The 100,534-nt window shown below is 67.7% G+C and carries 103 protein-coding genes and 1 pseudogene (1 of these 104 running past the window's edge); 41 read left to right on the forward strand and 63 right to left on the reverse strand.

What is annotated here, in order from left to right:
- On the reverse strand, positions 1–496 hold the 5' portion of the coding sequence (locus ASE02_RS05105; RefSeq protein WP_056731809.1) for a 3-hydroxybutyryl-CoA dehydrogenase. Its footprint begins 383 nt before the window's first position; 496 of the gene's 879 nt are visible here — the first part of the coding sequence; the start codon lies at positions 494–496; the stop codon falls past the left edge of the window.
- 133 nt (positions 497–629) lie between these two features.
- Positions 630–1,508, reverse strand: coding sequence for a LysR substrate-binding domain-containing protein (locus ASE02_RS05110; RefSeq protein WP_056731811.1), 879 nt, complete (start codon positions 1,506–1,508; stop codon positions 630–632).
- A 124-nt stretch (positions 1,509–1,632) separates the two neighbouring features.
- Between ASE02_RS05110 and ASE02_RS05115 the strand changes: the two genes are divergently transcribed.
- On the forward strand, positions 1,633–2,004 hold the full coding sequence (locus tag ASE02_RS05115) for an energy transducer TonB (RefSeq protein WP_056731813.1): 372 nt from the start codon (positions 1,633–1,635) through the stop codon (positions 2,002–2,004).
- Between the two features lie 84 nt (positions 2,005–2,088).
- On the opposite strand, the gene ASE02_RS05120 is transcribed toward ASE02_RS05115, so the two are convergent.
- A complete protein-coding gene (locus ASE02_RS05120; RefSeq protein ID WP_056731815.1) occupies positions 2,089–3,033 on the reverse strand; it encodes an electron transfer flavoprotein subunit alpha/FixB family protein in 945 nt (314 codons plus the stop codon).
- Complete coding sequence (locus tag ASE02_RS05125; protein WP_056731817.1) at positions 3,033–3,779, reverse strand: electron transfer flavoprotein subunit beta/FixA family protein; 747 nt, start codon at positions 3,777–3,779, stop codon at positions 3,033–3,035. The genes ASE02_RS05120 and ASE02_RS05125 overlap by 1 nt, the downstream gene beginning before the upstream one ends.
- 158 nt (positions 3,780–3,937) lie before the next feature.
- Here ASE02_RS05125 and ASE02_RS05130 point away from each other — a divergent pair, with 158 nt between their 5' ends.
- The gene (locus ASE02_RS05130; RefSeq protein ID WP_056731820.1) at positions 3,938–4,246 is read left to right on the forward strand and encodes a hypothetical protein; all 309 of its coding nucleotides are present in this window, start codon (positions 3,938–3,940) and stop codon (positions 4,244–4,246) included.
- Here ASE02_RS05130 and ASE02_RS05135 read toward each other — a convergent pair.
- From ASE02_RS05135 to ASE02_RS05160, 6 genes are all read right to left on the reverse strand, one after another.
- Positions 4,243–4,812: a cob(I)yrinic acid a,c-diamide adenosyltransferase gene (locus ASE02_RS05135; protein ID WP_056731822.1), complete on the reverse strand. Its 570-nt coding sequence runs from the start codon at positions 4,810–4,812 to the stop codon at positions 4,243–4,245. The genes ASE02_RS05130 and ASE02_RS05135 overlap by 4 nt on opposite strands.
- On the reverse strand, positions 4,813–5,016 hold the full coding sequence (locus ASE02_RS05140; protein ID WP_056731824.1) for a twin transmembrane helix small protein: 204 nt from the start codon (positions 5,014–5,016) through the stop codon (positions 4,813–4,815).
- 33 nt (positions 5,017–5,049) lie between these two features.
- The gene (locus tag ASE02_RS05145) at positions 5,050–5,667 is read right to left on the reverse strand and encodes a TetR/AcrR family transcriptional regulator (RefSeq protein WP_056731826.1); all 618 of its coding nucleotides are present in this window, start codon (positions 5,665–5,667) and stop codon (positions 5,050–5,052) included.
- Between the two features lie 193 nt (positions 5,668–5,860).
- A complete protein-coding gene (locus ASE02_RS05150) occupies positions 5,861–6,514 on the reverse strand; it encodes a TetR/AcrR family transcriptional regulator (RefSeq protein ID WP_056731829.1) in 654 nt (217 codons plus the stop codon).
- Positions 6,511–6,795 (reverse strand): hypothetical protein, encoded by a 285-nt coding sequence (locus ASE02_RS05155; RefSeq protein ID WP_056731832.1) that lies wholly within the window; start codon positions 6,793–6,795, stop codon positions 6,511–6,513. Before ASE02_RS05155 ends, ASE02_RS05150 begins: the two co-directional genes overlap by 4 nt.
- Positions 6,796–7,049: 254 nt before the next feature.
- Positions 7,050–8,690 carry an acyl-CoA dehydrogenase family protein gene (locus ASE02_RS05160; RefSeq protein ID WP_056731834.1) on the reverse strand — a complete coding sequence of 547 codons (1,641 nt, stop codon included), beginning with the start codon at positions 8,688–8,690 and terminating at the stop codon, positions 7,050–7,052.
- Positions 8,691–8,766: 76 nt separating this feature from the next.
- Here ASE02_RS05160 and ASE02_RS05165 point away from each other — a divergent pair, with 76 nt between their 5' ends.
- Complete coding sequence (locus ASE02_RS05165) at positions 8,767–9,399, forward strand: glutathione S-transferase family protein (protein ID WP_056731836.1); 633 nt, start codon at positions 8,767–8,769, stop codon at positions 9,397–9,399.
- A gap of 148 nt (positions 9,400–9,547) precedes the next feature.
- Here the strand turns inward: ASE02_RS05165 and ASE02_RS05170 are convergent, their stop codons facing one another.
- Complete coding sequence (locus ASE02_RS05170; RefSeq protein ID WP_056731838.1) at positions 9,548–10,330, reverse strand: alpha/beta fold hydrolase; 783 nt, start codon at positions 10,328–10,330, stop codon at positions 9,548–9,550.
- Between the two features lie 122 nt (positions 10,331–10,452).
- Between ASE02_RS05170 and ASE02_RS05175 the strand changes: the two genes are divergently transcribed.
- On the forward strand, positions 10,453–11,427 hold the full coding sequence (locus tag ASE02_RS05175; RefSeq protein WP_156405911.1) for a hypothetical protein: 975 nt from the start codon (positions 10,453–10,455) through the stop codon (positions 11,425–11,427).
- Here ASE02_RS05175 and ASE02_RS05180 read toward each other — a convergent pair.
- From ASE02_RS05180 to ASE02_RS05205, 6 genes are all read right to left on the reverse strand, one after another.
- Complete coding sequence (locus ASE02_RS05180; protein ID WP_056731843.1) at positions 11,410–12,516, reverse strand: aromatic ring-hydroxylating dioxygenase subunit alpha; 1,107 nt, start codon at positions 12,514–12,516, stop codon at positions 11,410–11,412. The two genes, ASE02_RS05175 and ASE02_RS05180, sit on opposite strands and share 18 nt — an antisense overlap.
- Positions 12,517–12,534: 18 nt before the next feature.
- Positions 12,535–14,148 (reverse strand): alpha-glucosidase, encoded by a 1,614-nt coding sequence (locus tag ASE02_RS05185; RefSeq protein WP_056731996.1) that lies wholly within the window; start codon positions 14,146–14,148, stop codon positions 12,535–12,537.
- Between the two features lie 4 nt (positions 14,149–14,152).
- Positions 14,153–14,764, reverse strand: a complete 612-nt coding sequence (locus ASE02_RS05190) for an ATP-dependent Clp protease proteolytic subunit (protein ID WP_056731845.1) — start codon at positions 14,762–14,764, stop codon at positions 14,153–14,155.
- A 131-nt stretch (positions 14,765–14,895) separates the two neighbouring features.
- A complete protein-coding gene (locus ASE02_RS05195; RefSeq protein ID WP_056731847.1) occupies positions 14,896–15,942 on the reverse strand; it encodes a hypothetical protein in 1,047 nt (348 codons plus the stop codon).
- Positions 15,943–16,035: 93 nt separating this feature from the next.
- Positions 16,036–17,511, reverse strand: coding sequence for a M20 family peptidase (locus ASE02_RS05200; RefSeq protein ID WP_056731849.1), 1,476 nt, complete (start codon positions 17,509–17,511; stop codon positions 16,036–16,038).
- 85 nt (positions 17,512–17,596) lie between these two features.
- Positions 17,597–18,562 (reverse strand): alpha/beta fold hydrolase, encoded by a 966-nt coding sequence (locus ASE02_RS05205; protein WP_056731851.1) that lies wholly within the window; start codon positions 18,560–18,562, stop codon positions 17,597–17,599.
- 83 nt (positions 18,563–18,645) lie between these two features.
- On the opposite strand from ASE02_RS05205, the gene ASE02_RS05210 reads away from it, so the two are divergent.
- Positions 18,646–19,410 (forward strand): SDR family oxidoreductase, encoded by a 765-nt coding sequence (locus tag ASE02_RS05210; protein WP_056731853.1) that lies wholly within the window; start codon positions 18,646–18,648, stop codon positions 19,408–19,410.
- A gap of 31 nt (positions 19,411–19,441) precedes the next feature.
- On the opposite strand, the gene ASE02_RS05215 is transcribed toward ASE02_RS05210, so the two are convergent.
- Both ASE02_RS05215 and ASE02_RS05220 read right to left on the reverse strand, forming a co-directional pair.
- Positions 19,442–20,203 carry a hypothetical protein gene (locus tag ASE02_RS05215; RefSeq protein WP_056731854.1) on the reverse strand — a complete coding sequence of 254 codons (762 nt, stop codon included), beginning with the start codon at positions 20,201–20,203 and terminating at the stop codon, positions 19,442–19,444.
- Between the two features lie 109 nt (positions 20,204–20,312).
- Positions 20,313–21,479, reverse strand: a complete 1,167-nt coding sequence (locus tag ASE02_RS05220; protein WP_056731856.1) for an aminotransferase — start codon at positions 21,477–21,479, stop codon at positions 20,313–20,315.
- A gap of 41 nt (positions 21,480–21,520) precedes the next feature.
- Here ASE02_RS05220 and ASE02_RS05225 point away from each other — a divergent pair, with 41 nt between their 5' ends.
- From ASE02_RS05225 to ASE02_RS05235, 3 genes are all read left to right on the forward strand, one after another.
- Entirely contained in the window at positions 21,521–21,982 is a 462-nt protein-coding gene (locus ASE02_RS05225; protein WP_056731858.1) for a GNAT family N-acetyltransferase, read from the forward strand.
- Positions 21,983–22,055: 73 nt separating this feature from the next.
- Positions 22,056–23,615 (forward strand): transporter, encoded by a 1,560-nt coding sequence (locus ASE02_RS05230; RefSeq protein ID WP_235536615.1) that lies wholly within the window; start codon positions 22,056–22,058, stop codon positions 23,613–23,615.
- A gap of 1 nt (position 23,616) precedes the next feature.
- Positions 23,617–24,702 (forward strand): HlyD family secretion protein, encoded by a 1,086-nt coding sequence (locus tag ASE02_RS05235; RefSeq protein ID WP_082601879.1) that lies wholly within the window; start codon positions 23,617–23,619, stop codon positions 24,700–24,702.
- Here ASE02_RS05235 and ASE02_RS05240 read toward each other — a convergent pair whose 3' ends face one another.
- Genes ASE02_RS05240 through typA form a run of 3 tightly spaced genes read right to left on the reverse strand, consistent with a single transcriptional unit; the run spans position 24,703 to position 28,210 of the window.
- Positions 24,703–25,062, reverse strand: coding sequence for a response regulator (locus ASE02_RS05240; protein WP_056731862.1), 360 nt, complete (start codon positions 25,060–25,062; stop codon positions 24,703–24,705). It lies immediately after the preceding gene.
- A gap of 5 nt (positions 25,063–25,067) precedes the next feature.
- Positions 25,068–26,378, reverse strand: a complete 1,311-nt coding sequence (locus ASE02_RS05245) for a sensor histidine kinase (RefSeq protein WP_056731864.1) — start codon at positions 26,376–26,378, stop codon at positions 25,068–25,070.
- A complete protein-coding gene (typA, locus tag ASE02_RS05250; RefSeq protein ID WP_056731867.1) occupies positions 26,378–28,210 on the reverse strand; it encodes a translational GTPase TypA in 1,833 nt (610 codons plus the stop codon). Before typA ends, ASE02_RS05245 begins: the two co-directional genes overlap by 1 nt.
- A gap of 407 nt (positions 28,211–28,617) precedes the next feature.
- Between typA and ASE02_RS05255 the strand changes: the two genes are divergently transcribed.
- The 3 genes from ASE02_RS05255 to ASE02_RS05265 all read left to right on the forward strand — a co-directional run bounded on the left by ASE02_RS05255 (position 28,618) and on the right by ASE02_RS05265 (position 31,277).
- Positions 28,618–29,889 carry a DNA recombination protein RmuC gene (locus ASE02_RS05255; RefSeq protein WP_056731868.1) on the forward strand — a complete coding sequence of 424 codons (1,272 nt, stop codon included), beginning with the start codon at positions 28,618–28,620 and terminating at the stop codon, positions 29,887–29,889.
- Between the two features lie 15 nt (positions 29,890–29,904).
- The gene (locus ASE02_RS05260; RefSeq protein WP_056731870.1) at positions 29,905–30,414 is read left to right on the forward strand and encodes a peptide deformylase; all 510 of its coding nucleotides are present in this window, start codon (positions 29,905–29,907) and stop codon (positions 30,412–30,414) included.
- A gap of 107 nt (positions 30,415–30,521) precedes the next feature.
- Complete coding sequence (locus ASE02_RS05265) at positions 30,522–31,277, forward strand: GNAT family N-acetyltransferase (protein ID WP_056731872.1); 756 nt, start codon at positions 30,522–30,524, stop codon at positions 31,275–31,277.
- On the opposite strand, the gene ASE02_RS23155 is transcribed toward ASE02_RS05265, so the two are convergent.
- A complete protein-coding gene (locus ASE02_RS23155) occupies positions 31,266–31,388 on the reverse strand; it encodes a hypothetical protein (protein WP_255354019.1) in 123 nt (40 codons plus the stop codon). The genes ASE02_RS05265 and ASE02_RS23155 overlap by 12 nt on opposite strands.
- A 353-nt stretch (positions 31,389–31,741) precedes the next feature.
- Positions 31,742–32,086, reverse strand: coding sequence for a hypothetical protein (locus ASE02_RS05270; RefSeq protein WP_056731874.1), 345 nt, complete (start codon positions 32,084–32,086; stop codon positions 31,742–31,744).
- Positions 32,087–32,173: 87 nt separating this feature from the next.
- On the opposite strand from ASE02_RS05270, the gene fmt reads away from it, so the two are divergent.
- Both fmt and truA read left to right on the forward strand, forming a co-directional pair.
- Positions 32,174–33,100 (forward strand): methionyl-tRNA formyltransferase, encoded by a 927-nt coding sequence (gene fmt, locus ASE02_RS05275; RefSeq protein ID WP_056731876.1) that lies wholly within the window; start codon positions 32,174–32,176, stop codon positions 33,098–33,100.
- On the forward strand, positions 33,100–33,837 hold the full coding sequence (gene truA / locus ASE02_RS05280; RefSeq protein ID WP_056731877.1) for a tRNA pseudouridine(38-40) synthase TruA: 738 nt from the start codon (positions 33,100–33,102) through the stop codon (positions 33,835–33,837). Before fmt ends, truA begins: the two co-directional genes overlap by 1 nt.
- A 78-nt stretch (positions 33,838–33,915) precedes the next feature.
- Here the strand turns inward: truA and dapE are convergent, their stop codons facing one another.
- A complete protein-coding gene (gene dapE, locus ASE02_RS05285) occupies positions 33,916–35,064 on the reverse strand; it encodes a succinyl-diaminopimelate desuccinylase (RefSeq protein WP_056731879.1) in 1,149 nt (382 codons plus the stop codon).
- Between the two features lie 386 nt (positions 35,065–35,450).
- On the opposite strand from dapE, the gene ASE02_RS05290 reads away from it, so the two are divergent.
- Positions 35,451–35,879: a hypothetical protein gene (locus ASE02_RS05290; RefSeq protein WP_156405912.1), complete on the forward strand. Its 429-nt coding sequence runs from the start codon at positions 35,451–35,453 to the stop codon at positions 35,877–35,879.
- 39 nt (positions 35,880–35,918) lie between these two features.
- Here the strand turns inward: ASE02_RS05290 and ASE02_RS05295 are convergent, their stop codons facing one another.
- From ASE02_RS05295 to ASE02_RS05375, 17 genes are all read right to left on the reverse strand, one after another.
- Positions 35,919–36,293, reverse strand: coding sequence for a hypothetical protein (locus ASE02_RS05295; RefSeq protein ID WP_056731883.1), 375 nt, complete (start codon positions 36,291–36,293; stop codon positions 35,919–35,921).
- Between the two features lie 499 nt (positions 36,294–36,792).
- Positions 36,793–37,623 carry a 2,3,4,5-tetrahydropyridine-2,6-dicarboxylate N-succinyltransferase gene (gene dapD, locus ASE02_RS05300; RefSeq protein ID WP_056731885.1) on the reverse strand — a complete coding sequence of 277 codons (831 nt, stop codon included), beginning with the start codon at positions 37,621–37,623 and terminating at the stop codon, positions 36,793–36,795.
- Positions 37,623–38,285, reverse strand: coding sequence for a pyrimidine 5'-nucleotidase (locus ASE02_RS05305; protein ID WP_056731887.1), 663 nt, complete (start codon positions 38,283–38,285; stop codon positions 37,623–37,625). Before ASE02_RS05305 ends, dapD begins: the two co-directional genes overlap by 1 nt.
- Complete coding sequence (gene argB / locus ASE02_RS05310) at positions 38,282–39,196, reverse strand: acetylglutamate kinase (protein WP_056731889.1); 915 nt, start codon at positions 39,194–39,196, stop codon at positions 38,282–38,284. Before argB ends, ASE02_RS05305 begins: the two co-directional genes overlap by 4 nt.
- A gap of 191 nt (positions 39,197–39,387) precedes the next feature.
- Entirely contained in the window at positions 39,388–40,530 is a 1,143-nt protein-coding gene (locus ASE02_RS05315; protein ID WP_056731891.1) for an acyl-CoA dehydrogenase family protein, read from the reverse strand.
- 78 nt (positions 40,531–40,608) lie between these two features.
- Entirely contained in the window at positions 40,609–41,259 is a 651-nt protein-coding gene (gene yihA / locus ASE02_RS05320) for a ribosome biogenesis GTP-binding protein YihA/YsxC (protein WP_056731892.1), read from the reverse strand.
- Positions 41,256–43,061: a membrane protein insertase YidC gene (yidC, locus tag ASE02_RS05325; protein WP_056731894.1), complete on the reverse strand. Its 1,806-nt coding sequence runs from the start codon at positions 43,059–43,061 to the stop codon at positions 41,256–41,258. The genes yihA and yidC overlap by 4 nt, the downstream gene beginning before the upstream one ends.
- A gap of 12 nt (positions 43,062–43,073) precedes the next feature.
- A complete protein-coding gene (rnpA, locus tag ASE02_RS05330) occupies positions 43,074–43,475 on the reverse strand; it encodes a ribonuclease P protein component (RefSeq protein WP_056731896.1) in 402 nt (133 codons plus the stop codon).
- Between the two features lie 33 nt (positions 43,476–43,508).
- Entirely contained in the window at positions 43,509–43,643 is a 135-nt protein-coding gene (gene rpmH / locus ASE02_RS05335) for a 50S ribosomal protein L34 (RefSeq protein WP_056731898.1), read from the reverse strand.
- Between the two features lie 155 nt (positions 43,644–43,798).
- The gene (gene map, locus ASE02_RS05340) at positions 43,799–44,545 is read right to left on the reverse strand and encodes a type I methionyl aminopeptidase (protein ID WP_056731900.1); all 747 of its coding nucleotides are present in this window, start codon (positions 44,543–44,545) and stop codon (positions 43,799–43,801) included.
- A 58-nt stretch (positions 44,546–44,603) separates the two neighbouring features.
- A complete protein-coding gene (locus tag ASE02_RS05345) occupies positions 44,604–45,581 on the reverse strand; it encodes an NADPH:quinone oxidoreductase family protein (RefSeq protein WP_056731902.1) in 978 nt (325 codons plus the stop codon).
- A complete protein-coding gene (locus tag ASE02_RS05350) occupies positions 45,562–46,620 on the reverse strand; it encodes an alpha/beta hydrolase (protein ID WP_056731904.1) in 1,059 nt (352 codons plus the stop codon). The genes ASE02_RS05345 and ASE02_RS05350 overlap by 20 nt, the downstream gene beginning before the upstream one ends.
- Positions 46,621–46,624: 4 nt before the next feature.
- Positions 46,625–47,182 carry a TetR/AcrR family transcriptional regulator gene (locus ASE02_RS05355; protein ID WP_369818525.1) on the reverse strand — a complete coding sequence of 186 codons (558 nt, stop codon included), beginning with the start codon at positions 47,180–47,182 and terminating at the stop codon, positions 46,625–46,627.
- 79 nt (positions 47,183–47,261) lie between these two features.
- The gene (locus ASE02_RS22225) at positions 47,262–47,597 is read right to left on the reverse strand and encodes a hypothetical protein (protein WP_056731908.1); all 336 of its coding nucleotides are present in this window, start codon (positions 47,595–47,597) and stop codon (positions 47,262–47,264) included.
- 53 nt (positions 47,598–47,650) lie between these two features.
- Positions 47,651–47,974: a DUF1330 domain-containing protein gene (locus ASE02_RS05365; RefSeq protein WP_056731910.1), complete on the reverse strand. Its 324-nt coding sequence runs from the start codon at positions 47,972–47,974 to the stop codon at positions 47,651–47,653.
- A 91-nt stretch (positions 47,975–48,065) separates the two neighbouring features.
- Positions 48,066–48,821, reverse strand: a complete 756-nt coding sequence (locus ASE02_RS05370; protein ID WP_056731913.1) for a thioredoxin family protein — start codon at positions 48,819–48,821, stop codon at positions 48,066–48,068.
- A gap of 130 nt (positions 48,822–48,951) precedes the next feature.
- Positions 48,952–50,883, reverse strand: a complete 1,932-nt coding sequence (locus ASE02_RS05375; protein WP_056731915.1) for a methyl-accepting chemotaxis protein — start codon at positions 50,881–50,883, stop codon at positions 48,952–48,954.
- A 235-nt stretch (positions 50,884–51,118) separates the two neighbouring features.
- Here ASE02_RS05375 and ASE02_RS05380 point away from each other — a divergent pair, with 235 nt between their 5' ends.
- Complete coding sequence (locus tag ASE02_RS05380) at positions 51,119–51,427, forward strand: hypothetical protein (RefSeq protein ID WP_056731917.1); 309 nt, start codon at positions 51,119–51,121, stop codon at positions 51,425–51,427.
- A 75-nt stretch (positions 51,428–51,502) separates the two neighbouring features.
- Here the strand turns inward: ASE02_RS05380 and ASE02_RS05385 are convergent, their stop codons facing one another.
- Positions 51,503–52,306 carry a DUF72 domain-containing protein gene (locus ASE02_RS05385; RefSeq protein ID WP_056731918.1) on the reverse strand — a complete coding sequence of 268 codons (804 nt, stop codon included), beginning with the start codon at positions 52,304–52,306 and terminating at the stop codon, positions 51,503–51,505.
- A gap of 14 nt (positions 52,307–52,320) precedes the next feature.
- Positions 52,321–53,970, reverse strand: a complete 1,650-nt coding sequence (locus tag ASE02_RS05390) for a M28 family metallopeptidase (protein WP_056731920.1) — start codon at positions 53,968–53,970, stop codon at positions 52,321–52,323.
- 242 nt (positions 53,971–54,212) lie between these two features.
- Between ASE02_RS05390 and ASE02_RS05395 the strand changes: the two genes are divergently transcribed.
- Genes ASE02_RS05395 through ASE02_RS05405 form a run of 3 tightly spaced genes read left to right on the forward strand, consistent with a single transcriptional unit; the run spans position 54,213 to position 59,924 of the window.
- Positions 54,213–55,652 carry an efflux transporter outer membrane subunit gene (locus tag ASE02_RS05395; protein ID WP_235536616.1) on the forward strand — a complete coding sequence of 480 codons (1,440 nt, stop codon included), beginning with the start codon at positions 54,213–54,215 and terminating at the stop codon, positions 55,650–55,652.
- A gap of 1 nt (position 55,653) precedes the next feature.
- Positions 55,654–56,790 carry an efflux RND transporter periplasmic adaptor subunit gene (locus ASE02_RS05400; RefSeq protein ID WP_056731924.1) on the forward strand — a complete coding sequence of 379 codons (1,137 nt, stop codon included), beginning with the start codon at positions 55,654–55,656 and terminating at the stop codon, positions 56,788–56,790.
- Positions 56,787–59,924, forward strand: coding sequence for an efflux RND transporter permease subunit (locus ASE02_RS05405; protein WP_056731927.1), 3,138 nt, complete (start codon positions 56,787–56,789; stop codon positions 59,922–59,924). The genes ASE02_RS05400 and ASE02_RS05405 overlap by 4 nt, the downstream gene beginning before the upstream one ends.
- On the opposite strand, the gene ASE02_RS05410 is transcribed toward ASE02_RS05405, so the two are convergent.
- From ASE02_RS05410 to ASE02_RS05425, 4 genes are read right to left on the reverse strand one after another with little or no spacing between them, the layout of a single operon-like run.
- Positions 59,921–60,400: a GNAT family N-acetyltransferase gene (locus ASE02_RS05410; RefSeq protein ID WP_200957612.1), complete on the reverse strand. Its 480-nt coding sequence runs from the start codon at positions 60,398–60,400 to the stop codon at positions 59,921–59,923. The two genes, ASE02_RS05405 and ASE02_RS05410, sit on opposite strands and share 4 nt — an antisense overlap.
- Positions 60,400–60,762: a GFA family protein gene (locus ASE02_RS05415; protein WP_056731931.1), complete on the reverse strand. Its 363-nt coding sequence runs from the start codon at positions 60,760–60,762 to the stop codon at positions 60,400–60,402. Before ASE02_RS05415 ends, ASE02_RS05410 begins: the two co-directional genes overlap by 1 nt.
- Positions 60,763–60,766: 4 nt before the next feature.
- Positions 60,767–61,747, reverse strand: a complete 981-nt coding sequence (locus ASE02_RS05420; RefSeq protein WP_056731933.1) for a threonine/serine dehydratase — start codon at positions 61,745–61,747, stop codon at positions 60,767–60,769.
- A complete protein-coding gene (locus ASE02_RS05425) occupies positions 61,744–62,163 on the reverse strand; it encodes a VOC family protein (protein WP_156405913.1) in 420 nt (139 codons plus the stop codon). Before ASE02_RS05425 ends, ASE02_RS05420 begins: the two co-directional genes overlap by 4 nt.
- A 243-nt stretch (positions 62,164–62,406) precedes the next feature.
- Between ASE02_RS05425 and ASE02_RS05430 the strand changes: the two genes are divergently transcribed.
- Together ASE02_RS05430 and ASE02_RS05435 are read left to right on the forward strand one after the other, a co-directional pair.
- Positions 62,407–63,693, forward strand: coding sequence for an adenylosuccinate synthase (locus ASE02_RS05430; RefSeq protein WP_056731936.1), 1,287 nt, complete (start codon positions 62,407–62,409; stop codon positions 63,691–63,693).
- A 101-nt stretch (positions 63,694–63,794) separates the two neighbouring features.
- On the forward strand, positions 63,795–64,577 hold the full coding sequence (locus ASE02_RS05435; RefSeq protein WP_056732001.1) for a response regulator transcription factor: 783 nt from the start codon (positions 63,795–63,797) through the stop codon (positions 64,575–64,577).
- Positions 64,578–64,601: 24 nt separating this feature from the next.
- On the opposite strand, the gene ASE02_RS05440 is transcribed toward ASE02_RS05435, so the two are convergent.
- From ASE02_RS05440 to ASE02_RS05455, 4 genes are all read right to left on the reverse strand, one after another.
- On the reverse strand, positions 64,602–66,917 hold the full coding sequence (locus tag ASE02_RS05440; protein WP_056731937.1) for a TonB-dependent receptor: 2,316 nt from the start codon (positions 66,915–66,917) through the stop codon (positions 64,602–64,604).
- Positions 66,918–67,198: 281 nt separating this feature from the next.
- A complete protein-coding gene (rpoH, locus tag ASE02_RS05445; RefSeq protein WP_082601883.1) occupies positions 67,199–68,089 on the reverse strand; it encodes an RNA polymerase sigma factor RpoH in 891 nt (296 codons plus the stop codon).
- 217 nt (positions 68,090–68,306) lie between these two features.
- Positions 68,307–69,266 (reverse strand): RluA family pseudouridine synthase, encoded by a 960-nt coding sequence (locus tag ASE02_RS05450; protein WP_082601889.1) that lies wholly within the window; start codon positions 69,264–69,266, stop codon positions 68,307–68,309.
- Positions 69,267–69,322: 56 nt separating this feature from the next.
- Positions 69,323–70,177, reverse strand: a complete 855-nt coding sequence (locus ASE02_RS05455) for a hypothetical protein (protein WP_056731939.1) — start codon at positions 70,175–70,177, stop codon at positions 69,323–69,325.
- Between the two features lie 260 nt (positions 70,178–70,437).
- Between ASE02_RS05455 and ASE02_RS22230 the strand changes: the two genes are divergently transcribed.
- A complete protein-coding gene (locus ASE02_RS22230; RefSeq protein ID WP_156405915.1) occupies positions 70,438–70,677 on the forward strand; it encodes a hypothetical protein in 240 nt (79 codons plus the stop codon).
- A gap of 271 nt (positions 70,678–70,948) precedes the next feature.
- Here ASE02_RS22230 and hisI read toward each other — a convergent pair whose 3' ends face one another.
- On the reverse strand, positions 70,949–71,347 hold the full coding sequence (hisI, locus tag ASE02_RS05460; RefSeq protein WP_056732007.1) for a phosphoribosyl-AMP cyclohydrolase: 399 nt from the start codon (positions 71,345–71,347) through the stop codon (positions 70,949–70,951).
- A gap of 107 nt (positions 71,348–71,454) precedes the next feature.
- Here hisI and ASE02_RS05465 point away from each other — a divergent pair, with 107 nt between their 5' ends.
- On the forward strand, positions 71,455–72,648 hold the full coding sequence (locus ASE02_RS05465; RefSeq protein WP_056731941.1) for a serine hydrolase: 1,194 nt from the start codon (positions 71,455–71,457) through the stop codon (positions 72,646–72,648).
- Positions 72,649–72,661: 13 nt separating this feature from the next.
- On the opposite strand, the gene folE is transcribed toward ASE02_RS05465, so the two are convergent.
- Positions 72,662–73,294 (reverse strand): GTP cyclohydrolase I FolE, encoded by a 633-nt coding sequence (gene folE / locus ASE02_RS05470; protein WP_056731943.1) that lies wholly within the window; start codon positions 73,292–73,294, stop codon positions 72,662–72,664.
- A gap of 146 nt (positions 73,295–73,440) precedes the next feature.
- Between folE and cysS the strand changes: the two genes are divergently transcribed.
- Genes cysS through ASE02_RS05495 form a run of 6 tightly spaced genes read left to right on the forward strand, consistent with a single transcriptional unit; the run spans position 73,441 to position 79,132 of the window.
- Entirely contained in the window at positions 73,441–74,880 is a 1,440-nt protein-coding gene (gene cysS, locus ASE02_RS05475) for a cysteine--tRNA ligase (protein WP_056731945.1), read from the forward strand.
- A complete protein-coding gene (locus tag ASE02_RS05480; RefSeq protein ID WP_235536617.1) occupies positions 74,880–75,437 on the forward strand; it encodes an SRPBCC domain-containing protein in 558 nt (185 codons plus the stop codon). Before cysS ends, ASE02_RS05480 begins: the two co-directional genes overlap by 1 nt.
- Positions 75,434–75,883 (forward strand): iron-sulfur cluster assembly scaffold protein, encoded by a 450-nt coding sequence (locus ASE02_RS05485; RefSeq protein WP_056731947.1) that lies wholly within the window; start codon positions 75,434–75,436, stop codon positions 75,881–75,883. Before ASE02_RS05480 ends, ASE02_RS05485 begins: the two co-directional genes overlap by 4 nt.
- 56 nt (positions 75,884–75,939) lie before the next feature.
- Positions 75,940–76,215: a membrane protein insertion efficiency factor YidD gene (gene yidD, locus ASE02_RS21945; protein WP_082601884.1), complete on the forward strand. Its 276-nt coding sequence runs from the start codon at positions 75,940–75,942 to the stop codon at positions 76,213–76,215.
- Positions 76,212–78,197 (forward strand): threonine--tRNA ligase, encoded by a 1,986-nt coding sequence (gene thrS / locus ASE02_RS05490; RefSeq protein WP_056731948.1) that lies wholly within the window; start codon positions 76,212–76,214, stop codon positions 78,195–78,197. The genes yidD and thrS overlap by 4 nt, the downstream gene beginning before the upstream one ends.
- Positions 78,194–79,132, forward strand: coding sequence for a glycosyltransferase family 2 protein (locus ASE02_RS05495; protein ID WP_082601885.1), 939 nt, complete (start codon positions 78,194–78,196; stop codon positions 79,130–79,132). Before thrS ends, ASE02_RS05495 begins: the two co-directional genes overlap by 4 nt.
- 183 nt (positions 79,133–79,315) lie before the next feature.
- Here the strand turns inward: ASE02_RS05495 and ASE02_RS05500 are convergent, their stop codons facing one another.
- Together ASE02_RS05500 and ASE02_RS05505 are read right to left on the reverse strand one after the other, a co-directional pair.
- Positions 79,316–80,215: a hydroxymethylglutaryl-CoA lyase gene (locus ASE02_RS05500; protein WP_056731950.1), complete on the reverse strand. Its 900-nt coding sequence runs from the start codon at positions 80,213–80,215 to the stop codon at positions 79,316–79,318.
- Positions 80,212–81,885, reverse strand: coding sequence for a glycosyltransferase family 39 protein (locus ASE02_RS05505; protein ID WP_056731951.1), 1,674 nt, complete (start codon positions 81,883–81,885; stop codon positions 80,212–80,214). Before ASE02_RS05505 ends, ASE02_RS05500 begins: the two co-directional genes overlap by 4 nt.
- Positions 81,886–81,934: 49 nt before the next feature.
- Here ASE02_RS05505 and ASE02_RS05510 point away from each other — a divergent pair, with 49 nt between their 5' ends.
- The 3 genes from ASE02_RS05510 to ASE02_RS05520 all read left to right on the forward strand — a co-directional run bounded on the left by ASE02_RS05510 (position 81,935) and on the right by ASE02_RS05520 (position 83,622).
- Positions 81,935–82,663, forward strand: coding sequence for a glycosyltransferase family 2 protein (locus ASE02_RS05510; protein WP_056731953.1), 729 nt, complete (start codon positions 81,935–81,937; stop codon positions 82,661–82,663).
- Between the two features lie 70 nt (positions 82,664–82,733).
- Positions 82,734–83,162 (forward strand): hypothetical protein, encoded by a 429-nt coding sequence (locus tag ASE02_RS05515; RefSeq protein ID WP_056731956.1) that lies wholly within the window; start codon positions 82,734–82,736, stop codon positions 83,160–83,162.
- Between the two features lie 145 nt (positions 83,163–83,307).
- A complete protein-coding gene (locus ASE02_RS05520; protein WP_056731957.1) occupies positions 83,308–83,622 on the forward strand; it encodes a helix-turn-helix domain-containing protein in 315 nt (104 codons plus the stop codon).
- A gap of 18 nt (positions 83,623–83,640) precedes the next feature.
- Here the strand turns inward: ASE02_RS05520 and ASE02_RS05525 are convergent, their stop codons facing one another.
- The 4 genes and pseudogenes from ASE02_RS05525 to ASE02_RS22870 all read right to left on the reverse strand — a co-directional run.
- Positions 83,641–84,069 (reverse strand): GNAT family N-acetyltransferase, encoded by a 429-nt coding sequence (locus tag ASE02_RS05525; protein ID WP_056731960.1) that lies wholly within the window; start codon positions 84,067–84,069, stop codon positions 83,641–83,643.
- 158 nt (positions 84,070–84,227) lie between these two features.
- Positions 84,228–84,557: a hypothetical protein gene (locus tag ASE02_RS05530; protein ID WP_056731962.1), complete on the reverse strand. Its 330-nt coding sequence runs from the start codon at positions 84,555–84,557 to the stop codon at positions 84,228–84,230.
- A gap of 32 nt (positions 84,558–84,589) precedes the next feature.
- Positions 84,590–84,965: PHB accumulation regulatory domain-containing protein (locus tag ASE02_RS05535; RefSeq protein ID WP_369818523.1), on the reverse strand; the 376-nt coding region annotated here is incomplete at its 5' end.
- Position 84,966: 1 nt separating this feature from the next.
- Positions 84,967–85,129: pseudogene (locus ASE02_RS22870) on the reverse strand (polyhydroxyalkanoate synthesis regulator DNA-binding domain-containing protein); the annotation flags it as partial.
- A 178-nt stretch (positions 85,130–85,307) separates the two neighbouring features.
- On the opposite strand from ASE02_RS22870, the gene ASE02_RS05540 reads away from it, so the two are divergent.
- The 3 genes from ASE02_RS05540 to ASE02_RS05550 are packed head-to-tail and all read left to right on the forward strand — an operon-like array spanning position 85,308 to position 88,092.
- A complete protein-coding gene (locus ASE02_RS05540; protein WP_056731967.1) occupies positions 85,308–86,483 on the forward strand; it encodes an acetyl-CoA C-acetyltransferase in 1,176 nt (391 codons plus the stop codon).
- Between the two features lie 60 nt (positions 86,484–86,543).
- Positions 86,544–87,269, forward strand: a complete 726-nt coding sequence (locus tag ASE02_RS05545; RefSeq protein WP_056731969.1) for a beta-ketoacyl-ACP reductase — start codon at positions 86,544–86,546, stop codon at positions 87,267–87,269.
- A gap of 52 nt (positions 87,270–87,321) precedes the next feature.
- Complete coding sequence (locus ASE02_RS05550) at positions 87,322–88,092, forward strand: DUF4908 domain-containing protein (protein ID WP_056731970.1); 771 nt, start codon at positions 87,322–87,324, stop codon at positions 88,090–88,092.
- A gap of 64 nt (positions 88,093–88,156) precedes the next feature.
- Here the strand turns inward: ASE02_RS05550 and ASE02_RS05555 are convergent, their stop codons facing one another.
- Positions 88,157–88,486 carry a UrcA family protein gene (locus ASE02_RS05555; RefSeq protein ID WP_056731972.1) on the reverse strand — a complete coding sequence of 110 codons (330 nt, stop codon included), beginning with the start codon at positions 88,484–88,486 and terminating at the stop codon, positions 88,157–88,159.
- A 289-nt stretch (positions 88,487–88,775) separates the two neighbouring features.
- Here ASE02_RS05555 and ASE02_RS05560 point away from each other — a divergent pair, with 289 nt between their 5' ends.
- From ASE02_RS05560 to ASE02_RS05590, 7 genes are all read left to right on the forward strand, one after another.
- Positions 88,776–89,243 (forward strand): (2Fe-2S)-binding protein, encoded by a 468-nt coding sequence (locus ASE02_RS05560; RefSeq protein WP_056732014.1) that lies wholly within the window; start codon positions 88,776–88,778, stop codon positions 89,241–89,243.
- Between the two features lie 4 nt (positions 89,244–89,247).
- Positions 89,248–91,428 (forward strand): xanthine dehydrogenase family protein molybdopterin-binding subunit, encoded by a 2,181-nt coding sequence (locus tag ASE02_RS05565; protein WP_056731974.1) that lies wholly within the window; start codon positions 89,248–89,250, stop codon positions 91,426–91,428.
- A gap of 81 nt (positions 91,429–91,509) precedes the next feature.
- Positions 91,510–92,775, forward strand: a complete 1,266-nt coding sequence (locus tag ASE02_RS05570; protein WP_056731976.1) for a TetR/AcrR family transcriptional regulator — start codon at positions 91,510–91,512, stop codon at positions 92,773–92,775.
- Positions 92,776–92,828: 53 nt separating this feature from the next.
- A complete protein-coding gene (locus ASE02_RS05575; RefSeq protein ID WP_056731978.1) occupies positions 92,829–96,161 on the forward strand; it encodes a carboxyl transferase domain-containing protein in 3,333 nt (1,110 codons plus the stop codon).
- 69 nt (positions 96,162–96,230) lie between these two features.
- The gene (locus ASE02_RS05580; protein ID WP_056731980.1) at positions 96,231–96,605 is read left to right on the forward strand and encodes a BlaI/MecI/CopY family transcriptional regulator; all 375 of its coding nucleotides are present in this window, start codon (positions 96,231–96,233) and stop codon (positions 96,603–96,605) included.
- Entirely contained in the window at positions 96,598–97,482 is an 885-nt protein-coding gene (locus ASE02_RS05585) for a M56 family metallopeptidase (RefSeq protein WP_056731982.1), read from the forward strand. Before ASE02_RS05580 ends, ASE02_RS05585 begins: the two co-directional genes overlap by 8 nt.
- 38 nt (positions 97,483–97,520) lie before the next feature.
- Positions 97,521–98,006 carry a hypothetical protein gene (locus ASE02_RS05590; protein ID WP_056731984.1) on the forward strand — a complete coding sequence of 162 codons (486 nt, stop codon included), beginning with the start codon at positions 97,521–97,523 and terminating at the stop codon, positions 98,004–98,006.
- 6 nt (positions 98,007–98,012) lie between these two features.
- Here the strand turns inward: ASE02_RS05590 and ASE02_RS05595 are convergent, their stop codons facing one another.
- Positions 98,013–99,374, reverse strand: a complete 1,362-nt coding sequence (locus ASE02_RS05595; RefSeq protein ID WP_056731987.1) for a VWA domain-containing protein — start codon at positions 99,372–99,374, stop codon at positions 98,013–98,015.
- Positions 99,375–99,378: 4 nt separating this feature from the next.
- Entirely contained in the window at positions 99,379–100,341 is a 963-nt protein-coding gene (locus ASE02_RS05600) for a MoxR family ATPase (RefSeq protein ID WP_056731989.1), read from the reverse strand.
- Positions 100,342–100,534: the final 193 nt, after the last annotated feature.

Below are 100,534 nucleotides of genomic sequence, written 5' to 3' on the forward strand. Positions count from 1 at the left end.
CGTAGGTCGGCGCGTCGGTCGCTATGCCGCGGATGATCTCCACGAGCTTCATCAGCGGCACCGGGTTCATGAAGTGCAGGCCGATGAAGCGCTCAGGCCGGTCCGACGCGGCGCCCAGGCGGGTGATCGAGATCGACGAGGTGTTGGAGGCCAGGATGGTGTCGGCGCTAAGGTGCGGGGTCAGGGCCTTGAAGATGGCCTTCTTGACCTCTTCGTTCTCGGTGGCGGCCTCGATGGCGATGTCGGTCTTGCCGATGGCCTGAAGTTCGGGCGCGCCCTTGATGCGGGCGATCGCGCCGTCCATGGCGGCCTGGTCGACGATGCCGCGCACGACCTGGCGGCTGAGGTTGCGCTCGATCAGCGACAGGCCCTCGGCGATCCGGTCGGCGCTGACGTCGTGCAGCAGCACGTCGTAGCCCGCGAGCGCGCAGACATGCGCGATGCCCGATCCCATTTGGCCCGCGCCGATAACGCCGACCGACTTGATCTGAACCATGCCGAAATTCGCCTCGAATGACCGGGTCGCGATCCTTGCCGCGGCCGCTTGTGACGGGTTTCTAACATGGGGAACGGCGCCCCCGCCAAGGCTTTTGCTGCGACGCAGCGTAGTCCTTAGGTGGAAAAGTTGATTAGACCTCTCCCCTGACCGCCTCGGCCAGCAGCCAGTCGCGTAGAGCGTGTATTCGACGTAGCTTCGGGCTGTCGGTTCGCCAGGCGGCGTAGAAGGCGAACTGATTGTCGACGGCGTGCGGCAATAATCGGACGAGACGGCCGCTAGCCAGGTCCTGCTCGACCAGGCTGCCTCTGGCCAGGGCCACGCCCATGCCCTGGGCGGCGGCCTCCAGCAGCATCAACGAGTCCTCGAATTCCAGGCCTTTACCGTGATCGGGGAGGTCGAAGGCCGAAAGCCACAACTTCCACGGTCGGTGTCGATGCCGCAGCATCGGCATGGACAAGATGTCGCGAGGTTCGCTCACCTGGTGCTGGGCCGCCAGGGCGGGGCTGGCGACGGGGAATAGGGTCTCGCGGAACAGCAGGGCGTGCTCGACGTTCTGGCTCACGCTCTCGCCATAGCGGACCCCCATGTCGACGCCGTCGGTGACGAAGTCGGCGGTTCGAGACTCGATGAGGAAGTCGACGTTCGCACCTGCGGGATCAGCCATCAGCCGGGGCAGGCGCAGCGGCAGCCAGCGGGTGCCGAGTTGCGGATCGAGGCTGACCACCAGGGGATCGCGCTCGGCGGCTTCGGAGAAGGCCGCGACCCCGGTCTTCAGGATCTCCATGGCCCGCTCGACCTCGGCGGCGAGCTTGGCGGCGGCCGGGGTGGGGATCATGGCGTTGCCCGAGCGCATGAACAGCGTGGCGCCCAGTTCGGCCTCCAGCTTGCGGATCTGCTGGCTGACCGCGCCGTGAGTGACCGACAGTTCCTCGGCCGCGCGGCTGTAGCTGCGCCGGCGGGCGGCGGCCTCGAGCGCCCGGAGCGCGAAGAACGGCGGAAGGCGAACCATGTTCGGTTGTTAGTTCCAGTAACAACCGGCGGCAATATCCATCGTTCGGCTTTCAGGCGCTGCGGGGGCATATCAAGGGGGCGGCGCTGCTCCTCCCCACACCCGTCATTCCAGGAACCACCCGATGAAAGCCCAGCTTCTCGTGCTGAGCGCGGCCGGCCTGCTGCTGGCCGCAGCTCCCCTCGCCACGGCGTCCGCCGCATCCCCGGCCGTGGCGCGCTATCTCAGTGAAACCACCTCAGGCGCCGGCGCCCGGCTGTCGGAGCGCGGGGTCGATCTGGGCGGCCGTCCCTTGAGGATCAAGGTCACGGTCCGCGCCGACCGCCTGAACAATGTGCGCCTGGCCCAGTCGACCGGTTCGGCCGAACTGGACGACCAGGCGGTCCTGGCCCTGCGCAATCTTCGAACCGACGCGGTTCCTCCCGAGCTGCTCGGCCGCGAGCTCACCCTCACCCTTGGAGAGGCCGCGCCCCACACGGCCGTCGCCATTCGCTAGGTCCTGGCGGCAGGTGAGAAAAAAGGGGCGGTTCCTTGCGGAACCGCCCCTGATCGCATTTCGAAATAGGTGGTCTTAGACCGCTTACTTACCGGCGGCGGTCAGAGCGGCCATCAGTTCCGGCACGGCGGTCTTGTAGTCCGCCACCAGACCGAAGTCGGCCACCTGGAAGATTGGCGCGTCGGCGTCCTTGTTGATCGCAACGATCACCTTGGAGTCCTTCATGCCGGCGAGATGCTGGATCGCGCCGGAGATGCCGATGGCCACGTACAGTTCGGGAGCCACGACCTTGCCGGTCTGGCCAACCTGGTAGTCGTTGGGGGCGTAGCCCGCATCGACCGCCGCGCGGCTGGCGCCGACCGCCGCGCCGAGCTTGTCGGCGAGGGGTTCGATGACCTTGGAGAACTCTTCAGCCGAGCCCATGGCGCGGCCGCCGGAGACGACGATCTTGGCGCCGGCCAGCTCGGGACGAGCCGACTTGACCAGTTGCTGATCGACGAACTTCACCTTGGCCGAGGCGGCGCCCGCGGCGACGTTCTCGACCGAGGCCGAGCCGCCTTCACCGGCCGCCGCAAAGGCGGTGGCGCGGACGGTGATCACCTTCTTGGCGTCGGACGACTGGACGGTTTCCAGGGCGTTGCCGGCGTAGATCGGGCGCACGAAGGTGTCGTTGCTGACCACTTCGACGATTTCCGAGATCTGGGCGACGTCCAGCTTGGCCGCGATGCGGGGGCTGAAGTTCTTGCCCTGCGAGGTGGCCGGGGTCAGGACGGCGTCGTAGCCGCCCATCAGCGGCAGGACGGTGGCCTCGACGGCTTCGGCCAGGCCTTGGCCCAGCTCGTCGCTTTCGGCCAGCAGCACCTTGCGCACGCCGGCGATCTTGGCGGCGGCGTCAGCCGCGGCCTTGGCGCCCTTGCCAGCGACCAGCACGTCCACGTCGCCCGAGAGGGCCAGCGCGGCGGTGACGGTCTTGTTGGTGGAGTCCTTCAGCGACGCGTTGTCGTGATCGGCGATGACGAGAACGGCCATTAGAGCACCCCCGCGGTCTTCAGGTTGGCGACCAGGTCGCCAGCGGATTCGACCTTGATGCCGGCCGAGCGCTTGGCGGGCTCAGTGACCTTCAAGACCTTCAGGTGCGGCGTCAGGTCGACGCCGAGCGAGGCGACTTCCTTGACGTCCAGCGGCTTCTTCTTCGCCTTCATGATGTTCGGCAGCGAAGCGTAGCGCGGCTCGTTGAGGCGCAGGTCGGCGGTGATGATCGCCGGCAGGGTCGCTTCGATGGTCTGCAGACCGCCGTCGACTTCGCGGGTCACCTTGGCCTTGTCGGCCGACAGCTCGATGGCCGAGGCGAAGGTCGCCTGGGGCCAGTCGAGTAGGGCCGCCAGCATTTGGCCGGTGGCGTTATTGTCGCCGTCGATGGCCTGCTTGCCCATGATCACGACGCCGGGGGCTTCCTCGGCGATGATCGCCTTGAGCACCTTGGCGACTTCCAGCGGCTCCAGATCCTGGTCCGACTGGATCAGGACGCCGCGATCGGCGCCCATGGCCAGGGCCTGGCGCAGGGTTTCCTGAGCCTGGGCCGGTCCGATCGAGACGACGACCACTTCCGTGGCGACGCCCTTTTCCTTGAGGCGAACGGCCTCTTCGACTGCGATTTCGCAGAAGGGATTGATGGACATTTTGACATTGGCGAGGTCGACGCCCGATTGGTCGGACTTCACCCTGGCCTTGACGTTTGAATCGATCACCCGTTTGACCGGGACCAACACCTTCATGGGTTGCTAGCGCCTCAAATTTGCATTGCGGAAAATTCGGTCGGATGCGGCATAACGCTTCCGACGCGCATTGCAAGTCGGCCGCGGGTCACAGTTCGCCGTAAATTCGGCGAATCGGACGGCTAGCGGTCAGCTTCCTCGATGAATAGAACGACGCCATGAACCGTACGATCGACCGGCTTAAGCTGATCTTCCTCGCCCTTTTCGCCATTCTGAGCGCGAGCGCGTTCGCCTATCATATCGGTTGGGTGTGGCCTGGTCAGAAATGTGAAGCGGCCGGGGATTGGTGGGACTGGCGCAGCCGGACCTGCGCGCGGCCGCTGCTGATTTCGGACATCACCGGCCGGGTCATCAAGAACGACGCGACCCGCAACGCCGCCAAGGCCGACGCCGCCAAGGCGCGCGCCGCGGGCGAGGAGCCGGCCAAGCCGGCCGCGAAGGCGCAGGCCTCCGCGCCGAACCCCTAACGGGTCGCGCCGGACTTCCAGAACACCTCGGAAGCGCCGCGGTCATTGGCGTGACGCGCGGCGACGAACAGAAAATCCGACAACCGGTTCAGGTATTTCATCGCCGCGGGGCTGACGCTCTCGCCGGATTCGACCAGGGCGACGGCGGCGCGCTCGGCTCGCCGCGCCACGGTGCGCGCCAGGTGCAGGTTCGCCGCGGCGGGCGTCCCGCCCGGCAGGATGAACGAGGCCAGCGGCGGCAGCTGGCTGTTCATCGCGTCGATCTCACGTTCCAGTCGCTCCACCTGGCTGTCGATCATGCGCAGGGTGTTGGTCTCGTCCTCGCGCGGCGGCGTGGCGAGGTCGGCGCCCAGGTCGAACAACTCGTTCTGAATGCGGGCCAGCATGGCGTCGAGTTCCGGGTCGCCGCCGGTGTGCAGCCGCGCCAGTCCGACGCAGGCGTTGGCTTCGTCGGTCGCGCCATAGGTCTCGACCCGCAGCGAGGACTTGGAGACCTGCGCTCCGTTGGCCAGCCGCGTCGCGCCGGCGTCGCCGGTGCGGGTGTAGATCTTGTTGAGCGTGACCACTTAGCCGCCGTTCTTGTTGCGCCACCAGACGGCGGCCACGAGCACGACGATGGCGATGGCCTGCATCAGCACGCGCAGCCGCATCAGCTTGTTCGAGTACGAGCGCCCGAAGTCGCCGCCCCGGAACAGTGAGTACAGCCCGACGAACAGGGTGAGGGTCACGGCCGCCAGACTGAGCGGGATGAGGTAGGAAAAGAGGTTCATGGCGTCAGTTTAGCCCCGAAGGGCGCTCCAGGACTATTGGCTTACGGCCTTGGGCGCTCGGAATCCGTCGGCCAGTAGGCCGATGTGGCGGTCCATCACCGCGCTCATGGTCTCGGCGTCGGCGTCGTCCCAGGCCGCGAGGCGATAGGTCCAGGCGTAGGACGCCAGCAGGGCGTCGACCACGAGGTCGAGATTGACCTCCGGGGCCACGTCGCCGCGTACGACGCCTTCGGCGACGCAGTCGCGGATCACCTGTTTCAGGCGCGGCGTGCGTCCATAGGGGCGGCTGGTCGGGCTGAGCGTCCAGTTATAGGCCGCCGCTATATGGGCCAGGAACAGCCGGGTGCGGCGGGTCTCGAAGGCGTAATGGATCGCGAAGATCGAGCGCAGCCGGTCGGGCGTCGATCCGCGAAGGTGCGGCACCACGCGGTCGAGCTCGGCGTAGAGCGCGTCCAGCCGGTCGGCCATCACCTGGCTGAGGATGTCGCCCTTCGAGGAAAAGGTGGTGAAGACGCTGCCGACCGAGACTTCGGCGCGGCTGGCGATCTCGCGGACTGTCGTCGTCTCGTAACCGTTGGTTTCGAATAGCTCTTTGGCGGCGTCGAGCACGCGCTGGCGCGTCGCCTCCTTCTGGGACTTACGTACGCTCAAGACTTCCCCCCGGCGCACATCAAATGTGTGCGCTCCCGCCTACTGGTTACGGCGAATCCGGCATCAGGGATGCGTTATGAAGATTGATGCGACAGTTCGTCGCGGGACCAAAGCCCAATCTTTCCAGACAAGCCAAAGGCGAGACTTGATCTCGATCGATCAAATCTCGCCCTAGCGTCAATTAAGACAGTTTTCAGCCGCGACGGGCGCCGGCGAGGATCACGCGAATCTGATCCTTGGCCTTGGCTTGAAGCGCTTCGAGGCTCCAGCCGCCGAAGATGGCTTCCTGGAAATTGGCCAGGTAGCAATCGAACAGCATCTGGCTGCGCAGTTTGACTTCGGCTTCTTGCGAAAGCTCGCCGCGTTCAACGCCCTGCGTCAGTTGTTCGGAGACCAGATCTTGCAGTTGCAGCACCGGCGGAAGCTCACGGAGCTCTTGGCCTTGGTCGGGCTGCCAGGAGATGCCGAAGGCGGCGCGGGCCAGCGGCAGGCGGCTCTTGTAGAAGGCGTAGCCGGCCATGAAGAGCTTCAGCAGGGTGTCGTCCACCCCGCGGCCGCGCGAGACGCCGTCGCGCATGGCTTCGACCAGCGCTTCCATGTCCGCGATCATGATCTCGCGGAACAGGTCCGACTTGTCGGTGAAGTTCGCGAACACCGCGCCCGTCGACATGCCCGCCTCGGCGGCGATGTCGCGGATGGTGGCGCCTTCGTAACCCGACTCCGAGAACAGGCGGCGGGCGGCCGACAGAACCTTGGCGCGGGTCTGTTGCTTGGCGATGGCGCGACGGGTCGGGACGCGGACCTCGGTTTCGCCGGTGACTTCGATATTGCTGGAGACGTGTTTCATCGGGCGACGAACCTCGTCAGCGCCGGAGTCGTCTGCTGTTCGAACTTTACGCAATACTCTTCCACTACCTTCTCGAACAGCTCGACAGAGCGCTGCACGGTGCGCGCTCCTGCTCGGGAGGCGTCGCGCAGGCCAGCGATGAGCTGACGCACTTCAACTTTGGCTTGGTTGCCGCCCGGGGGGAGACGGACGGCGGTGTCGAAGGTCATCATGACCACAAAAATCCTCTTAGCCTTTCGCCACGGCGCGTCCAAGCGAAGGGTTTGTTTGAGCGTGTTCAACGAACTCGTTCCGCGATACGAATGCAAGCCCGGTACTAGCCCAAAAGCCCCGGCTTGACCGTGTGGCGCAGCGTCGCAGACCGGCGTTTTCCCGTGTTCGTAAGGAGTTTGTCGGAAACGAGGCGGCGGGTTGAAAGATTCGGAATCGCTGAGCATAGTCGCATAACGCCGTCATGCGATGGATGTTTCACCCGTAAAACGGGCGCTCTACATATTGGCGATCAATATTTCGGCGCCGACGCGCGCGGCTGGCGCTAGTTGGCGCCTTCCAGCAGGCGGCGGGCGATGACCTGGGCCTGAATCTCGCCGGCGCCTTCGAAGATATTGAGGATGCGGGCGTCGGCCAGGACCCGGCTGACCGGCTGTTCGACGGCGAAACCCGTGCCGCCATGGATCTGGACGGCGTTGTCGGCGCAGGCCCAGGCGACCCGGGCGGCGACCAGCTTGGCCATGCCGGCCTCAAGGTCGCAGCGGCGCCCCTCGTCCTTGGCGCGGGCCGCGAACCAGGCGAGGCGGCGCGCGCCCAGCAGTTCGGCGGCCATATAGGCGAGTTTGTTGGCCACGCGCGGAAACTCGGCGATCGGTTGGCCGAACTGGCGGCGCGCGGTCGCATAGTCCACGGCCAGATCGAGCGCGGCCTGGGCCACGCCGATGGCGCGGGCCGCGGTCTGGATGCGGGCGCTCTCGAAGGTGGCCATCAACTGCGAGAAGCCCTGCCCCTCCTGCTCGCCCAGCAGGTTGGCGTGCGGCACGGCGAAGCCGTCGAAGGCGATCTCGTACTCCTTCATGCCGCGATAGCCGATCACCCCGATCTCGCCGCCGTCCATGCCCGGCGCGGGGAAGGGGACGCCCTCGGAGCCGCGCGGCTTCTCGGCCAGGAACATCGACAGTCCGCGATGGTCCTTCGAGGTCGGATCGGTGCGGACCAGCAGGGTCATCAGATCGGCGCGGGCGGCGTGGGTGATCCAGGTCTTGGCGCCGGTCACCTTCCAGGTGTCGCCGTCGCGGACCGCGCGGGTGCGCAGCGAACCGAGATCGGAGCCGGCCTCAGGTTCGGTGAAGACCGCCGTGGGGATGATCTGGCCCGAGGCGATGGCCGGCAGGAAACGCTCCTTCTGGGCGGGTGTGCCGTGGGCGAGGATCAGTTCGGCGGCGATCTCTGAACGCGTGCCCAGCGATCCGGTCCCGATCCAGCCGCGCGACAGCGCCTCGGAGACGACGCACATCGCCACCTTGCCCAGGCCCGACCCGCCATAGGCCTCTGGCGCCGTCAGGCCGAAGACCCCGAGCTGCGCCAGCTCCTCGATCAGCGGCAGGGGAATGAGCTCGTCGCGCAGGTGCCAGCCGTGGGCGTACGGGACGATCTTCTCCTCGGTGAAGGCGTGGAACTGGTCGCGGACGTGCTCCAGGGTCTCGTCCAGCCCGCTGGCCTCCAGCGAGGGCCGGCCGCGTGCGGCCTCCAACAGGGCGACGACCCGGCTCTTCACCGCCTGGGACGCGCCGGGGCGCAGCTGCTCGATGATCGGCGCCAGGCCGTCGGCGGAGAGGCCAAGATCGCCGGGGCGGAAGATCTCGCCCTGGTTCATCGGCAGGCCGCCGGCAAGCTGGCTCAGATACTCGAAGGCCAGGATCTGGGCGGGTAGGGCCTCGGCCTCGCCGAACCGGTTCTCGGTGGTGAGCGCCGTGGCCCAGGCGGCGGTCTGGCGCAGGGTCTCGGCATAGGCGGCGGCCCAGGCCAGGCCGTGGGCGACGTGCTGTTCGGCGTCCAGGGCGGCGCGGTCGAGGCGGCCCTCGCGGCTCACCCGGACGGCGACGGCCGCCTTCATCTGGGCGACAAGGGCTTCGGCGGCGTCGGCGGCCTCGGCCAGGCGGGCGGGCAGGTTCGGCAAGATCATCGGCCGACTATAGGCGAAGCTTGTCGCCCGTCACGCCGGCCTGTACGCCGTAAGAAAATACATTTGGGAGCAGGCCATGATCGTCGTCCATCACCTCAACGACTCGCGCTCGCAGCGCATCCTCTGGCTGCTTGAGGAACTGAAGCTTCCTTACGAGATCAAATCCTATCAGCGCGACGCGACCACCCGTCTGGCGCCGCCGGAGCTGAAGGCGGTTCATCCGCTGGGCAAGTCGCCGGTGGTGACCGAGGGCGCGGCGACCATCATCGAGTCCGGGGCGATCATCGACTACGTGCTGCGCCACCATGGCGCCGGCAAGCTGGCCCCGGCCGCCGGGACGCCGGAGTATGATGTCTATCAGCAGTGGCTGCACTACGCCGAGGGTTCGGCCATGCTGCCGCTGATGCTGTTCATGTATGTCGGCCGCCTGGGCGAGGCCGGCGCGCCGCTGCACCCGCGCATCGAGAGCGAGATCTCCAATCACCTTGGCTATGTCGAGGGTGCGCTGGCTGGGCGCGACTACCTGATGGGCTCGGAGCTGTCGGCGGCCGATATCCAGATGAGCTTCGTGGGCGAGGTTGTCGGCGCCTTCGGCCGCTACGCCGCCTATCCGAACATCGCCGCCTGGGTGAAGCGCTTCCAGGCCCGCCCGGGCTATCGCACCGCCCTGGACAAGGGCGGCCCCTACAACATGGGTCCGAAGGACTAGATATTCTCTGTAGATGCTCCCCTTTTGGGGGAGCTGTCAGCGAAGCTGACTGAGGGGGCGGCGCTGCCGCCTCCGTCGCCCTACGCTGCGCTTCGTGCGCCACCTCCCCCAAGTCGCGCTGCGCGCTGGGGGAGGATCTGATCGAGCCTCACCGCGCCCAGGGATCGTCCAGCACCCCGTCGATGAAGTCGAACACCGCGGCCTTGGTGAGGGCGTGCGGGATGGCCGAGAAGTGGTCGCAGCCGGGGATGACCACGCCGTGGCCGTGGGCGAAGGCCCGGGCTAGGATCTCCGGATCGCCATTGGTTTCGCGCTGACCGGCCACCGCCAGCACCGGCATCGGCAGGGTGGCGAAGCCGGCGGTGTCTAGCGGCGGGTTTTCCGCCTGGACGAAGGCGGCGAGGGCCTGGCGGTCCTCGCCCTGCTCGTCGGCGAACTGTCGGAAGCTGCGTAGGAAGGGCTCGGTGATGGTTTCCGGATCTTCCGTCAGCATGGCGTTCGCCATTACGCCGCCGTGCGCCGAGGGGCGTTCGGTCAGCATCTTGTCGCCGACCCCGCCGAGGATCAGGTTCGAGAACCGCTCCGGCGCGGCCAGGGCGGCGGCGGCGGCCGTGCGCGCGCCCATCGAATAGCCGAACAGATCGACGCGGTTGATTCCCAGGTGGTCGATCAGCTCGACCACGTCGCGGGCCAGATTTTCACGCAGATAGGCCTGCGAATCGTGCGGCTTGGCGCTCTGCCCATGGCCGCGCTGGTCGAGCGCGATGCAGCGAAAACGCCGCCGTTCGAGCGCCGCGTACCAGCCCGTGCGTCGCCAGCCTTCCTCCCGGTTCGAGGCGAAACCGTGGACCAGCAGGATCGCCCGCTCATAGTCCGCTGGGGCGTTGTCGTCATAGCTGAGGGTGAGGCCGTCGGTGGTTGTGAAGTCCATGATCTTCTTAAGCGATCCGTTATGAAATCGTCGGTATTCCAAAAGGGCGAATAAGGCGGAAAGCCACGCACAGGGGGGAAATGATGGACGCTCAGGGCGGCCCGCGAACTATCGCGGCTACGATGACGTGGATTGAGCGGACCACCAATAGGGCCACGCGAGATCGGGCGCGGAAGGAACGCGCGACGGCCAAGCGCGGGACCTCGCCGGAATTGGCGGCGCGCTACGAGGCCCTGTTCGAACAACTGACCCGCGCTCACTGCGTGCGCTACCAGAGGATCAACTGGCCCGAGATCGCCGAGTCCGGCCTGGTCGAGCCGGCGGTCAAGGCCGACGCGCTGGAGCGCAAGGCCCGCCGCGCCTTGGCCAACTACAATCCAGGCGTCATCGACAGCCTGTTCGGTCTTGGCGCCGAACGCCGCCGGACCCTGGCCGAAAAGGTGCTGGCGGCGGCCAAGAAGGACGCGGAGCTCTTCGCCAAGGCCAAGCGCAACGCCCAGGTTCACAATCTCGACGTCCAGCTGGCGGCGGGGGTCGTGGCGCTCGACTTCGCCTCCATCGAAGCGGCCTTGCAGACTCATTTTCCGGCCGATGACCTGCGGCCCGCCCTGGAGGGGGTGGCCATCGACATGTCGCCGTCCGGCAAGCTGGTGGTCCATGTCGACATGCTGGAGCTCGACGCCTTGCCCGACGAGAGCGTGGGCCTGGGCGAGGGCGGCCGCGCCGTTCATGCGCTGATCACGCCGACCGCGCGGCACGAGTTTCACTTGGCCAATGTCTGCTCGGCGATCCTGCGGGTGGCCGTCGAGGTGATGTCGGTCGTGCCCATTGAGAGCATCGAGGTCCTGGGCCGATGCGTGCCCGCGACCGCCAAGGGGCCGGCCGATCCGCAGCCGATCATGTATGTGCGGATTTCACACCAGGCGCTCAGCGCCATGGACCTGCGCCGCATGGAGCCGGTCTCGACGGTTACGGCGATGGGCGGCCGGATCAATTGGGATATCGGGCGTGGCTTTGCCCCGATCCAGATCGAGGATCTGGCGCTCGCCGCGCCGCGCCAGCCGCCGCAGGCTGAGCCTTTAGCTGCGCCAGCGTAGGGTGGCGGCTTCCACGGGGTTGGCGAACGGCCGGCCGGCCTGGCGGCTGGCGGTCCATTCGCGCTTGAGCTGCTGGTACCACTTGGCCTGACGATCGGCGTCGTCGATCCACAGCAGGGCCGGATCGTAGCGCAGGCCCTCGTTCTGCAGGTTCACCATGTCGCCGTCCTGGCGCAGGAAGGCCCGCGCGCCGGCGGCGATGAACGGCTTCAGCAACAGGAACGCCGGGTGATCGGACCAGACGATCTGGGTGATCTTGGTCTTGGCGTCGTTGATCGGGGTCAGGCAGGTCAGCGACAGCACCTGGCGCTGGCCGACCGTCACATGCTCCCAGCGCATGCCGGGGATGCGGAAGGTGATCTCGGTCAGCGGCTCGCCGCCAAGGATGGCGTAGGCGCGGCTGTTCTTCGATGGCTCATGGCGGACCATGGCGAAGCCCTGTTCGCGCGGCTCGAACTTCTTGGCCTTCTCGTGCTGGCTCTTGGCCGAGCGCCACCACCACTGCTGATGCACATAGGGGCCGTGGGCCGGGTCCATCAGGCCGACCACCGCGTGGTCGATATGGGCGTCGAACTCCATGCGGTCGACCAGCTTGGGCCCGCCGCCGACCACGCCGGGGAAGACCGGCGGCGGCTCGGAGGGCTCGCCGGTGAAGCGCGGATCGGAACTGATCCAGACGAACACCAGGCCCTGGCTCTCGGCGGCCGGATAGTTGCGGACCCGGATGCGGCTGACATCCATCGGCTGGTCGTCGACCAGCGAGGGGATCGCGGCGCAGGCGCCGTCGGTGCGGAACCGCCAGCCGTGATAGGGGCACTCGACGCTTTCGCCGCCATCGGGCTCGGAGGTCAGCTTGCCCGCCGACAGCGGCGCGGCCCGGTGCGGACAGATGTCCTTCAGCGCATAGACCTTACCGGCCCGGTCGCGGCCCAGCAGCACCGGCTCGCCCAGCAGCTCATAGCGTTGCAGCTTGCCGGCCTTCAGGTCGCTGGAGAGCGCCGCGAAGTACCAGATGTCGTGCAGGAACCCGCGGCCGAACTTGCTGTCGACGGCGGGCGTGCGGGCTTGTTTGGTGTCGCCGTCGGCCATGGGACCTCTTCTAGCGCGTCAAGCCAGCCGCAGGAACCGGGCGGCGTGAGGTCCGAGATGAAGGGCCGCGCCGTCGAGTGTCGCTTCGCCGGTCGAGGGCGTGAGTATCTCGCCGCCGGCCAGCCGTTCGTCGCCGAAGATGGCCGGCGCGGCGCTCATGTTGAACACGCAGGCGATGCGCGTCGCGCCCTCATAGCGGATGAAGGCCAGCACCGGCTCGGGCGTGGTGATCATCTCGATCTCGCCGGTGGTCAGGGCGGGCGTGGCCTTCCGCAGCGCGATCATGGCGCGTGAGAAGGCCAGGGTGGAGACCGGATCGGCGTCTTGGCTCGCCGCCGACAGGCCGGCGTGCTCCGGCGCGGCGGGCAGCCAGGGCTTGGCCGTTGAGAAGCCCAGGTTGGGGTCTTCCGTCCAGGGCATCGGGGTGCGTGAACCGTCGCGGCCCTTGGAGATCGGCCAATAGAGGTCGCCGACCGGATCGCGGATTTCCTCGCGGGTCAGGCTGCGGGCCTCGGGCAGGCCCAGTTCCTCGCCCTGATAGAGCAGGGTCGTGCCCTTCAGGCTGAGCAGCAGGGCCAGCATCAGCCGGGCCACATCCTCGCCGCCGCCGAACCGGCTGGCGGTGCGCGCGATGTCGTGGTTGCAGAGCGAGATGCAGGGCCAGTGGCCAGGAAAGCGGCCGAGCGTCTCGTAGTGCTCGCGGAACACCTGGGCGGCCAGCTTGCGGGCGTGCAGCAGCACGAAGGTGTAGGCCGAGTGCAGGCCGTCCTGCGGCGTGCAATAGGCCCCGCAGCGTTCCTCCTCCTCGGAGAACTCGCCGAACACGAACCGCTCGCCCTGGCCGTCGCCATTGTGGGCGTCGACCCGGCGGCGGATCACGTCCAGCAGCGGGATGTTCTGCGGCAGATTGGAGTCGTGCAGGTGGCGCTGCATCTCGCTGGCGTGGGACCAGTGATGGCGGGTGCGCTCAGCCGGCGGCACGGCCGGATTGTCGGTAAGCGCGTCGTCGTGGAGGAAGGTGCCGGCGACGTCGAGCCGAAAGCCGTCGATCCCCTTGGCCAGCCAGAAGTCCAGCACCTTCAGCGCCGCCTCCTGGGCGTTCGGCTGGCGCCAGTTCAGCTTCGGCTGCTGGCGCAGGAACTTGTGGTGATAGTGCTGGCGCCGCGCCGGCTGATAGGCCCAGGCCGGGCCGCCGAACACCGACAGCCAGTTGTTGGGCGCGGTCCCGTCCTCGGCCGGATCGGCCCAGACGTACCAGTCGGCCTTCTCGCCATCGGCCCCGCCGTCGCGGCTGTCAGCGAACCAGGGATGTTCGTCGGAGGTGTGGGCCAGAACCTCGTCCAGCATGACCTTCAGGCCGCGGGCATGGGCGGCGGCGACCAGGGCCTCTAGGTCGCCCAACGTCCCGTAGTCGGGATGGACGCCCTCATAGTCGGAGATGTCGTAACCCCAGTCGCGGTTGGGCGAGGGGTGAATGGGCGAGAGCCAGACGGCGTCGACGCCAAGGCTCTCGATGTAGTCCAGTTTGGCCAGGACGCCCTTCAGGTCGCCGTGGCCGTCGCCGTCCGAGTCGAAGAAGCTGCGGACATAGACATGGTAGACGACCGCGCCCTTCCACCAGGGCGCGGTCACCACCTTACGCCTCGCTGGCGTTATGGATGATCTTGGAGACCAGGCCGTACTCGACAGCGGCCTCGGCCCCCATCCAGAAGTTACGCTGGGTGTCCTTGACGATCTTGTCGTAGGGCTGGCCCGTCTCGGCGGCGATCATGCGGTTGACGCGCTCGCGCATCTTCACGATCTCCTCGGCCTCGATCTGGATGTCGCTGGCCTGGCCGCGCACACCGCCCATGGGCTGGTGCAGCAGGAAGCGGGTGTTGGGCAGGCAGAGACGGTTTTCCTTCTTCGCGCCCAGGAAGATGCTGGCGCCGGCGCTGGCGACCCAGCCGGTGCCGATCACCTTCACCATCGGGCCGCAGAAGCGGATCATGTCGTGGATGGTGTCGCCGCTCTCGACGTGACCGCCGGGGGAGTTGATCACGACCTTGATCGGTTGGTCGTTCTCGGCCGACAGCGCCAGGAGCTGGGCGGTGACCCGCTCGGCCAGCCGCATGTCGATTTCGCCGAACACCAGCACGGTGCGCGACTTGAACAACGCATTCTGGACGGGCCCAGACGTCATAGGCATGTCGGGCTTGCGGGCGTTCTCGTCGCCGTCGTCGTCTTCGTCCAGGCGCCAGTTACGCATAGGGGAGGTCTCCAATTCGGTAGGACCGGAACGTGCGATGCGCAGCGCCGGTTCGCAAGTGCCCGAGCGCTATGCGCAGGCGGTTATTGCTAAAGCTTGCCGGGTTTTGGTGATTTTCTCCGCCCGGCGACCTAGCGCAGCTTCAGCGCCAGGATGACCAGCAGGGCCGAGACGCCCAGATGCACCAGCATGAAGCGCACCAGGACCTGGCTGTTGGACCAGCCCAGCTCCTTGCGGCAGTGATCGTGGAGCGGAAAACGGATACCGCCCAGGATCTTCAGGCCGAAAAAGCGCATCAGCGCGACCTTCAGCAGGCCGGTGGCGCCGTTCAGCAGGATCACCGAGCCGATTAGCAACAGGAACAGGGGGTTGTTGGTCGCCACCACCAGCATGCCGATCAGCAGGCCGATGGGCCGCGAGCCGGCGTCGCCCATCAGCACCAGGCTGGGCGTGGCGTTGTACCAGAGGTAGCCGCCGATCGCCCCGACCATCAGGAAGGCCATGATCGCCCAGCTCGCGCCTTCGCGATTGCCGGGGATGTTCAGGTGTTGGGCGACGACCTCGTTGCCGACCACCGCATAGAGCAGGCCGCCCAGCAGCAGGATGGCCGTGCCGGTCAGGCTGCCGGACACCCCGTCCACTCCGTCCGAGCAGTTGGTGGCGTTGATGGCCAGCCAGATCATGCCGGTGGCCACCGGGATGGCGATCCACGGGGCCAGGACGATGACGCCTTTCCAGCCGGGCAGCCAGATGGTCGCCGGCGCCAGGGCGTAGATCACCATCGAGGCGCCCAGCGCGATGGCCAGGTCCATGACCGCGAGCTGGTACTCGGTGAAGCCGCCGCGACGGTCGTCGAAATAGCCGACCAGCATGGCGGCGATGACGAAGGGCAGGGTCAGCAGGCTGCGCGCGCCGAACGGCACGAAGATCAGCGATGCGATGCAAAAGATGCTGACGAAGACCAGGCCGGCGCTCAGCGGCTTGCCGACGCTTTGGTCGGCGTTGACCGCGAAGGCGCGGCCACGGTCCGTGGGGAGTTTCGACCAGACCCGGGGCAGGACGATCCAGGTGGTCAGGGCGGTGAAGGCGAAGCCGATCGCCGCGAGAAAGAAGAACGAGTTGAAGAGCCGCAGCGGCCCCCAGGCGTCGCCGAATGCGGCGTAGATCCAGTTCAGCATGAAGACGACGTCCGGCGCGGTGGAGTGAACTCGGGATTTCCACCAATCCGCGGCCGCTGTCGACCAGGCAAGGGCGACAGCGACATCACGTCCTCAGCCCGCGGCGGTGGCGATCAGCCGGGCGTAGAACTGCACCGCCAGGTCGAGGTTCTCCAGCGTCATGTGCTCGTTCGTGCCGTGGATCATCTGGGTGTCCTTCAGCGCGAACTTCATCGGCTGGAAGCGGTAGACGTCCTTGGCCACCGGCTCCAGGTAGCGGCTGTCGGTGCCGGCGGTGACCAGGCCCGGCGCGACCGGCGCCTTGGCCATGTCGCCGGCCAGGGCGGCGATCACCTTCCAGCTGTCGGAACTGGTGGAGGAGACCGGCGAGGGCTCGTCCGGGGCTTTCAGCCAGGTGATGTCGACCGGCAGGTCGCCGACCGCGGCCTTGACGTGGGCCAGCACGCCCGCGGCGGTGTCGCCGGGCGCGATGCGATAGTTGATCCAGGCGGTGGCGTCCTGCGGCAGGACGTTTTCCTTGGGGCTGCCCTTCAGCATGGTCGGGGCGATGGTGGTGTGCAGCAGGGCCGCGCCGGCCGGGGTGGCGGCGGTCTGCTTGACGATCATCTTCTCGAACAGCCAGCGGTTGGCGACAGCCATCCGGATCACCCAGGACCCCTTGGGCGCCAGCACCTCCAGCATCCCCGCGCCGGGACCGTCCAGCTTCATCGGGAACTGGGCGTCGGTGATCTTCACCAGCGCCTTGGAGAGCGTGATCACGCCGCCGGAATCGGCGGGCGGCGCGGAGGAGTGCCCGCCGACCGCCTTGGCGACGACCTGCATCGTCCCGTAGCCCTTCTCGCCGACCCCGATCAGCGCGACCGGGCCGCCGGTGACGGGATTGTCGGCGATGATCGCCATGCCTTCGTCCAGCACAAAGTCGGCGGTGATCCCACGCGATTTCAGCAGGGCGGCGGCGGCGCGGGCGCCTTGGCCGCGCACTTCCTCGTCATGGGTCGAGACGATGATGACGGTGCGGCGCGGCTTGAAGCCCTTGGCGGCCAGGGCCTCGGCGCCTTCGAACAGGGTGACCAGCGAGCCCTTGTCGTCGATGGCGCCGCGACCCCAGACCGCGCCCTCGGCGATCACGCCCTCGAACGGCGGGTGCTTCCAGTCCTTCTCGGTGCCGGGCGTCACCGGCACCACGTCCTGGTGGGCCATCAGCACGATGGGGGGCAGGCTCGGGTCCGAACCTTTCCAGGTGTAGACCAGGGTGTGGTCGGAGATGACCTCGCGGCTCATGGCGGCGTGGGCGGCGGGATAGGTGGTCTGCAGCCAGGCCTGCAGCTTGTCCCATTCGGGCGGTTGGTCGGCGGCCTTGTCCTGGTGGCTGACGGTCTGGAACCGGATCGCTTGGGCCAGATGGTCGGCGGCCTTGGCGGCGTCGACCACGACCGGCGGGGCCAGTTTCACCTGGGTGAGGTCGGCCGACGAGGGGGCCTTGTAGGTGACCGTCCGGACCGCGACGACGGCGGCCAGGATCACCAGCAGTCCGACCAGTCCCAGCGCGAGCTTGCCGATGAGTTTCATGTATTTCTCCCCAACCCGCGCTGACCATAGGGCGGCGCCCCAGGGGAAGAAAAGCCCGCTGAAGCCGTCCTTGCGTTGATCGTCCTCAGAGCGAGGCGAGCCAGGGCAGCAGGCGGGCGTTGACCTCTTCCGGCCGCTCCTGCTGGGTCCAGTGGCCGCAGCCGGGCAGGATGTCGGCGCCGCGCAGGTCGGTCATCTCCGCGCCCATGATCGACACCAGATCGCCGCGCCCCAGCATGCTGAGCACCAGGTCGCGCTCGCCGCCGACGAACAGCGACGGCTGGTGGATCTTCTTGCCCTCGAACTTCGAGAGATATTCGAAGTCGCGCTGGTGGTTGCGGTAGCGGTTCAGCGGGCCGCGGAAGCCGGACCGCTCAAACTCGGCCACGTAGTAGTCGAGGTCGGCGTTCGTCAGCCAGGCCGGGAACGGGTTGGGATCGACCAGGCCCTGCAGCAGGGTGGCGCCGTGCGGCTTGTCATTGGGCCAGGTCCCATCGGGGGCGTCGCCGCTGATCGCGTAGTAGAATTTGCGCAGGGAATCTCGCGGGTTGGCTTCCAGCTCTGCCTCGGCCGCGCCGACGTTCTGGAACCAGGCCTGGTAGAAGAACTTGCCGCGGCTGGTGAAGACGGTCTCGATCAGGTCGCTGAACGGGCGCTTGGGGACGCCGGTATAGGGCACCGACAGGCCGGCCACCGCCCGCACCCGGTCGGGGCGGATCAGGGCGGTGTTCCAGACGATGGGCGCCCCCCAGTCATGGCCGATCAGCACGGCGGTCTTGTCTGGGCTCAACGCCTCGATGACGCCGGCCACGTCGGCGACCATGTGCTCCATGTCATAAGCTTCAATCGGCTCGGGGCGCGAGGAGCCGCCATAGCCGCGCACGTCGATGGCGCAGGCGGTGAAGCCGGCCGCCGCGATCGGCCCCATCTGGTGACGCCAGCTGTACCAGCTCTCCGGGAAGCCATGGACCATCACGACCAGCGGCCCCTCGCCCTGCACGACGGCGCGCAGGCTGACGTCGGGCAGGTCGATGGTTCGGAAATTCGGCATGGCGCGCTCCAGCTTGACCTAGCGTCGCCCTGTACGGCAAATGGCGACGCATAAAATCAAACACGTGTTTTAGAGGGAACGCTATGGGCGAGTTGTTCGATCTGACCGGTAAGGTCGCCATCATCACCGGGTCGTCGCGCGGGATCGGCAAGGCCATCGCCGAGCGCATGGCCGAACACGGCGCCAAGGTCGTCATCTCGTCGCGCAAGGCTGGTCCCTGCGAAGAGGTCGCCGCCGAGATCAACGGCAAGCACGCGGGCGCGGCCATCGCGGTGCCGGCCAACATCTCCTCGAAGGAGGACCTTCAGCGGCTGGTCGACGAGACCCGCAAGGCGTTCGGCAAGGTCGACATCCTGGTCTGCAACGCCGCCTCCAACCCCTATTACGGGCCGATGAGCGGCATCGCCGACGATCAGTTCCGCAAGATTCTCGAGAACAACGTCATCGCCAACAATTGGCTGATCAACATGGTCGCGCCGGAAATGCGCGAGCGTAAGGACGGCTCGGTGGTGATCATCTCATCGATCGGCGGGCTGCGCGGCACGGCGGTGATCGGCGCCTATGCGATCTCCAAGGCCGCCGACATGCAGCTGGCCCGGAACCTGGCCCAGGAACTGTCGCCGGACAATATCCGCGTCAATTGCATCGCGCCCGGCCTGGTGAAGACCGATTTCGCCAAGGCGCTGTGGGACACCCCGGAAGGCGAGAAGCGCGCGTCCTCGGGCACGCCGTTGCGCCGTCTGGGCGAGCCGGACGACATCGCCGGCGGCGCGGTCTTCCTGGCGTCGAAGGCCGGTTCCTGGATGACCGGTCAGACCATCGTCATCGACGGCGGCTCGACTTCCTGACCGGCCTTGGGCGGCGGCTAAAGCCCGCCGCCTAGTACCGGCCCTGCGGCTGAGCGTAGGGCTGGGGCGGCCCATAGGGCTGCGGCGCGTATTGGGGCGCGTACTGCGGGGCGTAGTACTGCGGCTGGCCCTGGGGCGCGTACTGGGGTTGCGCATAGGGTTGGGCGTAGGCCTGCGGCCCCGGCTGATAGCCGGGAGGCGGCCCCTGGTCGTAGCCCTGCTGGGCGTAGCCGTCTTGATAGTAGGGGCCCGGCTGAGGGCCCTCGGGGGCGGCGGTGGTGTAGGTCCGGTAGGTCCGGCGATACTCGTAATAGGTGACCGGCTGCGGACCGGCGTTGGCGTAAGTCGGGTGGCCGCCGCCTTGCTGGGCGTAGCCGCCGCCGTAGCCGCCGTCATAGGCGGGATAGGCCTGCTGTTGGGGGCCATAGGCGCCGGAGGCCGCCGCCAGGGCGGCCGTGCCGCAGGCCGCCGAGCGTCCGCCGGCGACGCCGCCGACGATCGAACCGACCAACCCGCCGAGACCCGCGCCTTCAGCCACGACGCCTGCGCCGGCCGCCGCGCCGCCCGCAAGGCCGCCGGCCAGCAGGCCGACAATACCCCAGCCCAGACGCCGCTGCGCCGCCTGGCGCGCGCACGGGTCGGCCGGACCGACGCCCAGCCGGGCCGGGCTCGCGGCCGTGTAGGGCGCGGAATAGGAATAGTATTGCGCGTTGGCCACGCCGCCCGTCAGCACCGCGCAACCCGCCGCCAGGGCGACGCCCGCCTGCATGGCGCGCTTGAAACCGAGGTTCATTGCCCGTTCCCTCTCGAAACCGTCTGGCCCCAGGATAGGCTCAGGCCGTGGGCATTTGGAAACCCAGACAACCTCCACGGTAGTTTGGGTTCCCTGGGAGGGGATGCGCCTACCCCCTCAGCGACAGCTCCCGCGCCTTGGCCAGGCGCGTCACGCCGGCGTCCAGGGTCTCGTCCTTCTTGGCCAGGCAGAGGCGCAGGATGGTGGTCACATGCTCCTCCTCGTAGAGGGCCGAGACCGGGATGGTGGCGACCCCGGCGTGCTTGACCGCGCGCAGGGCGAAGGCGCGGTCGGGCTCGCTCACGCCCGAGGCGGCGAGGTCCACATTGAGGAAATAGGTGCCCTGGCTCGGCAGGACGGCGAAGCCCTCGCGCGTCAGGCCCTCGGCCAGCCGGTCGCGCGAACGCTGCATCGCCGCGGGCATGGTTTCGAACCAGTCGCCGCTGTTCTGCAGGCCGAAGGCCACCGCCGCCTGCAGGTTCGGCGGGGTGGTGAAGGTCAGGAACTGGTGGGTGCGCGACAGGGCGTGGGTCAGGGCCGGGGCGGCGCAGAGGAAGCCCACCTTCCAGCCGGTCAGGCCGAACATCTTGCCGGCCGATCCGATCTTCACCGTCCGCTCGCGCATGCCCGGAAAGGCGATCAGCGGGCGGTGGACGGCGCCGTCGAACACCACCTGCTCCCAGACCTCGTCGCAGATGGCGACGGCGTCGTGGCGCACGCAGAACTCGGCCAGCAGGGCCAGGTCCTCTTGCGGCAGGACGGCGCCGGCCGGATTGATCGGATTGTTCAGCACCACGAACCGGGTCTTGGCGGTGAACGCCGTCTCCAGCATGGCGCGGTCGAAACGCCAGTGAGGCGGCGACAGCTTCACCAGCCGGGGCACGCCGCCGGCGCGACGGATCAGCGGCAGGTAGGCGTCATAGAGTGGCTGGAAGACCACCACCTCGTCGCCCGGCTGGATCAGGCCGAAGAAGGCCGCGGCCAGGGCCTCTGTGGCGCCCGAGGTGATGGTCACCTCGCTCTTCCAGTCGAGGTCGAGCCCCTGGGTGCGGGCGTAGTGGCCGGCGACCGCCTCGCGCAGTTCCGGCAGGCCGGCCATCGGCGGATACTGGTTGTAGCCGTTCATCACCACGTCGGCGGCCTTGGCGCGGATCGCCTCGGGGCCGGGATCGTCCGGGAACCCCTGGCCCAGATTGATCGCGCCGTGTTCGCGGGCCAGGCCCGACATCTCCTCGAAGACGGTGGTGGGCAGATTTGCGAAGATCGGATTGGCCATGATGGTTGCGTAGCATAGCTGGGCGCGGGATATCTTCGCCCATGCGGATCGTACCTTTCGAACCCCGTCACGCAACGGCCTGGCGTACCTTGAACGAGGCTTGGATCTCCAAGCACTTCGTCATCGAGGCCAAGGACCGCGCCGTTCTCGACGACCCGCAGGGCAAGATCCTCGATCACGGCGGCCATATCCTCATGGCCGAGCGGGATGGGGAGGTCATCGGCTGCGTGGCCCTGATCGCCATGGCCGACGGCGGCTATGAGGTCGCCAAGATGACGGTGAGCGAGGCGGCGCGCGGGACGGGCCTTGGCCGGCTGCTGATGGCCGCCTGCATCGACAAGGCGCAGGCCCTGGGCGCCCCGCGCCTCTATCTGGAGACCAATTCCAGCCTAGCCCCGGCGCTGGCGCTCTACCGCGCCATGGGATTTGTCGATCTCGATCCGTCGATGCGACCGGCGAGCGACTATGCGCGTTGTGATGTCTGGATGGAGCGTCCGGTCTAGCTTGGACGCGGCCTCCGCAGGCGGGCGGCGAAGAGGCGAAAGCATGGGGGGAGCCCCGTCGAGACCAGCGTGGATGGGCTATCTCGCCTATGGCGCGATCTCGGTGCTGCTGGGCCTGACCCAGGGGCTGGGCTTCAACCTCGTCAACAACAACCTGCCCTGGATCCAGGGGACGCTGGGGGCCTATTCCAACGAGGCGGCCTGGCTGGCGACCGCCTACACCGCCACCAACGCCACCATCGCCCTGTTGGCCATCAAGTTCCGCTTTCAGTACGGGCTGAGGCTGTTCGCCGACATCGGGCTTGGCCTGTTCATCGTCGTGGCGCTGGCCCACCTGCTGACCGACGACCTGCGATCGGCCATCGCCGTGCGGGCCGCCGCCGGGGTGGCGGCCACGGCGCTCAGCACCCTGGCGCTGCTCTACATGATCAACGCGGTGCCCGAGGCCAAGCGGCCGATGGGCCTGGCGCTGGGCGTCAGCTGGAGCCAGCTGGCCGCGCCGCTCTCACGGCTGGTGTCGTCGGACCTGCTGCAGATCGGCCAGTGGCACGGGCTCTACCTGCTGGAGATCGGCCTCAGCCTGCTGTGCCTGGCGGCGGTGAACCTCAAGCCGTTGCCGCCGATGCCGCGCGTGAAGATGTTCCAGGCCCGCGACTTCCTCACCTTCGCCCTGTTCGCGCCCGGCGTGGCGCTGCTGTGCGTGGTGCTGTCCCAGGGCCGCTTCGTCTGGTGGTTCGACGCCCCCTGGCTGGGCTGGTGCCTGGTGGCGGCGATCATCATGCTGGCGGCCTCGATCCTGGTCGAGCTGCACCGCGATCAGCCCTTGCTGCACGTCCGGTGGCTGTCCAGCGCCGACATGCTGCGCCTGGTGGTGATCATCCTGCTGTTTCGGATCGTGCTGTCCGAGCAGGGGGTCGGGGCCTTCGGCTTCCTCCAGGCCATGGGCATGAACAATGACCAGCTGCGCGGCCTGTCCTGGGTGATGTTCTGGGCCACGGTCGCCGGGATCGTCGTCGTCGCCCTGACCATCAACCCGGCGAAGGTCACGACCCCGGCGCTTGTCGCCTTGCTGCTGATCGCCGCCGCGGCCTGGTGGGACAGCAGCATCACCAGCCTGACGAGGCCCGAGCAGATGTATCTCAGCCAGGGCCTGATCGCCTTCGCCAGCGCCCTGTTCCTGCCCGCGGCGATGCTGGCCGGGTTCTCGCGCGCCATGCGCCAGGGGCAGGAGTTCATCGTCAGCTTCGCGGTGATCTTCGGGGCCGGGCAGAGCCTGGGGGCGTTGGCCGGTTCGGCGTTCCTGGGCACGCTGATGATGGTTCGCGAAAAGGCCTATTCCGCCCAGATCGTCGAACGCCTGGTGCTGACCGATCCTCAGGTCGCCGCGCGGGTCCGGCAGTATGCGGGCGCCTATGGCGGGACGCTGAGCGATCCAGCCCTGCGGCAGGCCGAGGGGCTGGCCCTGCTGGGCCAGGTCGCCACCCGCGAGGCCACGGTGCTGGCCTATGCCGATGTGTTCAGGGTGATCGCGGTGCTGTCGCTCCTGGTCTTCGTCTATCTCCTGGCCATACGCCTGCGCGAGGACGCCCGTTCACGCCGCGCCGCGGCCCTCACCCCAGCAAAGGCCGCATAGCGTGAGCGACACCGTTGAGATCGAACCTCCACCCGCCAGAAGGCCGTGGTCTCGGGCGGTCGTCCCGATCGTGGCGGCGGCGATCGGCGGGGTCTTGCTGGTGCTGTTCGCCTGGCGGCTGCCGCCCTTCGACACCGGCGCGCAAAGCACCGACAACGCCTATGTCCGGGGCAATGTGACCCTGATCAGCCCCAAGCTGGACGGCTATGTCACCCAGGTCTTGGTCAAGGATTTCATGCCGGTCGCGGCGGGGCAGCCCCTGGTGACGATCGACGATCGGAACTACCGCCAGAAGGTCGATCAGGCGCTCGCAAGCCTGGCGTCCGAGAAGGCCAATCTCGCCAACTGGGACCAGCAACGCCGGCGCGGCGAGGCCAATATCAGCCTGGTGGGCAGTCAGGGCGCCAGCGCGCGCGCCGCGCTGGCCAAGGCGCAGGCCGACTACAATCGCGCGCGGCCGCTGGTCGACAAGGGCTGGCTGGCCCCGACCGAACTCGACCGCCTGCGCCTGGCGGTGCAGCAGGCGCAGGCCGCTGTCGGTCAGGCCGACGCCCAGGCGCGGGTGGCGCGGGAGGACCTGGCCTCGGTGGGCGTCAGTCGCGCGGCGCTGGAGGCGGCGGTGGCGCGGGCGCAGGCCGCGGTGCAACTGGCGCAGATCGACCTGCAGAACACCGCCATCGTCGCGCCGGTGGCCGGGCAGGTGGGCGAGGTCGGCGTCAAGGTCGGTCAGTATGTGGCGCCGGGAACCCAGCTGATGGGGCTGGTGCCGCAGACCGTCTGGATCACCGCCAACTTCAAGGAGACCCAGGTCGCCGACGTGGCGGTGGGCGAGCCGGTGCGGATCCGCGTCGACGCCCTGCCAGGCGTGACCCTGCGTGGGCGTGTGGAGCGGATCGGGCCGGCGACGGGATCGGAGTTCGCGGTGATCAAGCCCGACAACGCCACGGGCAACTTCACCAAGGTGGTTCAGCGCCTGCCGGTGCGGATCGCCGTGGAGCCGAACCAGGAGGCCGCCGCGCGCCTGCGGCCGGGCATGTCGGCGGTGGTCAGCATCGACACCGCGGCGCGGCGCAAGGCCGCGCGGTGATCAGTGCTGCGTCGCGTGGCGCAGGGCGTCGCCCAGGGTGCGCCGGGTGAGGGGCTTGCCGAGGAAGCCGATGGGGTTGATCGCCGCCATGGCCTTGCGGAAGTCGTCGGTGATCGAGCCGGAGACGAACAGCGAGCGCACGCCCAGCTGGTCGTAGAGTTTGCGGGCCAGCTTGCCGCCGTCGGTGTTCCTGGCCAGACGGATGTCGACCAGGGCGAGGTCGGGCTTGCCGTCGGCGGCCATTTCCCACGCGGTCACGGCGTCTGCGGCCTCGGCAACCACCTCATGCCCCAGGTCCTCGAGCAGGCCGACGATGTCCAGGGCGATCAACGCATCGTCTTCGACAACCATGATGCGCATCGGGGTTATTGGCTCCTCGGGAAGAGCACTGCAAAGGCGGCGCCGCGAGTCGGCTGTCCGATTTCGAAACGCCCGCCCAACTGCCTTGCAAGAGCTTCGATGGCTCGCATTCCCAAGCTTTTCTTCGTGTCCGGCGTAAATCCCGCGGGGAGGCCGTCGCCGTCGTCCGAGACAGTCAACCGATAACCTTCACCTTCGGTTCCGAACGCGACCCTGATCCGCGAAGGTCGGTCGGGCGGGCAGCCGTATTTCAAGGCGTTGGTGATCAGCTCGTTGAGGATCAGCGCCAGCGGCACGGCCTGGCGAACATCGAGCACGGCCGATTGGATCTCGGTCTCCAGCGCCACGTCTTCGCGGCCCAGCGACTCGACCAGGTCGCGGGCCAGCGCCTCGGCGTAGTGCCCGGCGTCGAAATAGCCGATGCGGCCGCCGGCCTTGTAGAGCTGCTCGTGGACCCGGCCCACGGCGATGATGCGGTCCAGGGTTTTCTCGAGCGCTTCGCGGGAGTCGGCATGCTCGACGGTTCGCGACTGCAGGCGCACCACGCTGGCGATCTGCTGCAGCGAGTTCTTCACCCGGTGGTTCACCTCGTCGAGCAGCAGGGTGCGGTCGGCGAGCAGCACGCGCAGCCGCTCGGCGGTGTCGGCCTCGACCTCGCGGTCCAGGCTGATGTCGCGCAGAGCCTTGACGAACAGCATGGTGAGCAGGCCTGCGAAGATCAGCAGCGCGGTGATCAGCATGGCGCGGACGGCCGCCACCTGCTTGGAGCGGACGGCCTCGAGCCGGGCCTCCTCGCCCTCCAGTTCGGCGGCGATGCGGCGCACGCCGTCCATGGCGGCCATGCCTTCGCCCCGGGCGATGATCTGGATGGCGGCGCCGGCGGTGCCTTCCCGGCGGGCGGCCATGGTCTGGTCGATGATCGCCAGCCGCGTCGCCATCAGGCCGCGAAGTTGCTCGATACGGCGCTGCTGGAGAGGATTGTCGTCGGTCAGGCGATCAAGGGTGTCGATCTGGCGATGGGCCGCTGTGCGGCTGGACTCGACACGTTCGGCGAATTGACTGTCGCCGGTCAGGATGAAGGCCCGCTGCGCCGACTCCGCGTCGGTCAGGGCTTGCCGCAGGTTATCAATACCGCTGCGGACTTCGTGAGTGTGGCTAAGGGCGGCGGCGGCGCGGTCGTACCAGACGAACGCGCCGCCGAGCGCTGCAAAAGCCAGGAACAGGGCGGTGACCGTGAGCGCGAGCAGGCGAAACGCCCGCTCGCGCGCGAGTTGTCGGTGAGATCCCGAAAGCTCGGCCGGATCGCCCCGCGCCACTACTCCTCCTTGACGCGACGCTTGCGGAAGGAGGGGTTCAGAACCTGCTTGCGCAGGCGGATCGACTTCGGCGTGACCTCGACCAGTTCGTCTTCCTCGATATAGGCGATGGCCTGTTCGAGGGTCATCCGGCGGGGCGGGGTCAGGCGCACCGCTTCGTCCTTGCCGGAGGCGCGGACGTTGGTGAGCTGCTTGGCCTTCATCGGGTTGACGTCGAGATCGTCGGCGCGGCTGTTCTCGCCGATGATCATGCCTTGGTAGGTCTTCTCGCCGCCGCCCACGAACATGGTGCCGCGGTCTTCCAGGTTCCACAGCGCGAAGGCCGCGGTTTCACCGTCGGAGTTCGAGACCAGCACGCCCTTACGGCCGGCGTCGATCGCGCCCTTGTAGGGTTCGTAGTGGCTGAACACGCGGTTCAGCACGCCCGAACCGCGGGTGTCGGTGAGGAACTCGCCCTGGTAGCCGATCAGCGAGCGGGAAGGCGACATCAGGCTGATGCGCGTCTTGCCGGCGCCGGACGGCCCCATGTCCTTCAGCTCGGCCTTACGGGCCGAGAGCTTTTCGATGACGATGCCGCTGAACTCGTCGTCCACGTCGATCATGACGTCTTCGATGGGCTCAAGGCGCTGTCCGGTCTCCGGATCGATCTGGAAGACCACCCGCGGGCGGCTGATCGACAGTTCGAAACCTTCGCGGCGCATGCCTTCGATCAGCACGCCCAGTTGCAGTTCGCCGCGGCCGGCGACTTCATAGGCGTCCTTGTCCGGCGTCTCGGTGACGCGGATGGCGACGTTGGACTGAGCTTCTTTCAGCAGGCGGTCGCGGATGACGCGGCTTTGGACCTTGTCGCCTTCGCGGCCGGCCAGCGGGCTGTCGTTCACCGAAACCGTCATGGAGATGGTCGGCGGATCGATCGGCTGCGCGGGCAGGGCCTCGGTGACTTCCATGGCGCAAAGCGTGTCGGCCACGGTCGCCTTGGAGAGGCCGGCGATGGCGACGATGTCACCAGCTTCGGCGTCTTCGATGGGCTGACGCTTCAGGCCGCGGAACGCCAGGACCTTGGTGATCCGGCCGCGTTCAACTTCCTTGCCGTCGATGCCCAGGGCGTGGATCGCCAGGCCCGGTGTCGCCTTGCCGCTCTCGATGCGGCCGGTCAGAAGACGGCCCAGGAAGGGGTCGTTTTCGATCAGGACGGACAGCATCTGGAAGGGCTCGTCCTTGCGGGCGACGGCCTTGGGCTCGGGCACGTGGTCGACAATCAGGTCGAACAGCGGGGCGAGAGTGTCGTTGGGCTGGGCCAGGTCCAGCGTCGCCCAACCGTTCTTGCCCGACGCATAGATGTGCGGGAAGTCGAGTTGTTCGTCGCTGGCGCCCATGGCCGCGAACAGGTCGAAGGCGTCGTTGAGGACGCGGTCGGGGTCGGCGTGCGCGCGGTCGACCTTGTTGAGGCAGAGGATCGGGCGAAGGCCCATCTTCAGCGCCTTGCCCAGAACGAACTTGGTCTGGGGCATGACGCCCTCTTCGGCGTCAACCAGGAGGACGCAGCCGTCCACCATGCCAAGGATCCGTTCGACCTCGCCGCCGAAGTCGGCGTGGCCTGGGGTGTCGATGATGTTGATGCGGGTTTCACCCGCCTTGCCGTGCCAGAGGACGCTGGTGCACTTGGCGAGGATGGTGATCCCGCGTTCGCGCTCCTGGTCGTTCGAGTCCATGGCGCGCTCTACCGTCGCCTCATTGGCTCGGAAAATGCCCGATTGGGCGAGCAGCTGATCCACGAGCGTCGTCTTGCCGTGGTCGACGTGGGCGATGATGGCGATGTTGCGGAGCGACATTGATTTGGCTTTTGAACGCCCTATTTGGGGAAGCGCGCGCTTTTAGGCGACGAATAGGCAATTAGCCAGCACCTTCTCGCCGCAGCGCCGAACATCGCTATTTTATGATTGTGCGGTGCAGCATTCTGAGCGCGCGGTATGGCGGCCAAAATCTCACTGATTTGTAACGCGATTTTTCAGAGTGTGCGGAAAATGTGATGGGCAAAGCACGATTTCGCTTGGCCTTTTGTGCGTCGCACTCTATAAGTCGAATTGTGAGGCGTCGCTGACGCCTCTGCCCTTCCTGGGCGTTTCCTCCCTAATGAACTGCCGGGCCCTCGGGTCCGGCTTTTTTTTGGCCTGTGGCCTTAGCGCATCGCGCCGGCCCCCGCTAGCTCCGTTGAGCGACTCCGGCTAAAGAACGGAGCATGAACTTCGACTTCGTCCTCATCGCCCTCATCGCCGCCCTTGTCGCGGCCGCCCCCGCGATCGCCTGGGCGTTGATGGAGCGCAGCCGCGCCAACCGGGCCGAGGCCAGGGCCTGGGATCTTCAGGACGCCGCCGCCCGCGTGCGGGTCATGGAAGAACAGAGCGCCAAGAATTCCGCCTTCCTGCAGGCCGAGGCCGCCGCCACCATCGCCGAGCAGGTGATGAAGCGCGCCGACGAGAACTTCCATAATAGAGAGCAGCTCGCCCAGGCGCGCCTGGAGGCCCAGCTCAAGCCGGTCGCCGAGACCCTGGCCAAGTTCCAGGAACAGGTCGTCGCGGTCGAGAAGACCCGCGCCGAGGAGACCGGCGGCCTGAAGGAGCAGATCAATCAGCTGCTGACCGCCTCGATCGCCACCCAGACCGAGGCTCGCAAGCTGTCTGCGGCGCTGCGCCGCGGGGCGGGCGTCCAGGGGCGCTGGGGCGAGCAGACCCTGCGCAACGTGCTGGAGGCCGCGGGCCTTCATAACCGCTACGATTTCGACGAGCAGACCTCGACCGACACCGAAGAGGGCCGCCGCCGTCCCGACGTCACCGTGCGCCTGCCGGGCGGGGCGGTGTTCGTGATCGACGCCAAATGCTCGCTCAACGCCTTCCTCGACGCCCAGGACGCAGTGGACGAGGCGACGCGCGAGGCCTGCTATGTCCGCCACGCTCAGAGCGTGCGCGCCCACATGCAGGGTCTGTCGGCCAAGACCTATTGGGACCAGTTCAACCAGGGTTCGCCCGATTTCGTGGCGATGTTCATCCCCGGCGACAGCTTCCTGGCCGCGGCCCTGGAGCGTGCGCCCGAGCTGATGAGCGAGGCCATGGACCGCCGGGTGCTGGTGGTGACGCCGACCACCCTGTTCGCGCTCTGCAAGGCCGTGGTCTACGGCTGGCGGGTCGAGGAGCAGGCGGCCAACGCCCAGGAGATCTCCAAGCTCGGCCGCGAACTCTACAAGCGGCTGTCGGTGATGGGCGGTCACGCCGCCTCGGTCGGCAAGGCGCTGGAGGCCGCGGTCGGCCGCTACAACCAGTTCGTCGGCTCGCTTGAGACCCAGGTGATGACCCAGGCGCGGCGCTTCGAGGATCTGAAGGTCGACCACGAGGGCAAGGAGATCCCCGAGCTCACGCCGGTGGAAACCGGAATTCGGCCGCTGACCAAGCTGATGTCCGACGCCGATGAGTCCGGGACAGGACACCTCGCCGCCTTGACGGCAAAGGGTCGCTGACCTACCTGCGTTCCTATGGCTATACGTGAAATCCTTGTCGTTCCCGATCCCGTCCTGAAGCTGGTTTCCCAACCGGTCGAGAAGGTCGACGATGAGCTGCGCGCGCTCATGGATGACATGCTCGAGACCATGTACGACGCCCCCGGCATCGGCCTGGCCGCGATCCAGATCGGCGTGGCCAAGCGGGTCATCGTCATGGACATCGCCGGCCCCGACGATCCCAAGGCGCCGCGCTACTATGTGAACCCCGAAATCGTCTGGGCCTCGGAAGAGACCGCGCCCTACGAAGAGGGCTGCCTGTCGATCCCCGACATCTATGACGAGGTCGAGCGCCCGGCCCGCGTGAAGCTGAAGTACCTGGACTACCAGGGCGAGGAAGTCGTCGAGGACGCCGAGGGCCTGTTCGCCGTCTGCATCCAGCACGAGATGGACCATCTCGAAGGCGTGCTGTTCATCGACCACCTGTCGCGCCTGAAGCGCGAACGGGCCGTAGCCAAGGTCAAGAAGCAGTCCCGCGCAGCCTAGGCGCGGGAGCTCGCTCCCACCCACTCCATGATCGCGGCCGCCGAGCGTTCGGCCGCGCCGTCCGCAATGGTCTCGCTCGGGGCGTCGATCCCCGGTAGCGTCGCGCCATGGACCTTGATCTCGTGCTGACCCGCTTCGACGCCGAGGTTCGGGCCGATCCCGCGCCGCCGGCCGGGATCGTCGTGGAGCGCCGGGGCGGGCTGGTCCTGCTGACCGGGGGCTTCAACTATGTTTCCGCCTGGAGCCTGACGGCGCAGAGCATGGCCGCCGCCATCGCCGAGCAGGCCGCGTGGTTTCGGGCGCGCGGCGAGGCGCTGATGTGGCGCGTCTACGATCATGACGGGCCGCCGGGCCTCGCCGCCTGCCTGGCAGAAGCGGGCTTCGCCCCGGACCCGCAGGGCACGCTGATGTTCTACGATCTGGCCGAAGACCTGACCGCCGATCTCGCGGACGGAGGGGAGGTGCGCCGGGTGCGCACGCTGTCCGACCTCGACGGTTTCGTTCGCGCGGGCGGCAAAGCCTTTGGCGAGGAGGAGGCCTGGCAGCGGGAGGCCTTCGCCAAACAGCTGGAGGATCCCGCCATGGCGCTGTTCGTCGCCTGTGTCGGCGGCGAGGCCGTGGCGTCGGCGCGGCTGGAGATGGCGGCGGGAAGCGCGTTCGGCCAGCTGTTCGGGGGCGGCGTCGCGCCGGCACATCGCAGGCAGGGCCTCTATCGGGCGCTGGTGGCGGCGCGGGTCGCCGAGGCCAGGGCGCGCGGCCTGGCCTATCTCAGCATCGAGGCGCGCGACACCAGTCGGCCGATCCTGGAACGGCTGGGGTTTGTGCCGGCGGGCCGGGAAACGACCTGGACGCTACGCCCTTAGGCGCATCGCGGACTTGCGGCTGTGGTGGGTCAGGGCCAGCGAGATGCAGTGGCTGACCACGTCCTCGTCCAGCGGCGCCGCGGCGTCGAAGACCAGCGCGCTTGCCCTCATAGGTCAGGGCCTCGCCATAGAGATCGCGGAACCTCGCCAACAGGTCGGTCTGGCAATGAACGTAGAGGGCGTACCGGTCTCCCGCGCCCTTCACGGCGTCTATCCGGATGGTGCTGCCGCTGCGGCTGACCGGTGTGAGATAGCTGGGCTGGCCCCAGCGCAGGGTCTCTTCGATCTCGCCGACGCCGGGCGTCGCCCTGGCGGTCGCCAGGATCAGGTCGCGCAGGGCCAGGAGCCGCGTGCGGACAGGTTCGCGATAGGCGGCGAAGACGGTGTCGATCTGGCTGTGACCTGGCATCTGTCCCCACCCGACGATCGCCTCCCGGGAGCGTGCTCCCGGGACGGCGTCGCGTCTAGTGCGTCGCTGCGGCCTTATCGGCCGGGGTCGGCGCGGTGGCGTCGTGGATCGCGGCCTTGGTGTCGCGCGCCGCGTCCTTGGCCGCATCCTTGGCCACGGCTCCGGCGTCCTTGGCCGCGTCCTTGATGTCGGCGCCGGCCTGTTTGACCTCAGGACTGGTGGCCATGTCCTTGGTTTCGGCGGCCAAGTCCTTGGTCTCAGCGGCGACCTTGTCGGCGGCTTCCTTGGCCTCGGCGGCCGCCTGGTCGGCGGAAGCCTTGGCCTTGTTCTGGTCGGCCTGCGAACAGGCCGAAAGGGCCAGACCGGCGACGGCGAAGCTGATGATCAGTAGTTTGCGCATGGTTTTTCTCCCTACCCGAGCAGCCAATGAAACGGCGAAGCTTGCGTGTGGTTCCTAAAACCGCGCGTCGCGGCTAAACCCAGCGTGATGCGTATCGCCTTTCTCGGAACTCCGGACTTCGCCGTCGCCGCCCTGGACGCCCTGGTGGCGGCTGGGCACGAGGTCGCCTGCGTCTATTCCCAGCCGCCCGCGCCGCGCGGGCGTGGGCAGGAGCTGAAGCCCTCGCCGGTCCACGCCTATGCGCTGGAGCGCGGCATTCCCGTGCGCACGCCGGTCTCGATGCGCGATCCCGATGAGGTCGCCGCCTTCGCCGCCCTGAACCTCGACGCCGGGGTGGTGGTGGCGTTCGGCCAGATCCTGCCGTCGGCGGTGCTGGACGCCCCGAAACTGGGCTGCTTCAACCTGCACGCCTCGCTGCTGCCGCGCTGGCGGGGCGCCGCGCCGATCCAGCGGGCGATCATGGCGGGCGACAAGCTGACCGGCGTCGAGGTCATGCAGATGACCGAGGGCCTGGACGAAGGCCCAGTGCTGGCCTCCGAGAGCCTGCGGATCGACGCCCTGGAAACCGCCGGAACCCTGCATGACCGGCTGGCGCAGGTCGGCGCGGGCCTGCTGGCCCGCACCATGGCCGCCGTCGAGCGCGGCGAGGTCGCGGCCACGCCGCAATCGCCGGACGGCGAAACCTACGCCAAGAAGATCCGCCCCAAGGAGGCCCGCATCGCCTGGGCCAAACCGGCCGCCGAGGTGGACCGCAAGATCCGCGGGCTCTCGCCGTTCCCGGGCGCGTGGTTCGAACTGCCGACCGAGAAGGGGCCGCTGCGGGTGAAGGCGCTGTTGTCGCAGATCGAGGACGGCGCCGGCGCGCCGGGCGAGGCCCTGGACGATGCTCTGCTGATCGCCTGCGGCGAGGGCGCGGTGCGCCTGCTGCGCGTGCAGCGCGAGGGCCGGGGGCCGCAGGACGCCCAGACCTTCCTGCGCGGCCTGGCCGTTGCTGCTGGGACCCAGCTCCCCTGATGCCGCGCTACCGTCTGACCATCGAATATGACGGCCGGCCCTATAAGGGGTTCCAGGCCCAGGACGAGCTGCCCTCGGTGCAGGGTTCGATCGAGCGGGCGGTGAAGGCGTTCAGCGGCGAGACCCTGCGCCTGCAGGCCGCCGGCCGCACCGACACCGGCGTCCACGCCACCGGCCAGGTGATCCATGTCGACCTGCAGCGCGAATGGCGGCCTGAGGTCGTGCGCGACGCCTTGAACGCCTATCTGGTCCCCGAGCCGATCGCGGTGATCGACGCGATGGTGGCCGAAGGCGACTGGCATGCGCGGTTCTCGGCGACCGAGCGGCGCTACATCTACCGCATCCTCAACCGCAAGAGCCCGCCGGCCCTCGACCGGGGCAAGGTCTGGCATGTGAAGAAGCCGCTGGACGCCGCAGCGATGCACGAAGCGGCCCAGGCCCTGATCGGCCATCACGACTTCACCACCTTCCGCCACATGCAGTGCCAGGCGAAGTCGCCGATGAAGACCATGGACGTGGGGCGCGTCTGGCGCGAGGGCGAGCAGGTGCTGCTGGAGTTTGCCTCGCGGTCGTTCCTGCACCGCCAGGTCCGCTCGATGACCGGCACCCTGGCCGAGGTCGGGATCGGGCGTTGGAGCGCCGCCGACGTGAAGGACGCGTTGGAAGCCCGCGACCGCAAGGCCTGCGGTCCGGTGGCGCCGGCCGACGGGCTCTATCTGGTGGGCGTGAAGTACTGAGGGCGCCGTCACGCCCCTCGTCATCCTCCGGATCAGCCTACGGCTGACCGGAGAATGACGAGGGGGATGGTGCGAGCCTTAGCCGAACGCGGCGAAGTACCGTTCGATCACGCGCTCATAGACCCGCTGCAGATTGCGGATCTCCTCGACCGGCGCGCGTTCGTCGACGGCGTGCATGGTCTTGCCGACCAGGCCCAGCTCAACCACCGGGCAGAGGTCGCGGATGAAGCGGGCGTCCGAGGTGCCGCCGGTGGTGGAAAGCTCGGGCGCAGCGCCTGAGACGTCCTGCACGGCGGCGGCCACCACGTCGGTGAAGGCCCCGGGCTCGGTCAGGAACGCCTCGCCGCTGACCACCGGCTCGACCTTGATGGTCCCGGCGAAGCCTTCGGCGGCCTTGGCGGCCTCCCCCTCGATCCAGGCGGCCAGCTCGGCGCCCTTGTGGGAGGGATTGAAGCGGATGTTGAGGCGGGCCTTGGCCTGGGCTGGAATGACGTTGGTGGCGCCGTTGGCGACGTCCACCGTGGTGACCTCCAGGTTGGAGGGCTGGAAGCCGGTGTAGCCGTCGTCCAGCACGTGGTTTTGCAGCTTGGCCAGCAGGTCGACCAGCACCGGGATCGGGTTGGCGGCGCGGTGCGGATAGGCGACGTGGCCCTGGCGGCCGTCGACGGTGATCCAGGTGTTGATCGAGCCGCGCCGGCCGATCTTGATCATGTCGCCGAAGGTCTCGGCGCTGGACGGCTCGCCGACGATGCAGTGGTCGAGGATCTCGCCCTCGGCCTTCAGGGCCTCGACGACCATCTTGGTGCCGTGGGTGGCCACGCCCTCTTCGTCGCCGGTGATCAGGAAGGACAGCGAGCCCTTCACCTGACCGGCGGCGATGGCCTTGCCGGCGGCGGCGGCGAAGGCGGCGACGGCGCTCTTCATGTCCACCGAACCCCGGCCGATCAGCATGCCGTCGACGATCTCGGCGGCGAAGGCCTCGCGGCTCCAGGCGCTAGCGTCGCCTACCGGCACGACGTCGGTATGGCCGGCGAAGCAGAGGTTCGGCCGCGCGGTCCCGTAGCGGGCGTAGAGGTTCTCGATCTCTCCAAACCGCATCCGCCGGCAGGCGAAGCCCAGCCCCTCCAGGGTGCGCTGGACGATGTCCATCGCGCCTTCGTCGGCGGGGGTCACCGACGGGCGACGGATCAGTTCCTGGGTGAGGGCGACGGGATCAAGCTCGGACATGGGTCGCTGGTAGCCGTGCGGCGCGCGCGGAGCAATGGCCCGAGTCGGGGGGCGTCAAGTGGGCGTGCCCGAAATGGGCGGGCGATTTTGAGATTTATGACCCGAAGTGGGAAGCAACGGCATCGACCCGGCGTGAAAGATGAAGAACTATCAACCATCCGCTGGGGTGTGCCGACGTTATGTTCCCGTTTCGACGTAAGAAGAAAACTACAAGTCCCGAGAAGAAAATCGAAGATATCATCGATGTTCTTTCCAAGGGCGGCGTGATCCGTGGAAATGATATTGCGCTTCGCAACACCATTCTGAAATCAGCGCCCCAGATATCGGCCAGCGATCACATCTATTTTGCTGTCAGATCCGTCGCCGCGGACGGTCGCCAGCATGTGATGCAGTACGCCTTTGTTGACGACCGAGGGAATGTCGCGCTCAGCGCCTTCGTGCGGTCGAAGAGCCCGGCGACGATGTATGGCGGCGCGGCCAGCGAGGACCTCTCGGTCGAGCCGATGGACGAGGCGGTGTTCGCCAACCTGGCGGTCAGGCTCTGCGCCGGCGCGACGCTGGTGGCCTTCCACCGAGTGCTGCAGACCGGGTTGCTGCCCGACCACGCCATGGCTAGCGCCGCCGGCTCGGAGTGCGTGTGGCGGCGGTTCCAGGCGGTGGCGCGCCGCAAGGGCATCCGGCTGTCGCGTCACGAACCGCTGACGCTCAATGATTGCCTGGAGAAGCTGGGCATGGCCCCGCTGGAGACCGACGACGCGGCGATGCGCGCGCTCGCCATCCGCGCCCTGTGGCGCCAGCTCGATGATGTCGATTGAGTTTGGACTTAAGGGCCAGCCCGCGACCGGGCTGCCCGCCTAGCGTTCCGCCTGGACCGCGTCCCAGAACAGCGGCTTTAAGTCCGTGAAGCACTGGTCGACGTCGTAGCCTTCGCCCAGGGTGAACAGGCCGTCGTCCTCGCGAACCAGATAGCCGCGCTCCACCAGGGCCAGCAGCTTGCGACGCGTCGTCTCGCGCGGGATCTGGGTGATCTCGGCCAGGCTCAGGGCGTTCAGGCCCCGGCGGCGGCGGAAGGTCTGCGGCGGGCGCGGCCCGCGCGGCAGGGACTCCGAAATCTCGGCCAGCAGGAAGATCAGGTAGAGCAGGTACTGGTCCAGATCGCCGTCGAACTTCGAGCGGATGCGGATCATGGTCGCCGAAAGGTGGCCGCCCCAGCGGTAGAAGAACCGCATGGCGTCCTGCTCCAGATAGCCTGGTCTCGGCTCCGCCCAGGAGGCGGTTTCGGAGACGACGCTGTCCTCCGCGCGAGGTTCCGGCGCGAGTGACGCAACAGCTTTGAGCGAAGGCGCTGGATTCATAGGGCGGGCCTTGCGTTAAAGTTAATCGAAGTTAACTGTAATCGGCATAGCAGTGGTCTAACCGTCCAAAACAGAAACGACTCTCACGGAAAGAGTCGTGTTGTTTCAATCAGAAGCTTGGTTACGTGCGATGTCATGCTTACTTCGCTTGGTAAGCTACATATTCACCCTGTAGGCGAGAAGCGATTGCTATGGTAAACGGCGGAGCGAGGTCCGCTTACCGGCCTTTTCCTGTGGATGACCCTCGTGTCGGGCTCAGAAATGTGGCCCGCCATCGCCGAAAATCGGTGCGCAAACGAAAACAGGCCCGCTGAGCGGGCCTGTTCGCGAATCACTTGGCGTTGGATGGGCGCCGAAACGGGCGCCCGGCGCGTCAGTCGCGCAGCAGCTCGTTGATCGAGGTCTTCGAGCGGGTGCGCTCGTCCACGGTCTTGACGATGACCGCGCAGTTGATCGAGGGCAGGCCCTCGCCGAACGGGCTGGGCATCGAGCCGGGCATGATCACCGAATAGGGCGGCACTTCGCCCATGAACACTTCGCCGGTCTTGCGGTCGACGATGCGGGTGGTCGAGGTGATGAAGGTGCCCATCGACAGCACGCTGCCTTCGCGGACGATCACGCCCTCGGCGACTTCGGAGCGTGCGCCGATGAAGCAGTTGTCCTCGATGATGGTCGGGTTGGCCTGCAGCGGCTCCAGCACGCCGCCGATGCCGGCGCCGCCCGAGATGTGCACGTTCTTGCCGATCTGGGCGCAGGAGCCGACCGTGGCCCAGGTGTCGACCATCGTGCCCTCATCGACATAGGCGCCGATATTGACGAACGACGGCATCAGCACGGTGTTGCGCGCGATGAACGCGCCGCGGCGGGCCACGACGCCGGGCACGGCGCGGAAGCCGGCGGCCTCGAACCGGGCGGCGTCCCAGCCGGCGAACTTCGAGGGGACCTTGTCCCAGAAGGGGCCGGGCGCCGGGGCGTCCATCAGCACGTTGGGGCTCAGGCGGAAGGACAGCAGGATCGCCTGCTTGGCCCACTGGTGGGTGGTCCAGACGCCGTCGTCGCCGCGGGTGGCGACGCGCAGGGTCCCGGCGTCCAACTGGCTCAGGGTCTCTTCGACCGCTTCGCGAACGGCGCCTTGGGTTCCGGTGTTGATATCGGCCCGAGCTTCCCAGGCGGCTTCGATCACGGACTTCAGGTCGTCGGACATCAGATGGCTTCCTTGAGGCGCGCAGCCGTCAGGAACGGCGTCAGCTTTTCAGTGCGGTGGTGGACGAAGGGGGCGGTGGAGGCGAGCGCCCTGGGCCCGACCAGGACGGTGGTCATGCCCAGGTCGGCGGCCGGCTTCAGATTGCGCTCAGAATCCTCGAAGAACGAGGTGGTGGCCGGGTTCAGGCCGTGGGCGTCGATCATGCGCTGGAAGCCCAGCGGATCGGGCTTGGGCGCGAAGCCGAACGAATGGATGTGGAACACGTCGTCGAACAGGCCGCGCAGGCCAAGATGGGCCAGGACCCGTTCGGCGTGGGTGTTGTCGGCGTTGGTGAAGATCAGCCGGCGGCCGGGCAGGCCGGCCAGGGCGGCGACCAGCTCCGGATCCTGGGCCAGGACTTCCAGCGACAGGTCGTGGAACAGGGCGTGGAAGTCGGCCGGGTCGACGCCGTGGTGCAGCATCAGGCCCTTCAGGGTCAGGCCGTGCTCGGCGAAGTACTTCTTCTGCAGAGCGTAGGCCTCGTCCCGCGGCAGGCCGGTGACCTTGGCCACGAAGGCGGTCATCCGGCCCTCGACCGACCCCATGAACCCGGACTCCTCAGGATAGAGGGTGTTGTCCAGGTCGAAGAGCCAGGTGTCGATGTGGGAGAGGTCTGGCCTCATGCGCTGATGAGCGTCCCCGAGCCGTGCTCGGTGAAGAGCTCGGTCAGCATGGCGTGCGGACGACGGCCGTCCAGGATGACCACGGCCTCGACGCCGGACTCCACCGCCGCGATGGCGGTTTCCAGCTTCGGGATCATGCCGCCGGTGGCCACGCCCGAGGTGATGGCCTCGCGCGCCTCGATGATCGTCATCTGGCGGATCAGGTCGCCGTTGGCGTCCAGCACGCCGCGCACGTCGGTCAGCAACAGCATGCGCTTGGCGCGCAGGGCGCCGGCCAGGGCGCCGGCCACGGTGTCGGCGTTGATGTTGTAGGTCTGGCCCTCTTCGGAGACGCCGATCGGCGCCACGACGGGGATGTAGTCTTGGTCAGCGTAGATCAGCGCCTCGATCAGTTTCGGATCGATGGCGGTGGGTTCACCGACAAAGCCGAGGTCGACGGCCTGTTCGATCTGGCTGTCGGGGTCCTTCTTGGTGCGGACCGCCTTCTCGACGGTGATCAGCCGGGCGTCCTTGCCCGACAGGCCCACGCCGCGGACGTCGGCTTCGGAGCCGGCCAGGGTGATCCAGTTGGCGATCTCTTTGTTGATGGCGCCCGACAGCACCATCTCGGCGACCTCCATGGTCGCCTCGTCGGTCACCCGCAGACCGTCGATGAAGGTCGACTTCACCCCGGCCTTGTCCAGCATCCGCGAGATCTGCGGCCCGCCGCCGTGCACCACCACGGGGTGGCAGCCCAGCATCTTCAGCAGCACGGCGTCGGCGGCGAACAGGCGCGCGACGCTCTCCTCGCCCATGGCGTGGCCGCCGTATTTGATCACCACGACCTCGCGGTCATAGATCTGGATGTAGGGCAGGGCCGTGGCCAGGGTCTTCGCGGTGGCCCAGCCCTGTTCTTCGGCGTCGTCGGTCAAGGCTTACGGCCCTCCAAGAGCCGCTTACGGCTCCAAATCGAAGAGTTAGGACGCGCCAACCGCCGAACCCGGCGTCCAGGTTCGGCCACTGCGCCCTAGTCGGAGCGCTCCGATAGCGGACCCTGGCCCGCCTGTCACCGCCTTGGAGGGGCCGGCGTGACGAACCAGACCCTCGAAGGGCGGCGCCGGCGTCAGATCGAGCGGGCCACGACCTCTTTCATGATCTCCGAGGTGCCGCCGTAGATGCGTTGCACGCGGGCGTCGCGCCACAGGCGGGCGATCGGATACTCGTTCATGTAACCGGCTCCACCGTGCAGTTGCAGGGCCTCGTCGCAGGCCTCCCATTGCAGCTCGGTGTGGAACAGCTTGGCGGCCGAGGCCTCGGCCGCGGTCAGCTCGCCGGCGACGTGGCGGGTGATAGCCCAGTCCAGGTGAGCCCAGCCCGCCTGGAGCTTGGCCTTCAGGCCGGCCAGGGTGAAGCGGGTGTTCTGGAAGTCGAAAATCGCCTGGCCGAAGGCCTTGCGGTCCTTGGTGAACTTCACCGCCTCGTCGAAGGCGCGCTGGGCGCCGGCCTGGGCGCTGACGGCGATCTGCAACCGCTCCTGCGGCAGCTGGCCCATCAGATAGGCGAAGCCCCGGCCTTCCTCGCCCAGGCAATTGGTGATCGGCACGCGGACGTCGTTGAAGAACAGTTCGGAGGTGTCGGCCGAGCTCTGGCCCACCTTGTCGAGGTTGCGGCCGCGCTCGAAGCCCTCGGCCCCGCGTTCGATCAGGATTAGCGAGATGCCCTTGGAGCCCAGTGTCGGATCGGTCTTGGCGACGACGATCACCAGGTCGGCGTTCTGGCCGTTGGTGATGTAGGTCTTCGAACCGTTGACCACATAGTGGTTGCCGTCGCGCCGGGCGGTGGTCTTCACGCCTTGCAGGTCCGACCCCGTGCCCGGCTCGGTCATGGCGATGGCGGTGATGATCTCGCCCGAGACCATGCCGGGCAGGTAGCGCTTCTTCTGCTCTTCCGATCCGTAGTTGATCAGGTAGTCGACGGTGATGTCGGACTGCAGGGTGACGCCGGCCGACGAGCCGGCATAGGCCAGCTCCTCGCCGATCACCGCGTTGAAGCGGTAGTCCAGCTCCAGGCCGCCGTATTCGGCCGGAACCTGCGGGCAGAGCAGGCCCGCCGCGCCATAGGCTTTCCAGAACTCGCGATCGACGATGCCCTCTTCCTCCCACCGATCGAGATGGGGGTGGAGCTCCTTGTCGAAGAACTTCCGCACCTGATCGCGGAACATGTCGAGATCGGCGTCATAGGCCGAGCGGCCGGCGGTGGAGAGCATGGTGACGGGCCCTGAGGNCGCCACCCTCGTCATCCCCCGGATCAGCCTTCGGCTGCCCGGAGGATGACGAAGTGAGCGTTAGGGCGTCACCGCGCAGGTGGTCATGATCTCGGCGCGCAGTTCGGCCAGGCCGTCGCCCTTTTCCGAGGAGGTGGCGAGCACGCGGGGGAAGGCCGCGGGGCGCTTGGCGATCGCCGCCTCGGTCTTCAGACGCGCGGCCTCGACCTCGTGCGGCTTCATCTTGTCGGCCTTGGTCAGGATGATCTGATAGGAGACCGCCGCCTTGTCGAAGGCGTCCATCGGCTCCTTGTCGACCTCTTTCAGACCGTGGCGGGCGTCGATCAGCAGATAGGCCCGCTTCAGGTTCGCCCGGCCGCGCAGGAAGTCGCGGCCAAGGTTCTGGAACTTCTTCACGGTGATCTTCGAGGCCTTGGCCCAGCCGTAGCCGGGCAAGTCGACCAGCCGCAGCTTGTCGTCCAGCACGAAGAAGTTCAGCTCGCGGGTGCGGCCCGGCTCGTTGGAGGCCCGGGCCAGGCCCTTGTGCCCGACCAGTCCGTTGATCAGCGACGACTTGCCCACATTGGAGCGGCCGGCGAAGGCCACTTCAGGCAGGTCGCCCGGCGGCAGACCGTCGATGGCGACGGCCCCCATCATGAAGGTGGCCTGGCGCGCGAACAGCACGCGGGCCTGCTCCAGCTGTTCCTCGGTGAAGAGCGGGTCCTCGTTCACCCTACGGCCTTCGACTTGTTGCCGGTGAGCTTGGCGATGATCTGGTCGATGGGGTTGTCCACCTTGAAGCGACGCATGATCACGTACTGCTGCATGATCGTCAGAACGTTCGACCAGGCCCAGTAGATCAGCAGGCCGACCGCGAACGGCGCCATGATGAAGGTGAACATGATCGGCATGAACTGGAAGATCTTCTGCTGCACGGGATCGGCCTGCGGCGGGTTCATGGCCGTCGAGAGGTACATGGTCACGCCGTAGAGCAGGGCCAGCGGGCCCAGGTGCAGAAGGTCGGAGTTCAGGAAGCTGCCGATGACGGGAACCGTCGCCGGATCGTAGGGCAGCAGGCCAAACAGGTTCCAGATGGTCAGCGGGTCGCGGGCCGAGAGATCCTGGATCCAGCCGAAGAACGGCGCGTGCCGCATTTCGATGGTGACCGTCAGCACCTTGTAGAGGCCGTAGAAGACCGGGATCTGCACCAGCATGGGAAGGCAGCCCGTCAGAGGATTGATCTTTTCCTTCTGATAGAGCGCCATCAGCTCCTGCTGCTGCTTGGCCGGGTCGTCCTTCAGGCGCTTGCGCAGCTCTTCGACCTGCGGCTGCACCTTCTTCATCTTGGTGAGCGACTCGTAGCTCTTGTTGGCCAGCGGGAAGAAGATCAGCTTCACCGTGACGGTCAGCAGCAGGATGGCGATCCCGAAGTTGCCGACCAGGTGGAAGAAGAACTCCAGCAGCTTGAACATCGGCCGGGTGATGAACCAGAAGTTCCCCCAGTCGACGGCCATGTCGAGGTGCGGCACGCCCAGCTTGGTCTCGTAGTCCTTCAGCACCGGCACGGTCTTGGCGCCGGCGAACAGGTGCGTGGTCTGGGTGATCTGGCGGCCGGCCGGGATCACGTGCGGCTGGCCGACATAGTTGGCTTCGTAGATGTCGGTCACGCCAGCCTTGGTCACCCGGTACTGGCTCTGGATGCGCTCTTTCTGATCCGGGATCAGGGCGGTCAGCCAGTACTTGTCGGTGATGCCGGTCCAGCCGCCGGTCGAGGCGAGCGACGGACCGCCCTCCTTGAGCCACTTGGCGTACTTCACCTGGCGCAGCTCGCCGTCGAGCCAGCCGATGGCGCCCTCATGGACGATCTGGATCTTGCCCAGGCCCGCCGGGATGCCCTGGCGCTGGACGGAAGCGTAGGGGGCGAGCGTCACCGAACCCGCGCCGGTGTTGGCCACGGTGTCGGTCACCGTGAACATGAAGCGGTCGTCGACCTCGATCTTGCGGGTGAAGGTCAGGCCCTGGCCATTGGCCGTGCGCAGCGTCAGCGGCTGGCCGGGCGCGAGGGTCGAACCCTCGACCACTTGCCAGAGGGTCTCTGCGTTCGGCAGGCCGGGCAGGTTGGCGCCGGTCCAGCCGAATTCGGCGAAGAAGGCGTGCTGGGCGCCCTCGGGGCGCAGCAGCTCGACGGGCGGAGAGGTCTTCTTGACCGTCTCGCGGTAGTTTTTCAGGTAGAGGTCGTCGATCCGCGCGCCGCGCAGCGAGACCGAGCCGGCCAGCGCCGGGGTGGCGATCGGCGCACGCGCACTGGCTGCGGCGGCTTCCTGGCGAGAGACCACGACCGTGCCGGGGGCGGCGGTCGGCAGCGCGCCGGGCTTCTGGGCGGCCTGAACCTCGACGGCGGCCGCCTTCTGGCGCGCCATTTCGGCGTTCCGCCGCTTGGACGAGGGCTCCAGCACGAAGATCTGGTAGGCGATCAGGATCAGAACCGCGCTGACCACGAAGATGATCGTGTTGCGGTTGTTGTTCTCTTGCATAAGGACGCGCGCTCAGGCGGAGGGGGAAGGAGGGGCCCGCGGCGAGGCGCGGGACGGGCTGTCGCTTTCGGCCGCGAGGCTTATCAGCGCGCTTTTCACATCGTCAAGCAAACGCAGCCACGGGCGCGTCGGCGCGCCGTTGCGGGCGATCAATACATAGTCGAAGCCGGGCTTGGCCAGCTGCGGCAAAAGAACCCTGGCGGCCTCGCGCATGCGCCGCTTGGCGCGGTTGCGGATCACCGCGCCCCCGACCTTGCGGGTGGCGGTGAAGCCGACTCGAATCAGGGTGGTGTCGTCGGCCCGGTCACGGGCCTGCAACACGACCGCGCCGCGGGCGCACGAAGGAGCGCGCGCCGCAGCGAGGAAATCGGGGCGCTTTTTCAAGCGCTCGATGTTCTGGTGGGCGCCGGTCATGCCGGCACCTTAGCCGTCAAGACGTCAGGCGTCCTAGGCGGTCAGGCGCTTGCGGCCCTTGGCGCGACGGCGAGCCACAATCTTGGCGCCGTTCTTCGTCGCCATACGGCTGCGGAAACCGTGACGACGAGCGCGCACCAGTCGGGACGGTTGGAAAGTCCGCTTCACGTGATTAGCTCCGGGTCGAAAACAAGGCGCGCTTCCTAGGTTAGGCGCGCGGGCATGTCAACCGCCGCGACCCCCGACACGCCTTTATCGGCGCGCTTTGAGCGTTCGAAGCAGCACTAAGATGATCCGCGGGGTTCGTCACCCCCGGCGGAGCGTCAGGCGAGAGTCAGGATCACCGGGCCGCGCTTGGTGGCGACCAGGGTGTGTTCGTACTGCACGGTGGGCTGGCCGCCGGGCGGGGTCAGGGTCCAGCCGTCGTCCAACTCCTCGACCCAGTCGGCGCCGAGCGACAGGAACGGCTCGATGGTGAAGACCAGGCCCTCGTGGATACGGCGGCGGTCGCCCGGCTCCCACCAGGTCGGGATCTCGCTGGGATCGTCGTGCAGCGAGCGGCCGACCCCGTGGCTGGCGAGGTTCTTGACCAGGCTGTAGCCATGCTTATCGGCGAAGCCCTCGATGGCCTTGCCGATCTCGTTGAGCTTCCCGCCTGGGCGGACGGCGCGGATGCCGCTCCACATGGCGCGGCGGCCGTCGCGGCACAGGCGCTCGATCTTCGGGGTGACCGGCGGGACGGCGAAGCTGGCGCCGGTGTCGCCATAGAAGCCGTTCAACTCGGCCGAGACGTCGATATTGACTAGGTCGCCGGCGGCGATCTTGCGGTCGTCGGGAATGCCGTGGGCGCAGTCGGGGCCGACCGAGATGCAGGTCGCGCCGGGGAAGTTGTAGGTCAGCTCCGGCGCCGAGCGTGCGCCCTCCAGCTCCAGCATCTGGCGACCCAGCTGATCGAGCTCGCGGGTGGTGACGCCAGGCTCCAGGGCCTTGCTCATCGCCTCCAGCGTCCGCGCCACCAGCCTGCCGGCGGCCTTCAGGCCCTCAAGCTCGTCTTCTTTTTCGATCGTCATACTGGGGCTTCCACCGCTCTGCGTATCCGCCGGAGCGGGAGTGAACATACAATATAGGTCAAAGATCGGGCCGCACGATGGTCTTGCCGACCACCTTGCGGGCGGCCAGCGAGTCGAAGGCCGCCCGCCAGTCGCTGAGCGGGTATTCCTGGTCGACCCTGGGCTTCATCCGGTCGGCCATGGCCCAGATGGCGGCGATGTTCTCGGCGCCCTTCTGCGGGAACTGACGGCCATACTCGCCGGCCCGCACGCCCATCACCGAGAAGCCCTTGATCAGGGCGATATTGACCGGCAGCACCGGTTGGCGGCCGGAGGCGAAGCCGATCGAGAGGATGCGACCGTTGAAGGCGATGCAGCGCAGGCTCTCGTCGAAGACGTCGCCGCCGACCGGGTCGTAGATCACGTCGGCCCCGCGGCCCCCGGTGATCTCCTTGACCCGCTCACGGAAGCCGCCGGTGACGTTGACGACGGCGTCGGGCTGGTACTCGGCCTGCAGGATGGCGAGCTTGTCGTCCGAGGCCGAGGCGGCGATCACCTTGCAGCCCAGATGTTTGGCGAGGTCGACAGCGGCCAGTCCGACCCCGCCCGCCGCGCCCTGCACCAGCACCCACTCGCCGGCCTCGACCTGGGCGCGGCGGACCAGCGAGACATAGGCGGTGAGATAGGCGGTCGCGTAGCCGGCGGCCTGGCTGAACGAGAGGTTGTCGGGCTTGCGGCGCAAGATTGCGGCCGGGCTCACGGCGTATTCGGAGAAGCCGCCGATCCGCGCGCCCCCGACCACGGGCTCGCCGATCTGGAACTGGTCCACGCCCTCGCCCAGCGCCGACACCTCGCCGGCGATCTCCATGCCGGGAATGAACGGCAGGGGCGGTTTGTGCTGATACTCGCCGCGGGTCTGCAGCAGGTCGGGGAAGTTCACCGCCGCGGCCCGCACCCTGATCTGCACCTCGCCCGGACCGGGGGCGGGGGTGTCGATCTCCTTCAGGACGCAGCCGCCGTAATCGGGGCCGAGCTCCTCAACCAGCAGCGCGCGCAATCCGTCCCTCCAGGCCTTCGCGGACCAGGCCCGCAATCTCGCGACAGGCCACGTCGGCGCAGGGGACCACGCCGGTGAAGGCGGTGAACCCATGGGCCAGGCTGTCGTAGCAACGATAGACGACCGGCACGCCGGCGGCCTGCAGCCGCTTGGCGTAGGCCTCGCCCTGGTCGACCAAGGGATCAAAGCCCGCGGTCACGATCACCGCTGGCGCGAGGCCCGAGAGGTCGCCTTCGCGGATCGGCGACAGGCGCGGATCGGCCGGGTCGGCGCCGGGGCCCATATAGTGGCCCATGAACCAGTCCATCAGCGCCCGCGATAGCGGGAAGGCGTCGGCGTAGGTGGTCATCGAGGCGGTTTCACTGGCCACGTCGACGCACGGATAGACCAGCAATTGCAGATCGGGCTGGGGTTCGCCGGCGCGGCGCAGTTCCTGGCAGATGACCGCCGCGAAGTTGGCGCCCATGGAATCGCCCCCAATCGCCGCGTGGCCGGCGAGAGCCCCGAAGGTCGCCGCCTGCTCACGCGCGTATCTATAGGCGCTCAGCACGTCCTCCAGGCCCGCTGGGAAGCGGTGCTCGGGCGCCAGGCGGTATTCCACCGACAGGACCGGCGCGCGCGCCACCTTGGCCAGGACGCCGCAAAAGGCCTCGCAGATGTCCAGGTCGCCGATCACCCCGCCGCCGAAATGGGCGAAGACGATCACCGGCGCGGCGGGATCCTGGTTTTCCGGGCGGTAGAGCCGGGCCGGTATGGTCCCCTGCGGGCCGGGTATGGCGAGGGCCTCGGTCCGCACGCCGGGCTCCAGGCGTCCGCCATAGAGCTGGGCAGCCTGGGCGGCGCCCCTGCGGGCCTCCACGGGGCTCAACATGGTCGTGGAGGGCAGCCGCGCGGCCTGGGCGGCCATGAACTGCAGGCGAGGATCCAGCGTCCGGCCGCCGCGATAGACCACCGAGCCGCCTGACATCAGACGCAGGATCGGGGAGGGCAGCGACAGGATGGTGCGCGCCGCCAGGCGCTGGACCGATCCGTCGGGCACGTCGTCAGGCCTTGGACTTCGGAAGGCTTTGCAGGCCTCCCTGGATCATGGCCACCGCGAACTCGGTCGCGCCCTTGGTGTCGATGGGGCGGCGGGCCAGCATCTTCTCGCCGACCTCGCGGGCGATGGCGATGCAGGCCGCGGCCACATAGTCGGGGTCGGCGTCCGGCGCGCCGCCGCGGGCGATCTCATCGACGATGGCCTCGCGGACCTCGTTGAAGACCGCGGCCATTTCGGGGGTCTCGCCATGGACGTGGGGGTAGAGCTCACCGGGCGGGCGGCGGGCCAGCCAGCTCTTGTGGGCGTCGCCGAGGAACAGGAAATAGGCTTCGATGGCCGCGTGGACGAATTCCTCCCAGTTCGCGGACTGGGCGCGTTGGGCCTTGAGCAGCGGCGCGAACTGCCGGGCGCCCTCGTCGGACAGCGCGACGTACACCTCTTCCTTGGACCGGTAGTAATTATAGAAGGTGCCCGCCGCCAGGCCGGTGCGGCGGATGATGTCGCGCACGGTCGAGGTCTCGTAGCCGAGCTCGCCGAACACCTCGCGGGCGGCGTCCAGTATGGCCTGCCGGTTGGNCTCGGAAAACTTGACGCCCGTCATTGTAGGACCAGCGCGGCCGGTAAGCCAAGTCTGTCGACGATCAGCGGCCAGGGATCGTCGAGATGACCTGTACCGGGCTAGGCGCGTCGCAGCGGGCGCGGCACTGGCCCCAGGGGGCGCCGCAGTCTTCCGGCCCATCGGTGGAAAGGCAGAAATAGTAGCCGCTGGCGCAGGACAGCCGGCAACGACCGGCGTCGGCCGAGGGCGCCGACAGGGGCGTCAGTAGCGGCGGCAGGGCGCTGAGCGGCGCTGCTGGCGCGGGGGTCTGCGCGTTCGAGACCGGGCCGCGCAGGGGCGTGGGGGCCGGGGTCTTCTGTTGGGCCGCGACCGGCGTCGCGGCCAGGGCGAGGATCAGCAGGAGCGGGAGCGCGCGCATTTGGCCTGGATGCGCCGTCCCCTCTTAAGGTCTGGTTAACCATAACCTCCGGCTCAGGCGGGCAGCAGATCGGCCGCGCAGTGGTCGGCTGAGACGCCGTCGATGAGGATCACGTCGCCTTGCGAGTTTTCGGTGCGCAGCGGGAGGATCGCCTGATAGGCGCTCGATGCGTACCAGGCCCGCGCCGCCCGGCCGTCGGGGAACTCGATGATGATCAGGTCGCCGGGCCAGGTCCCTTCCAGCACCTGCGCCTGGGCGCCGTGCACGCGAAACTGTCCGCCGAAGGGCTCAAGGGTGGCGTCGATCCGCTGGAGATACTCGGCGATGGCCTCGCCCATCACGACGTGGCGCAGCTTGGCGATGGCGTAGGTGGTCATGGGAACCTCGTTGTCAGGGCCTTTGGTCCTGCAACTCTGATCCCGCCCGGCGTCAGGATCGATTACCTGGCAGGTAACCGATCCTTGGCGCTCAGGCCGCGTCTTCGCGCGCGGCGCAACAGTCGTGGCTGGCGGCGACCTGATCCTCGTAGCGGTCGTGGTGGCGCAGCCAGGACATCGTGAACTCCAGTCCGTCCTCGTCGCGGCCCTTGGGCGCCATGTCGAGATAGTTGTAGGCGCCGACCAGCAGGTCGCAGCCGCGGCCATAGCTGGAATAGGTCTGGAAGATCTCGCCGTCCGCGGTCTTGTAGAAGACGCTGAGGCCGTGGAGCTCGTCCATGTCGTAGGTCAGCGGCGCGTAGTTGTACTGCGCCCCGCCGGCGGCGCGCTGCTCGGGCGTGAACGAGACCTCGTGGTCCAAGTTGAAGTCGCTGTCGGCCGACGACACCCACTTGAAGCCCCAACCCATGCGGCGCTTGAAAGCGGCCAGCTTGGCCAGCGGCGCGCGCGAGACCGCCAGCAGGGTGACGTCGCGGGCGCGCAGGTGCGGCAGGGCGCCGTCGATGTGGTCGGAGACGAAGGAGCAGCTGGGGCAGCCTTCCTCCCAGTCGGGGCCGAACATGAAGTGGTAGACGATGAGCTGGCTGCGCCCCTCGAACAGGTCGGCCAGGCTCTCGCGCCCGCCCGGTCCATCGAAGCTGTAGGCCTTGTCGACCCGCAACCAGGGCAGGGAGCGGCGTTCGCGATGCAACAGGTCGCGGGCCTTGGTGAAGGCCTTTTCGTTGGCCAGGTGGGCCTTGCGGGCCGCCACCCACTCCTCGCGGGGAACGATCTTGTTCGGGTTCATCCTGCGTCTCCGAGGCTAAACTTAACCAATAGGTTAAGTGTTTACCTTCGGGCGGCGACTGTCAAGCGACCAACGAAAAAGGGGCCGCCCTGCGGCGACCCCTTCCCGTGTGTTCCTGGACGTCTTGTTCTTAGAATTCTTCCCAGGTGTCTTCGTCCGCCCGGGGCGCGTGGGCCAGGGCCGTCGCGCCGCGAGTGGCAGGGCGGGACTGGTGGCCGTGGCTGGCGGGCGGAGCCCGGCGGGCCGCGCTACGCATGCCGCCGCCGGTGACCTTGAAGCGGGCGACCAGACGGGCCAGCTCCTCGGCTTCGTCGGCGAGGACGCGGCTGGCGGCGGTCGATTCCTCGACCATGGCGGCGTTTTGCTGGGTGACCTGGTCCATCTGGTTGACGGCGGTGTTCACCTGGCCGAGGCCAAGGGCTTCTTCCTTCGCGGAGGCGGCGATCTCGCCGACCACGTTGGAGATCTCGCCGACCTGACGGACGATACGTTCCAGGGCCTTGCCGGTCTCGCCGACCAGGCTCACGCCGGAGGCGACCTGCTGGCTGGAGGCCGAGATCAGGGTCTTGATCTCCTTGGCGGCCTCGGCCGAGCGTTGGGCCAGGGCGCGGACTTCGGAGGCGACAACCGCGAAACCACGGCCAGCTTCTCCGGCCCGCGCGGCTTCGACGCCGGCGTTCAGGGCCAGCAGGTTGGTCTGGAAGGCGATCTCGTCGATCACGCCGATGATCTGGCTGATCTGCTTGGCCGAGCTTTCGATCTGGCCCATGGCCTCGATGGCGCGGCCGACGACCAGGCCGCCTTCTTCGGCGTCGGTCTTGGCCAGGGCGACGGCTTCACGGCCGTGCGAGGCGCCTTCCGAGGTCTTGTTGACGGTGGCGGTGATCTCGTCGAGCGCGGCGGCGGTTTCCTCGAGAGTCGCGGCCTGGTGCTCGGTGCGGCGCGACAGGTCGTCGGCCGAATGGCTGATCTCACCGGCCCCGGACTGGATGGAGGCGGTGGCGCCGGCGATGGCGCGCATGGCCTCTTCAAGCTTGCCGGAGGCGGCGTTGAAGTCGTCGCGCAGCTTGCGGTAGTCGCCGGGGAATTCGCGTTCGAGACGGTAGGTCAGGTCGCCGGTGGCGAGGCTGTCGAGGCCTTGAGCCAGCGAGTTCACCACCATGGCCTGTTCCTCGGCGATGGCCGCGGCGGATTCGGCGTTCTGGCGACGGGTGACCTCGGCGGCGGCCTCGGTGTGCTCATGCTCGACGCGCAGTTTTTCGAGGTGGAGCTGGTTGTCGCGGAAGATGGTGAGCGAGGAGACGATGGCGCCCAGTTCGTCCTTCCGCGCCAGCGCGTCCAGGTCGATGCCGTTGTCGCCGTGAGCCAGCGCCTCGGTGGCGCCGGCGATCTTCTTGACGTCGCCGCGCAGGATCGTGGTCAGGGCCCAGGCGAGGGCGCCGGCGATCAGCAGGGTGGCGAGGGCAGCGACCATGGTCACCATCTGGGCGGCCTTCGAGCGGTCCTCGCTGGCCTTGGCGTTGGCGTCGGTCAGGACGCCGTTGGCGGCGACGATCTTGTTCAGGGTGCCGCTCATCTTCGTATACTCCTCCTCGAAGGGAGCAGCGAAGCCGGCGGCGGTGCCGAAATCAGTGGTGATCATGGCCGCGATGACGTCCAGCGCGTCGCGGGTCTGTTTCAGGGCCTTGATCAGCTCGTCGAAGGACTTCTTCTGCGCCGGCGGAGCCTTGGAGGCGATCGCCTGGACTTCCTTGGTGATCGCGTCGACTTCGGTCAGCAGCGCCTGGCTTCTGCCTTCGATCTGGTCGACTTCGATCGAAGCGGCCTGGTGGGTAAGCAGGAAGTAGAGCTCGCCGTGAACGCCGGTGATCCGTTCCGAAACCTTCTGCAGGCGCAGGCTGTTGGGAAGATCAGAGTGCACGACCTGACGAAGGTCGGCGGCCTGGCCGCGCTGGATAACAACCGCGCCGCCCGCGGTCAGGGCCAGCATGACCAGTGCAAAAGCAGGTGCGAAGCCGATCTTCGCAATTAGCGGCAAATCCACAAGCCGAAAGCGCTTCACTACGTATCCCCCGAGCCTATTAGCCTTATCGGGAAGATGCCTTGAGGTTGCTAACCAAACGTCACTGAAAATACGGATTTTGCGGACTTGCACGTGCGTATATATACAAAGTCACACGAATTGTGATTCAGCCGTTTACTTGACGTTAACCACATCTAATTCGCCAAGATCAGATTCTTTTAACCTGCATCCCCCATAACAGCGTTGCGTCCGTTATCTAGAAAGGGTTGGGGCAATGAAGAATCTCATCAAACTCGGGGGCGGCATCGCTCTCTGCCTGGCGTTTGCCGGTGCGTCGTCCGCCGCTGATTTCCAAGAAAGCATGGCCAAGTGCCTGACCAAGCACGCCAACACCCGCGACGCGGCTGTTGTCATGCTCGAGTGCAGCGCTACGGCCGGCAAGCTCTCGGGCTGCAAGGTCCTGGAAGACAGCAAGGCTGGTAAGGGCTTCGACAAGGCCGCCCTGTGCGTGGCCGATGCTCTGCCCATGGGTTCGAAGACCGGCGTCGTTAAGGTGCCGATGCGCTTCCCCGGCGGCGCGTAAGCGTCCAGACCAAGAATTCGCATTCTTGCACATCGCGCCCTCGGCCAAAGGCCGGGGGCGTTTTGTGTTTTGGGGCTACTTGTTCACGCGCGCGTCCAGCGCCTGGGCCGCGGCCGGGGCGCGAACCTTTCCCTCGTGAATGACATAGGCGAAGACTTCGCGCGGACCTTCGGCCGGGCCGGTGCGGTCCAGCGGCTTGAGGTCGCCGGGGACCTGGCCCTTGGCGTAGTCGGTCAGGCGCTCGGCCCAGGCGTCGAGTTCCGCCGGCGGATAGGCCGTCTCGATCTCGTCGACGCCCTTCATCAGCCGCAGATAGACAAAGCCGGTGGTGATGTCGGCGATCAGCGGATGGGTTTCGTGTTCGGCCACGCAGATGGCCACGTCATGGTTGCGGCACAGTTTCACGAAGGCCGGGTCGGCGAAGCTGGGGTGGCGCACCTCGACCACGTGGCGCAGCGCCAGGCCGTCCAATTTCTTCGGTAGCAGATCGAGGAACGCCGCGAAGTCTTCGGGGTCGAACTTCTTCGTGGCCATGAATTGCCAGTTGATCGGCCCCAGCCGGTCGCCCAGCTCGGCGACCCCCTGGTTCAGGAACTTGCCCACCGACTCGCCGGCCTCGGCCAGGACGCGCCGGTTGGTGCAGAACCGCGAGGCCTTCACCGAGAAGACGAAGCCGTCCGGGGTGGAGGCCGCCCACTTGGCGAAGGTCTCGGGTTTCTGCCTGGAGTAGTAGGTGGAGTTGATCTCCAGCGTCTTCAGGTGGCGGCTGGCGTAGGCGAGTTCCTCGCTCTGCTTGAGGCCCTCCGGATAGAAGACCCCCCGCCAGGGTTCGAAGATCCAGCCCCCGATCCCTGTACGGATCAAACCCGCCTGCGCCATCGCACCCTCGTCTACTATTTCCGCTGAGACGCGGTGGCGTCCCGGGTCAGCTTGAATTCCGAGCCCGCCTTCCACTCCGGCCAGCTGGTCGTGTTGGCGAGCTTACGGCCGAGATCCAACACCAGTTGGCCGTCCGCCGCCACGCCTTCAAGGTTCCAGGAAGGGTCATATTCGTCGGCCGGCTGGTGATAGCGGTCGACATTGTAGGCCTTGGCGTAGGCTTCGCCGGCCGCGATCCCGCCGTCCACCAGGTCACGTCCGGACTCGAACGAGATCGCCGGGACGCCGCGCTTGGCGAAGGGGAAGTGGTCCGAGCGGAAGAACGAGCCGGCTTCCGGATGGGTTTCGGGCGTGTAGTAGCGGCCCTTGGCCTTGCCGGCCGCGATCATCTCGTCCTGCAGGGTCGAGGCCGAGTTGCCCGAGGACGAGAAGTCCTTGGCCGGGCCGGTCGGCGCCAGCGCATCCATGTTGATGTCGGCGACAGTCTTGGCCAGCGGATAGAGCGGGTTGGCCGAATAGTATTCCGAGCCGAGCAGGCCCTGCTCCTCTGCGGTCACCGCCAGGAACAGCACCGAACGGTCGGGCTTGGGGCCCTTGGCGAAGGCGCGGCCGATTTCGATCAGGGTGGCGATGCCGTCGGCGTTGTCGACGGCGCCGTTATAGATCTTGTCGCCCTTGGCGTCCGGCAGGCCGACGCCGAGGTGATCCCAGTGGCCGGAATAGATCAGGACCTCGTCGGGGCGCTTGGCGCCGGGGACGATGCCCGCCACGTTCTTCGACACGATCTTCTGCACGTCGACCGCGTAGTCGGTGGAGAAGGTCGCACCCTTCAGTTCGACCGGCTTGAAGTCGCGGCTCTGGGCCGAGATCTTCGCGGTCTCGAAGTCGAGGCCGGCGGCCTTGAACAGTTCGACGGTCTTGTCGCGCTGGATCCAGCCTTCGAGCGGGGCGTGGGCCTCGGTCGGCTTGCTGCGAATGATGTCGAAGACGGCGCTGGTGTTGGAGTTCTTCACCGTCGCCCAGCCGTAGGAGGCCGGCGCGGTCTCGTGGATGACCAGGAAGCCGATCGCGCCGCGGCGCGCGGCTTCTTCGAACTTATAGGTCCAGCGACCGTAATAGGTCATGGCCTTGCCGCCGAAGTCGCCTTTCCCGGTCTCGAAGTCGGGGTCGTTGACCAGGACCAGGGCGATCTTGCCCTTCAGGTCGACGCCCTTGAAGTCGTCCCAGTTGCGCTCCGGCGCGGTGACGCCGTAGCCGACGAAGACGATCGGCGCGTCCTTGACGGTGACGCGGGTGGCGCCCGTCTGGGTGGCGAGCAGGGCGACCTGTTCGCCCTGGGTCCAGGTCTGGGTCTGGCCGCCGAGGTTCACGCTGACCGCCACCGGGCCGGTGGTTTCGAAGCGGGCCAGCGGCACGTCCTGGGTCCAGGCGCGCTGGCCGTTCGTCAGGTCGCCGCCGGGTTGCAGGCCCGCGGCTTTGTACTGTTCGATGATGTAGGCGACGGTCTTCTTTTCGCCCTCGGTCGCCGGGCCGCGGCCCTCAAAGGCGTCGGATGACAAAACTTTAACGTGCTCTGCGATCTTGGCCGGAGCGATGTCCGATGCCAAGGCGGGGGCGGCGAAAACGGCCCAGATCGCGGCGCCGGTGAGGAGAAACTGCTTCATGAATCATCCAAGTGTGGGACGGAATTGCGCGAGACCCTAGTTCGGCCGCTCGGATCGCGCTAGTCGTCTGCGTCCGCCGCGCCACAGTACCGCTTGCCCGCATCGTTTGTGACGGCTGAGCAATCGACGGGACGCCCCAGCCCGACTAAGTACGAAAACGCCGATATCGAGGTCTGCGTCGCGCCTCCTCCACGCCGATAGATTCGGTGGGTGTTCGCGGACCGCCAATGACGAAAAGAATGATGCGTTCAGCCTCTTCCACGACCACTCCCCTGGTCGTTCTGGCCTGCCTCGCGCTGTCGGCCTGCGCTTCGACGCGGAGCGTTGACACGCGCCTGCCCGCCGCCTTCGAGGCGCCGGTCCCCGCCGTGCCGGCCGGGGCCGCGACGCTCGATACCTGGTGGACCGCCTTCAACGATCCGCAACTCACCGCCCTGGTCGATCAGGCCCTGGCGGCCAGTCCCGACGCCCGCACCGCCGCGGCCAAGCTGCGCGAGGCGCGCGCCACCCGGGCCGGGGCGCTGACCAACTTCTTCCCGCAAGGTAATGCGCGGGGCGCGGCGTCGAAGACCGACAGCAAGGTCATCGACGGCACGGCGATCGCCATTCCGGGCTTCTCCAACTCCGGCCGGAGCGAGAGCTACAGCGCCAATTTCGACGTCACCTGGGAGATCGACCTGTTCGGCCGGGTGTTCGCCGCCCGCCGCGCGGCCAACGCCGAGATGGCCGCTGCGCGCCTGGACTATGAGGCCAGCCGCGCCAGCCTCGCGGCCAATGTCGCCGACAGCTATTTCCAGGCGCGCGGCCTGGCGATCCAGCTTGAGGATGCGCGGGCCACGGCTCGCATCCAGCGCGAGCTGCTGCGGATCGTCCAGATCCGCGCCGACCGCGGCATCGCCGCGACCTCCGACGCCGACCGCGTGGCCGGCGACCTGTCGCAGGCCGACAGCCAGGTGGCGGCCCTGGAGGCCGATCTTCAGGCCCAGCGCCGCACGCTGCTGATCCTGGTCGGACGCGGGATCGATCCGACCGCCAGCCTGCCGGTCGACGCCCAGGTCGGCGCCGTCCCCGAGGTTCCGGCCGTCATTCCCGGCGAGCTGCTGGCCCGCCGTCCCGACGTGCGCCAGGCCGAAGCCATGCTGGTCTCGGCGCTCGGCCGCCTGGACTACGCCAAGCTCGCCTTCTTCCCCACGTTCAAGCTCGCGCCGGGGATCGGGTTGCAGAGATCCGACCAGCCGGGCTTCTCGAACACGGTCCGGAACTGGACGATCGGCGGCAACGTCACGATGCCGGTGCTCGACATCCCGCGCCTGCTCTCGGAGTTGAAGTCGCAGGACGCCCGGACCGAACAGGCGGCGATCGCCTATGAAAAGGCGGTGCAGACCGCCTTTGGCGAGGCCGAGAATTCGCTGGTCCAGCTGGCCGCCGACCGTCGGCGCGTCGAGCTGCTGGACGCCGGCGAAGACCGTGCCGAGCGGGCCTATGAGGCCTCGCGCAAGGGCTATGTGGCTGGGGTCATCGACCTGCAGACCACGCTCAACAACGAACAGGCCTGGCGCAGCGTGCGCACTCAGGAAACCGCCGCACAGGTGCAGGCGCTGCGCCGTGCGGTTCAAACATACAAGGCCCTGGGCGGCGGCTGGCCGCTCCAGTCGGCCCCGACCAACAAAGAGGCTCGCTGACGTGTCGAGATCCAAGACCTACCTGACGCTTGCGGCCGGCCTGACCTCGGCCCTGGCGCTCTCGGCCTGCGGGGCCAAGGAGCCGCCGAAGAAGGACCCGGCGGCCCAGGCCCGTTCGGTGCGGGTCGTGAAGGTGGAAAGCCGTGCGATCGCCGGATCGCTGACCGCCTCGGGTTCGCTGATCCCGCGTGAGGAAGCTGCGGTCGCGCCCGAAGTGACCGGCTACCGCGTCTCGCGCGTGCTGGTCGAGGAGGGCGCCTTTGTTCGCGCCGGTGAAACCCTGGCTCAACTCGACGGCGCCCTGATCGCCTCGCAGGTGGAGCAGCAGCGGGCGCTCGCGGCTCAGGCCGCCGTCCAGGCCGAGCAGGCCGAGGCCGAAGCCGCCCGCGTCGCCGGGCTCGACGGCCAGGGCGTGCTGTCGGAAGAGGCGCTGCAGCAGCGCCGCTTCCAGGCGAAAGCCGCGCGCGCCACCGCCGCCGCCCAGGCCGCCGCCTATCGCGACACCCAGACCCGCGCCACCAAGCTGGCGGTCACCGCCCCGGTCTCCGGGCTGGTGCTGGAACGCACCGTGCGGCCGGGCGACCTCGCCGCCGGCGGCGCCACGCCCTGGTTCCGCATCGCCCGCGACGGCCAGATCGAGCTGTCGGCCGAGGTGTCGGAGGACGACATGGCCCGGGTTCGCATCGGCCAGCGCGCCACCGTCACCCTGCCGTCCGGCGGAACCGCGGTTGGACAGGTGCGGATCATTTCGCCCCAGGTGAACGCCCAGACCAAGCTCGGCTCGGTGCGGATCGCCCTGCCGGTGCGCAGCGATATTCGCGCCGGCGGCTTCGGCCGGGCGATCTTCGACGACGCCTCGGGCCATGGCCTGACCGTGCCGGAGACCGCCGTGCGCTACGACTCCGACGGCGCCAGCGTCATGACCGTCGGGGCAGACAACAGGGTCAAGAGCGTCATCGTCCAGACCGGCGCGCGAGGCGAAGGCCTGGTGACCCTGGTCAAGGGCCCGCCGGCCGGAACCCGCGTGATCCAGAACGCCGCGGCCTTCCTGCTGGACGGCGATCTCGTCAAGCCGCTGGACGCCGCGGCGCCTGCCGCCAAGCCGGCGGCGGCTCCAGCGACGGGTAAGAAGCAATGAGCGACGCCCATCCGAGCGGTGGCGGCGACGGGCTGAAGATCTCAGCCTGGGCCATCAAGAATCCAGTCCCGGTGGCGGTGCTTTTCGTCGCCCTGCTGCTGGCTGGGCTGGTGGCCTATTCGGGCCTCTACGTGAAGATGTTCCCCAACGTGCAGTTCCCGATGGTCTCGGTGACCGTCACGCAGAACGGTGCCGCGCCTGGGGAAATGGAGACCCAGATCACCCGGCCGGTCGAGGACGCCATGGCCGGCATCCCCAACGTCAAGAACATCTATTCGACGGTCACCCAAGGCGTCTCGACCACCAGTATCGAGTTCGAGCTGGGCGAGGATCTCCAGAAGAAGACCGACGAGGTCCGCTCGCGCGTCGACCAGGCCCGCGCCGTGCTGCCGCGGGAAATCGACGAGCCGACCGTCACCCGCGTCGAACTCGATAGCCAGCCGATCCTGACCTATGCGGTCGCCGCGCCCGAGATGTCGGACGTCGAGCTGTCCTGGTTCGTCGACGATACGATCGGCCGCCTTTTGCAGGGCGAGAAGGGCGTCGCCCAGGTCGCCCGCGTCGGCGGCGTGACGCGCGAAATCAACGTCATCATCGACCCCGACAAGCTGAACGCCCGTGGCCTGACGGCGGCCCAGGTGAACAACGCCCTGCGCGGGGCGGACCTGGATTCCCCAGGCGGCCGGGTGCAGGTCGGCGGGCGCGAGCAGACCCTGCGGGTGCTGGGTTCGGTCAATACGCTGAAGGCGCTGCGCGACTTCACCATCCCCACCGGCTCCGGCGGATACGTGAAGCTGACCGACATCGCCGAGGTCGGCGACGGCTCGTCCGAGGTCCGCGGTTTCGCGCGCCTGAACGGCCAGCCGGTGGTGGGCTTCATGGTCATGAAGACCCGCGACTCCAGCGACGTCGCGGTCGAAGACAACATCATCGCCGCGCTCCAGAAGGCCGAGGGGACCTACAAGGGCGTCACCTTCACCAAGATATTCTCCAGCGTCGACGAGACGCGGGCGAGCTTCCGCGCCACCCAGCACGTGCTGCTGGAGGGCATGATCCTGGCGGCCCTGGTGGTGTTCCTGTTCCTGCGCGACTGGCGCTCGACGGCGATCACCGCCTTCGCCATGCCGGTCTCGCTGATCCCCACCTTCTTCTTCATGAACGTGTTCGGCTTCTCGCTGAACGTGGTGACGCTGCTGGCCCTGACCCTGGTGATCGGCATCCTGGTCGATGACGCCATCGTCGAGATCGAGAACATCGAGAAACGCGTCGCCGGGGGCATGCGGCCGTTCCAGGCGGCGATGGAGGGCGCGGACGCCATCGGCCTGGCCGTCGTGGCGACCACCTTCGCCATCGTCGTGGTGTTCACGCCGGTCTCGTTCATGGCCGGCATGGCCGGGCAGTTCTTCCGCGAGTTCGGCATCACGGTGTCGATCGCGGTGCTGTTCTCACTGGTGGTCGCGCGGCTGCTGACGCCGCTGATGGCGGCCTATCTGCTCAAGCCCGTCACCCACCCCAAGCCGCGCAAGCCGTTCGAAGGCTTCTATCGCAACACCCTGGAATGGGCCCTCGATCACCGGATCATCGCCTCGGTGATCGGCGGCGTGATCTTCATCGGCTCACTGGCCCTGGTGCCGCTGCTGCCGCAGGGCTTCCAGCCCGAGGGCGACCCCGACTACCTCTATGTGAACGTCCAGGGGCCGCCCGGCGCCACGGCGGCGGACATGGAGGACACGGTCCGGCGGCTGACGACCCTCTTCCAGAGCCGGCCCGAAGTGACCGGCGTCTTCGCCCAGATCGGGTCGACGGTCAGCGTCGGCGGTCCTGGCGGCGGCACGGGCGGGGGCGGCGATCTGCGGTCCGGCACCATGACCGTCCTGCTGTCAGGTGATCGCAAGCTCAGCGGCGCCAAACTTCGCAAGGAGATGCGCGAGCAACTGCTGAGCATTCCCGACGCGCGGGTCAGCTTCCTGGGATCCCAGGGGGAGGCCGGTCTCCAGAAGATCCTGCAGAGCGACGATCCCGCCAAGCTTCAGGCCACGGCGCTTGAGCTCGAAAAGCAGATGCGCACGCTCGACGTCATAGCCGACCCGCGGCCTTCGACCCCGCCGGTCGGACCCGAGGTGGTGATCCGTCCGCGCGACGCCGAAGCCGCCCGTCTGGGCGTCTCGGCCGACACCATCGCCCAGGTCGCTCGGGTGGCGACGGTCGGCGACATCGACGCCAATGTCGCCAAGCTGACCGATGGCGAGCGGCGCCTGCCGATCCGCATCCGGCTGCCCGCCGACGCCCGCGCCGACATCCAGCGGATCAGGTCGCTGCGGATCCCGACCGCCTCGGGCGGTGTCACGACCCTGGAGGCCGTGGCCGATGTCGAGTTCCAGGCCGGTCCGGCGCGGATCGAACGCCTGAACCGCATGCGCCAGCAGACGATCCAGGCCGAGTTGAACGGCGTCGAGATGGGCACCGCCAACCAGGCCGTCGACAAGCTGCCGATCATGAAGAACCTGCCGGCCGGCGTGAAACCGGCCGAGACCGGCCAGTTGGAGGCCATGCAGGAGCTGTTCGCTTCCTTCGGCCTGGCGGTCTTCGCCGGTGTCTCGATGATCTACGGCGTGCTGGTCCTGCTGTTCCGGTCGTTCTTCAAGCCGATCGTCATCCTCTCGGCTCTGCCGCTGGCGGTGGGCGGGGCGTTCCTGGGCCTGCTGATCTTCGACCTGTCGCTGTCGATCCCGTCGCTGATCGGGTTCCTGATGCTGCTCGGCCTGGCGGCCAAGAATTCGATCCTGCTGGTGGAGTACGCCATCGAGCGTGAGCGTGACGGCATGGAGCAGCGTGAGGCCCTGATCGAGGCCTGCCGCGAACGAGCGCGCCCGATCGTCATGACCACCCTGGCCATGGCCGCGGGCATGCTGCCGACCGCCTTCGCCCTGGAGAAGGGGGCCGAGTTCCGCCAGCCGATGGCGGTGGCCGTGATCGGCGGCCTGATCACCTCGACCCTGCTGTCGCTGGTGCTGGTGCCGGTGGTCTACGAGTTCGTCGACGACTTCGAGAACTGGCTGAAGCCCAAGCTGGCCAAGCTGGTGACGCCTCGCGATGCGGCGCCCGCCGTCGTCGCGCCAGAGGATCGGCTCTAGAGCGCCCGGAACATGACCAGGGCGTCGACATAGTCGGAAGCCGGGCGTCGGAAGGCGCCCGGCAGTCGTCCGACGATCTCGAACCCCAGGCTCTCCCACAGACCAATGGCGCGCGCGTTGGTCGAGACCACGAAGTTGAACTGCATGGCGCGGAAGCCCCGCGCGCGGGCGTGATCCAGGGAATGCAGTCCCATGGCGCGGGCCACGCCTTTGCCCTGCGCCGCCTGGCCGGTCATGTAGCCGCAATTGCAGACGTGGGCCCCGCCGCCGGCCTGGTTGGCGCGCAGGTAGTAGGTGCCGAGCACCTGGCCGTCCTCCTCGGAAACGAAGACGTCGTGCGCGGGATTAAGCCAATAGGCGCGAGCCTGGGCCTCATCCATGTCGCGGTCCAGCGTGTAGGTCTCGCCGGCCCGAATGACGGGCTTGAGGATCGCCCAGATGGCGGGCCAGTCGGCGGCGACGGCTGGACGGATCATCAGGCGTCCTTGCCGTTGGTGTAGCGCACGGGAACGGCGGCGAGGTCGAAATCGTCGAACAGCCGCGCGTTGACGCCGATCCGGTTGACGCTGAAGTCGATCTCTCCGTCCTTCCAGGCTGGGCCTTCATTGAAGGTCGCGCACCCGCAGATCGCGCAGTAGTGCAGCTTCATCATGTAGTCGCCCCACTGATAGGTCGAGACCCGGTCGGGGGCGGTGGTCAGCCGGAACTGATCCTCGTCGTAATAGGCCCACAAGGCGCCGCGCTTGGAGCAGGACGAACAGTTGCAGCTGTTCACGTCCTTGGGCGGAACGCTCACCTCGAACTGGGTGGCCTTGCAGTGGCAGCTGGCCTTGAGCATGGCGCTAGATCTCCTTGCGCAGCACCTGGGCGAACAGGTCGGGATCGACGTTGCCGCCCGACAGAACCAGGCCGGTCGCGCCCTCGCCCCAGGTCTTGACCTTGCCGGCCAGCAGGGCGGCGAGGCCGACGGCGCCGCCGGGCTCGACCACCAGCTTCAGCACCCCGAAGGCGTAGCGCATGGCCTCGGCCACCTCGGCGTCGGTGACCACGGCGATGTCGGCGATGGTCTTCTGGAGGATGGGGAAGGTGAGCTCGCCGGGGGCGGGGCTCTCCAGCGCGTCGCACAGCGAGCGGGTGGTCGGCTTGATGTTGATCGGCTCGCCCTTCTGCAGCGAGCGCAGGGTGTCGTCGAAGCCTTCCGGCTCCACGCCGACGATGGCGGTGGATGGCGAGAGCGCCTTCACCGCCGTCGACAGCCCGGCCATCAGCCCGCCGCCGCCGATCGGGGCCACCACCACGTCGAAGGCTGCGCCCAGCACGCCGGCCTGCCGCATCAGCTCCAGTCCGATGGTGCCCTGGCCCGCGATGATGTCGGGGTCGTCGAAGGACGGGACGATCACCACGCCGCGCTCGGCGGCCACGCTGGCGGCCAGGGCCTCGCGGCTCTCGGTCAGGCGGTCATAGAGCTTGACCTCCGCGCCATAGCCGCGCGTCGCCTCGATCTTCACGGCGGGCGCGTCCGACGGCATCAGGATCGTGGCCGGCACGCCCAGCAGCCGGGCCGCCAGCGCCACGCCCTGGGCGTGGTTGCCGGACGAATAGGCGACGACGCCCCGTTTGGCCTGCTCGGGCGACAGCTGGGCCAACCGGTTATAGGCCCCGCGGAACTTGAAGGCGCCGACCCGCTGCAGGGTCTCGGGCTTGATCAGCACGCGGCGGCCCAGCCGCTCGTTGAGCGCCGGGCTCTCGATCAGCGGGGTCTCGACAGCGTGGCCGGCGAGCCGTGCGGCGGCCGCTTCGATGTCGGCGAGGGTCACGCTCATTTCGCGAACACCATGGCGTCGTCGGCGAAGGCCTTGAACTCCAGCGCGTTGCCGGACGGATCAAGGAAGAACATCGTCGCCTGCTCGCCGGGCTCGCCCACGAAGCGGATCTGCGGTTCGATGACGAACTGGGTCCCGGCGGCCTCCAGCTTCTGCACCATGGCCTGCCATTCCGGCAGGGTCAGGATCGCGCCGAAATGGCGGACCGGCACCTGCTCGCCGTCCACCGTGCTGGTGTTTCGCTGGCCAGCCTCGTCCGGCGCCAGATGGGCGACGATCTGATGGCCGAAGAAATCGAAGTCGATCCAGTCGGGGCTGGAGCGTCCCTCGGGGCAGCCCAGCAGGCCGCCATAGAAGGCACGCGCCTGCGCCAGATCGCGGACGGGGAAGGCGAGGTGGAAGCGGGGACGGGGCATGGCTTTCCTCATAAATCGGCGCGGAGAGGTGCGCGACGAGCGCCGGCTCAGCATGCGGTGCTCCGCCAGTTCTACAGGCGCAGGGCTTGACGGGGGAGCCCGCCGCTGGTTTACCCCCAGCGAACGGATATCTGCTGCCCGATAGGCGCGCGTCCGCTTCCTAAAATCGATCCAGTCCACCCGCCGAGAGCCTGTCGAAGGGCGTGGTTGGACCCGCTCGGCAGGCCGGGAAATCGTATCTAAATGGCTAACGTGACCGTGATCGGCGCCCAATGGGGCGACGAGGGCAAGGGCAAGCTTGTCGACTGGCTTTCGAACCGGGCCGACGTCGTCGTGCGTTTCCAGGGCGGCCATAACGCCGGCCACACCCTGGTGGTCGGAGACCAGGTCTATAAGCTCTCGCTGCTGCCCTCGGGCGTGGTGCAGGGCAAGCTGTCGGTGATCGGCAACGGCGTGGTCGTCGATCCCTGGCACCTGCTGGAAGAGATCGCCAAGCTGGGCGGCCAGGGCGTGAAGATCACCCCGGACCTGCTGGTGCTGGCCGACAACGCCTGCCTGATCCTGCCGCTGCACCGCGACCTGGACCAGGCGCGCGAAGCCGCCGCCGTCAACAAGATCGGCACCACCGGCCGCGGCATCGGCCCGGCCTATGAGGACAAGGTCGGCCGCCGCGCCATCCGGGTCGGCGACCTGGCCGACCGCGACGCCCTGGAAGCCAAGATCGACCGCCTGCTGGCGCACCACACGCCGCTGCGCGCGGGCCTTGGCCTGCCGGAATATGACGGCGCGCAACTGCTGGCCGCTCTGGAGGAGATCGCGCCGAAGATCCTGCCGTTCTCGCAGCCGGCCTGGCGCCTGCTGGATAGCGTCGTGAAGTCGGGCAAGCGCGTGCTGTTCGAAGGCGCCCAAGGCGCGTTGCTGGACGTCGACCACGGCACCTACCCTTATGTGACCTCGTCCAACACCGTGGCGGGGCAGGCGGCGGCCGGTTCGGGCCTGGGTCCCAAGGGGCCGGGCTTCGTGCTGGGGATCGTCAAGGCCTACACCACCCGCGTCGGCGAAGGCCCGTTCCCGACTGAGCTGTTCGATGAGATCGGCCAGCACCTGGGCACGGTCGGCAAGGAATTCGGCGTCGTCACCGGGCGCGCGCGCCGCTGCGGCTGGTTCGACGCCGTGCTGGTGCGCCAGTCCGTGGCGCTGAACGGCATCGACGGCATCGCGCTCACCAAGCTCGATATCCTGGACGGCCTGCCCACGCTGAAGATCTGCGTCGGCTACAAGCTGCGCGGCGAGATTCTCGACTATCTGCCTGCGGGCTTGAAGGATCAGTCGGCCATCGAGCCGGTCTACGAGGAGATGGAAGGCTGGAGCGAAAGCACCGCCGGCGCCACCTCCTGGAAGGACCTGCCGGCCAATGCCGTGAAGTATGTCCGCCGGGTCGAGGAACTGATCGGCGCTCCGGCGGCGATGGTCTCGACCAGCCCGCAACGGGACGACACAATCATGGTCCGCGACCCCTTCCAGGACTGATCGTCAAGGCGTTCTTAAGGGCGCTGGCGCTAAGTGGGCTCCGACCTTTCGGAGCCCCGAGCGCGCTAGTGTTCAACGAAGACCTGAAACAGATTCAACGCATGACGCCGCTCATGCAGAAGGTGCTGATCGTCGATCCGGCCACGGCCAGCGCAAGGCTGCTGGCCGATCTGATGCGCAGCATCGCCCAGGTCCAGCTCTGGAACGCGCCCACCACCCGCAAGGGTTTGGAGGCTGCTCGCCAGGTCAATCCTCAGTTGATTTTCGTGGAGTTGGCCGGGGCCGACGTCGACGGGATCGAGTTCACCAAACAACTGCGCAGGTCCGAGGCGGCCTGCCGCCAGGCCCCGATCATCATGGTGACCGCCACCGCGACCGCCGCGGCGATCGTCGGCGCCCGTGACGCCGGCGTGCACGAGTTCCTGCGCAAGCCCTATACGATGAAGGACCTGCTGCGGCGGCTGGAGGCGGTGACCCTGCGCCCGCGCGACTGGGTGGAGGCCGTCCAGTACATCGGCCCCGACCGGCGCAGGTTCAATTCCGGCGACTATAGCGGCCCGCTGAAGCGACGCTCCGACCTGAAGGCGACGCCGGAGAACGAGCGGATCAATCAGGCGCTGAAGATTCTGCGCGCGGCGGTTCCGGCCGTCACCAGCGACCCGGCCCAGGCCATGCGCGCGATGCTGGCCCAGATGGTCGATCTGCAGCGCGCCGCGAGCGTGACCAAGAACGCCCAGTTGGCCAAGGCCACGGTGGAGTTCCAGCTATTCCTGGCCAAGGCCGCGCAGAGCGGGGTGATGGTTCCCGCCGAGGTCGCCAAACACGCCGCGCCGCTGCTGGCCTTCCTGCCGAAAGACGAGCCCGCCAAAACCAAGGCGGCCTGACCACAAGGCCAGGCCGCCCCGTTTCTAGAACTCCGCCGACAGCGTCAGCTGCACCGACCGGGGCGGACCTGGCCGGAAGGTGGCGAGGGTGGTGGTGGTCGTGGTGATGGTGCCCAGATAGTCCTCGTCGAAGATGTTATCGACATTGAGCCTGAACTTCAGACGGCTCAGCGGCCCTTCGCCCAGCTGGCCGATGTCCATGTAGGCGTTCCACACCGTGTAGCCGTCGGTCTTCTCGCTGTTGATGAAGTTCGTGTAGCGGTCCGAGATGTGCCGGGCCGAGATGTTGAACAGCGCCCAATCGGTCGGCTCGAAGGTGACCCCGGCCTGGGCCACCCATTCGGGGAAGTCGGGCACGATCTTGCCGGCGATCGGCACGATGGTCGGAACCCCGTTCACGACGGTCGTATAGTTGTCCTGAAATTCCGCGTGGTTGTAGGACAGGTTGCCGTTGAAATAGACCTTGCCCGCGAACAGGTCGGGCTTCCACTGGCCGGAGAACTCCGCGCCGTAGGCGTCCACCTCGCCGACATTCTGGAAGAAGGTCTCGGTGGTGGTCGAGCCGGGCACCGTCGAGGCGAATGACTGCAGGCGGTTGGCGAACTTGGTCTGGTAGAGCACGAACGAGGCGTTGAAGGTCGGGCGGTTGGTCCGCACCCCCAGCTCCCAGTTCTTGGCGGTCTCGGCCTCCGGCGCCGGCACGGTCGGGCTGGCGGCCGAGAAGACGTCGTCGGCCCCGCGCGGCAGGGCCATGTTTTCCGAATATGAAGCAAACACCTGTTCACGGCCGGTGAGGTCGTAGACCGCGCCGATCTGCGGCAGGAAGCTGTCCTCCCATTTGGCGCTCAGGGTCGGGGTGCGCCGGGCGATGTAGTCGGCCGGATTGCGCGAGCCGGTGATGTCGTAGTCGATCCACAGCCCCTTGAAGCCGAGGTCCAGCTTCAGGCGGTCGTCGAGCAGGCTGACGATGTCCTTCAGGAAGAACTGCCGGGTCTCGCGGGTGGAGACGAAGTCGCGTTGCAGGTGCACCGGCTCGTTCAGCAGCGGGGCCGCGTCCGGGTTGCCGCCCGCGTGGTTATAGCGGGCCTGGGTGCGGTGATACTCGTCGTTCTCGTACCAGGCGCCGGCCTGGATCTTGTGATTGGCCAGCCGCCATTCGGCCTTGGCGCTGATCCCCTTGCGCGTGCCGTCGATGGTCGAGAGGCCGTATTGCAGGCCGCGCGGCGCGACGAGGCCCGGGATGATCAGCCGCTCGGCGTTATGGCTGGCCAGCGAGGTGGCGTAGGCCTCGGGCGAGACCCCGTAGCCTTGCTTGTCCTCGTAATAGCCGGTGGCCGACAGGTCGATGTTCTCTCCGACCGGCGACTTGAAGGTGAGCGCGTAGAGGTAGTCGGTCCGAGAGTTGATCGCCTGCTTGTAATACTGGTTGTAGAGCGCGTTCGAGTAGGTGACCCCCGGCGCCGCCGGGGTCAGGGACGGCACGTAGTTGAGATAGGGGAAGAAGCGCCCGCTGCGCCCGAACTGGTCGGCAGGCCCCTCGTACTGGGCCTTGGTGATGGCCGGGGAGTCGTAGTCGAAATAGTCGTTGTAGACGGCCTGGAAGGTCAGCTCCTGGCCGCCCTCGGCGCGGTAGCGGATCTTGCCTTCGATGTGCTCGCGGCTGATGTCGCCGGCCCCGCGCCAGAGGTCGGACTGGATGTCGGAACGGGCGACATAGGCCGAGAGGCCTTTGTGCTCGCCGGTGTCCAGGCGCAGGAAGTTGCGGAACAGGCTGTCGGAGCCGAACGTCACGCTGGCCGCGCCGCCGAACGCCTCCTTGGGCGGGGTGGTGAAGTAGTCGACGATGGTGCCGAGCGAGGCGTAGCTGGGCAGGCTGACGTCGCCGGCGCCCGACGAGGCCTGGACTCGCAGCAGGTTCTCATTGTCCACGTAGCGGTAGATCGGCGAGCCGCCGAACTGGTCGGACCGCCCCATCGGCACGTCGTCCAGCAGGAAGCCGATCTGGGTGAAGGAGAAGGCCCGGACCGTGACCGAGTTGCCGAACTCGTACATGCCCAGCGCGTCGTTGGCCTGGACGTTGAAGCCGGGCAGGCTCTCCAGCATCTTCAGGCCGGTGATCCCGGCCGGCGCCGACAGCAGCGCGTCGCGGGTGATCGAGACGGTGGCGGTGGGTTCGTCGGTGCCGATGGCGACGGCGGCCTCGGAGACCCGCCGTCCGGTCACCACCACCTCGTCGATCTGTTGGGCTAGAGCGCTCGTCGCCGGCGCCGTCAGAGCGCCCGCAAGCAGGAGCCCGCGTAGCGTTATTCCAAGTCCAGTTGTGTTCATTTCTATCCCCATAGAAGCGCGGATCTAAATATTGCGGCGCGTGGGGATGTTGGTGGGCGTAATTCCGAGTCGTTAGTCAGTATCTCTCGAAAATGCGATAGGATTGCTCATCTGGTGGCGACTAAACACCCACGTTTTTCACCTGTTGATTTAGAACTATTTGGGTCGATCAACCATGACTTCAGACTTCCTGAAGTGTCGTCAAGGCTTCGCGGGCGCCTGGGCCTAAAAACGAAAGAGGCGCCGCAATCTGTGACTGCGGCGCCTCTGACGTGTGCGGTTAGTTCGGTGGATCAGGCGTTGACGAGGTTCTTTTCAACCGCGGCGGCCTTCATCGACTTCTGCAGCTTCTCGAACGCCCGGACTTCGATCTGACGAACGCGCTCGCGGCTGACGCCGTACTGGGCGGCGAGCTCTTCCAGAGTGGTCGGGCTGTCCTTCAGGCGACGCTCGGTCAGGATGTGACGCTCGCGGTCGGTGAGTTCCGTCATCGCATCGCCCAGCAGACCCATGCGTTGGGTGCGCTCCTGGTTTTCAGCGACATAGGTCTCCTGGCTGACCGAGGTTTCATCCTCGAGCCAGTCCTGCCACTCGCTTTCGCCGTCCACGCGCAGGGGCGCGTTCAGCGAGGCGTCGGGGCCCGACAGCCGGCGGTTCATCGAGATCACTTCGGAGTCGAGGACGCCGAGCTTGGTCGCGATGATGCTGACCTGATCAGGATGCAGGTCGCCTTCCTGGAAGGCGCTGATCTGGCTCTTGGCCTTACGCAGGTTGAAGAACAGCTTCTTCTGCGCGGCGGTGGTGCCCATCTTCACCAGGCTCCAGGACCGCAGGATGTACTCCTGGATCGAGGCGCGGATCCACCACATGGCGTAGGTCGCCAGGCGGAAGCCCTTGTCCGGTTCGAACTTCTTCACCGCCTGCATCAGGCCGACATTGCCTTCGGAGATCACTTCCCCGATCGGCAGGCCGTAGCCGCGATAACCCATGGCGATCTTGGCCACCAAGCGCAGGTGGCTGGTGACGAGCTGGTGGGCGGCGTCGGAATCCTCGTGCTCACGCCAAGCCTTGGCGAGCATGAATTCCTGGTCCTTGGCCAGCATCGGAAACTTACGGATCTCAGTCAGGTACCGGCTGAGGCCGCCATCAGGCGACATGACGGATAGCGAAGTGGTCGTGGCCATGAACGTATCCCCTCTTAGACTGGCGGATCTTCAAGTCGCTCAGCGCGCCATGCGCGCGAGACCATCCGCCCCCTCCAATTCCTCAGATAGGTATTGGTTGCTGTGGGCGTAAGCCCCGGTTTGGGAGAAACCGGCGGCTCGAAAATCCGACTGCTCAACTCAGGTATTATTACAGGCGGAAATGGGCGCCTTCAAGGCGCTTGGGGCACAAGCTTTCTTACAAAGCTGACAGGTTAGCTTCTAGTTGCGCCATATCAGCGGGCAGGGGGCTTTCGAACCTCAAGGCCTGTCCTGTCACAGGGTGGACGAAGCCCAACACCGCGGCGTGCAAGGCCTGGCGCTTCAATCCGGCGTCGGCGATCGCCTCGCGAACGGGCCCTGCGGGCGGGCCCGAACCATAGACCGGATCGCCCAGGCACGGCGTTCCCTTGGAAGCCATGTGGACACGGATCTGATGTGTGCGTCCGGTCTCGAGTTGGCAAGAGATGCGCGCCGCCGTCGGTTTGCCGGCCGGGCCGAAGGTGCGTTCGGTCTGGTAGTGGGTGATGGCCTCGCGGCCGCCGGTCTTCAGCACCGCGATCTTCTTGCGGTCGTGGGTCGAGCGGCCCAGTCGGCTGATGATCGTGCCCTTGGGCGGCTGGGGCGCGCCGCGCACCAGGGCGATATAGACCCGGTCAATGTCGTGGGTGGCGAACAGCTTCGACAGGCCTTGGTGGGCCGCGTCCGACTTGGCCGCCACCAGCACGCCGGAGGTTTCCTTGTCGAGCCGGTGGACGATGCCCGGCCGCGCGACCCCGCCGATCCCCGACAGGCTGTCGCCGCAGTGGTGCAGCAGGGCGTTGACCAGGGTGCCGGTCTCGTTGCCCGGCGCCGGATGGACCGCCATGCCGGGCGGCTTCTCGATCACGATCAGGTCGGCGTCCTCATAGAGGATCGACAGGGGGATGGCCTCGGGCTGGGGCTCGGCCGGGGCTGGAGGCGGGATCAGCACCTGATAGTCGCCGGCCCGGGTCTTGGCCGAGGCGTCGGTCAGCACGTTTCCGTTCAGGCTGATCAGGCCCTCGGCCATCAGCGCCTGGATCCGCGCCCGCGACAGGTCCTCGACGTGCTCGGCCAGGGTCTTGTCCAGCCGCGCGCCGGCGGCCTCTGGCGGAATCGTCACGATCCTGGCGACCATATCCCCGATGTCGAGGCTTTCCGGGGCGAGGTCGTCATCCTCGATCGTTGGTTGGCTCACCCTTGCAGGTGTCCGCCGGAGCTCAGGCCCTTCGACAGGCTGTTGGCCCAGCTCGACAGCAGGAACAGTTCGCCTGCGCCGGCCTCGAAGGCGGTGGGGCCGATATCGCGGATCAGGTGCTTGCGCATGGCCTCGGGTGCGGTCTCTTCAGTGGCGGCGGTGTCGAGCCTTAGCAGTTCGGCGCAGTGTTCGTCATCGGCCTCGATGTCGCCGGTCAGGTCGCCGACCCGCTCCAACACCACCGGATAGGCCGAGGGCGTGCGCGCGGCGTTCAGGGCCGCCGCCAGGATCAGGCCGTCGAGTTGCATCGCCTTGTGCAGGGCCACGCCGTTGAAGATCAGGAACACCGGGGTCTGGCCGACGGTGTCGAACAGGATGGCGAACACCTGGCCCTCGACCGGCAGCAGCCAGCCGTCGAACAGCAGCCCCGATCCGCCCATCTGGAACCGCAGCAGGCCGTCGGCGCCACAACGGATCATGCCGTAGTCGTGGAAGATCTCGCCCGGCATGGCGATCGAGGGGCGGGTGCTGCGCCAGAAGCCCTCATAGGTCGCCGCCCGGCGCTCGGTCATCAGCCGCACCAGGTCCATGCCCGGCAGGGGCAGGCCGCTCTGCGCGCCGTTCGGCTTGGGCGCTGGGATCGGCGCGGCGGCGGGCTCGACCCCGAAGACATGGGCCAGCCCGTCCAGGTCGCGGTCCCAGTCCAGCATGGTGAAACCGCTGCGCTTGCCGGCCACCAGCTTGGTCAGGTTCTCAAGATTGTGCGACGACGGCGTCACCGCGCCGGAGGCCCACCGGCCGACCAGGGACTTGTCGACGCCGAGATCGGCGGCCAGCCGTCCCCGGCTCATCGAAAGCGCCTTCAGGACAAGGTCAAGCTTTTCAGAGAAGGGCGTTGCGAGATGCATAACGTCGTTATGATTCCACACCTGCCCTGAAATGCAACCTTGCATGCAACTGTTGCGCGCTGGAATGCAACGGTTGCATGCCTGGGCGCCGGGGTTGCGCAGGCCGTCGACCGCCGCTGCAACTCCGCATCGAACATTGTTCTCCGTAAACCTCCCGCCAACAAAAACGGCCGTCGAACGCGCCGTGGAGGAGGCCCAGGACGATGAACTATCTCACGCTCGGATTCTCGATCGTCTCGTTCCTCGCCGCCGGCCTGATCGCCCTCACCGCGCCCGCCCATCCGGGGCTGGACGGCCAGAGCGAACCTATTCCGGGCCTGATGCTCGGCGCGACGACATCGATGCATGGGGCCGCGGGGGCCTGTGCGTCCACGAGTAGTCAGAGCTGCGAAGCCGGTCCCCGATCCGGAACGTCAGATGGCGGAAGAGCAGCTTTGCGGTGATCCGGGTCCCCCATGACGGCGGATCACCACGACCGGAGGCGGTGACCACGTGAACCCACCATGGCGGCTCGGGCCGGATGGTTGGTCACCGACCTCTGCGTCGGATCGCCGGCTCGCGCCGCGGCCGACGAAACTGAACGCTCATCCCGGCGAGGGTCGGGATCTCGCGGGGTCTGGGGGCTCCGCCCCGCCGATGCTCGGAACACGGCGGCTCACGTCCCGGCCTTCACCCGGATGAGCGGGGTTGGTGACGAGGTGTTGGACTCTGAACCTAGGGACGCTCGACCAGCTTGCCGTCCTCGACCACCCGGTAGAAGCACGAGCGGAAGCCGACGTGGCAGGCGCCGCCGTCGCCTTGCGGCAGGACCTTCAGCCAGACGCAGTCCTGGTCGCAGTCGATGCGCATCTCGACGATCTTCTGCACCTGGCCCGAGGTGTCGCCCTTGTGCCAGAGCTCGCCGCGCGAGCGGCTGAAATAGACCGCCTCGCCAAGTTCGATGGTCCGGGCCAGGGCCTCGGCGTTCATCCAGGCGAACATCAGCACCTCGCCGGTGCCGGCGTGGGTGGCCACGGCGGCGATCAGGCCACCTGCGTCGAACCGGGGGGACAGGACCTCGCCGCGCTCTAGCGCGTCCTTGGTCGGGGCGGTGGGAAAGCTCGCTTGCGTCATGGAGCGCATATGGCGCGCAGACCGGGGTTCGCGCTAGCCTCCGCGCCATTCTATGGCCCCGGTTTCCCGCCAATCGGGTGTGTTTTCAACGCCGCGCGAGCCGCCTCATGACGCCTGACCGCCGATCCCTGCTGCTGGCCGCCGCCGGCGCCCTTGTCCTGCCGGGGAGCGCCCTGGCGGCGCGCAGGAAGCCCGCAGTGGTGAGGTGCAAGGGCCGGGTGAACTATGCCGGGCCGCCGCTGCGGGGCCAGTTCGGGGACTGGCAATTCGAGGCGGCCGCCAAGGCCGGCGCCTCGCGCCTGGCGCCGGTGATCAGCGACAGCCTCGAGAGCGCTTTCGAGAAGGCGGCGGGGGCGATGAAGGCCAGCGCCCTGACCGCAGCCCTGGCCACCGCCGACGGTGGGATCTGGACCCAGACCCTGACGTCTTCGCGGGACGCGGCGCACCCGACCTCGTTCTTCTGGGCCAGCGTCGGCAAGGCCTATACGGCGACCGCGATCCTGCAGCTGGTGGAGGAGGGCAAGCTCAGCCTCGACGCGCCGCTCAGCCGCTGGGCGCCGCAGATGCCGGGCGCGGCCTGGATCACGGTGGAGGATCTGCTGGCCCATACCAGCGGGCTCTACAGCTTCCAGGCCGATCCGGGCCTGCGCGCCGAGCCGGGCTACAAGCCGCCCGAGCGGCTGTTGGCGGTGGGCGCGGCGGGGGCTCCGGCCTTCTGCCCCGGCGGCGGCTGGTCCTACAGCAACACCGGCTACGTCCTGCTGGGCAAGATCATCGAGGCGCTGGACGGGCGGCCCTATCACGAGGCCCTGACCCAGCGTGTCGTTACGCGGCTGGACCTGCGCGAGACCACCGTGCTGGCGCCGCGTCAGGTGTTGCAGGGCATGGCCGCGCTGGCGGTGAGCGCCGACACCGATGGCGCCAGCGACGACGTCACCACGCCCTATGCGGCCGGCGGCGTAGCGGCCTCGGCGGCGGACGTGGTGCGGTTCTGGCGGGCGCTGCTGGCCAATCGGCTGCACAAGGCCGAGATGACCCGTCGCCGCTTCGCGCGGCTCTATCCGATGACGGGGGTGGGGCCGGGCTACTACGGCCTCGGCGTCATGGTCAGCGACCTGTCGGCCGTCGATCCGAAGGCAAGCGACACCTGGCTCGGCCATGCCGGCGGCTTGCCGGGGGCCAAGGCGGTGGTCGCCTATTCACTGGACAAGCAGGCCTATGTGGCCGTGGCGCTGACCGGCGAGGGTTCGCCCGAGGCCACCGCCAACCTGCTGCTGTCAGGCCTTCCGAAGAAGGCCTGACCGGGCAGGCGAACTAGCGCTTGTTCACGAAGTCCAGGAACCGCTGACGCAGGGTCGCGTCGGTCTTGAACACGCCGGTGAACTGCGTGGTGATGGTGGTCACGTGGCGGTGGTGGACGCCGCGGGTGGTCATGCACTGGTGGGCGGCGTCGATCAGGACGGCGACGCCGGCCGGGCGCAGGCTGTCGGTGATGGCGTCAGCGATCTGCTGGGTCATCGTTTCCTGGGTCTGCAGGCGGCGCGCATAGATCTCGACGACCTTGGCCAGCTTGGAGATGCCGACGACGCGGTTGGTCGGCATATAGGCCACGTAGGCCTTGCCCAGGAACGGCGCCATGTGGTGTTCGCAGTGGCTCTCCACCTCGATCTCGCGCAGCATGACGATGTCGTCATAGCCCTGCACGTCTTCGAAGGTGCGCGAGAGTTCCTTGGCGGGATCGAGCTTGTAGCCCTCGAACCATTCGCCATAGGCGTCGACGACCCGCTTGGGGGTGTCGATCACGCCTTCGCGGCGGGGATCATCGCCGGCCCACGCGATCAGCGTGCGCACAGCGTCCATAGCCTCTTCGCGCGATGGGCGCTTCACGGCTTCAAGATCAAGACCGGGCGTGCCGATCAGGGTTCGGTCGCGACTAGGAGCGTCCATGATGAGCGGTTCTTTCCGGGGCCTGAGTTGCGCCGGGACGAGGGTCCCGGAAATGACGCGTGCCNTATGGGGCCAACACCTTTGACGGCAACCGTTACCCAGCGTCAGTTTTCTATAAGAGCTGCGCAGTTTTCATAAAGAACCCGATGGCCCTGACCCTTTACGACACCATGGCGCGCGAGAAGCGGCCCTTCGTTCCCACCGATCCGAAGCGGGTGACGATGTATGTCTGCGGTCCGACGGTCTACAATTACGCCCACATCGGCAACGCTCGGCCGGTGGTGGTTTTCGACGTGCTGTTCCGGCTGCTGCGCCACGTTTATGGCGAAAAATCAGTGATCTACTCGGCCAACGTCACCGACGTGGACGACAAGATCAACGCCAAGGCCGCGGCCGAGGGCGTGCCGATCGACACGATCACCGACCGTTACCTGGCGATCTACAACGACGACATGGCCACGCTCGGCGCCCTGCGCCCGACGCTTCAGCCGCGCGCCACCCAGACCATGGACGCGATCATTGAAATGATCGGCCGCCTGGTGGCCAACAACGCCGCCTATGCGGCGGAAGGTCACGTGCTGTTCAACACCCAGGCCTATGGCGACTACGGCAAGCTGTCGCGCCAGCCGATGGACGACATGATCGCCGGGGCTCGCGTCGACGTCGCGCCGTACAAGCAGCATCCCGCCGATTTCGTGCTGTGGAAGCCCTCCAAGGACGGCGAGCCCGTCTGGGACAGCCCCTGGGGCGCGGGCCGGCCGGGCTGGCATATCGAATGCTCGGCGATGATCGAGCAGAGCCTTGGCCTGCCGATCGACATCCATGGCGGCGGCATCGACCTGCTGTTCCCACACCATGAGAACGAGATGGCCCAGGGCCTGTGCGCCGGCCACGACCACAGCGTCGGCTACGCCAAGTACTGGATGCATAACGGCTTCCTGAACATGGCCGCCGAGAAGATGTCCAAGAGCATCGGCAATGTGGCCCTGGTCCACGACCTGGTGCAGCAGGCGCCGGGCGAGGCCCTGCGCTGGGCCCTGCTGGTCGGCCACTATCGTGCGCCGCTGGAATGGACCGGCGAGCTGATCGAGCAGTCGCGCAAGGCGCTCGACCGGATCTACGGCGCCCTGCAGGACGCCAACCGCTTCCTGGCCTCGCACGGCGGCGTGCCGGACGAGACCGCCGACGACTGGCGCACCAACCGCCCGGCCGACAAGTTCATGACGGCGCTGAACGACGACCTCAACACGCCGGCCGCCTTCGCCGCCCTGTTCGAGCTGTCCGACCAGCTGCGCCTGGCGATCCGCAAGCAGTCGGAGGACGAGGTTCGGCTGGGCCGTCAGCTGCTGCTGGATTCCGCCAATCTGATCGGCTTCCTGCAGGCCGACCCGGAAGAATGGTTCCAGGGCGGGGTGGACGAGGCGCTGCGCGAGAAGGTCGACGCCCTGATCGCTCAACGCGTCGAGGCGCGCGCGACGAAGGATTGGGCCGCGGCCGACCGCATCCGTGACGAGCTCACCGCGTTGAATGTAGAGGTCATGGACGGCCCGACCGGCGCGACCTGGCGGATCAAGGAAGCGGTCTGATGCTTGGCCCAAAGGCGCAGAAAGCCTCGATGTTCACCCCCGCCAAGGGGTTCACCTTCAACACCACCTCGGCGGCGGCTGGACCGAGCGGCCTGCGGGTCGAGCACCGCATTGGCATCCAGGCGCCTCCCGAGGTGATCTGGGAGATCCTCTACGACATCGAGCATTGGGCCGATTGGAACCCGCTCTATGTGCAGGCCAAGGGTCAGGTCCGGATCGGCGCCGAACTGGAGCTGACCATGGTGCTCGGCGACGGAGCGCCGAGCGTGATCAAGCCGGTGGTGCTGGAATGGGTGCCCAACGACCAGATCCACTGGCGGCTGAAGATGATGGGCGGCCTGGTCGCGACGACCCGGTTCCTGGAGATCGAGCAGCTGGAAGGCGCGGGCTGCATCTTCTCGAACGGCGAGATCTTCGGCGGTCTGCTGGGCCCGACCGTCGCCAAGCGGATGGGCCGTAAGGTCTATCGCGGCTTCCAGGCGATGAACGAGGCGCTGAAGGCGCGCGCCGAGGCGGCATGGCATGCGCAGGGCGGCGCGCCTACATCAGCCTCATGATCGACGATCTCTATTCGGCGAAACTCCTGAAGCTCGCGGCGAACATGCCGCGCGCCGGGCGCCTGGCCGCGCCCGACGCCAGTTCGGAGAAAGTGTCCAAGCTGTGCGGCAGCCGGGTGACCGTCGACGTGGTCGTCGAAGGCGACCGCGTCGCCGATTTCGCCCAGGATGTTAAGGCCTGCGCGCTGGGCCAGGCCTCGGCTTCAGTACTGGGCGAGCATGTGCTGGGCGCCAGCCTGGCGGAGATCGAGATGGCTCGAGATCAGTTCCGTGCTATGTTGAAGCAAGGCGCAGATGCGCCTGTTGGACGTTTCGCGGATCTCTCGATGTTGGCCCCGGTGAAAGACTATCCCGCCCGCCACGCCTCTACGCTGCTTGCGTTCGAGGCCGCGGCGGAGGCTGTTCGCCGCGCCGTGGAACGAACTAGCCCCGCCGGCGCGGCTTGATCCTCAAGACCGCTAGGCGTAATCGCAGCGATTGAATCGCACGCCTGCGAGCCGGCATGACCCTTTATGAAACCTGTGTCCGTGGCGCACTTCGCGCCTACAAGCTGACGCTTTCGCCCCTGATCGGGCGCCAATGCCGGTTTCTTCCGAGCTGTTCGGAATATGCGGCGCAGGCCCTGATCCTTCACGGCCCCTGGCGCGGCTCTCTGCTCGCGACCGGACGGCTGTGCCGCTGTAATCCCTGGGGAGGCTCGGGCTACGACCCGGTCCCTCAACCGCGCGACAAGACCCCAGGCGGGTCGGCCTCGCGGACATGGACGTGTGAAACATGATCGACCTGATTTTCCCCGACGGTTCCCAGCGCCAGTTCGAAGACGGCGCCACGGGGCGAGACGTCGCCGCCTCCATCGCCAAGTCGCTGGAGAAACGCGCCGTGCTCATCAAGCTGGATGGGCAGCTCTACGACCTCGACCGCGCGCTGCCCGGCGGCGGCCAGTTCGAGATCCTGACGCGCGACAGCCCCGAAGCGCTCGACACCATCCGCCACGACGCCAGCCACATCATGGCCGAGGCGGTGCAGGAGTTGTTCCCCGGCACGCAGGTCACGATCGGCCCGGCCATCGAGGACGGCTTCTATTACGACTTCGCCCGCGAGACGCCCTTCAGCCTGGATGATCTGGCCAAGATCGAGCAGCGCATGAAGGAGATCGTCGATCGCGACGAGAAGATCGTGCGCGAGGTCTGGGACCGCCAGGAGGCCATCGCCCACTTCAAGTCCATCGGCGAAGCCTACAAGGCCGAGATCATCTCCGATCTGCCCGAAGGCGAGACGATCACGGTCTATCGCCAGGGCCAGTGGAAGGACCTGTGCCTGGGTCCGCACCTGCCCTCGACGAAGGCGGTGGGCAAGGCGTTCAAGCTGATGAAGCTGGCCGGCGCCTACTGGCGCGGCGACCATCGCAACGCCCAGCTTCAACGCATCTACGGCACGGCCTGGGCCAGCGAGGCCGACCTTGAGGCCCACCTGACGCGGTTGGAGGAAGCTGAGAAGCGCGACCACCGCAAGATCGGCCGGGCCATGGACCTCTTCCACCTGCAGGAAGAGGCCAAGGGGATGATCTTCTGGCACCCCAAGGGCTGGACGCTCTACCGCACGGTGGAGTCCTACATGCGCCGTCGCCTGGAGATCGACGGCTATGTCGAGGTCAAGGCGCCCCAGATCATGGACCGGGGTCTCTGGGAGAAGTCCGGACACTGGGAAAAGTTCGGCGCGAACATGTTCACGTGTGAAACGACGGAAGGCGAAGAGCTGGCCGTTAAACCGATGAACTGTCCGGGGCACGTCCAGATTTTCAACTTCGGCCAAAAGTCCTATCGCGACCTGCCGCTGCGGATGGCGGAGTTCGGCGCGTGCCACCGCTTCGAGCCCTCGGGCGCGTTGCACGGCATCATGCGCCTGCGCGCCTTCACGCAGGACGACGCCCACATCTTCTGCCGCGAAGACCAGATCGAGGAAGAGACGACGAAGTTCGTCCGCCTGCTGAACTCGGTCTATGCCGACTTCGGCCTGGAGCTGCACAGCGTGAAGCTGGCCCTGCGGCCCGATCTGCGGGCGGGTACGGACGAGGTCTGGGACATCGCCGAGGACAAGCTCGACCGCGCCGCCCGCCAGGCGGTGAACATGGAGGTCGAACGGCTGCCGGGCGAAGGCGCCTTCTACGGTCCGAAGCTGGAGTTCCACCTTTCCGACGCCATCGGCCGGACGTGGCAATGCGGCACGCTGCAACTCGACTTCGTGCTGCCCGAACGCCTGGACGCCGAATATGTCGTCGAGGACGGCTCCAAGCAGCGGCCGGTGATGCTGCACCGGGCCATCTGCGGCTCGATGGAGCGCTTCATCGGCGTGGTGATCGAAAACTATGCAGGCGCGTTCCCACTGTGGCTGGCGCCGACGCAGGTGGTGGTCGCCACAATTACGTCAGATGCGGATGATTATGCCTTGTCGGTGGCTCAAGAACTGAGCGCCGCGGGGCTCCGGGTCGAAACGGATCTGCGGAACGAGAAAATCAACTACAAGATTCGTGAACACAGCCTCGCGAAAACGCCGGTTATAGCTGTCGTTGGTCGTCGTGAAGCTGAAGAGGGCAAGGTGGCTTTGAGGCGTCTTGGGTCCGATGGACAAGAGATCCTGACGGTTGCAGAAGCCGTTAAGAGACTTGCCTTAGAGGCGAGTCCGCCGGATGTTACACGCCAGGCTGTGCTTCGCGGTGCTTCGTTCGAGCGCGGCTCGGTCGGGGTAAGGGAGGCTGGATGAACGGCATCGCCGCACCGATCGTTGCTTACGAACCGGCTCCGACACAGGATTTCCTGAAGCCACGCCGTAAAGTCTCCGTCGTCATGGTCGTCTACATGACCGGCGAGGCCTTGCAGCAGAGCGTCGAATGCGTGCTCGCCGACCCGCTGGTCGATGAGCTGGTGGTCGTCGACAATGGTTCAACCCGATTGGAAGCGGCGCGGCTGAAACGCCTCGCCGACGCCGATCGGCGGGTGCGGGTGATCCAGGGCCAGGGCAATGTCGGCTTTGCGCGCGGCGCCAATCTCGGCGCCCGATCGGCCGCCGGCGAGATCCTGGTCTTCCTCAATCCCGACGCCTTCCTGCAGCCGGGCTGCATCGCCGAACTGGTGCGCGCCATCGAAAGCCGCCCCGTCCCCTGCCTGGTCGGCGGGCGGGTGCTGAACGCCGACCGCACCGAACAGCGCGGCGCGCGGCGCGGCGACATCACGCCGGTGAGCGCCCTGCTCAGCCTCAGCCGCCTGGCCAAGCACGTCCCGGCCTGGCGTCAGTACGAGGTCCATTGGGAGACCGACGCCCCGCCGGAAGGCGTCGCGGCCGTGCCGACCATTTCGGGCGCCTGCTTCTGCATGCGGCGCGAGGATTTCGACGCCGTGCAGGGCTTCGACGAGGGCTACTTCCTGCATGTGGAGGACGTGGACCTGTGCTGGCGTGTGCGCCAGACCGGCGGCGTCGTCCTGTTCCAGCCCAAGGCCGAGGTGATCCACCTGGGCCACACCAGCCACGCCAGCCCGCTCAAGGTCGAGTTCCACAAGGGCGTCGGCCTGGCGCGGTATTTCCGCAAGCGCGCCGAGACGGTTCGCGAGACCCTGCTCGCCTGGTTGATCTCGCCGTTGATCGTCTGCACCGCCGTGGTCCGCCCGATGATGTGGCGGATCCGAGGCCGGGCGGCTTAGGGCCGCGGTCTAACCTCACTCAAGCTGTCATCCCGGAAGCTGCGAAGCGGCTGTCCGGGCCCCATGAACACCTGATCCTGCAAAGCGTGGCAAGGCCGCGCCATCTTCCGTGAGCGCGGCGCGAATAGGTCCCGGACAAGCGCTTCGCGCTTTCCGGGATGACAGGGGAATTGCAGGGCCCGCCTATTGCGGAAACACGCCCGCCCGGCTGACCGAGGCGGCGATGGGCTTGTCCAGCACGCCCGACATCCACTTGGCGGTCTCGATCAGGGCGCCGAGATCATAACTGGTCTCGAACCCGGCCCGCTCCAGCATGTAGACCAGGTCCTCGGTTCCGATATTGCCGGTGGCCTCCGGCGCGAACGGGCAGCCGCCCAGGCCGCCGCAGCTGGCGTCCAGGATGTCGACGCCGGCCTCGACGCCGGCGAAGGCGTTGGCCAGGCCGGTGTTGCGGGTGTCGTGGAAGTGCAGGCGCAGCGGAATGTCGCCGATCACTGCGCGGACCGCCTCGACGCGGCGGCGCACCGTCCAGGGGTCGGCGACCCCGATGGTGTCGGCCAAGGCGATCTCGGCGACCTTGGCGCTGGCGGCCTCGCGGGCCAGGGCGACGACGCGGTCCTGCGGCACCTCGCCGTCGAACGGGCAGCCGAAGGCCGTGGAGAAGGTGACGGAGATGGGCGGGCCGCCTTGCGCCTCGCGCCGTTCGGCGATGGCGTGCATGGCGGCGATCTGTTCGTCCACCGAGGCGCCCTGATTGCGGATGCCGAAGCCGTCGGACGAGCAGACCACGACATTGGCCTCATCGCAGCCGGCGGCCACCGTGCGCTCCCAGCCGCGCATGTTCAACACCAGGCCGATGCGCGAGAGCTTGGGGTTTTGCGTCAGGCCGGCCATCACCTCCTCGGCCCCGGCCATCTGCGGCACGCGGTTCGGATTGACGAAGGAGACCACCTCCATCCGCCGCGCGCCGGCGGCGTCCAGCCGGGAGATGAAGTCGAGCTTCTGGCCCACGTCCAGGATGGTTTTTTCGTTCTGCAGCCCGTCGCGCGGGCCGACTTCGACGATCTCGATGAAACGGCTCATGGTCCCTCAGATGGGATCGGGGCGTAGACACGTAAAGTCGTGTCGTCGCCGTTGGAGTAGTCCAGGCCCTCGATCTTGCCGATTTCGCGGGCCTTGACGCCGCTGGCCTTCAGGGTGGCTTCGAAGTGGGCCTGTTCGCGGCTTTCGACGACGGCGGGGCGCTGGTCGGCCAGGGCCTCGACAGCCTCGCCGACATCGCCCAAATCGGTGGGGGTGCCCAGCGCGAAGACCAGGCTGGGCTCGGCGTATCCGGCGACGGCCACCGGCGCGGGCGTGAAGCCCTGGCGCGGCAGCAGTTTGGCCTGCGCCAGGACGTCCTCGGTGCGCTTGGACAGCCACAAGGGCTCCAGGCGCGGCGCGAAGGCGCCGGCGAAGGCGCCGTGGCCGAGCACGGTGAGCGCGGCGGCCGCCACCAGCGCCTTGGTGGTCTCGCGCCGCCAGAGCAGATAGGCGCCGACCAGGCCGGCGGCGGCCAGCAGCAGGGCGGTGGCGATGGTGACGGGCATGTCGCTGGGATCGCCGTACTCGCCGTAGAGATAGAACACCGCCGCGCCGAGCGCCGTCCCGACCAGGGCGCAGAGCGCGACGCCGATCCAGCGGGCGACAGGACCCACCGCCTCACGCGTGACGGCGGCGGCCATCAGCCAGGCCAGGGCGCCATAGGTCGGCAGCGGATAGTGGACCAGCTTGGTCGGGGTGGCCTCGAAGACCAGGAAGGCGGGGATGAACCAGCAGAGGGCGAAGCGCACGCCAGGCTCGTTGCGCGCCCGCCAGCCCAGGGCCAGGGCGGCCGGCAGCAGCAGCGAGCCGGGGAAGATCAGCAGCGGCAGCAGCAGGGTGTGATAGCCGGGCGGGGCGCCGTGGCTTTCCTGGCCGCCGACCAGCTTGGGCGCGAAGTCGGCGCCGAAGGCGGTGGTCCAGAACCCGCCGTCGGTGGCGACGGTGACCGCCGCGGCCCAGGGGCCGACGATGGCGGCCATCAGGATCAGGCCCCAGATCCAGCCCATGCCCTTCAGCCAATCGGCCTTGCGATCCCAGGCCCACAGCGCCAGCGCCGTCAGGATCACGACCATCAGCCCGACCGGGCCCTTGACCAGGATCGACACCGACAGGCCCAGCCAGAACAGCAGCCGGGTCAGTCGCCCGGCCGGCGGGCCGTCGCGGGAGGCGGCGTAGATCCGCGCCATCGCCGCCAGGGCCAGGGTGGTGCTGCCGGCCAGCACCGCGTCGGTCTTGGCGATGAAGGCTTCGGTCGACAGCAGGAAGGTCGCGCCGAACAGGCCTCCGGCCAGCAGGCCGGTGCGGCCGCCGAAGAAGGCCATGGCGCCCCAGGCGCAGGCGGCGGCGGCCAGCATCGCGCCCAGCAGTGAGGGCAGGCGATAGGCCCAGATCTCTCGATCCTCGGCGGCGGAGAAGGTCGCGACGGCGCCAGCCTGCAGCCAGTGGATGCCCACCGGCTTCTTGAAGCGGGGCTGATCCTGGAACTTGATGACGACGAAGTCGCCGCTCTCCAGCATCTGGGCGGTGGCCTGGGCGAACCGGCTTTCGTCCCGGTCCAGCGGCGGCATGGCGAACACGCCGGGCAGACCTGCCAGGAATGCGATCAGGGCGGCGAGCGCGGGGGCGCGCCACCCTCGGCTGAAGCGGTCGATATAGGCCTCTAGACTCATGGTCTTGTTGATAGCACCCGCGCGCCGATTTTTCCGCTATGGAGGGATCATGGCCAAATCAACGCCCGACATCTCCGTGGTCGTCCCCGTCTTCGACGAGGAAGGCGCGGCGCCCGATCTCGCCCGCGAGATCGCCACGGCCTTCGCAGGCCGCGATTTCGAGATCGTCTTTGTCGACGACCACAGCCGCGACGGGACCCGCGCGGCGCTCACCGCGCTGAAGGCGGAGATCCCGCAACTGCGGGTGCTTACCCACGCCAAGAATTCCGGGCAGAGCCGGTCGATCCGCACCGGCGTCCTGGGCGCCCGCGGCGATGTGATCGTGACTTTGGACGGCGACGGCCAGAACGATCCGGCCGATGGGCCGGGGTTGGTGGACGCGCTGCTCGCAGGCCCCCCCGAACTGGTGCTGGTCGGCGGCGAGCGGGTGAAACGCCAGGACAGCTCGGCCAAGAAGTTCGCTTCGAAGTTCGGCAACGGCGTGCGCAAGCGCATGCTGAGGGACACCGCCAACGACACCGGTTGCGGGCTGAAGGCCTTCCGGCGCGACGCCTTCCTGCGGCTCCCGTACTTCGACCACATCCACCGCTACCTGCCGGCCTTGATGCTGCGCGAGGGCTATCAGGTCGATTTCAAGCCGGTGCACCATCGTCACCGCCAGACCGGCCAATCGAAATACACCAATCTCGGCCGGCTCTGGGCTTCGCTCTCGGACCTGCTCGGAGTGATGTGGTTGCAATCGCGCTCGCGCCTGCCGGGCCGGGTGGAAGAGCTCTGAGGGCCTGATCTTGTCGCGTCTGGCGAAGCAGCGGAGTCTTCTGCTCGATCCTCAAGGGGGAGGGGTTTCCATGTTCGCCGCCTTGCCGCTGCTGCTCCTGCCGGTGCTCGCCTACAATCTGGTCGCCCTGACCCTGGCCGGAGGCTTCTCCTCGCAGGAGGCCGCCATCCGGATGAGCGAGCCGATGTTCTCGATTGCGATGAACAACGCCGTCCAGTGGCCGGTGACCCTGGGCGACCTGATGCTGCTGGTCGGCCTGATCGTGCTGTTCATTGAACTGCTCAAATCGACGACCAGCCGGCGGACGGCGATCGTCAATCACGCCCTGTCGATGCTGTTGTTCGTGGCCTGCCTGGTGGAGTTCCTGCTGGCTCCGGCCTTTGCGACCTCGACCTTCTTCCTGCTGACGGTGATGGTGCTGCTGGACGTGTTGGCCGGCTTCATCGTCACCATCGTCTCGGCCCGCCGCGACGTCGATTTCGGGCAGGACGGGATCTAGAGGGGCGGTCTTAGGTGAGCGCGCTGAAGATGAGCGTCACGACGGCGACGTCGAACAGGCGGATGGCGATGGCGAACATGGGCGTCCCGTCGGCGATGGATTCACTTCCGGTTAAGCAAGACTGGCGCCAGAGCGGGCGGACCTGATGGCGTTGTTCTTCGACAGGTCGTGGTTCGAGGCCAAACTGGCCGAATGCTCGCTCAGCCAACGGGTGATGGCCGCCGCCGCCGGCATGAGCGAGGCGGATCTCGCCCTGGTCTTCAAGGATCAGCGGGAACTTTCCGCCGAGGAGGTGGGCATTTTCGCCGACCTGCTGGGCGTGCCCCCGGCGCAGATCGCCCACCATGCGGGGGTCTCGACTCCCGTGCCCGGCCAGGATGACCTGGCCGGCCGGCTGCTGGCCCTGGAAAAGAAAGTGGCGGCGCTGGAGGCCGAGATCGCGCGGTTGAGGGGGCGGTAGGCCCGCCCCCTCGCGCCGTCAGCTCTCAGGCAGCAGTTTCTGCATGAACACCCGCGGGAACATCGGCGGCGGGCCGTCGATCTGGCCAAACACGCTGAACCCTAGGCGCTCATAGAAGGCCCGGGCCTGGAAGGCGTAGGTGTCCAGCCACATCGAGCGGCAGCCGCGCGCGACGGCTTCGGCCTGCGCCTGAGCCATCAGCTGGGTTCCCAGGCCCTGGCCGCGCGCGCCCTCCGGGGCGACGACCAGGCCGATGTAGAACGATCCCCAGAGCGAGAGCGCCCAGAGACCGCCCAGCACCTTGTCGTCGTTCGGGGCGGTGATGGTCAGGGCGAAGGGCTCGCCCTGGGCGTTTCCGACCGCCTGCTGGTTAAAGGCCAGCAGCGGAGCCCAGATGGGCATGTAGGCGTCGTCGGGCGCGGCGGCCCGCCCAATCAAAAGGTCCATGATGATGTCCGAAGTCTGTGCGCCGCGCGGTGCGCGGCCATGAAGGGCGGCGGCATGGGGCATCGCGCCAGGGCGCGGGGCGCCTGGTTCCAGCTATCTGGGGACGTCCGCTAGCGCGGCGTCAGACTGCGACGAAACCCTTCATGGCGCTCAGCCTATCAGACGTCGGTCTTCGCCGTACCGCCCTTTGGGGCTCGGCGGTCGGCGGCCCCGGAATATTCGGTCTGATTGTAGACGGTGCGCGCGGTGTCGAGCGTTTCGCGGCCGCCGCGCAGCCCGCGTTTCTGGCCGTCCTGGCCCAGGACCTGGGCGGCGAAGACGGCGGCGACCCCGGCCGGCTGGGCGATCGCCGGCGTCGGCGCAGGCTCATAGATCGCCGGCACGCTGCGATCCTCGGTCTCGGGCGATTGCGCGCCGTCCGCGGCGCGGCGACGGCCGACACGGCGGACCTGGTTGGCCCTGCGGATAGGATCGATCGGGGAGCTCATGACGACGCGAGCCTACCAGCGGCCAGGTTAATCTAGCGTTTGGCCAGCTTCTCGATCTGCGCCTGCATCTCTTCCATCTGCTTCTTCAGGGCGTTCAGCGTCTCGTCTCCGGCCGGCGCCGGCTCGGCTGGCGCCTTGGGCGCCGCCGCAGGCTCTTCGCCGCGGTTGTAGGCGAACGGCGAGAACATCTTCATCGCACGATCGAACATGGCCAGGTTCTGGCGGATCTGTTCCTCGTAACCGCTGCCCAGCCCGCCGCCGGTCCCCAGCGTGGCGAACTGCGTACGCATCCGCTCCTGCTGCTCGGCGAAGGTGGCCAGCGACAGTTCCAGGTAGCTCGGCACGAAGGCCTGCATGGAATTGCCGTAGAAGCCGATCAGCTGCCGCAGGAATTGAATCGGCAGGAGGNCGTTGGTCTTGGCGTCATAGACGACGAAATCGACGCCTTGCTTCACCATTTCCGAGAGGTGCTCGAGCGTCACGTAGGACGACGAGGCGGTGTTGTAGAGCCGCCGGTTCGCATACTTCTTGATGACGACGCGAACGTCGCCGGATCCCTGGGTCTCGGCCATCCCACAATCCCTTATTAGGCCCGCCCCCCGTGGCGAGGCCTTACTCTTGCACCGCAGTATCGCGGATGCGAGCGACTTCGGAAAGCGGGCGTTCTGATCAGGCGAGTTGGTTGCACCCCCTTGCCCAAGCTCCGGGGTTTATCGATAGATGAAATCCCTAAATCTCCAGGAGCCCGCCATGAGCGACGTCGTCATCGTCTCCGCCGCCCGCACCCCGGTCGGATCGTTCAACGGGGCGCTTTCCAGCTTGCCCGCCCACGAGCTTGGCAAGATCGCCATCTTGGCCGCCATCGAGCGCGCCGGCATCACCGCCGCCGACGTCGGCGAGGTGATCATGGGCCAGGTGCTGCAGGCCGGCGCCGGCCAAGGCCCGGCCCGCCAGGCGGCGGTCAACGCCGGCATCCCGGTCGAGAGCCCGGCCTGGAGCCTGAACCAGCTTTGCGGGTCCGGGCTGCGCGCGGTCGCGCTCGGCGCCCAGCAGATCGCCGACGGCTCGGCCAGCGTGGTGATCGCCGGCGGCCAGGAGAGCATGAGCCAGTCGCCGCACGCCCAGAACCTGCGCGGCGGCCAGAAGATGGGCGACCTGGCCCTGATCGACACCATGATCAAGGACGGCCTGTGGGACGCCTTCCATGGCTATCACATGGGTCAGACCGCTGAGAACATCGCCAACCGCTGGCAGATCACCCGCGAGGACCAGGACGCCTTCGCCGTCGCCAGCCAGAACAAGGCCGAGGCCGCCCAGAAGGCCGGCAAGTTCGCCGGCGAGATCGCCCCGGTGACCATCAAGGGCCGCAAGGGCGATACGATTGTTGATCAGGACGAATACATCCGCCACGGCGCGACCCTCGACAGCGTCTCGGGCCTGCGCCCGGCCTTCGCCAAGGACGGCTCGGTCACCGCGGCCAATGCGTCCGGCCTCAATGACGGCGCCGCGGCCCTGGTGCTGATGAGCGCCGACGAGGCCGCCAAGCGCGGCCTGAAGCCCCTGGCCCGCATCGCCTCCTGGGCCAATGCCGGGGTGGACCCGGAAATCATGGGCACCGGCCCGATCCCGGCCAGCCGCAAGGCGCTGGAGAAGGCCGGCTGGAGCGTCGATGATCTGGATCTCATCGAGTCCAACGAGGCCTTCGCCGCCCAGTCGATCTGCGTGGTCCGCGACCTTGGCCTCGATCCGGCCAAGGTGAACGTCAACGGCGGAGCCATCGCCATCGGCCACCCGATCGGCGCCTCGGGTGCGCGGATTCTCACCACCCTCGTGCACGAAATGAAACGTTCGGGCGCTAAGAAGGGCCTGGCCACGCTGTGCGTCGGTGGCGGTATGGGCGTTGCCATGTGCGTCGAAGCAGTCTGACCATCTGAGTGGGAGCGCCGGAGCAACCGGCGCCCCGATTTTCAAACGGGAGGCGGCCCAATGGGCAGAGTAGCGTTCGTGACGGGTGGGACGCGCGGCATCGGCCGGGCGATCTGCGAGCGGTTGAAGAGCGACGGCTTCAAGGTCGCTGCTGGATATTCGGGTAACGAGGAAGCGGCCAAGGCCTGCGCCGACGAACTGGGCGTGATGGTCGTGAAGGGCAATGTCGGCAGTTTTGAAGACTGCCGCCGCGCGACCGAGGCGGTCAGCGCCGAACTCGGACCCATCGAGGTCCTGGTCAATAACGCCGGCATCACCCGCGACGGCGTGTTCCACAAGATGACGCCTGAGCAGTGGTCCGAGGTCATCCGGGTCAATATGGACTCGGTGTTCAACATGACCCGCCACGTGATCGAGGGCATGCGCGACCGCTCCTGGGGGCGGGTGATCAATATTTCGTCGATCAACGGCCAGAAGGGCCAGATGGGTCAGACCAACTATTCGGCCGCCAAGGCCGGGGTCATCGGTTTCACCAAGGCGTTGGCGCTGGAAAACGCGCGCAAGGGCGTGACTGTCAACTGCATCGCCCCCGGCTATATCGACACCGAGATGGTGCAAGCGGTGCCGGAAAACGTCCTGGCGGCCATCATCGGCCAGATCCCGGTCGGCCGGTTGGGCAAGGGCGAAGAGATCGCCGACATGGTCGCGTTCCTCGCCGGCGAGCATGCGGGCTATGTCACCGGGTCGACATTGTCGCTGAACGGTGGCCAGTACATGGCCGGCTAAGCTTGTTCGGGGTCCAAAAAGCGCCCCACTCAAAGGGCATCTGCCTATCTTGATGGGAAGCGAAAGACCGGCGTCAGCGTACCTGCCCCTCTTCGCCGCGGCGTTCGCCGCGGCGTTGAGCGTTGGCTATGCGCAACCCGCCGACGCCGCGCCCCAGACTCTGCGGGAAGGTTTGTTCGGCGATCGCCCGGCCCCTGGACGCCGCGCCAGCCCCCCCGTCGCGCGCTATGTCAGCCAGGAAGGCGAGGGGTTCGTCCTCGATCGCAGCCAGACCCGGGCCTTCATGAAGTTCGACGGCAGCCCCGAGGTCTGGGCGCTGCGTCCGCATCCGGCCCCGCGCGGCGACGTGATCTACAAGAACGATCTGGGCGAGCCGATGCTGCGGGCCACGCGGCTCGGCGGCCTGACCCTGTTCACGTCCGAGCGACCCGGCGGCTCGCCGGTCGCCCTGGCCGGCGGCGGAACCGCGCTGCGCCTGGCGCCGCTCAGTCCGCAGGTGCTGCTGGAGCGCATGGCCCAGGCCAGCGCCAAGGCCAGCCGCGCGGCGCGGCGCCTGATCCCCTTCGAAGCCGACGCCTCGCCGGACTCCTCGGCCGTCGTCGCCGACGCCGCGACCGTGGCCGCCGAGGCGGTGGCGCGTCTGTCACGCCTGCCCGACGGCCGCAGCCTGCTGGGCCGCCTGAAGAAGGTGAAGCTGATCGAGGGCAAGAAACCCGCCGCGACCCTCTCCGGCGGCGAGATGCGGATCACCGTGGCGCCCGACGACGGTCTTGCAGGCCGCCCGTCGTCCGACCGCATCATGCAGGCCGTGGCCTCCCGCTAGGGAGTGGCCACGAAAAAGCCCGCCACTGAGGGCGGGCCTTGGCGTCCGCGGTGGCGGATGAGACTTAGCGCTGGGCCAGGGTGGTGGCGCGGGCCGGCGACATCATCGCATTGCGGCCGGCCATGCTGTCGGCGACCTCGGCGCGGACGCCCTGGATGCAGGCGTAGCTGGGCAGGCGGCCTTGATTGACCGGATCGGCCTGGGCGCAGAACTCGCGGGCGGCGACGGCGATGCGCTGGTTCAGGATCTGGGCGCCCTGCGCGCTCGAGGTGTCGAGGTCCGAAACCTTCACGACCACCGGGGCGGCGTGGGCGCCGCTGGCGAGGGCGAGCATCGGGACGGTGGCGAGGGCGATGGTGGCGACGCCGGCGAGGGTGCTGCTGATCTTGAACATCTGAAATCTCCCAAATTCATCTGTAGTGGCTGGGGCGACCGCTGGGCCGCCGATGAGTGAGTGATAGCGTCGGGAGATCGCCGAAGTCTTGTGAAGTTGGTGTAATGACAGAGAATTAAAGAAGTTACCGAAATTACACTCAAAACATTACACGAAATTCAGGCTTTCTATTCTGTAATTAATCTTCCGGTTTGAGCCTCTCGCGGGTGAGTTCGATAGATTTCCTCCGCTTGCGGCATGACGCCCTGACCCCTTAGGATTTCGCAAAATCAATGGGAGGGCGGCTTTGATGGCCTTCAAGCTGAACGTGAACGGCAAGACGTTGTCGGCGGATGTCGACGGCGACACCCCGCTGCTCTGGGTCCTGCGCGATACGCTGGGCATTCTCGGCCCGAAGTACGGCTGCGGGATCGCTCAGTGCGGCGCCTGCACGGTGCATGTGGACGGCGCCCCGGTGCGCTCCTGCTCAATGCCGGTCGAGAGCCTGGGCGCGGCGAAGATCGTCACCATCGAGGGTGTCGGGGACAGCGCCGTGGGCAAGAAGGTGCAGGCCGCCTGGACCGAGCTCGACGTCGCCCAATGCGGCTACTGCCAGGCGGGCCAGATCATGTCGGCCACCGCCCTGCTGACCGCCAAGGCCAAGCCGACCGACGCCGATATCGACGAGGCGATGAGCGGCAACATCTGCCGCTGCGCCACCTACACCCGCATCCGGGCGGCGATAAAGCTGGCGTCCGGCCAGAAGACGGAGGCTTGAGATCATGGCTGACGGATCCCACCCCTTCATAGCCTCGCGTCGCGGCGTCCTGGCCGGCGGCGGGTTGCTGCTGTCGTTCACTGTCGCGGGCAAGGCCGGCGCGGCCGAGGCCGGCGGCGCCGGCGGGGCGCTCAACGCCTATGTCCGCGTCGCGCCTGACAACCTCGTCACCATCGTCGCCAAGAACCCGGAGGTCGGGCAGGGCATCAAGACGATGCTACCGATGCTGATCGCCGAGGAACTGGACGTCGACTGGGACAGCGTTCGCACCGAGCAGGCGCTGAACGACCCCACGGTCTATGGCCGCCAGTTCGCGGGCGGCAGCATGGCCACTCCGCTGCACTGGGACGAACTGCGCCGGGTCGGCGCGGCCGCGCGGGTGATGCTGATCGCCGCGGCGGCCCAAGGTTGGGGCGTGCCGGCCAGCGAGTGCACGACGGCGTCCGGCGTGGTTCATCACGCCGGCTCCAAGCGCAAGGCGACCTATGGCGCGCTGGCGGGCAAGGCGGCGGGCGTTCCGGTGCCCGACCTGAAGACCGTGCCGCTGAAGGACCCCAAGGACTACAAGATCATCGGCCACGCCAAGCGCCAGGTCGACACCGCGGCCATCGTCACCGGCAAGCCGTTGTTCGGCATCGACGTCACCGTGCCCGGGATGCTGTACGCGACCTATGAGAAGGCGCCGGTGTTCGCGGCCAAGGTGGCGGGGGCCGACTTGGCGGCCGCCAAGGCCGTGAAGGGCGTGCGCGACGCCTTCGTGGTCGAGGGCGGGACCGTGCTCGACGGCCTGTTGCCGGGCGTTGCCGTCGTCGCCGACAGCTGGTGGGCCGCTCGCAAGGGGCGCGACCAGCTGAACACCCGCTGGGCGGACCATCCGACCGCCAAGCAGTCGAGCGCCGCCTTCGCCGCCCAGGCGGTCGAGCTCTCCAAGGCCGCGCCGCAGAAGACCGAACGCAACGACGGCGACGTGGCCGCGGCGCTGAAGGGCGCGAGCAAGACGGTGGAGGCGGCCTACGCCTATCCGTTCATCTCGCACGCCAATCTCGAGCCGCAGAACTGCACGGCCCACTTCAAGGACGGCAAGATCGAGATCTGGGCGCCGACCCAGAACCCCGAGCCCGGCCGTCAGCTGGTCGCCAAGACCCTGGGCGTCGCGCCCGAGGCGATCACCATCCACATGATCCGCGGCGGCGGCGGCTTCGGCCGGCGGCTGATGAACGACTACATGGTCGAGGCCGTCTGGATTTCGAAGCAAGTCGGCGCGCCGGTGAAGCTGCTGTGGACGCGCGAAGACGACATGCGCCACGACTTCTATCGCCCGGCCGGCTGGCACTTCCTGAAGGGCGGCGTGAATGCGGCGGGCGACATCGTCGGCTGGCACGACCACTTCGTCACCCTGGGCGAGAACGGTGTGGCGGCGCGCAGCGCCGGCATGGGCGCCACCGAGTTCCCAGCCCGGTTCCTGACCAACTATCGTTACGATCTTTCGATGATGGCGGCGGGGATCCCGACCGGACCGCTGCGGGCGCCGGGCTCCAACGCCATCGCCTTCGTCGTCCAGTCGTTCATCGACGAACTGGCCCATGCGGCGGGCGCCGATCCGGTGGCCTTCCGTCTGAAGCTGCTGGGCGACAAGCCGATGGTGGGCGATCCGCCGTCCGGCTACGCCGCCGGCCGCATGGCCGCGGTGGTCAAGCTGGCGGCCGAGAAGTCCGGCTGGGGGCGCAAGCTGCCCAAGGGCTCGGGCCTGGGGATCGCCTTCCACTACAGCCACCTGGGCTACTTCGCCGAGGTGGTCGAGGTGGCGGTCGCCCCCGACGGGGCCGTCAAGCTGGTGAAGGTCTGGGTCGCCGCCGATGTGGGGCGGCACGTGATCAATCCGTTCGGCGCGCTGAACCAGGTCGAGGGCTCAGTGCTGGACGGCCTGTCGGGCGCCCTGCACCAGAAGATCACCATCGAGAACGGCGCGGCGGTGGAGGGCAATTTCGGCGACTACCAGCTGATGCGGATCAACGAGGCGCCGCCGATCGAGACCCACTTCATCAAGTCGGACAACTCGCCCACGGGGCTGGGCGAACCGGCCTTGCCGCCGATCATACCGGCGCTGTGCAACGCGATCTTCGCCGCCACCGGCAAGCGCATCCGGCAACTGCCGGTCGACACCGCGCTGCTGAAAAGCGTCTAGGCGGGCTCCGATATTGTCCGGCCCCGGATGGATTTGCGTTCGGGGCGCAGGTGGCGCTATCGGGAAATCTGAAGGCGCGGTATGACGTTGGCCATGGTGGACGGCCCCGACAACATCGATCCGATGACGGCGATTCGTGCGCCGACCAAGCGCTACGAACAGCGCAAGAACGCCATCGTCAGCTCGGCGGTCGAGGTGATCAACCGCAAGGGCGTTCGGGGCATGACCCTGGCCGATGTCGCCGCGCGGCTGAACCTGGTCCCGACCGGCGTCATCTATTATTTCAAGAACAAGGAAGACCTGGCCTCGGCCTGCTTCCTGCACGGCATCGACCAGTTCAACGCGCTGTCGGCGGCGGGTGAGGCGGGCACGACCGTTCGCGAGCGCCTGGCGCTCTTCCTGGACGCCTATTTCGACTACAAGGGGCGGGCTATTCAGGGCCTCGCCGAGCCCATCGCGGTCTTCAACGACGTGCGGGCGCTGGCCAGCGAGCCGGTGAACCAGGCCTATCTGGACATGTTCCGTAAGGTCCGCCGGGTGGTCGAGGGACCAGAGACCGCGAACCTGCCGCGTGCGGCGCTCAACGCCCGCGCCCACCTGCTGATCTCCGAGGTGTTCTGGGCGGTGGTCTGGCTACGCCGGCACGATGTCGAGGACTATGGCCGGGTGTCGCAGCGCGTGCTGTCGATCACCGCCGACGGCTTGGCGGCGCAGGGCTCGGCATGGGCGCCGCTGCCGCTGCCGGACCTGATCGCCGAGCCCACCGGCGGGCCGGAAGCCTCCAGCGAACTCTTCTTGCGGGCGGCGACCCAACTGATCAACGAAGAGGGCTATCTGGGCGCCTCGGTCGAGAAGATCTCGGCGCGGCTCAACGTGACCAAGGGCGCCTTCTACCACCACAACGAAAACAAGGACGAGCTGGTGGTGGCCTGTTTCGAGCGCACCTTCGAGGTGATGCGCCGCGCGATCCGCCAGGCCGAGGAGATTTCGACCAGCGGGCTGCAGACCCTGATGACGGTGGCCTCGGCGCTGGTCTGCTATCAGATGTCGGGCAATGCGCCGCTGCTGCGCGCCTCGGCCCTGACCTCGGCGCCGGAATCGATCCAGCCGCAGCTGTTGGCGAAGTTCGACCGTCTGTCGGACCGCTTCGCCTCGCTGATCTCCGATGGCGTCGCCGACGGCTCGGTGCGGCCGGTCGACACCAATATCGCCGCCCAGATGCTGACGGCGATGATCAACGCCGGCGCCGAGCTGCCCCAATGGACGCCGGACCTGACGCCGCAGGCGGCGGTCGACCTCTATGTTCGTCCGTTCTTCGAAGGACTGGTATCGGCCGGAGACGGCTAGGCGGCGCGCTTCCCGGCGGGCACAGTGAAAGAAAACGCCCGAGGGAACGCCAAGTGAAGAAGCTGCTGATCGCCAACCGTGGCGAGATCGCCGTCCGCATCGCGCGCACCGCCGCGGAGCTGGGGATCGAGACGCTCGCGATCTATTCCAGCGACGACGCCGCCTCGCTTCACACCCGCAAGGCCGACGCCGCCCACGCCCTGAGCGGCTCGGGTCCGGCGGCCTATCTCGACGGCGCGCAGATCCTGGCGGCGGCCCAGGCGCTCGGCTGCGACGCCATCCATCCCGGCTATGGCTTCCTGTCGGAGAACGCGGCGTTTGCGCGGGCCTGCGCCGAGGCGGGCGTCACCTTCGTCGGGCCATCGCCCGAGACCCTGGAGCTATTCGGCGACAAGGGCCGTGCGCGGGCGCTGGCCGCCCAGTGCGACGTGCCGATCCTGGCCGGGACCGACGGCGGGACCACGCTCGCCCAGGCGCGCGCCTTCCTGGAGGGGCTCGGCGAGGGCGGGGCGGTGATGGTCAAGGCGGTGGCCGGCGGCGGTGGGCGCGGCATGCGGCCGGTGCGTTCCCTAGGCGAGCTGCCCGAGGCGTTCGAGCGCTGCGCCTCCGAGGCCCAGGCGGCGTTCGGCGACGGCTCGCTCTATGTCGAACAGTTCCTGCCCCACGCCCGGCATGTCGAGGTCCAGATCGTTGGCGACGGCCAGGTGGTCTCCCATCTGTGGGACCGGGAATGCAGCCTGCAGCGGCAACGCCAGAAGGTGGTGGAGATCGCCCCGGCCGACAGCTTGCCGCTGGAAACCCGCGAGCGGCTGTTCGAGGCCGCCGTGGCGCTCGGCCGCGCCGCCCACTACCGAAATCTCGGCACGGTGGAGTTCCTGGTCGACGGCGAGACGGTGGTCTTCATCGAGGCCAATCCCCGGCTACAGGTCGAGCATACGGTCACCGAGGCCGTCACCGGTCTCGATCTTGTTCGCATCCAGATCGAAGTCGCGCGCGGCCGATCGCTGGCCGATCTGGGCCTGACCCAAGCCCAGGTTCCCAGTCCGCGCGGGACGGCGGTGCAGGCGCGGATCAATCTGGAGACCATGGCTGCCGATGGTTCGGCCAAGCCGTCCGGCGGGGTGCTGTCGGCCTATGAGCCGCCTTCGGGGCCGGGGGTTCGCGTCGACGGGTTCGGCTATGCCGGCTATCGCACCAGCGCCCGCTTCGACAGCCTGTTGGCCAAGCTGATCGTCCACTCGGTCGACCTGCCGACCGCCGCGGCCAAGGCGCGCCGGGCGCTGTCGGAATTCCGCATCGCCGGATCGGCGACCAATATTGGCTTCCTGCAAAGCCTGCTGGCTCACCCGGCGGTGGCCAATGGCGAGGTCCACACCCGCTTCATCGAGGAGCGGATGGAGGAGCTGACTGGCGGCCCCGAGGCGCCCAAGCTCTATTTCGAGACCGCCGGCGCCGCGCCGGTCAAGCGCGCGGGCGCGCAGGTCGACACCTCCGACCCGCTGGCGGTCCTGCACCACGGCAAGGCGGAGAGCGCCGCGCAGGACGACGAGGAGGAACCGGAGGGGCCGGAAGGGACCCGGGCTCTGCGCGCGCCGTTGCAGGGCACCGTGATCGGCCTGTTGGCCAAGGTCGGCGACGAGGTCCGCGAGGGCCAGCCGCTGTTTGTCATGGAAGCCATGAAGATGGAGCACGTGATCGCCGCGGGCTTCTCCGGCGTCGTGCGGCAGATCGTGGTGGCCGAGGGCGACACGGTCTTTGACGAGCATCCGTTGGCCTTCATCGAGGAGACCGAGGTGGCGGGCGGCGTGGTGACGGAGGACGTGGTGGTCGATCTCGACCACATCCGGCCCGACCTGGCCGAGGTGCTGGAGCGTCACCGCCGAACCCTGGACGCAGCGCGGCCCGAGGCCACGGCGCGGCGGCGCAAGACCGGCCAGCGGACCACGCGGGAGAACATCGACGACCTCTGCGACGAGGGCAGCTTCACCGAATACGGCGCCCTGACGGTGGCGGCGCGTCGGCGTCGGAACACCATGGAGGAGCTGATCGCCCAGACGCCGGCCGACGGCATGGTCATGGGGCTGGGCGCGGTCAACGGCGACCGCTTCGCCGAGGAGAAGTCTCGGGTCGCGGTGATGGCCTACGACTACACCGTGTTGGCCGGCACCCAGGGCTCGCACAATCACGACAAGCTGGACCGGATGAGCGAGATCGCCGCGCGCTGGCGGGTGCCGACGGTGTTCTTCACCGAGGGCGGCGGCGGGCGGCCTGGCGACACCGAGGGCGGCGGCTTTGTCCGGGGCTTTGAGTTCTGGGGCCGGTTGTCCGGCGCCGTGCCGCTGGTCGGGATCAGTTCCGGCCGCTGCTTCGCCGGCAACGCCGCCATCCTTGGCTGCTGCGATGTGATCATCGCCACCAAGGACTCGGCGCTTGGCATGGGCGGGCCGGCGATGGTGGAGGGCGGCGGTCTTGGGGTCTTCCGGCCCGAGGAGATCGGTCCGGTCAAGGTCATGCAGGCCAACGGCACCATCGACGTGCTGGCTGAAGACGAGGCCGACGCCGTGCGGCTGGCCAAGCAGTACCTGTCCTATTTCCAGGGGACGGTGAAGGATTGGGACGCCGCCGACCAGCGGCTGCTGCGCCGGGCGATCCCGGAGAACCGGCTGCGGGTCTATGACGTGCGCAAGGTGATCGAGCTGATCGCCGACACCGACTCGGTGCTGGAGCTGCGGCCCAAGTTCGGCCTGGCCATGGTCACCGCCTTCATCCGCATCGAGGGCCGCCCGGTCGGGGTGTTCGCCAACAACCCGCAGCACCTGGGCGGGGCGATCGACAGTGACGCGTCCGACAAGGCCGCGCGGTTCCTGCAGCTTTGCGAGGCCTTCGATATTCCGGTGCTGTCGCTGTCGGACACGCCCGGCAACATGGTGGGGCCGGAGGCGGAGAAGACCGGCCTGATCCGCCACTGCTCGCGGCTGTTCGTGATCGGGGCCAACCTGACCGTGCCGCTGTTCTCAGTGATCCTGCGCAAGAGCTATGGGCTGGGCGCCATCGCCATGACCGGCGGCTCCTACCAGGCCTCGATGTTCTGCGTGTCCTGGCCGACCGGCGAGTTCGGCGGCATGGGCCTGGAGGGCTCGGTGAAGCTCGGCTACCGCAACGAACTGGCGGCCATCGAGGACCCGGCCGCCCGCAAGGCCAAGTTCGACGACATGGTCGCCGCCGCCTATGCGCGGGGCAAGGCGCTGTCGCAGGCGTCCGGCCCGGCCTTGGACAACGTCATCGACCCGGCCGACACCCGCCGCTGGGTGCTGTCGGGGCTGAAGTCCCTGCCGCCGATACCGGTGCGGACCGAGAAGAAGCTGCGCTGGATCGACAGCTGGTGAGCGCGCGCCTTCGAGCCGCTTGACGGCATTTCTTACGTCTGTAACTTATTTGCATTACGGGTGTAAGAAATGTCTCGGATCAGCTCGGCGGAGAGTCTCGTGATGCAGGTCTTGTGGGCCAGGGGCGCGCTCCCGGCCGACGAGATCATGGCTGACGTCGCCGGTCCGCAGGGCTGGGGCGAGGCCACGGTGCGCACCCTGATCACCCGGCTGCTGAAGAAGAAGGCGATCGTCTCCGAGCGCGAGGACGGGCGGGTGCGCTATCGCCCGCTGATCTCCCAGGCCGACTATCTGACCGGCGAGAGCCAGGGTCTGCTGGACCGGCTGTTCGACGGCCAGTTGGCGCCGCTGATCGCCCATTTCGCCCAGCATCGCCGCCTGTCGCCGGAAGAGCTCAAGCGGTTGAAGCAACTGATCGCCGACATGGAGCGGGGCGATGGCTGAGCTGCTCGCCGCCCTGACGGGGGTGAACCTCGCGGCCGCCCTGGCGATCCTGACGGTTCTCGCCGTCCGTCCGCTGGCGCGGCGGATGGTTGGGGCGCAGGTGGCGTACAGCCTCTGGGCGATACCGCCCGCTGCGGGGTTCGCGACCTTGCTGCCGGCGCGGGTGGTCGAGGGAGCATCGGCGCTCGGCGAGCCCGGCCTCGCCGCGAGCCTACTCGCCCTGTGGCTGGCGGGCGCGATCCTCATGGTCCTGCGGCTCGCCGTTCTCCAGATGCGGTTCCTGCGTCTTGCCCGCGCCGGGAGAACCGGCCCGGCGGTGATCGGCGTCATCGCGCCCCGGCTGGTGATGCCGCCGGACGACGGCGCCTATAGCGATGAGGAACGCGCCCTGGTGCGGGCGCATGAACGCGAGCACATCGCCCGCGGCGATCCCTGGGCGAACGCGTTGCTGGCGGCGGCGCAATGCCTCTGCTGGTTCAATCCGCTGGTGCATTTGGCGGCGGGGTTCGTCCGGCTGGATCAGGAACTGGCCTGCGACGCCGCGGTGGTGCGTCGGCGCGGCGTGACCAAGGCGGCTTATGCGCGCGCGCTGCTGAAGGTCCAGATGTCCGGCGTCTCCCTCCCGCTCGGCGCGCGCTGGCTGACGCGCGGCGCCCATCCCTTGGAACTGCGGATCGCCTCGCTGGCGCGGCCGCCGCGCCTGGACACGATGGCGGGGCCGATCCTGGTCACGGCCGCGCTGACGGTGGCGATCGTGGCCGCCTGGGCCGGCCAGCCGCCGGTCCCGGAGCGGCCTAGGCTGGTTCCGCAAATGGTTGGCGATGACCGGCCGATGTCGGTCGTGATCATTCGAACGGCTCCGCACGCCCGGCCCTGAGGCCGCCTCGCATCTGTCTTGATCCTGGAGGACGCAGCATGCCGACGCACCTGACCAAGCTGCTGACAACGGCGTGGCGCTCACCCTCCCGCTCCGATGTGTTCGACGCCGCCGGGGTGCTTGGCGTTTTGGCTATCGTCGCGAGCCTGCCGCTGATGGGCATCTACGCCACCTGGTCCGACCGCCGGGCGATGCGCACCGCCTGGAACATTCCCGGCCCGTCCTGTCCGGTCGTCGCCGCGCCGATCCCGTCCCCGTCGGAACGCCGGCCGCTGACGGTCTTCCACTACGGCGACATCAGCTTCTCGCGGAAGTTCGGGCATGTGAGCTGCGTCGCGCCCCGCGAAGGGGGCTTCTTCCAGCGCACGACCTACCGCGTCTGCCAGTTCACCGCGCCGGCGCTGATCGGCGTCACCACCGCTGAGCGGACGGTCTTCTACGCGCCGGGCGTCGGACGCCGCGCGACCGTGGCGGTGCGCGGCGACACGCCGTCCTGCGTGCTCGGCGGCTGGTTCGAAGGCTGAACGTGATCAGTGCGGGACGTAGGTCCGCAGCACGTCCTCGATGATCCGTTCGAGTTGGCCGAGCGTGTTGCAGGTCTTGGCCACGTGGCAGAAGCGCTCATAGCGGTACATGACGCTGTCGCCCTGGCTCCAGTAGCTCTCTGGTTCCGGGTTCAGCCAGATGACTGAGCGGGCGCGCTTCTGGATGGTGGCCATCAGGTCCAGGCGCGGATCGGCGTAGTTCGACCGCCCGTCGCCCAGGAAGATCACCGTGGTGTGGCGGTCGACGTGGTCGAGGTGGTTCTCGCAGAAGTCCTCCAGCGACTTGCCATAGTCGGTCTGTTGGAAGCCGATGCGCTTCAGCACCTCGAAGATCGCCCCGTCCACATGCTCGTCGTCGAGGATGTTGTTGACGCTGATCAGCCGGCCGGAGAAGGCGTAGGCCTCCATGCGGTCGACCACCTCGTTCAGGCTGTAGAGGAAGGTCAGCAGGAACTGGGCGGCGGCGGCCACCGACTTCGACACGTCGCAGATGCAGACGATCGAGGGCTTGTCGATCTTCTCGGTCTTCCAGATGACCTCGAAGGGCATGCCGCCATAGGGCATGGATTTGCGCAGCGTGCGGCGGATGTCCATGTGGCCGCGCTTGGCGCGGTTGCGGCGGCGCGAGTAGCGGTCGGCCAGCCGCTTGGCCATCTTCTTGACCAGGGCCTGCATCATCGCCTGGTCGACGGGATCGATCCCGCCCTCGGCGTTCAGCGCCTTGCGGGCCAGCATCTCCTCACGGAGCATCTTGCCCGAGCCTGAGGCGTAGAGTTCGTGCTGGCGCGCCACATAACGCTGGGCTTCCTCGGCCAGCCTGCGCTTGCCCGCTTCCAGTCGGTCAGCGGCGTCGCCCCCGCCTTCCAGCTTGCGCGCCGCGTTGATGATCGCCTCGATCTGCGCCAGCCCCATCTCCTCCAGCAGCCGGCGCGTCAGGCGCGAGCGCTGGGTCGAGAGGCGGATCTGTGAGACCTGGGCACGTTCGGCGGCCTCTTCCATAGCCTGGGCGATGGAGGCGGCGTCGCCCTCCAGCAGCATCCGGGCGAGGTCGGATTCCGCGGCCTCGGGCGGCAGGCCGTCCATCGGATCGCCGCCGTCCTGCCCGCTTGGCGGCGGCGGGGTGAAGGACACCTGGTCGCGGGCGAAGAAGGTGTCGAAGGTCGCGTCGAACCGCACCACCTCGTCGGCGGTCTTGGCCAAGGTGGCGCACAGCGCATCCTTGAACAGTTCACGGTCCGAGAAGCCGACTTTCGCCACCGTCAGGTGCGCGTCGATCGCCTCCACAGGCGAGACCTTGACGTCCGCGGCCCGCAGGGCCCGGAAGAAGTCTTCCAAAGCGCCCTGCATGGGATCAGGCCGCCGGCCGGCGGAGCAACTCGCCGATCTGCGGCTCCACGGCGTTGATGTCGGGTTCGAATTTCAGCAACACGTTGAGGGTGTCGCGCACGACCTCCACATCCAGGCTGTCGGCGTTGAGCAGGATCAGCGCACGGGCCCAATCCACGGTCTCGGAGATCGAGGGCGACTTGCGCAGGTCCAGTGTGCGCAGCGACTGCACGAAGCCGACCAGCTCGGCGGTCAGGGTCGCCTCGATGTCGGGTACGCGGCTGGCGACGATTCGGCGTTCCAGCGCAGCGTCCGGCAGCGGGATGTGCAGGTGCAGGCAGCGGCGCTTCAGCGCGTCGCCCAGGTCGCGGACGTTGTTGGAGGTCAGGAAGACCAGGGGCGGGGTCTTGGCCTTGATCACGCCCAGCTCGGGGATCGAGACCTGGTAAGCCGACAGCACCTCGAGCAGGAAGGCTTCGAAGGCCTCGTCGGACTTGTCGATCTCGTCGATCAGCAGCACGCAGCCGTCGTCTTCCTTCAGCGCCTTCATCAACGGGCGCGGTTCCAGGAAGGGCTCGGAGAAGAACAGGTCGCCGATGCCGTGCAGCCGGTCCATCGCCGCGTCCATGTCGGCGGCGTCGGAGAGCGCCGCGCCCATCCGGTCCTTCAGGATTTGGGTGTAGAGCAGCTGCTTGCCGTACTTCCACTCGTACAGCGCCTTGGACTCGTCCAGGCCCTCATAGCACTGCATGCGGATCAGCGGCTGGCCCAGCAGGGCGGCGGTCGACAGCGCCAGCTCGGTCTTGCCCACGCCGGCCGAGCCTTCGACCAGGATCGGCTTTTGCAGGTGGATGGCCATGTAGAGCGCCGTGGCGATGCGCTTGGACGCGATGTAGCCGACGCTGGCCAGCCCTGCGATCAGGGCGTCCACGGAGCTCAGGACGTCCGTCGGCGCGGCCTTAATCGCCGCGGTGGTGGAAAGGGTCAAAGTCTCGAACTTTCATAAGTGCGCGAAAACCGCGCCATGAGGTCTGCAATAATTCGCCAAGTGTGCAAGTCGGCCAGCCGCGACGCAAGCGAACGTTCAAACGACTGTTGGAATGACCGGTCCCTCGATGCTCCCCCGCTGGGCTACGGGATTCACACAACTGCGTCGGCTTTGGCGCTGACGAAGCCGGCGA

This window comes from Phenylobacterium sp. Root700, from assembly GCF_001429025.1.
Lineage (GTDB): Bacteria > Pseudomonadota > Alphaproteobacteria > Caulobacterales > Caulobacteraceae > Phenylobacterium.

Bases quoted from the DNA above. Each gene is read 5' to 3' on its own strand.
- dapD (WP_056731885.1), bottom strand. From the start codon at position 37,623: ATGTCCGACGACCTGAAGTCCGTGATCGAAGCCGCCTGGGAAGCTCGG.
- ASE02_RS05385 (WP_056731918.1), bottom strand. From the start codon at position 52,306: ATGGCGCAGGCGGGTTTGATCCGTACAGGGATCGGGGGCTGGATCTTC.
- ASE02_RS05415 (WP_056731931.1), bottom strand. From the start codon at position 60,762: ATGCTCAAGGCCAGCTGCCACTGCAAGGCCACCCAGTTCGAGGTGAGC.
- ASE02_RS05450 (WP_082601889.1), bottom strand. From the start codon at position 69,266: ATGGTCGCCAGGATCGTGACGATTCCGCCAGAGGCCGCCGGCGCGCGG.
- ASE02_RS05585 (WP_056731982.1), top strand. From the start codon at position 96,598: ATGGCTGAGCTGCTCGCCGCCCTGACGGGGGTGAACCTCGCGGCCGCC.
- ASE02_RS05210 (WP_056731853.1), top strand. From the start codon at position 18,646: ATGGGCGAGTTGTTCGATCTGACCGGTAAGGTCGCCATCATCACCGGG.
- ASE02_RS05430 (WP_056731936.1), top strand. From the start codon at position 62,407: ATGGCTAACGTGACCGTGATCGGCGCCCAATGGGGCGACGAGGGCAAG.
- ASE02_RS05260 (WP_056731870.1), top strand. From the start codon at position 29,905: ATGGCTATACGTGAAATCCTTGTCGTTCCCGATCCCGTCCTGAAGCTG.
- ASE02_RS05405 (WP_056731927.1), top strand. From the start codon at position 56,787: ATGAGCGACGCCCATCCGAGCGGTGGCGGCGACGGGCTGAAGATCTCA.
- ASE02_RS05465 (WP_056731941.1), top strand. From the start codon at position 71,455: ATGACGCCTGACCGCCGATCCCTGCTGCTGGCCGCCGCCGGCGCCCTT.
- ASE02_RS05270 (WP_056731874.1), bottom strand. From the start codon at position 32,086: ATGCGCAAACTACTGATCATCAGCTTCGCCGTCGCCGGTCTGGCCCTT.
- ASE02_RS05225 (WP_056731858.1), top strand. From the start codon at position 21,521: ATGCGGATCGTACCTTTCGAACCCCGTCACGCAACGGCCTGGCGTACC.
- ASE02_RS05315 (WP_056731891.1), bottom strand. From the start codon at position 40,530: ATGCTCTCCACCGCCGGCCGCTCGGCCTATGACGCCGATCTCGACATG.
- ASE02_RS05500 (WP_056731950.1), bottom strand. From the start codon at position 80,215: ATGAGCCGTTTCATCGAGATCGTCGAAGTCGGCCCGCGCGACGGGCTG.
- ASE02_RS22230 (WP_156405915.1), top strand. From the start codon at position 70,438: ATGAACTATCTCACGCTCGGATTCTCGATCGTCTCGTTCCTCGCCGCC.
- ASE02_RS05170 (WP_056731838.1), bottom strand. From the start codon at position 10,330: ATGGACTTCACAACCACCGACGGCCTCACCCTCAGCTATGACGACAAC.
- ASE02_RS05495 (WP_082601885.1), top strand. From the start codon at position 78,194: ATGAACGGCATCGCCGCACCGATCGTTGCTTACGAACCGGCTCCGACA.
- ASE02_RS05180 (WP_056731843.1), bottom strand. From the start codon at position 12,516: ATGGCCGACGGCGACACCAAACAAGCCCGCACGCCCGCCGTCGACAGC.
- ASE02_RS05515 (WP_056731956.1), top strand. From the start codon at position 82,734: ATGTTCGCCGCCTTGCCGCTGCTGCTCCTGCCGGTGCTCGCCTACAAT.
- folE (WP_056731943.1), bottom strand. From the start codon at position 73,294: ATGGACGCTCCTAGTCGCGACCGAACCCTGATCGGCACGCCCGGTCTT.
- ASE02_RS05165 (WP_056731836.1), top strand. From the start codon at position 8,767: ATGATCGTCGTCCATCACCTCAACGACTCGCGCTCGCAGCGCATCCTC.
- ASE02_RS05240 (WP_056731862.1), bottom strand. From the start codon at position 25,062: ATGCGCATCATGGTTGTCGAAGACGATGCGTTGATCGCCCTGGACATC.
- hisI (WP_056732007.1), bottom strand. From the start codon at position 71,347: ATGACGCAAGCGAGCTTTCCCACCGCCCCGACCAAGGACGCGCTAGAG.
- ASE02_RS05560 (WP_056732014.1), top strand. From the start codon at position 88,776: ATGGCCTTCAAGCTGAACGTGAACGGCAAGACGTTGTCGGCGGATGTC.
- ASE02_RS05175 (WP_156405911.1), top strand. From the start codon at position 10,453: ATGACGTGGATTGAGCGGACCACCAATAGGGCCACGCGAGATCGGGCG.
- ASE02_RS05365 (WP_056731910.1), bottom strand. From the start codon at position 47,974: ATGACCACCTACGCCATCGCCAAGCTGCGCCACGTCGTGATGGGCGAG.
- ASE02_RS05580 (WP_056731980.1), top strand. From the start codon at position 96,231: ATGTCTCGGATCAGCTCGGCGGAGAGTCTCGTGATGCAGGTCTTGTGG.
- rpoH (WP_082601883.1), bottom strand. From the start codon at position 68,089: ATGGCCACGACCACTTCGCTATCCGTCATGTCGCCTGATGGCGGCCTC.
- ASE02_RS05440 (WP_056731937.1), bottom strand. From the start codon at position 66,917: ATGGGGATAGAAATGAACACAACTGGACTTGGAATAACGCTACGCGGG.
- map (WP_056731900.1), bottom strand. From the start codon at position 44,545: ATGACGATCGAAAAAGAAGACGAGCTTGAGGGCCTGAAGGCCGCCGGC.
- ASE02_RS05590 (WP_056731984.1), top strand. From the start codon at position 97,521: ATGCCGACGCACCTGACCAAGCTGCTGACAACGGCGTGGCGCTCACCC.
- ASE02_RS05215 (WP_056731854.1), bottom strand. From the start codon at position 20,203: ATGAACCTCGGTTTCAAGCGCGCCATGCAGGCGGGCGTCGCCCTGGCG.
- ASE02_RS05520 (WP_056731957.1), top strand. From the start codon at position 83,308: ATGGCGTTGTTCTTCGACAGGTCGTGGTTCGAGGCCAAACTGGCCGAA.
- ASE02_RS05435 (WP_056732001.1), top strand. From the start codon at position 63,795: ATGACGCCGCTCATGCAGAAGGTGCTGATCGTCGATCCGGCCACGGCC.
- cysS (WP_056731945.1), top strand. From the start codon at position 73,441: ATGGCCCTGACCCTTTACGACACCATGGCGCGCGAGAAGCGGCCCTTC.
- ASE02_RS05550 (WP_056731970.1), top strand. From the start codon at position 87,322: ATGGGAAGCGAAAGACCGGCGTCAGCGTACCTGCCCCTCTTCGCCGCG.
- ASE02_RS05395 (WP_235536616.1), top strand. From the start codon at position 54,213: ATGCGTTCAGCCTCTTCCACGACCACTCCCCTGGTCGTTCTGGCCTGC.
- typA (WP_056731867.1), bottom strand. From the start codon at position 28,210: ATGTCGCTCCGCAACATCGCCATCATCGCCCACGTCGACCACGGCAAG.
- ASE02_RS05290 (WP_156405912.1), top strand. From the start codon at position 35,451: ATGCAGTACGCCTTTGTTGACGACCGAGGGAATGTCGCGCTCAGCGCC.
- ASE02_RS05190 (WP_056731845.1), bottom strand. From the start codon at position 14,764: ATGCGTAACTGGCGCCTGGACGAAGACGACGACGGCGACGAGAACGCC.
- ASE02_RS05115 (WP_056731813.1), top strand. From the start codon at position 1,633: ATGAAAGCCCAGCTTCTCGTGCTGAGCGCGGCCGGCCTGCTGCTGGCC.
- ASE02_RS05530 (WP_056731962.1), bottom strand. From the start codon at position 84,557: ATGAGCTCCCCGATCGATCCTATCCGCAGGGCCAACCAGGTCCGCCGT.
- ASE02_RS05425 (WP_156405913.1), bottom strand. From the start codon at position 62,163: ATGCCCCGTCCCCGCTTCCACCTCGCCTTCCCCGTCCGCGATCTGGCG.
- ASE02_RS05540 (WP_056731967.1), top strand. From the start codon at position 85,308: ATGAGCGACGTCGTCATCGTCTCCGCCGCCCGCACCCCGGTCGGATCG.
- ASE02_RS05485 (WP_056731947.1), top strand. From the start codon at position 75,434: ATGATCGACGATCTCTATTCGGCGAAACTCCTGAAGCTCGCGGCGAAC.
- ASE02_RS22225 (WP_056731908.1), bottom strand. From the start codon at position 47,597: ATGCGCGCGCTCCCGCTCCTGCTGATCCTCGCCCTGGCCGCGACGCCG.
- ASE02_RS05140 (WP_056731824.1), bottom strand. From the start codon at position 5,016: ATGAACCTCTTTTCCTACCTCATCCCGCTCAGTCTGGCGGCCGTGACC.
- ASE02_RS05110 (WP_056731811.1), bottom strand. From the start codon at position 1,508: ATGGTTCGCCTTCCGCCGTTCTTCGCGCTCCGGGCGCTCGAGGCCGCC.
- ASE02_RS05370 (WP_056731913.1), bottom strand. From the start codon at position 48,821: ATGAACCCGAACAAGATCGTTCCCCGCGAGGAGTGGGTGGCGGCCCGC.
- truA (WP_056731877.1), top strand. From the start codon at position 33,100: ATGCCGCGCTACCGTCTGACCATCGAATATGACGGCCGGCCCTATAAG.
- ASE02_RS05565 (WP_056731974.1), top strand. From the start codon at position 89,248: ATGGCTGACGGATCCCACCCCTTCATAGCCTCGCGTCGCGGCGTCCTG.
- yidD (WP_082601884.1), top strand. From the start codon at position 75,940: ATGACCCTTTATGAAACCTGTGTCCGTGGCGCACTTCGCGCCTACAAG.
- ASE02_RS05195 (WP_056731847.1), bottom strand. From the start codon at position 15,942: ATGCTGAACTGGATCTACGCCGCATTCGGCGACGCCTGGGGGCCGCTG.
- ASE02_RS05570 (WP_056731976.1), top strand. From the start codon at position 91,510: ATGACGTTGGCCATGGTGGACGGCCCCGACAACATCGATCCGATGACG.
- ASE02_RS05150 (WP_056731829.1), bottom strand. From the start codon at position 6,514: ATGAAACACGTCTCCAGCAATATCGAAGTCACCGGCGAAACCGAGGTC.
- thrS (WP_056731948.1), top strand. From the start codon at position 76,212: ATGATCGACCTGATTTTCCCCGACGGTTCCCAGCGCCAGTTCGAAGAC.
- ASE02_RS05220 (WP_056731856.1), bottom strand. From the start codon at position 21,479: ATGGCCAATCCGATCTTCGCAAATCTGCCCACCACCGTCTTCGAGGAG.
- ASE02_RS05455 (WP_056731939.1), bottom strand. From the start codon at position 70,177: ATGAGCCGGGGACGGCTGGCCGCCGATCTCGGCGTCGACAAGTCCCTG.
- ASE02_RS05410 (WP_200957612.1), bottom strand. From the start codon at position 60,400: ATGATCCGTCCAGCCGTCGCCGCCGACTGGCCCGCCATCTGGGCGATC.
- ASE02_RS05265 (WP_056731872.1), top strand. From the start codon at position 30,522: ATGGACCTTGATCTCGTGCTGACCCGCTTCGACGCCGAGGTTCGGGCC.
- ASE02_RS05555 (WP_056731972.1), bottom strand. From the start codon at position 88,486: ATGTTCAAGATCAGCAGCACCCTCGCCGGCGTCGCCACCATCGCCCTC.
- ASE02_RS05380 (WP_056731917.1), top strand. From the start codon at position 51,119: ATGAAGAATCTCATCAAACTCGGGGGCGGCATCGCTCTCTGCCTGGCG.
- ASE02_RS05305 (WP_056731887.1), bottom strand. From the start codon at position 38,285: ATGAGGCCAGACCTCTCCCACATCGACACCTGGCTCTTCGACCTGGAC.
- dapE (WP_056731879.1), bottom strand. From the start codon at position 35,064: ATGTCCGAGCTTGATCCCGTCGCCCTCACCCAGGAACTGATCCGTCGC.
- ASE02_RS05595 (WP_056731987.1), bottom strand. From the start codon at position 99,374: ATGCAGGGCGCTTTGGAAGACTTCTTCCGGGCCCTGCGGGCCGCGGAC.
- rnpA (WP_056731896.1), bottom strand. From the start codon at position 43,475: ATGACCGGCGCCCACCAGAACATCGAGCGCTTGAAAAAGCGCCCCGAT.
- ASE02_RS05255 (WP_056731868.1), top strand. From the start codon at position 28,618: ATGAACTTCGACTTCGTCCTCATCGCCCTCATCGCCGCCCTTGTCGCG.
- yidC (WP_056731894.1), bottom strand. From the start codon at position 43,061: ATGCAAGAGAACAACAACCGCAACACGATCATCTTCGTGGTCAGCGCG.
- ASE02_RS05130 (WP_056731820.1), top strand. From the start codon at position 3,938: ATGAACCGTACGATCGACCGGCTTAAGCTGATCTTCCTCGCCCTTTTC.
- ASE02_RS05160 (WP_056731834.1), bottom strand. From the start codon at position 8,690: ATGATCTTGCCGAACCTGCCCGCCCGCCTGGCCGAGGCCGCCGACGCC.
- ASE02_RS05420 (WP_056731933.1), bottom strand. From the start codon at position 61,747: ATGAGCGTGACCCTCGCCGACATCGAAGCGGCCGCCGCACGGCTCGCC.
- ASE02_RS05390 (WP_056731920.1), bottom strand. From the start codon at position 53,970: ATGAAGCAGTTTCTCCTCACCGGCGCCGCGATCTGGGCCGTTTTCGCC.
- ASE02_RS23155 (WP_255354019.1), bottom strand. From the start codon at position 31,388: ATGAGGGCAAGCGCGCTGGTCTTCGACGCCGCGGCGCCGCTGGACGAG.
- ASE02_RS05510 (WP_056731953.1), top strand. From the start codon at position 81,935: ATGGCCAAATCAACGCCCGACATCTCCGTGGTCGTCCCCGTCTTCGAC.
- ASE02_RS05205 (WP_056731851.1), bottom strand. From the start codon at position 18,562: ATGCCGAATTTCCGAACCATCGACCTGCCCGACGTCAGCCTGCGCGCC.
- ASE02_RS05230 (WP_235536615.1), top strand. From the start codon at position 22,056: ATGGGCTATCTCGCCTATGGCGCGATCTCGGTGCTGCTGGGCCTGACC.
- ASE02_RS05125 (WP_056731817.1), bottom strand. From the start codon at position 3,779: ATGAAGGTGTTGGTCCCGGTCAAACGGGTGATCGATTCAAACGTCAAG.
- ASE02_RS05120 (WP_056731815.1), bottom strand. From the start codon at position 3,033: ATGGCCGTTCTCGTCATCGCCGATCACGACAACGCGTCGCTGAAGGAC.
- ASE02_RS05525 (WP_056731960.1), bottom strand. From the start codon at position 84,069: ATGGACCTTTTGATTGGGCGGGCCGCCGCGCCCGACGACGCCTACATG.
- ASE02_RS05505 (WP_056731951.1), bottom strand. From the start codon at position 81,885: ATGAGTCTAGAGGCCTATATCGACCGCTTCAGCCGAGGGTGGCGCGCC.
- ASE02_RS05545 (WP_056731969.1), top strand. From the start codon at position 86,544: ATGGGCAGAGTAGCGTTCGTGACGGGTGGGACGCGCGGCATCGGCCGG.
- ASE02_RS05295 (WP_056731883.1), bottom strand. From the start codon at position 36,293: ATGCGGTTCTTCTACCGCTGGGGCGGCCACCTTTCGGCGACCATGATC.
- ASE02_RS05480 (WP_235536617.1), top strand. From the start codon at position 74,880: ATGCTTGGCCCAAAGGCGCAGAAAGCCTCGATGTTCACCCCCGCCAAG.
- fmt (WP_056731876.1), top strand. From the start codon at position 32,174: ATGCGTATCGCCTTTCTCGGAACTCCGGACTTCGCCGTCGCCGCCCTG.
- ASE02_RS05200 (WP_056731849.1), bottom strand. From the start codon at position 17,511: ATGAAACTCATCGGCAAGCTCGCGCTGGGACTGGTCGGACTGCTGGTG.